The sequence below is a fragment of the Burkholderia plantarii genome, assembly GCF_001411805.1.
GTDB classification, from domain to species: domain Bacteria; phylum Pseudomonadota; class Gammaproteobacteria; order Burkholderiales; family Burkholderiaceae; genus Burkholderia; species Burkholderia plantarii.
Genome location: NZ_CP007212.1, coordinates 1713496 through 1828113, shown reverse-complemented (window position 1 = coordinate 1828113; position 114618 = coordinate 1713496). Strand labels below are relative to the sequence as shown.

Below are 114618 nucleotides of genomic sequence, written 5' to 3'. Positions count from 1 at the left end.
ACCACCAGCAGCGGCCCCGCGAACGCTTCGAGCGAATGCCACAGAATCGCCTCTCCGGCCACGATCTGCTCGGGCGTGGTGGCCGTGAACGGCTCGGCGATGCGCGGGTCGTAGCGCACGCGCCAGCCGCCCGCCGGGTCCTCGCGCAGCAGCGGCCGGTTGATCTCGCGCCAGTCGTCGGCCGTCAGCGGCCCGAACGTGGCGGCCAGCGCCGCGAGATGATCGACGCCCGCCTGCTCCGACGCGTAATGGGTGTCGCGGCCGAGGTAGTCGCCGATCCGCGCGAGCGAGCCGGGCTCGATGCGCGGCCCGACGTCGTTGATCAGCATCTTCGCGATCGGCGTGTCGGGCAGGCCGCCAAGCACCATGCCGATCAGCCCGCCCATCGAGGTGCCGAACCAGTCGACGCGCTCGACGTCGAGCCGCGCGATCAGCGTGACCATATCGGATACATATTGCGGCAAACCGTAGAGGCGCGGATCGGCGAGCCAGCCGGAACGGCCGCGTCCGGCCACGTCGGGACAGATCACGCGGTAGCGGTCGGCGAGCGCTGCCGCGAGACGGTCGAAATCGCGACCCGAGCGCGTCAGGCCGTGGACGCAGACCAGCACGCGCGGATTGGCGGGGTCGCCCCACTCGGTGTAGGCGATCCGGTGGAGACCCGCCGGGCTCGCGCACTGCACTTGGCGTTCGCGCGGCGCGGCGGAAGGGGAAGACTGGAGGGAATCGGGCATCGACGCGTCCTCGCGTTGAGCCGGCCCGGAGCCGGCGGACCGGCGGGCCAGGACAGCCCGCGCACAGACGCGATCGATTGTAATCCGCTTCGCCGGGCGGCGGCGGCGGCGCGACCGCGCGCGCCGGCGCCGCCGCCCCGGCTACATCAGGAGACGGCGCTGACGTCGAGCGGCACGCCCGTCTTCGCCGTGATTTCCTCGACGCTGACGCCGTCGGCCAGCTCGACGAGCTTGAGGCCGGCATCGGTGACCTCGATCACGCCGAGATCGGTGACGATGATGTCGACCACGCCCACGCCGGTGAGCGGCAGCGTGCATTGGTCGAGGATCTTGTGCTGGTCGCCCTTCGCGACGTGCTCCATCAGCACCACCACGCGCTTGACGCCGGCGACCAGGTCCATCGCGCCGCCCATGCCCTTGATCATCTTGCCCGGGATCATCCAGTTCGCGAGGTCGCCGCTCTTGCTGACCTGCATCGCGCCGAGGATCGCGAGGTTGATGTGGCCGCCGCGAATCATCGCGAACGAATCGGCCGACGAGAAGAACGACGAGCCGGGCAGCGTCGTCACGGTCTGCTTGCCGGCGTTGATCAGGTCGGCATCGATCTCGTCCTCGGTCGGCGACGGCCCGATGCCGAGCAGCCCGTTCTCCGATTGCAGCCAGACCTCCATGCCGGCCGGCACGTGGTTCGCGACGAGCGTCGGCAAACCGATGCCGAGATTCACGTAGAAGCCGTCCTGCAGTTCCCGCGCCGCGCGCGCGGCCATCTGGTCACGATTCCAGGCCATCTCAGTCTCCTTTCGCGCGCACGACGCGTTGTTCGATGCGTTTTTCCGGGTTGGCGTTCAGCACCAGGCGCTGAACGAAGATGCCCGGCGTGTGGACGTGGTCCGGATCGAGTTCGCCGTTCTCGACGATCTCCTCGACCTCGGCCACCGTGACGCGACCCGACATCGCGCACATCGGGTTGAAGTTACGCGCGGTGCGGCGGTAGATCAGGTTGCCCGACTTGTCGGCCTTCCAGGCCTTGACGAGCGCGACGTCGGCCACCAGCGACTGCTCCAGCACGTAGTGCTTGTCGCCGAACTGGCGGGTTTCCTTGCCTTCGGCGATCACGGTGCCGTAGCCGGTGTTGGTGAAGAACGCCGGGATGCCGGCACCGCCGGCGCGCAGCTTCTCGGCCAGCGTGCCCTGCGGCGTGAATTCGAGCTCGAGTTCGCCGGCCAGGTACTGGCGCTCGAACTCCTTGTTCTCGCCGACGTAGGACGAGATCATCTTCTTGATCTGCCGCGTTTCCAGCAGCACCCCGAGTCCGAAGCCGTCCACGCCCGCGTTGTTGCTGATGCAGGTGATGCCCTTGACGCCCGAATCGCGCAGGGCCGCGATCAACGCCTCCGGGATCCCGCACAGGCCGAAGCCGCCGACCGCGAACATCTGGCCGTCCGCGACGACGCCCTCGAGCGCGGCGGCCGCGCTTGGGTAGATCTTGTTCATGTTTCTGTCCCTTCCTCTATGGAAACCAGTCGAACCGGTTCGCGACGCGCGGCGAACCGGTTCGCGCCATTCTAGTCACGCGCGGACGACCGCGCGCTGACGCGGCGCCTCACCCGGCGGCGTGATTTTGATTTGCTGGAAAGGGTACGATGCCGGGCCGATGCGGCACAATACGCAAAAATACATAAGCATTGACCGCCATCCGCAACGATGCGCGCCCGGAGCCCGACACCGCCTCATGCCCGAACTCGATTACCAGACTGCCTTCCACCTCGCGCCGATCGGCCTCGTGCTGTCGCGCGACCGCGTGATCGAGGATTGCAACGACGCGCTCGCGGCGATGTTCCGCTGCCGCCGCGAGGATCTGACCGGCCAGTCGTACCGCGTGCTGTACCCGTCGCCGGACGAATTCCAGCGCATCGGCGAGCGGATCACGAAAGTGATGGGGATGACGGGCAGCTACGCGGACGACCGCATCATGAAACGCGCCGACGGCGAGCTGTTCTGGTGCCATGTGACGGGGCGCGCGCTCGACCGCGCCGCGCCGCTCGCCGCCGGCATCTGGACTTTCGAGGATTTGAGCGCGACGCGCCGCGTGGCCGTGGAGCTGACGCCGCGCGAGCGCGAGATCGCCGCGCAGCTCGCCACCGGCAAGACCAGCAAGCAGATCGGCCGCGTGCTCGAGATCAGCTCCCGCACCGTCGACATCTATCGCGCGCGGCTGATGCGCAAGTACGGCACCGGCAACACGGCCGAGCTGATGCAACGGCTGCTCGGCCAGTAGGCCGCGGGCGCGGCGCACCGGCCGGGGCCAGTCAGGCGACGCGGGATGAACGGCGAGGCGCCCCCGCCGCCGCTTACTCGACGCGCTGGCGCAGCGCCGTCTCGATCGTCTCGCGCAGCAGATCGGGCAGCGGCACCGACTTGCCAAGCGCATAGTCGACCCAGACGCAGCGCGCGGCGCCGCGCGCGTAGAGCTGGGTCGGATCGTCGGCGCGGCTCAGCTCGAAACCGGTGTCGAAGCTGCTGCGGCCCGGCCTGGCCGCCGTCATGCGCGCGATCACGTCGCCCGGGTAATGCAGCTGCTTCAGGAATTCCATCGACGCGGTGACGATCACCGGCCCCTGGCTCTCGCCGTTGCCGCCGGCGATGCCCAGCTGCTCGAACCAGGAGATCCGCGCCTGCTCCATGTAGCGGAAATAGACCGTGTTGTTGACATGGCCGAACGCGTCCATGTCGCCCCAGCGGATCGGCATCGACATTTCGAAAACGGGAACGTACTCGCTCATCGCACTCTTCTTCCAACGGACAACCCAACAGACAACCGCTTCATGCGAGCCCGAATCCGTCGTCGGCCGAGATGATCGAACCGTTGACGAACTGGGACTCGTCGGCCGCCAGCAGCAGGAGCAGGCCGTCGAGATCCTGCGGTTTGCCGACCCGGCGCCGCGGCAGCATCGACTGCAGCTTCTGGCCCTGCTCGGTTTCCCACAGGTAATGATTGATCTCGGTGTCGATGTAGCCGGGGCAGATCGCGTTCACGTTGATGCCGTGGCGCCCCCACTCGCTGGCCATCGCACGCGTCATATGCACCACGGCTGCCTTGCTCATCGAATACAGGCCGATCTGCGGCAGCACCCGCAGGCCCGCCACCGAGGCGATGTTGATGATGCGGTACGGCGGCTTGCCGTGCCCGTTGCCGCGCATCATCATCCGCTTCGCCACCTCCTGCGCGACGAAAAACGCGCCGCGCGTGTTGGTGTCGAACACGTAGGAGAAATCCTCGGGCGTCACGTCGACGAGCTTCTGCATCGTCGAGACGCCCGAATTGTTGACGAGGATGTCGATCGTGCCGGCCTCCGTCTCCGCGTGCGCGACCGCCGCGCGGATGCTCTGCGGGTCCGTCACGTCAAGCGCCACCACGTGCGCGGCGCCGCCCGCGGCCTCGATCTGCGCGCGCAGTTCCTTCAGGCGCTCGACGCGGCGGCTCGCCAGCACGATCTTCGCACCCGCCTCCGACAGCACCTGCGCGAAGCGCTGGCCGAGCCCGCTCGAGGCGCCCGTCACCATCGCCACCTTGCCTTCCAGATTGATCGAACGACCCATCACCACTCCTTCACCGGTTGGCCCGGCACGCCGTTTGCTGCCGGACAGGAACCCTATCACATAAATAGAACGATCGTGCTAATGTTGGCGCATTCGGTTGCGGCAACCGTTTCGTTTGGCCGACAATACGCTCCCAATTAAAAAGCATTCTAACGGTTAGAGGAACGCCAATGACCCCCGCAAGCCTCATCGAGCAGTACGGCCCCCGAGAATCGATGGAATATGACGTCGTGATCGTCGGCGGCGGCCCGGCCGGGCTGTCGGCGGCGATCCGCCTGAAGCAGCTGGCTGCCGACAAGGGCGGCGAGATCAACGTCTGCGTGCTCGAGAAAGGCTCCGAGATCGGCGCGCACATCCTGTCGGGCGCCGTGATGGACCCGCGCGCGATCAACGAACTGTTCCCCGACTGGAAGGAAAAAGGCGCGCCGCTCGAGGTGGAGGTCAGCGAGGACCGGTTCCTGTTCCTGAGCGAGACCGGCGCGCGGGCGGTGCCGAACTGGGCGCTCCCGGACAACTTCAAGAATCACGGCAACTACGTGGTGAGCCTCGGCAACGTCACGCGCTGGCTGGGTCAGCAGGCCGAGGCGCTCGGCGTCGAGATCTTCCCCGGCTTCCCGGCCGCCGAGATCCTCTACCACGAGGACGGCTCGGTGAAGGGCGTGGCCACCGGCAACCTCGGGATCGGCAAGAACGGCGAGCCGACCGAGAATTTCCAGCTCGGCATGGAGCTGCACGCGAAATACACGCTGTTCGCCGAAGGCTGCCGCGGCCATCTCGGCCGGCAGCTGATGGACCGGTTCCAGCTGAACGCGAACTGCGATCCGCAGGCCTACGGGATCGGCATCAAGGAACTGTGGGAAATCGATCCGGCGAAGCACAAGCCGGGCCTGGTGATCCACACCGCCGGCTGGCCGCTCGCCTCGGACACCTACGGCGGCTCGTTCCTCTATCACCTCGACAACAACCAGGTGGTGGTCGGCTTCGTGCTCGGGCTCGGCTACACGAATCCGTACCTGTCGCCGTTCGAGGAGTTCCAGCGCTACAAGACGCATCCGGAAATCCGCCGCTTCCTCGAGGGCGGCAAGCGCGTGTCCTACGGCGCGCGCGCGATCACGGCCGGCGGCCTGATGTCCCTGCCGAAGACGGTGTTCCCGGGCGGCGCGCTGGTGGGCGACGACGCCGGCTTCCTCAACGCCTCGCGCATCAAGGGCAGCCACGCCGCGATCAAGACCGGCATGCTGGCCGCCGAGGCCGCGTTCGACGCGGTGCAGGCCGGCCGCGAGCGCGACGAACTCAGCGCCTATCCGGAAGCGTTCAAGCAGTCGTGGCTGCACACCGAACTCTACAAGGCGCGCAACTTCAAGCAGTGGATGGCCAAGGGGCTCTATCTCGGCACGCTGATGGTCGGCGTCGAGCAGAAGCTGTTCGGCGGCAACGTGCCGTGGACGCTGCACCACCAGCACGCCGATCACGAGATGCTGAAGCCGGCCTCGCAATGCACGCCGATCGTCTATCCGAAGCCGGACGGCAAGCTGACCTTCGACCGGCTCTCGTCGGTGTTCATCTCGAACACCAACCACGAGGAGAACCAGCCGGCCCATCTGACGCTGAAGGACCCGAGCGTGCCGGTCAACGTGAACCTGCACACCTACGCGGGGCCGGAGGCGCGCTTCTGCCCGGCCGCCGTCTACGAGTTCGCGAAGAACGAGGACGGCACCGACCGCCTCGTGATCAACGCGCAGAATTGCGTGCACTGCAAGACCTGCGATATCAAGGACCCGACCCAGAACATCGTCTGGGTCACGCCGGAAGGCGGCGGCGGTCCGAACTATCCGAACATGTGAGGCCGGGCCGCCGCGTATCGGCGGCCGCCGCGTGAAAAAAAGGGCATCGCGCCGACGCGATGCCCTTTTTCTCGTGCGCTGCCTGGCGCCACCGCCGGCCTCGCGGCGAGCGCTTTACGTTACGGCGCGCTCGCGGCGACCCGCGGCGTGGCGGTCTCGACGTCGCCGCATTGCGCGCGGTGGCGCAGCGCGTGGTCGATCAGCACCAGCGCCAGCATCGATTCGGCGATCGGCGTGGCGCGGATGCCGACGCACGGATCGTGGCGCCCGAACGTCTCGACGATGGCGGCCTCGCCGCCCTTCGTGATCGAGCGGCGCGGCGTGCGAATGCTCGAGGTCGGCTTGATCGCGATCGACACGGTCAGGTCCTGGCCCGTCGAGATGCCGCCGAGGATGCCGCCCGCGTGATTGCCGACGAAACCCTGCGGGGTCAGCTCGTCGCCGTGCTCGGAGCCGCGCTGCGCGATGCTCGCGAAACCGGCGCCGATCTCGACGCCCTTCACCGCGTTGATCGCCATCATGGCGTGTGCGATGTCGGCGTCGAGCCGGTCGTAGAGCGGCTCGCCCCAGCCCACCGGCACACCGGAGGCCACCACGTCGATGCGCGCGCCGATCGAATCGCCGTCCTTGCGCAGCGCGTCCATGTATTCCTCGAGCTGCGGGACGATCCCGGCGTTCGGCGCGAAGAACGGGTTCTCGCGCACGTGCGCCCAGTCGACGAACGGCACCTCGATCTCGCCGAGCGCGCTCATGCAGCCGCGCACCTCGATGCCGAAGCGCTCGCGCAGCCACTTCTTCGCCACCGCGCCCGCACCGACGATCGGCGCCGTCAGCCGCGCCGACGAACGGCCGCCGCCGCGGTAGTCGCGGATGCCGTACTTCTGCCAGTAGGTGTAGTCGGCGTGGCCGGGGCGGAAGGTCTCGACGATGTTGCCGTAGTCCTTGCTGCGCTGGTCGGTGTTGCGGATCAGCAGCGCGATCGGCGTGCCGGTGGTGCGCCCCTCGAACACGCCGGACAGGATCTCGACCGCGTCGGGCTCCTGGCGCTGCGTGACGTGGCGCGACGTGCCCGGCTTGCGGCGGTCGAGCTCGAGCTGGATGTCGGCTTCCGTCAGCTCCATTCCCGGCGGGCAGCCGTCGATCACGCAGCCGATCCCGGGGCCGTGCGATTCGCCGAAAGTCGTGACAGTGAAAAGCTTTCCGAGGGTATTGCCGGACATGGGGAGCCGTTCCAGAGAGAATGTCAGGGAAAACGCCATTATGCCAGCGGCCCCGCCGGTCGCGGATAACGCTATGCCGCCGCTATCAACATTGCCAGCGCGGGCCGCGCCGCCCGGCCCGCCTACTTGCGCAGGCCGCGCAACTCGGCCACCACCTGCTGCAGCCGCTCCGGCGTGGCCGCCGAGGCCGCGACCGGCTCGCCGACCGCGAGCGTGAGCCGGCTCATCGCGCCCTTGCGCAGCGGCCGCGGCCAGCGCGCGTCGTCGTGGCGCGAGAGCCAGCTGCCCCACAGCCCGCGCAGTGCCAGCGGCACGACCGGCACCTCGACGCGACGCAGGATCTCGCTCATGCCGTGGTGGAACGTACTCACCTCGCCCGTCCTCGTCAGCTTGCCTTCGGGGAAGAGGCAGACCAGGTCGCCCGCCTTCAGCGCGGCCTCGCAGGCGTCGTAGGCGCGCGCGAGCATCTGCGGATCCTCGTGGCGCGGCGCGATCGGGATCGCCTTCGCATGGCGGAATGCCCAGCGCGCGAACGGCGTCGCGAAGATCCGGTGGTCCATCACGAAGCGGATCGGTCGCGGGCTCGCCGCGGCGATCACCAGCGCGTCCACGTAGCTGACGTGGTTGCAGACCAGCAGCGCCGCCGTGCCGTCGGGAATCCGCTCGGCATGCACGAGCCGGATCCGGTAGAAGGTGTGGACCAGCGCCCAGGCGATGAAGCGCAGCAGGAACTCCGGCACCAGCGCATAGATGTAGCTGGCCACCATCACGTTGAGCAGCGCCGTGACGAGGAACAGCCCCGGGATGCCGACGCCGAGCTTCGTCAGCACCATCGCCATCACGGCCGAGACCACCATGAACAGCGAATTGAGGATGTTGTTGGCGGCGATGATGCGCGCGCGGTGGGTGGGCGCGCTGCGGCTCTGGATCAGCGCGTAGAGCGGCACGCTGTAGAGGCCGCCGGACATCGAGAGCAGGAACAGGTCGGCCAGCACGCGCCAGTGCGGGGCGCGCGCGAGAAACTCGCCGACCGAGAGCAGATGCGCCTGCGCGGGCAGCGCGTGGCTCGCGAAGTAGAGATCGATCGCGAACACGCTGATGCCAATCGAACCGAGCGGCACCAGGCCGATCTCGACGCGCCGCCGCGACAGCCGCTCGCAGAACATCGAACCGAGCCCGATGCCGATCGAGAACGTCGCGAGCAGCACCGTGACCACGTCGGGGCTCGCCGACAGCACGTCCTTCGCGAACGAAAAGAACGAGGTGAGGAAGGTCGCGCCGACGAACCACAGCCACGAGATGCCGAGCAGGCTCAGAAACACGGTGCGGTCCTGTCCGGCCAGCTTCAGGTTGCGCCAGGTTTCCGACACCGGGTTCCAGTTGATCACGAGGCCTGGCTGCGGGGCCGGCGTCGCGGGCACCGCCGACGAGACCAGCCGGCCGAGCAGCGCGATGGCCACGCAGGCCCCCGCGAGCAGCAGTTCGCCGCGCCCGTCGATGCCGGCCGCCGCGCCGCCGATGATGGTGCCGATCAGGATCGCCACGAACGTGCCCATCTCGACGAGCCCGTTGCCGCCCACCAGTTCGTGGTCGTTCAGGTGCTGCGGCAGGTACGAATACTTGATCGGGCCGAACAGCGTCGAATGCATCCCCATCATGAACGTGCAGAGATAGAGCAGCGACGCGGCGTGCGTGACGAAGCCGGCCGCGCCCACCAGCATCAGCGCGATCTCGAAGGTCTTCACGAAGCGCGTGAGCCGCGCCTTGTCGTACTTGTCGGCAATCTGGCCGGAGGTGGCCGAGAACAGCACGAACGGCAGGATGAACACCGCCGAGATCAGGAACGCGGCCGTCTTCGCGTCGACGCCGCCGAACTTCGCGGTCTGGAACGTGATCAGCGAGGTGAAGCCGATCTTGAACACGTTGTCGTTGAGCGCGCCGAGGAACTGCGTGGCGAAGAACGGCGCGAAGCGACGCTGGCCGAGCAGGTCGAACTGCGAGGCATGCGCGCGGCGCGCGGCACGGCGGGAAGTCGGAGTGGTCGTGGAATCGCTCATGCGCTCGGCGCGCGCAGCAGCGGCACCGCCCGCGCGATCAGTGTCGGATCGAAAACGGCCGGCGCGCGTTCGCGGTCCGGCCGTGGCAAGGTGGGCGGCCCGTGGCGCGCCCCCGGAAAGCAAACCGCCCGTGGACCGGGCGGTAGCGTCAGTTGGCGACGGGCTTGTGGTGGACTTCGCCGTCCGGCTCGGGCGGCCAGTCGCGAATGTAGGCCTTCAGCATGCGGTTCTCGAAGCTCTGCGCCTCGACCACCGTCTTCGCGACGTCGTAGAACGAAATCACGCCCATCAGCACGCGCTTGTCGAGCACCGGCATGTAGCGCGCGTGGCGCTCGAGCATCATACGGCGCACTTCGTTCACGTCGGTCTCCGGCGTGCAGGTGAGCGGATCGTCCATCACCTTGCGCACCTGCACGTCGCCGATCGCGCCACCGTTCGCCTTCAGGCGCATGATGATCTCGCGGAAGGTCAGGATCCCGACCAGGTCGCCGTACTCCATCACGACGAGCGAGCCGATGTCGTGCTCGGCCATCGCGTCGACTGCCTCGCGCAGCGGCGTATCGGGCGTCACCGTGAACAGCGTGTTGCCCTTGACTTTCAGAATATCGCTGACGCGCATTCTTGCCCCCAAAACTGGATGGTACTCAACCGGCTTCCGATCCTATCGGAAACCCCATCAAAAGGAAAGCGCGCGCCGCCGCCGGGCAAGCCCCGCGCGGCCCCGCCACGGGCGCCTCGCGCGGGGCATCCGCGGCTTGCGGCGCGGCGCGCCCCGCCGCACAATGAACGCTGATCAGGGCGGCCATCCGGCCCCGGGGGAGACGGCGATGACAGACTCCACGCATACCGAGCAGTTTTCGAGCTTCTCGCAGTTCTATCCGTTCTACCTGAGCGAGCACCGCCATCCGGTGTCGCGGCGCCTGCATTTCGTCGGCTCGCTGGGCGTGATCGGCTGCCTCGCGATGGCGATCGCCACCGGCCGCTGGGGCTGGCTGCCGGCCGCCGTCGTGTGCGGCTACGCGTTCGCCTGGGTCGGCCATTTCGGCTTCGAGAAGAACCGCCCCGCCACGTTCCGCCATCCGGTCTACAGCCTGATGGGTGACTGGGTGATGTTCAAGGACATCTGCCTGGGGAAGATCCGGCTGTAAGGCCCGGACGTTCGCGCCGGGCGTGCCGGCTCCGGCTTTCATTGCGTGACGGGTCCACCAACGGAACCACCGGCGTGACGTCCGGGCGTCGCCGCGCCGCTCAGGCCGTCCGCGGCGGCAGCGCGGCCGCCGGGGCGTGCTCGTCGTCGGCCTCCGGCACCAGCCCCGTACGGTTCACGAGCAGCTCGGCGAGCGTCACGCCGAGCCCCTCGCCCGTCAGCGCGGCCACCAGCCGCTCGCCGTCGAGCACGGTGCGCCCGCGCTGAATCTGGTACATCAGCTCGTCGCGATCGACCACGAACGCGTCGAACAGCTGCCCGAGCGTCACGCGCTCCGGGCTCGCCAGCAGGATGTAGCGCGGCGGGCCGCTGCCGCCGCTCTCGAGCCGCGCGATCCATTCGCGGTCCTCCATCGCCGACAGCAGCCGCTGCGCGGTTTCCATGCCGCAGCGCACCATCACCGCTAGCCGCGCCGCCGAGCGGCCGGATCGGCCGGCGTCGCGCGCCTCGGCAAGCCGCGCGAGCAGGGCCAGCGCGTCGAGCAGGTCGCTGCCGGGATAACCGACCCGGTGGAACTGGCCGATCCGGATCGCCGGCAGCGCCGAGGCAACCATCGCGCCCGCCAGCGCGATCAGCCAGCTCAGGTAGACCCACACCAGGAACAGCGGCACCGCCGCGAACGCACCGTACACGGCCGTGTAGGTCGGAATGCGCCGCACGTAGTAGCCGAAGCCGCGCTTGGCCAGCTCGAACGCGAGCGCGGCGCACACGCCGCCCACCACCGCGTCGCGCCAGGCCACCGCGCAGTTCGGCAGGTAGACGTAGAGCAGCGTGAAGGCCACCACCGTCAACGGCAGCGAGGCGGCCGTGAGCAGCCACTCGAACGACGACGACGTGGCCGGCGCGCCGGCGAACGCGAGCGACTTGGTGAACAGATACGACGAGATCGACAGGCTCACGCCGAACAGCAGCGGCCCGAGCGTGATGATCGCCCAGTAGGCCAGCACGCGCTGCGCGAACGGCCGGGGCTTGCGCACGCGCCAGATCACGTTGAACGCCGACTCGATCGTCATCATCGTCATCACCGCGGTCACGACGAGCACGATCAGGCCGGCCGTGGTCAGCCCCTTGGCTTTCGACGAGAACTGGTTGAGGTACTTGAAGATCTGGTTGTTGATCTGTGCCGGCATCAGGTGGTCGGCGAGGAAACTCTGCAGCGACGCCTGGAACGAAGAGAAGATCGGGAACGCGGTGAACAGCGCGAACGCGACGGTGACGAGCGGCACCAGCGCGAGGATCGTCGTGAAGGTCAGGCTGCCCGCCACCTGCGGGATGCGATCCTCCGCACCGCGCCGGGCGGCGAAACGGGCAAGGCGTTTGATGGTGTCGAGGTCGACGCTCAGTTTCGGCAACGGCTTTCTCCTTCCGGCAACACGCGCGCCGCCGCGTGTCGCGACGGTCGCACCCCCTATAATAGCCGCTCACTCTAGAAGCCTATGAAAGACATCCTGGTGCTCTATTACAGCCGCCACGGCGCGACGCGCGAACTCGCGCTCGCGATCGCGGCCGGCATCGACGCCGTGCCCGGCGCGCAGGCGCGCATCCGCACGGTGCCGCCCGTCTCCACCGTCTGCGAGGCCAGCGAGCCCGAGATTCCGTCCGACGGCCCGCCCTACGCCGAGCCGCGCGATCTCGAGGAATGCGCGGGCCTCGCGCTCGGCTCGCCGACGCGCTTCGGCAACATGGCCGCGCCGCTCAAGTACTTCCTCGACGGCACCACCGCGCAGTGGCTCGCCGGCGCGCTCGGCGGCAAGCCCGGCGCCGTGTTCACGTCCACCGGCAGCCTGCACGGCGGCCAGGAATCGACGCTGCTGTCGATGATGCTGCCGCTCATGCACCACGGCATGCTGATCGTCGGCATCCCGTACACCGAAAGCGCGCTGACCACCACCGACGGCGGCGGCACGCCCTACGGCGCCTCGCATCACGCGCGCAGCGGCCACGGCGCCGCGCGCGCGGGCCTGCTGTCCGCCGACGAGCGCGGGCTCGCCGTCGCGCTCGGCACCCGGCTCGCGCAGGCCGCGCTGCGGCTGGCCGCCCCGCTATGAACGCGCCGGCCGCCGCCCGCGCCGGTTACGCTCGGCTCGCGCTCGGCTGCCTCGTCGCGCTGATCGCGCTGTCGCTCGCCTGGGAGCTGTGGCTCGCGCCGCTGCGCCCGGGCGGCTCGGCGCTGATGCTGAAGGCGGTGCCGCTCGCGCTGATGGTGCCGGGCGTCTGGCGGCGCAGCGTCTACACGTTGCAATGGGCGTCGATGCTGATCCTGCTCTACTTCGCCGAGGGCGTCGTGCGCGGCATGACCGACGGCGGGCTGTCGGCGCGGCTCGGCTGGCTCGAATGCCTGCTCGCGCTCGGCTTCTTCGCCGCCGCGCTCGCCTGCGTCGCGCCGTTCAAGCGCGCGGCGCGGCAGGCGAAGGCCGCCGGCCGGATGGCCGAGGCCGCGCCCGCCCCCTCTCCCCGCGCCACGCGCGCCGGCCGCTCCGTCACGGAGCCGGCGGCGCCGCGGCACGGCAAACCGGCCGAGGCGCGGCGTGGCAAGCGCGCGCCGCGCCGCCCTTCCTGACTGACTTCGAGACCTTCGCGATGAGCCCTTCTTCCGCTTTCCTCGATGCCTGCCGCGCCGCGATCGGCGCCGAGCACGTCCTGACCGACCCGCACGACACGGCACCGTTCGTCACCGACTGGCGCAAGCGCTACCACGGCGCGACCGGCGCGGTGCTGCGCCCCGGCTCGACGGACGAGGTCGCGGCGCTGGTCAGGCTGGCGGTCGAGCATCGCGTCGCGCTGGTGCCGCAGGGCGGCAACACCGGCCTGGCCGGCGGCGCGACGCCCGATGCGAGCGGCACCCAGGCCGTGCTGAGCCTCGGGCGCCTGAACCGCGTGCGCGAGCTGGACGCGCACAACAACACGATCACCGTCGAGGCCGGCGTGATCCTGGCCGAGATCCAGGCACGCGCGCAGGACGCCGGCCGGCTGTTCGCGCTGAGCCTCGCGGCCGAAGGCAGCTGCACGATCGGCGGCAACCTCTCCACCAACGCGGGCGGCACCGCGGTGCTGCGCTACGGCAACACGCGCGAGCTCTGCCTCGGCCTCGAAGTGGTGACGCCGCAGGGCGAGATCTGGAACGGCCTGCGCGGGCTGCGCAAGGACAACACCGGCTACGACCTGCGCGATCTCTACATCGGCGCCGAGGGCACGCTCGGCATCATCACGGCGGCCGTGATGAAGCTGCATCCGCGCCCGGCCGCGCAGGTGACCGCGCTGGCCGCGCTCGAGTCGGCTCACGCCGCGCTCGATTTCCTGGCGCTCGCGCAGCGCGCGGCCGGCCCGCTGCTGACCGGTTTCGAGCTGATGTCGGATTTCTGCATGCGGCTCGTCGGCAAGCACTATCCGCAGTTGCGCTACCCGTTCACGGGCACCCATGCGCAGACGGTGCTGCTCGAACTGTCCGACAACGAAAGCGAGGAGCATGCGCGCGCGCTGTTCGAGGCGATGATGGCCGAGGCGTTCGACACCGGGCTCGTGACCGACGCGGTGGTGGCCGGGAATCTCGCGCAGTCGCGCGCGTTCTGGGACCTGCGCGAGCACATCCCGCTCGCGCAGGCCGACGAGGGGCTCAACATCAAGCACGACATCGCGGTACCGATCTCGTCGATCGCGCGCTTCATCGACGAGACCGACACGGCGATCCAGCAGGTCGCGCCCGGCGCGCGGATGGTCACGTTCGGCCACCTCGGCGACGGCAACCTGCACTACAACGTGCAGACCCCCGAGGGCGGCGACCCGAAGGCGTTCCTCGCCGAGTTCCAGGAGCCGATCAACCGCGTGGTGTACGACAACGTGCAGCGCCACCACGGCACGATCAGCGCCGAGCACGGCATCGGCCAGCTCAAGATCGACGACGCGCAGCGCTACAAGTCGCCAGTCGAGGTCGGGCTGATGAAGACGCTCAAGCAGGCGTTCGACCCGCTCGGTCTGATGAATCCCGGCAAGGTGCTGCGCTGAGCCGCCAGCGAGACACCGCCATGCCGATCCGCGTCCGCGTGCTGTCCGACCTGCACCTCGAGGGCAACCGGCCCGAGGCGATTCCCGGCGCGCCGGCCGACCTGGTGGTGCTGGCCGGCGACATCCACAACCACGCCGAGGGCCTGCGCTGGGCCGCCGGGAGCTTCGATGCCGAGGTGCCGGTGGTCTACGTGCCGGGCAATCACGAGTATTACGACGGCGCGTTCGGCGCGCTCGAGGCCGCGATGCGCGACACCGCCGGCGCGCTCGATGGCGTCCATTACCTGAACCGCGACGTCTATGAAGACCCGGCCGGGCGCTTTCGCGTGCTCGGCACCACGCTCTGGACCGATTTCGCGCTGTTCGGCGCCGACCCCGCCGCGCGCGACCGGGCCATGACGGCCTGCGCACGGGCGATGTTCGATTTCAACGGAGCGATCCAGGTGGACTGGGCCGCCGCCGGCGCACCCGGCCCGGACACGCCGGCTGGCGCCTCGCGCGCGCTGACGCCGGCCGACACGCTCGCGCTGCACCGCGCCGCCTGCGCCTGGCTCGAGACGGAGCTGAAGAAGCCATGGGCCGGCGCGACGATCGTCGTCACGCACCACGCGCCGCACCGCGCGAGCCTCGCACCGCGCTATGCCGACGACATTGTTTCGGCCGGCTTCGTCAGCGAGCTGGACGCGCTGGTCGCGCCGCCCGTCGCGCTGTGGGTCCATGGCCACACCCACACCTCGTTCGACTACACGGCGGCGAGCGGCACGCGCGTGGTCTGCAACCCGCGCGGCTACCTGCGCCGCCGCACCGGGGAATGGGAGAACCCCGAGTTCGCCTGGGACAAGGTCGTCACGCTCTGAATCCGCCCGCCGTCGTGCGGCGGCCGGCAACCGGCAGGCGATTGCCCCGAAACCGCGGCGGTAAACGGCAACGGGCGTGCTTCAAGCACGCCCGTCGAAAGGCTCGCGAGGCGGCAGCACCGGCCAACGCCGGCCCTACCCGACGCGCGGCGGCGACCGGATCGCCCGCCGCGCCTCAGTCGCGCGGCGAACGCCGCACCGGCTGCCGGACCCGCACCGGCACCGGCCGCTGCTGCAGGCCGCCGCGCAGCAGATCGCGCGCACCCATCACACCCATCAGGCCGACCACGGCCGCAATACCCAGCATCACCCAGTGCGCGCTCATCGTTTTTCTCCGTCAGTCCGTCAGTGCAATGACTCAACAGTAGCAAATCGCGCGCGTTTCGAGCGTAAAAAAGTGTTGCCGAACTGAAAAGCAACGTCAGACGCGCGGCGCGCAGCCGGTCGCCGGTCCCGCTCAGGTCACGCGCGTGTAGCGCTGCAGCGTCTCGATGTCGGCCTCGATGGTGGCCGGCAGCGACTCGCGCATGAAGTCGACCCAGGTGCGGATCTTCGCGTCGAGATACTGACGCGACGGATACAGCGCGTAGATGTTCATCACATGCGAACGATATTCGGGCATCACACGCACGAAGTGGCCGGCGCGCAGGCCGGCGATCGCCGTGTAGAGCGGCAGCACGCCCACCCCCATGCCCTCGCGGATCGCCGCCGACAGCGCCTCGGCCACGTTGACGCAAAACGACGGCTGGGTGACGGGAAAATGCTCCTCGCCCGCCGGCCCGACGAACTTCCACTCGTCCCAGACGAAGCCGGGCGCCATCATGCCGAGACAGGCGTGCGCGTCAAGGTCCTGCGGCCGCTGCGGCACGCCGTGGCGCTCGAGATAGTCGACCGACGCGCAGGCGACGTTGAAGGTTTCGCCGAGGCGCTGCGAGACCAGCCCGGAATCGGGCAGGTGGCGGTCGACCACCACCGACACGTCGAAGCCCTCGTCGAGCAGGTCGGGCAGCCGCTGCGCGAGCGTCAGGTCCACCTGCACCTCGGGATAACGCTGCCTGTAGCGCGCAATCATTGGTACTGCATAATGTTGACCAAGGCTGGTCATGCTGTGGATCCTCAGCTTGCCCGACGGACGCGCGTGCGCATCGCCCGCCTCCGCTTCGGCCTGATCGACGTAGGCGAGGATCTGCTCGCAGCGCTGCAGGTAGCGCTCGCCGGCCTCGGTCAGCGCGATCCGGCGCGTGGTGCGATTCAGCAGACGAGTGCGCAGGTGCGCCTCCAGATCCGACACCGCGCGCGAGGCGTAGGCGGTGGTCGAATTCAGCTGTTGAGCGGCCGCGGTGAAGCTGCCCGCATCGACCACGCGCACGAATACACGCATGTTCTGAAGCGTATCCATACCGATTCCCCCTTTAATGCGAGCAGATTGTTGCACAAAGCAGAAGCAATATTATCTCAGAAAACGTAAAAATGCCTTGCACCCTTACGGGCTTATTCGGGAATAAACGGAAAAATATAATCATGTCCGGGTCATCTTTATCCGAATGGGAGAAAATCGTGCAGTCTCGGGCAACAAAAGGGACATTCGCACTGGCGGTTCTTGCAATGTTATTAACAATGGCTGGATGCGCGAGCATGGGTCATGTTGAGCCGCAGGCGTCGAAAGTCGAGGCGTCCGCACTCGATGCGGGAGCCGCCATCCGCGCCGCCAACCACGACGCGGGCTGGCCGAATGCCGACTGGTGGCGCGCCTATGGCGACCCGCAACTTGACGCATGGATTGCGAGCGCACAAGCGGGCAATCCGTCGCTGGCCGCCGCGCAGGCGCGCGTGCGCCAGGCGCAGGCGGTGGCGAGCGTCGCGCACGCCGACGAGCTGCCGCAGCTCGACGGCGAACTCGCGCTGCAGCGCAAGCACTGGCCCGACGATTATTTCTACGGGCCGGGCACGCTCGCCAACAGCAACACCTGGAACAACAGCGGCACGCTGAACCTGTCCTATCACCTCGACCTGTGGGGCAAGGACAAGAACAACGCCGAGCGCGCGCTCGACGCGGCGCGGGCCCAGGCGGCCGACGCGCGCGCCGCGCGGCTCGAACTCGAGGTCAACGTCACGCGCACCTACATCGAGCTGGCGAAGAACTTCGCGCTACTCGACATCGCCCACCAGGCCTACGACCGCCAGAACGAACTGCTCGAACTCGCCCGCAAGCGCCTGCGCGCCGGCATCGGTACCCAGCTCGAGGTCAGCCAGGCCGAGGCGCCGCTGCCCGACTACTCGCGGCAGATCGACAGCATCGAGGAAGCCGTGCAGCTCGGCCGCCACCAACTGGCCGCGCTGGCCGGCAAGGGTCCCGGCGCGGGTGATGCGCTGACGCGCCCGACGCTGTCGCTGACGGCGCCGGCGGGCCTGCCCTCGGCGCTGCCGGCCGAGCTGATCGGCCGACGCCCCGACGTGGTGGCCGCGCGCTGGCTGGTCGACGCGCAGGCGCGCGGGATCGACGTGGCGAAGGCGCAGTTCTATCCGAACGTCGACCTGCTCGCCTCGCTGGGCGGCTTCGGCGTCGGCTCCGCGTTCGCCGGCTTCCTGCGTTCGATGAACGGCGGCTGGTCGGCCGGCCCCGCGCTGACGCTGCCGATCTTCGAGGGCGGGCGGCTGCGCGCGCAGCTGGGCGCCGCCTCGGCCGGCTACGACGAGGCCGTCGACCACTACAACCAGACGCTCGTCTCGGCGCTGAAGGACATCGCCGACGACGTCGTGCGGATCCGTTCGCTCGACACGCAGCGCGAGGACGCGGCCCGCTCGGTGTCGCTCACGCGCCGTACCTTCGATCTCTCGCACCAGGGCTTCAAGCGCGGGCTGACCGACTACGTGAACGTGCTGGTCGCGCAATCGCAGCTGCTGCGCGCGCAGGAGAACCGCACGCGCATCGAGGCCGAACGGCTCGCCGCGCATGCATCGCTGATGGCCGCGCTCGGCGGCGGGCTCGAAACGCCCGACGACGCGCCGGCGCAGGCCGCGGCGCCGGCGGTCGCCTCGCCCGCTGTCGCTGCTTCGTCGGCGGCCGGATCCGGCGCGTCGGCCCCCGTCGCGGCGAGCGCGCCGACGGCCCCGCGGCCGGCCGCGCCGAAAGCGGTCGTCCGGCACGCGCGCCCCGCCACCGGCGAAGCGGGCCGCGCCGCCTCGTCAACCGCTTCGCCGGCGGTTTCACCAGCCCCGGCAACCGCCGCCCCCGCCCGCGCCACCGTGCCGGCCGCCCACTGACGGAGACCCGCGATGTCCGCTCCCTCGTCATCCCGCCACGCCCCGCCGCCGCCCGGCCACTCGCGCCTCGCCGTGCTGGGCTCGGCCGTCGCCGACTGGACGCGCACCGACGGCAACGCGTGGCTCTACGTCGCCAAGGCGCTCACGGCGGCCTTCATCGCGCTCGGCGTGTCGATGGTGCTCGACCTGCCCGCGCCGAAGACGGCCATGACCACCGTCTTCATCGTGATGCAGCCGCAAAGCGGCGCGGTGCTCGCCAAGAGCTTCTACCGGCTGCTGGGCACGCTGGTCGGCCTCATCGCGACGCTGACCCTGGTCGGCCTGTTTCCGCAGCAGCCGGTGCTGTTCCTGGTCGCGCTGGCGCTGTGGATCGCGGTCTGCAACGCCGGCGCCACGCGCAACCGCAACTTCCGCAGCTACGGCTTCCTGCTGGCCGGCTACACCGCCGCGCTGATCGGCCTGCCCGCCTCGCAGCAGCCCGACACGGCGTTCATGAGCGCGCTCACGCGGGTGGCCGAGATCGTGGTGGGGATCCTGTCGGCCGGCCTCGTCAGCGCGCTGGTGTTCCCGCGCTACACGGGCGAGCAGATGCGCACCACGCTGCGCCGGCGCTTCGCCTCGTTCGTCGATTACGTCGCCGCGGTGCTGTCCGGCAAGCTTGAGCGCGCGCACATCGAGAGCGTGCATACGAGTTTCGTGGCCGACGTGATCGGCTTCGAGGCCGCCCGCAGCATGGCCGTGTTCGAGAACCACGAACAGCGCTCGCGCAACGGCCGGCTGTCGCGCCTGAACAGTGAATTCATGATGGTGTCGAGCCGCTTTCACGCGCTGCACCAGTTGATGAACCGCCTGCGCGAGTCGCACGATGCGGCCGCCGTGGTCGCGCTGGAGCCGTACTACCGCGAGATCGCGCCGCTGCTCGAACCCGACGGCGAGCCGGTACGCACCGCCGCCGACGCCGCGCGCGCGGCCGGCCCGCTGCGCGCCTATCGCGACGCGCTGCCGGCGCGGATCCGCGCGACGCGCGCGCAGCTCGAGACGCAGCCCGATTTCCCGCTGCTCGATTTCGACACGGCCGCCGAGCTGCTCTACCGCTTCGTCTCGGACCTGCACGACTACGCCGCCACCTACGGCTCGCTCGCGAGCGAAACGCACGAGCGCGAGCACTGGATCGAGCACTTCGAGCCGAAGACCAACCTGACCGCCTCGCTGATCGCCGGCATCCGCACCGCGACCGTGATCCTGATCCTCGGCTGGTTCTGGATCGCCAGCGCCTGGCCGAGCGGCGTGATGCTGGTGCTGAACGCGGCGGCCACCTGCGCGCTGGTGTCGATCTCGCCGCGACCGAGCGCGATGTCGATCCAGATGGGCCTGGGCGCAACGCTCGGCGTGCTGATGGGCATGCTGCTGATGTTCGGCATCTATCCGCGCATCGACGGCTTCCCGATGCTGTGCGTGGCGCTCACGCCGCTGCTGTCGATCGGCCTCTGGCTGACCACGCGGCCGAAGACGGGCGCGCACGGGATGGGCTACCTGATCTTCTTCAGCTTCCTGGCCGGCCCCGACAACATCACGCAGTACGCGCCCACCGAGTTCCTCAACAACGGCCTCGCGATCCTGCTGTCGATGCTGGTGTCGGCGGTGGCGTTCGCGGTGCTGATCCCGCCCACGGCGCCGTGGCTCAAGCGCCGGCTGTTCGCCGACCTGCGCCGGCAGGTGGTGCTGGCCTGCCGCGGGCGGCTGGGCGGCAGCCTGCGCGCTCGCTTCGAAAGCGGCACGCGCGACCTGATGCATCAGGCCCACACGCTGTCGGCCGACCAGCCGGGCGTGCAGCGCGAGGCGCTGCGCTGGATGTTCGCGGTGCTCGAGATCGGCAACGCGATCATCGACCTGCGCCACGAGTTCGCCGGGCTGCCGCCCGATCCGCGCTACGCGGCCACCATGCCATGGCGCATCGCCGTCCACCGCACCCGCGTGACGATCGCCGCGCTGTTCGTCCGGCCCACGCCGGCGCGCTTCGACGCCGCGCTGGCCGCCAACGTCGAAGCGATCGCCGCGACCCGCCAGGCCATCGACACGTTCGCGCCGCCCGCCGAGGACCGGCACCGTATGGAGCGGGTCCTCCGTCACCTGCATTTCGTGCGCACCGCGCTGCTCGACCGCGAATCGCCGCTGGCGGCGCTCGACGGCCACGCGGGCGCGCCGCTCAACCCGGGAGTCCAATCATGATGCCGCGTGAAATCGCCGTCCTCGACGCGTACATGCCGACCATCGTGCTGATGTTCATCGTCGGCGCGATCCTCACCTGGATCGTCGACCGGCTGCTGTCGTTCACCGGCCTGTATCGCGTGGTCTGGCATCCGTCGCTGTTCCGCGCCAGCCTGCTCGTCTGCATCTGCGGCGGCCTGAGCCTCGCCGTCTATCGTTGAAAAGAACCGAACCATGCTACTGAGAAAACTCATCGGCTTCGTCGCGACAGCCGTCATCCTCGTGATCGCGATCCTGATCGGCCAGCGGCTGTGGGTCCATTACATGGACGAGCCGTGGACCCGCGACGGCCGCGTGCGCGCCGACATCGTCAACGTCGCGCCCGACGTGTCGGGCGCCGTGGTCGAGCTGCCCGTGCGCGACAACCAGTTCGTCCACAAGGGCGACCTGATCATGCAGATCGACCCGTCGCACTACGCGATCGCCGTCGAGCAGGCCAGGGCCGCCGTCGCCGCGCGCGCCGCCGAGCTGCAGATGCGCCGCGCCGACGCCGCGCGCCGCGCCGATCTCGATGCCGCCGTGGTGTCGAAGGAAAACCGCGAGAACGCGGCGCAGTCGGCCTCGGGCGCCGCCGCGCAATACCAGCAGGCGCTCGCCGCGCTCGACGCCGCGCAGCTGAACCTCGCCCGCACGCGCGTGGTGGCGCCGGTGGACGGCTACATCACGAACCTGAACGTGTTCCGCGGCGACTACGCGACGGCCGGCAACGCCAAGCTCGCGATCATCGACAGCCACTCGTTCTGGGTGTACGGCTATTTCGAGGAAACCAAGCTGCCGCGCGTGCGGATCGGTGCGCAGGCCGAGATGCGGCTGATGAGCGGTGGCGTGCTGAAAGGCCATGTCGACAGCATCTCGCGCGGCATCTACGATCGCGACAACCCGCAGAGCCGCGACCTGGTGGCCGACGTGAATCCCACCTTCAACTGGGTGCGGCTCGCGCAGCGCGTGCCGGTGCGCATCCATATCGACCAGGTGCCCGACGGCGTGGTGCTGTCGGCCGGCACGACCTGCACGGTGATCGTCGACGAGCACAAGCCGGTGGTGCCGGTCACGCCCGACGCCTCGGCTGCACCGGCCTCCGCCAGCGCGTCGGCTTCGGCCACCGCAGCGGCCTCGTCCACCGCGCCGGCCAAGCGCTGAAACGGCGGCCGGCACCGCCGGCGCCAGTCGTCATGCGGCTCGCGACGCGTTGCGCATCGCGGGCCGTTTCACATTCGCGCCGTGGCAAGCGGGCGAACCGCACGCGCCGGCGCGAATCGGCTCGGGCCGGCGTTCGTCCACGATTTCGTCTGAAGGAAGGCGCAACGAAAAACCGGACGGGCCGGGTGCCCTACCGCCGCGTCCGGCCTCCGTCCGGTCCGTCGCCGCCGGGGCGGCGGCGCAAGGTGGCGCGCGAAGGCGCGCCGGCGGCTCAGGCGGCGAGCCGGAAGTGCCCGACCAGCGCCTTCAGCGCCTGCGCCTGCTCGTCGAGCGAGCGCGCCGCGGCGGCCGCCTGCTCGACCAGCGCCGCGTTCTGCTGGGTGCCCGCGTCCATCTGCTCGACCGCGCGACCGATCTCGTCGATCCCGGCGCTCTGCTCGGTCGAGGCCGCCGAGATCTCGCCGATGATGTCGGTCACGCGCCGTACCGCGCGCACCACTTCCTCCATCGTCTGACCGGCGTCGGTCGCGAGCTGCGCGCCGTTGGCGACGCGCTCGACCGAGGCGCCGATCAGCTGGCGGATCTCCTTGGCGGCCGTTGCCGAGCGCTGCGCGAGCGATCGCACCTCGCTCGCCACCACCGAGAAGCCGCGGCCGTTCTCGCCGGCCCGTGCCGCTTCCACCGCCGCGTTCAGCGCGAGGATGTTGGTCTGGAACGCGATGCCCTCGATCGTGCCGATGATGTCGCGAATGCTCTTCGCGCTCGCGTCGATCTCGTTCATGGTTTCCACCACGCGGCTGACCACCGAGCCGCCCTGCTCGGCCACGTCCGACGCGTTCTGCGCGAGCGCGCTGGCCTGCCGCGCGTTCTCGGCGTTCTGGTGGACCGTGGAGGTCAGCTGCGACATGCTCGACGAGGTCCGTTCGAGCGCGACCGCCTGCTGCTCGGTGCGCTGCGACAGGTCGAGGTTGCCGGTCGAGATCTCGCTCGAGGCCGAGGCGATCGCCTCGGCGCTGGCCGCGATCTCGCGCACCGTGCCGGCCAGCTGGCGCTGCATCTCGTCGAGCGCGTGCAGCACGCTGCCGCGATCGTGCTTGGACAGCGTGACGTGGCGCGACAGGTCGCCGTGCGCGATGCCGGCCGCGATGGTCTTGGCCGTGGCGGGCTCGCCGCCGAGCTGCACGCCGAGCCGGCGCACCACCCAGGTGGCGATCACGATCGCCACCACGATCAGCGCGGCCGTCATCGCCGCGATCATCAGGAACGAGGCATGGAAGCGCGCGGTGGACGCGTCACGCGTGGCCTTGGCGGCCTCGCCGCGCGAGGCGACCAGCGCGTCCACCTGCTTCTCGAGCTTGCCGGTCTCGACCAACAGCGAGACGTCCTGGGTGCCGACCTGCCAGTTCATCTGCGACAGGTCGAGCGGCTGCTGCTTGATGAGCGTCACAAAATCGCGCAGGTGCCCGCTCCAGCCCGCCACCGCCTTGGTGAACGGGTCGAGCGTGGAGTGCTCGGCCGGCGCCGTGTAGCGCTGCAGCACGGTGACCTCGGTCGTGATGCCGGTGAGCGCCTGTTCGATGTCGTTGCCGAGATCGTCACGCTCCTTCGCGGTGGTCGCGGTGAGCAGCATCTTCTGGGCGCGGCTCGCGCGCAGAAGATGCGCCCGCACCGACTCGGCCGCGTTGCTCGCCACGTGGCCCTGCTCGTAGACCGAGCCGATCGAGGCGTCGAGCTTGCTGATCTGCCATAGCGAGAACAGCCCGATCGCCAGCGTGCCGATCAGCACCACCGCGAACGCGGCGTACAGCGTCGTACGCACCGACCACGCGCGCGCGGGCTCTCCGCCCGCGCGCCGCGACGCGCGTTTTCCGTGGGTCCGCGCGGCAGACGCCGCCGCGCCCGCCGTGTCGCGGTCCGTTCCCGGTCGAGCGCGCAGCGAAATTCCCATCATTGATTCTCCCGTCCTGTTCCTGCCGCCGGATCGATCGGCTCCGGCGTCACCGTTCGGCCGACCGCCGCGGATCCGCGGCACGGCCCATTTCGTGCGTGTCGTCACGAATGACGGCTTGTCGGCACGCACCATTTTTTTCTTGAGTCCGGGTCATCACCGGTTGTCAGAAATTCAATGATCTCACCCGATTTTTTTGACCGCCACTCTCGCGACGGCCCGGGCCTGCCGGGCAGGTTGCCGGCCACGTGCCGCGATGGCCGATTCGAGATAAAACTTGGCCTGACAATTCGAGCGAGCCAACTTACACTGCCGTCACTGTCTCGAAAATCGACGAACCCGCCGGCCCCGCCGCGCATCAAGTCCGCCCAACTCATGCAAACCAGTCTCGACAACCGCCCGTCCCTGACCGGCACCGCCCCCGCCGCCACGGCGCCGGCCCCCGCGCGCACCGATTACCCGGTGCTCGGCGCGATCAGCTTCTCGCACCTGCTCAACGACATGATCCAGTCGTTGATCCTCGCGATCTATCCGATGCTGAAGGCCGACTTCACGCTGTCGTTCGCGCAGATCGGCCTGATCACGCTCACTTACCAGATCACCGCCTCGCTGCTGCAGCCGCTCGTCGGGCTCTATACCGACAAGCGGCCGATGCCGTTCTCGCTGCCGGTGGGCATGGGCTTCACGCTCTCGGGGCTGCTGCTGATGTCGGTCGCGCCGAGCTTCGGGCTACTGCTGGTGGCCGCGGCGCTGGTCGGCTGCGGCTCCTCGGTATTCCATCCGGAATCGTCGCGGGTCGCGCGGATGGCCTCGGGCGGCCGCCACGGCCTCGCCCAGTCGCTGTTCCAGGTCGGCGGCAACGCCGGCTCCTCGCTCGGGCCGCTGCTCGCCGCGCTCGTGATCATCCCGCACGGGCGGCACAGCATCGCCTGGGTGTCGGTGGCCGCGCTGGTGGCGATCGTCGTGCTGACCCAGATCGGCCGCTGGTACCAGCGCCAGCCGGCGCGCCAGAAGAAGGCGGCCGGCACGCGCCACGCGTCGCTGTCGTCGCGGCAGGTCGCGTTCGCGCTCGCCGTGCTGATGATGCTGGTGTTCTCGAAGTACTTTTACCTGGCCAGCATCAACAGCTACTTCACCTTCTACCTGATCGACAAGTTCCACCTGAGCGTGCAGACCGCCCAGCTGCACCTGTTCATCTTCCTCGCGGCGGTGGCGGCCGGCACCGTGATCGGCGGCCCGATCGGCGACCGCATCGGCCGCAAGTACGTGATCTGGACCTCGATCCTCGGCGTCGCGCCGTTCACGCTCGCGCTGCCGCACGCGAACCTGTTCTGGACCAGCGTGCTGACCGTGATCATCGGGCTGGTGCTGGCCTCGGCGTTCTCGGCGATCCTCGTCTACGCGCAGGAACTGATTCCCGGCAAGGTCGGGACCGTGGCGGGCCTGTTCTTCGGGCTCTCGTTCGGGATGGGCGGGATCGGCGCGGCCGTGCTCGGCGACCTCGCCGACGTGAAGGGCGTGAGCTACGTCTACCAGCTCTGCGCGTACCTGCCGCTGCTCGGCGTGCTGACGGTGCTGCTGCCCGACGTGGAAGGGAAAAAGGCGGCGAGGCGCGCCGCCTGACGGCGCGGACTGATTGGCTGTCGCCGGAAGTCGTGAAAACGGCGCGGCGCGGGAACGATCCCGCCCGCGCCGTTTTTGCATCGCTCGGCGAACGCCAGGCGGACCGGACACTGGATTGCCCGAGGACTTGCCCGAACCGGCGCGCGAGCGCGGCCGGCGGCATGCGCGCTCAGGCCGGCTGCGCGCCCGCCGTGGCGTGCGGCGCGGCCAGCGCCATCAGAAAGCGCTGCAGGATGCCCGACGAATAGCTCGCGGCGATCTCGGTCAGGAAGTTCGTGAACGACGCGGTGGCGTGGTCGTCGGCGGTGTCGGAGATGGTGCGCACCACCGCGCACGGCACGCCGTACTCGTAGCAGACCTGGGCCAGCGCCGCGCCTTCCATTTCCACGGCCAGCGCGTCCGGCACGCCGTCGCGCAGCGCCGCCACCTCGTGCTCGCTCGAGACGAAGCGGTCGCCGCTGACGATCAGCCCGCCATGCACGCGCGCGCCGCGCAGCCGGAAGCGCTCGTTTAGTTCGGCGCCGCGCTCGGCCACGAAGCCGTCGCAGGCGGCGCGCAGCGCGGCCGACAGCGCCGCGTCGGCGGCGAAGCGCGTCACCCCGAGCAGCGGCACTTCGTGGCGCGGGAAGATCGGCGAGGCGTCGAGGTCGTGCTGCAGCAGCTGGCTCGCCACCACCACGTCGCCCACCGCGATCTCGCGCGCCACGCCGCCCGCCACGCCCGCGAACACCACCGCACGCACGTTGAAGCGATGGATCAGCGCGGTTGTGGTGGTGGCCGCGGCCACCTTGCCGACGCGCGCCAGCGTCACCACGCACGGCACGCCCCAGGCCGTGCCGACGTGGTATTCGCGCTGGCCAAGCGTGGTGGTCTCGACCACGCCTTCGGCCTGCATCCGGGCCACCAGATCGCCGAGTTCCTGCGGCAGCGCGGCGAGAATGCCGAGCGGCCGTTTCCTGTCGTAGTGCATCTGCATCGTCGTCATTCCACTGCCTGGAGTTTCGCCACCGCGAGCGCGAGCCATTTCTCGCCGTGGCGCTTGAAGCGGACCTGCGCCTTCGCGTCCGCGCCTTCACCTTCGAGGGCCGTCACGGTGCCCTCGCCGAATTTCGTATGGAACACCGGCTGGCCGACCTTGAAGCCGTTGCCGGCCGCGCGCTGCGCGTTCGCGAACGCGGGCAGCGGCGCCGTCACGGCGGCGTCCACCACCGCGTCGCGCGAGCCGCCGCCACCGCCGTTGCCGCCGCCCGGCCGCGCGAACCAGTTGCGGCCCCAGCCGGCGTTGTCGGCGCGGCCGCCCCAGCGGCTGCCGGCCTCCACCTGCGGCGTCAGCCACTTCAGCACCTGCTGCGGCAGCTCGTCGAAGAAGCGCGAGCGGATGTTGTAGCGGGTCTGGCCATGCAGCAGCCGGCTCTGCGCGAACGACAGGTAGAGCCGCTCCTTGGCGCGCGTGATCGCCACGTACATCAGCCGGCGCTCCTCCTCGAGTCCGTCGGTTTCGAGCGCGCTGTTCTCGTGCGGGAACAGGCCTTCCTCGAGCCCGGTGATGAACACCGCCGTGAATTCGAGCCCCTTGGCCGCATGCACCGTCATCAGCTGCACGGCGTCCTGGCCGGCCTGGGCCTGGTTGTCGCCGGCCTCCAGCGAGGCGTGCGAGAGGAAGCCCGCGAGCGGCGTCATGGTGTCGGGGTTCTGGGACGGATCGTCGAGGCCGGCCGGCGCCAGCACCGCGTCGGCCTCGTCGCCCGCCGCCAGTTCGGGCGCGGCGCTCGCGCCCGGGCGCAGCGGGATCGAGCGCGCCGGCGTGTCGAGCCCGTAGCCTTCCTCGCTGACGAACGCGGCGGCCGCGTTGACGAGTTCCTGCAGGTTCTCGAGGCGGTCCTGCCCTTCGCGCTCGCCCTGGTAGAAATCGGCCAGGCCGCTCGCGCGCACCACGTACTCGACCGTCTCCGGCAGGCTCATCTGCGCGGTTTCGGCGCGCAGCTTCGCGATCAGGTTCGCGAACGCGCCGAGGCTCGTGCCGGCCTTGCCGGTCACGTAGGGAATCGCGGCCGCCATCGCGCAGTCGTGCAGGCGCGCCGCGTCGGCCAGCTGCTCGATCGAGCGCGCGCCGATCCCGCGCGTCGGGAAATTCACCACGCGCGCGAACGCCGTGTCGTCGCTCGGGTTGTCGATCAGGCGCAGGTAGGCGAGCGCGTGCTTGATTTCCTGGCGCTCGAAGAAGCGCAGGCCGCCGTAGACGCGGTAGGCGATGCCGGCCGTCATCAGCGTGTGCTCGATCGCGCGCGACTGCGCGTTGCTGCGATAGAGCACCGCCACTTCGCTGCGCGCCATGCCGCCGCTGATCAGCGAGCGGATCTCCTCGATGATCCAGCCGGCCTCCTGCGAATCGGTGGCCGCCTCGTAGACGCGCACCGGCTCGCCGTGGCCCGCCTCGGTGCGCAGGTTCTTGCCGAGCCGGCGCGAATTGTGGGCGATCAGGTGGTTCGCGGCGTCGAGGATGTTGCCGTGCGAGCGGTAGTTCTGCTCGAGCTTGATCAGGTTGCGGACCCGGAACTCGTCCTCGAAGTCGCGCATGTTGCCGACGTTCGCGCCGCGGAACGCGTAGATCGACTGGTCGTCGTCGCCGACCGCGAAGATCGCGTTCTGCTCGCCGGCCAGCAGCTTGAGCCACGCGTACTGCAGCTTGTTGGTGTCCTGGAACTCGTCGACCAGGATGTGCCGGAAGCGCGCCTGATAGTGCGCGCGCAGCGCCGGGTTGAAGCTCAGCAACTCGAAGCAGCGCAGCAGCAGCTCGGGGAAATCGACCACGCCCTCGCGCTGGCACTGCTGGTCGTAGGCCTGGTAGAGCTCGACGAACATCCGGTTGAAGCTGTCGTTGGCCTCGACCTTGTCCGGGCGCAGCCCTTGCTCCTTGGCGTTGTTGATGAAGTACTGGACGTTCTTCGGCGGATATTTCTCGTCGTCGATGTTCGCGGCCTTCATCAGCCGCTTGATGGCGGAGAGCTGGTCGGCCGTGTCGAGGATCTGGAACGTCTGCGGCAGCCCGGCATCGCGATAGTGCGCGCGCAGCATGCGGTTGCAGAGGCCGTGGAAGGTGCCGATCCACATGCCGCGCGTGTCGATCGGCATCATCGCCGACAGGCGCGAGAGCATCTCGCGCGCGGCCTTGTTGGTGAAGGTGACGGCCAGCACGGTGGGCGGCGACGCGTAGCCGTGCTGGATCAGCCACGCGATCCGCGTGATCAGCACGCGCGTCTTGCCGCTGCCCGCACCGGCGAGAATCAGCGCCGGCTCGTTCGGCAGCGTGACGGCGGCGTATTGTTCGGGGTTCAGGTTCGCTAACAGATCGGGCATAAAGCGCAAGACGGACGAAGAGGCATGAGGCACGCGGGGCCGGGCACGGCCGCGCGGCGCGATGGGCCCGCCATTATAGAACGGCGGCGCGTCGATGCCGGGCCGCGTGCGGCCGCGAGCGATCGGGCGAGGCCGGCGGGCTCCCCCGCGCCGCGCCCCGGCGCCGGGCGCGGCGCGGCTGCGTGGTGAATCCGCCGGGCGGCGCCGATGCCGCATGTCACTGAGGTACCGCACGCCCGGTGCGATGCGCATCCATTTATAATTGACGGTTTCCGCATCAATTCTGCATTTTCAGAGCCAATCCCGACCATGAGCGACAGCACGCTTGAAAAGAGTTTCGAGCCCCAGACCATCGAATCCCACTGGGGGCCGGAGTGGGAAAAGCGCGGCTACGCCGCGCCGACGTTCGACCCCGACCGTCCCGACTTCGCGATCCAGCTGCCGCCGCCGAACGTCACGGGCACGCTGCACATGGGCCATGCGTTCAACCAGACGATCATGGACGGCCTCGCCCGCTACCACCGCATGCGCGGCGACAACACGCTGTGGGTGCCGGGCACCGACCATGCCGGGATCGCCACGCAGATCGTGGTCGAGCGCCAGCTCGACGCGCAAAAGGTGTCGCGCCACGATCTCGGCCGCGAGAAGTTCGTCGAGCGCGTCTGGGAATGGAAGGAGAAATCAGGCTCCACGATCACGAACCAGGTGCGCCGCATTGGTGCATCCACCGACTGGAGCCGCGAATACTTCACGATGGACGACAAGCTGTCGTCGGTGGTGCGCGAGGTGTTCGTGCAGCTCTACGAGCAGGACCTCATCTATCGCGGCAAGCGCCTCGTCAACTGGGACCCGGTGCTGCTGACCGCGGTGTCGGACCTGGAAGTGGCGAGCGAGGAGGAAGACGGCAGCCTCTGGCACATCAGCTACCCGCTCGCCTCCGGCGCCGGCCACCTGACGGTCGCCACCACGCGCCCCGAGACGATGCTCGGCGACGTGGCCGTGATGGTGCATCCCGAGGACGACCGCTACCGCCACCTGATCGGCCAGTCGGTACGGCTGCCGCTCACCGGCCGCGAGATCCCGATCATCGCCGACGACTACGTCGATCGCGAGTTCGGCACCGGCGTGGTGAAGGTCACGCCCGCGCACGACTTCAACGACTATCAGGTGGGCCTGCGCCACGGCCTGCCGCAGATCGAGATCCTCACGCTCGACGCGAAGATCAACGACAACGCGCCCGAGGCCTATCGCGGCCTCGACCGCTTCGAGGCGCGCAAGCGCGTGGTGGCCGATCTGGAAGCGGCCGGCGCGCTCGATTCCGTCAAGCCGCACAAGCTGATGGTGCCGCGCGGCGACCGCACCGGCGTGGTGATCGAGCCGATGCTGACCGACCAGTGGTTCGTCGCGATGACGAAGCCGGCGCCGGAAGGCTCGTTCCATCCGGGCAAGTCGATCACCGAGGTCTCGCTCGACGTGGTGCGCGACGGCAGCATCCGCTTCGTGCCGGAAAACTGGACCACCACCTACTATCAATGGCTCGAGAACATCCAGGACTGGTGCATCTCGCGCCAGCTCTGGTGGGGCCACCAGATCCCGGCCTGGTACGGCGAGAACGGCGAGGTGTTCGTCGCGCGCAGCGAGGCCGACGCGCGCGCGCAGGCCACGGCCAGGGGCTATGCCGGCGCGCTGCGGCGCGACGAGGACGTGCTCGACACCTGGTTCTCGTCGGCGCTCGTGCCGTTCTCGTCGCTCGGCTGGCCGAACGAGACGCCCGAGTTGCAGCACTTCCTGCCCTCCTCGGTGCTCGTGACCGGCTTCGACATCATTTTCTTCTGGGTTGCCCGGATGGTCATGATGACGACTCACTTCACGGGCAAGGTGCCGTTCCACACCGTTTACGTGCATGGGCTGGTGCGTGACGCGGAAGGCCAGAAGATGTCGAAGAGCAAGGGCAACACGCTCGACCCGATCGACATCGTCGACGGCATCGCGCTCGAGGAACTCGTCGCCAAGCGCACCACCGGGCTGATGAATCCGAAGCAGGCCGCGAGTATCGAAAAGAAGACGCGCAAGGAATTCCCGGACGGCATCGCCGCGTTCGGCACCGACGCGCTGCGCTTCACGATGGCCTCGATGGCCACGCTCGGACGCAACGTGAACTTCGATCTCGCGCGCTGCGAGGGCTATCGCAACTTCTGCAACAAGCTCTGGAACGCCACGCGCTTCGTGCTGATGAACTGCGAAGGCCACGACTGCGGGCGCGACAAGCCGCAGCCGTGCGTGGACGGCGGCTGCGGCCCGGGCGGCTACCTCGATTTCTCGGCCGCCGACCGCTGGATCGTGTCGCTGCTGCAGCGCGTGGAGGCCGAGATCACGAAGGGCTTCGACGACTACCGCTTCGACAACATCGCCAACGCGATCTACAAGTTCGTGTGGGACGAATACTGCGACTGGTACGTCGAACTCGCGAAGGTGCAGATCCAGAACGGCACGCCCGAGCAGCAGCGCGCCACGCGCCGCACGCTGCTGCGCGTGCTCGAAACGGTGCTGCGCCTCGCGCATCCGGTGATCCCGTTCATCACCGAGGCGCTGTGGCAGAAGGTGGCGCCGCTCGCGGGCCGCTACCCGGAAGGGCGGGCCGAGGGCGAGGCCTCGCTGATGGTGCAGACGTACCCCGCCGCCGATCTCGCGAAGCTCGACGACGCGGCCGAGCAGTGGGCGGCCGAGCTGAAGGCCGTGGTGGACGCGTGCCGCAACCTGCGCGGCGAGATGAATCTCTCGCCCGCCACGCGCGTGCCGCTGCTCGCCACCGGCAACCTCGAGCGGCTGACCACGTTCGCCCCGTACCTGAAGGCGCTCGCGCGGCTCTCCGAAGTGACGATCGTGGCCGACGAGGCGACGCTCGACGCGCAGGCGCAGGGCGCGCCGATCGCGATCGTCGGCGCGAACAAGCTGGTGCTGAAGGTCGAGATCGACGTGGCGGCCGAACGCGAGCGGCTGTCGAAGGAAATCACGCGGCTCGAGAACGAGGTCCGCAAGTGCGAGGCCAAGCTCGGCAACGAGGCATTCGTCGCAAAAGCCCCGCCGGCGGTGGTCGAACAGGAACAGAAGCGGGTGGCGGAATTCCGCGATACGCTCGACAAGCTGGCCGCCCAGCGGGCACGCTTGCCGGCGTCGTAACAATCGGTAAGCCCTCTTGCACAGACCGTGCCAGCCCAATCACCATGGGCAGGCAAGGACGAATCAACCCCCAGGATAAAAGGTCGATCATGCTGAAAGTCACTAAGGCGGTATTCCCGGTTGCCGGTCTCGGCACCCGCTTTCTGCCGGCGACGAAGGCGAGCCCGAAAGAGATGCTGCCCGTCGTCGACAAGCCGTTGATCCAGTACGCCGTCGAGGAAGCCATCGCGGCCGGCATCACGGAAATGATTTTCGTCACCGGTCGCAGCAAGCGCGCGATCGAGGATCACTTCGACAAGTCCTACGAGATCGAGGCCGAGCTCGAAGCGCGCGGCAAGGAAAAGCTGCTCGATCTGGTGCGCAGCATCAAGCCCGCCAACGTCGATTTCTTCTACGTGCGCCAGCCCGAGGCGCTCGGCCTCGGCCACGCCGTGCTCTGCGCCGAGAAGCTGGTGGGCGACAACCCGTTCGCCGTGATCCTCGCCGACGACTTGCTCGACGGCCAGCCGCCCGTGATGAAGCAGATGGTGGACGTGTTCGACCACTATCACAGCTCGATCATCGGCGTGGAGGAAATCCCGCCGGCCGATACGAAGTCCTACGGGATCGTCGACGGCAAGGAGTGGGAAGACTCGATCATCAAGCTGTCGGCGATCGTCGAGAAGCCGGCGCCCGAAGTGGCGCCGTCGAACCTCGGCGTGGTGGGCCGCTACATCCTGAAGCCGCGCATCTTCCATCACCTGCGCACGATCCAGCCGGGCGCGGGCGGCGAGATCCAGCTGACCGACGGCATCCAGGCGCTGCTGGCCGACGAGCAGGTGCTGGCGTACAAGTACGAAGGCACGCGCTTCGACTGCGGCAGCAAGCTCGGCTACCTGAAGGCCACCATCGAGTTCGCGCTGCGCCACCCGGAAGTGCGCGACGAGTTCGAGCAGTACCTGCGCGAGCGCGGCACCGGTTCGCCGGTGTGAGCGTGAGCGCGGCGGCGATACCGCCGCCGACATGATCGAGGCGCCCGCGACGCGGGCCGTCTTTCCAGCGCCGCCCATGCGGCGCTTTTTGTTGGCGCTTTGCTACGGCATCCGCCCCGCCCCGGCGCGGCCCGACGCACCTTACAACTGCGGCCGCCAGATGCTCGGGAACAGCCATTCGAGCATTTTCAGCTGCTTCGCCAGCGCGTCGCGGATGCAGAAATCCTTGATGACGGCGGCCGACACCTTGCGCTGCTCCGCCTGATCCACGACCGACACGAGCAGGACCTCGGGCAGCAGCGGATCGGGCAGGAACGGCGCCTCGCCCGGCGTCGCCACCGTCAGCGTGATGACGCTGACCGCGCGGTCGTCGGCGAACACCACCAGCGTCGCCTCGCGACTCATGCCGGCCGAGCGCAGCGTCGTGTGATAGCGCAGCTCGACGCGCAGAATCTTGCCGAAAAACGTCCGCGTGATCCATGTCTCGGTCGGATTCGGCGGCACGTTGGCGGCCTGCGCGGCGAAGTCGCCCAGCCAGCGCGGCAGGTTGCTGCGCAGCAGTTGCGCCGTGTCCTCGAGCTGCGCCGGGTTCTGCACGCGCAGCCACGCCGACATGTCGATCCCGGAAGCCGGGAAGCGCCGGCTGTCGAGATAGCCGTTTCGCACCACCGTCGAATACAGCGCGAGATCGTCGCTCGCGGCGGCCTCGGCGATCGCCGTCGACGGCAGCATGCCGATGATCTGGTTCAGCAGCTGGCGGCCGGCCAGGCACGCTTCGCCCTGATACTGGATTTGCCGGGCCGCGATCACGTACATCATGCTCAGCGCCAGGTATTGCGGCGTGCCGGGCGCCGCGGCCAGCACCGCGCCCGCGCCGTGAGCGCCCAGTATGCCGGTCACCGCAGCCACCGGCGCCGGCAGCACGCCGAGCTGCGCCACCGTCACGCCCGCCATCGCCGCCATCACGCCCTGGTAGTCGAGCTGCTTGGGCGGGGCCGCGCCGTTGTAGATCTGCGCCAGACGGGTGAACCGCGACATCACCTTGTCCACGCTCCGCGACACGCCCGCGGCCACCTCGCTCAGCATCAGCGCCTGCTCGTCGAAGTGATAGTCGAGCGACGGCAGCGGCAGCAGCACCGTGTGGATCGTGCCCAGGTATTGCAGCGAAACGGGCGTGGGGTCGATCTGCACATGTCCCGACTCCAGGTCCTCCCAGACCTCGACGGCTTCGACGGTATTGCGGCGCGGCAGCGTCACGTCGATCAGTTCCATCAGCAGCGGGCGCTCGATCGTCGGCCCGAGCGCCGCGCCCGGGAAGGCCGGCGCGGGCCAGTCGAGCGGCCGCGCGTGCCAGGTGTAGCCGAGCCGGAACAGCAGGAACGGCTCGATGCCTTCGTTGAAGATCAGGCCGGGCAGCGCGGCGCCCGGCATCGTGCGGTCGCTCAGCTTGCGCGAGGTGTTGAGCCACAGGCCGATGCGCTTCGGGTCGAAGACCTGGCGGATCGTCTGCGGATCGTCGAGCTCGACCATGTAGCGGTACACCGGCGCCGCCGCGCTCTCCTGGTACAACAGTTCCTCGGGCGAGACGATTTCCGGATTCCATCTCGCGATCTCGCTCGCGCAGTTGCGCAAGGCGTCGAGGATCAGGTCCTCCACCAGCGCATAGAGATAGTTCTGCAGCGGCAGCGGCGCCCACGGGTCCACCACGATCTGCGTGTCCCAGTCGGAGCTGCCGCCGCCGTTCTGCGTGGCGGCCGGCCCCATCGGATTGATGACGCACTCGAACGCGTTGCCGCCCTTCATGTAGAAACGCAGCAGCGGCTGCGCCGGATCGAGCCGCAGGTCCTCGCGCACCATGTCGACCAGCGACAGGAGTCGCCCCCACAGCTCCGACAGCGCGTTCAGGACGGCGACCCGCACCGCGGGATAGGTCGGCGCATCGTTGATGGTCGCGGTGAGCGTGCGGCTGAATTTGCGGCGAACGGATCGGACCAGGGGATCTTCCTGCATCAAGCACCTCGGGACTGGGACGGCGACGATGGATGGCTGGCGCCCGCGAAGCGGGCGCGGCGGATTGCGCGTCGGGGCCGGTGACGTCAGGCCGGCGGTAGCGTGCCGGATTCGCCGCGCAACAGGTTCAGTATCCGTGGCGGCGGCGCGAGGCGATTGAACGAAACGATGCTCGATACGGCGAAAATGCCGATTCCGCGGGCGACCTGCGGGCGGCCCGCGAAGCACGGCGCGGCAGGGTTTGGCGGCCCGCCCGCTTGTCCGCTTGCCGGCGCCGGCGCGCGCTCAGCGCGAGCGCAGCGGCTCGATCGATTCCACCGTCGGCACGGCACCCGCCGCGCCGCGCTTCATCGTCACCGCCCAGCCGCCGCTGCCGTCGAACGGCAGCTTCGCCAGCGCGCCGCGCACCAGCGTCGGCAGCGCGGCGAGCGGATCGGCGTCGCGGTCGCGCGCGGCCGAGGTGACCTGATACGCGGTCTCGCCGCTCTGCCGGTCGACGAACTGCAGCGTCAGCAGATGCCGATAGACGGGGCCGGCGAACGGCAGCGCAAACGGTGCCGAGCCATCCGCGCGCGGGCCGCCGGGGCCGGCCGCGCACGCCGCCGTGCCGCTCGTTCCACCCGCCCCGCAGTCCGGCGCCGTCACCGCCAGCCCGGCCGGCTGCGTCGCATAGGCGATCGCGAGCCGGTAACGCGCGCCCTCGGGCTGCTCGCGATAGCCCTGCCGCGCCAGCTCGTCGCGCACCAGCGTCTCGACGCGCGCGTAGCCGGCCTGGCCGGCCTGCGCATCGGTGCGCACGAAGCCGTAGGTCCGCTCGCCCGCGAGGCCGCCCTGCCCGGCCTGCACGCTGACGCCGGTGGTCGGCGCCGCGCAGGCGCCCAGCAGGCCCAGCATCACCAGCCCGCCCGCGGCGCGCGCCCGTCTCGTCTTCATTGCTGCTCTCCTGGCTGGCCGCCGGGCGGCCGGTTGATTGCCTGCGTGCGCATCTCGCGTCGCCGCCGTTCGTGATCGCCCGTTGTTGCTGGTGCCCCTTCATGCCGCCTCGTCGGCGAGCCGCGGCAGCGTGATCGAGATCGCGGTGCCGACGCCGGGCGCGCTGTCCACCGCGATACTGCCGCCGTGCCGCGTCACCACCGTTTTCACGAACACCATCCCGAGCCCCGCGCCGGCGATCTCGGGCCGCTCGCTCCCATGAAAGCGGCGGAACCGCTCGAACAGATGCCGCTGATGCTCGGGCGCGATCCCGTAGCCCTGGTCGCGGATCGTGCAGGTCACGCGCGGCGGCGCCTCCGCGAGCGCGAGCGTGCAGCGGATCAGCGTGTCGGCCGGACTGTACTTGATGGCGTTGTTCAGCAGGTTCACGAGCGCGCGTGTCATCAGCGAGCGGTCCGCGCCGATCCAGCACGGCGCCTCGCCGGGCGCGGTGTCGATGCGAATCCGTTTGGCCTGCGCCTGCGGCCAGACCTCGTCGCTCGCGTCGATCAGCAGGTCCGCGACATTCACGGTGTCGATGCGGTAGGTCTGCGACTCGGCGCGCGCGAGCTGCACGAATTCGTCGGCGAGCGTCAGCGCGCGCTGCGCGTGCCGCTCGATGCGGTCCAGCAGCTCGCGCTGCGCCGGCGGCGGCGCGTCATGGCGCTGCCGCTCGGTGCGCACCAGCGCGAGGATCGAGGCCTGCGGCGAGCGCATGTCGTGCGACAGCAGGTGCAGCGCTTCCTCGCGCTGCCGCTCGGCCGCGTGCAGCGCGGTCACGTCCACCAGCCCGGCGATCCAGCCGATCGCGTGGCCCTCGGCGTTGGTACACGGCGCGTAGCGCAGCAGGTGGTCGAGGCCGTCGGTATCGCGCACCTCGAGCCCGCTCGCCAGCAGCGCCGGCGACTCGCCGCGCGTCGGGTCGAGCGCGGCCGGCCACGCGGCGCGCAGATCCGGCTCGCGCTCGGGACAGGCCACCGTCTTCACGAACGCCAGCTCGCCGAGCGCGGCCTGCAGCGGCCGGCCCTCGGGCGAGGCCACCCTGAGGCGCGCGCAGTAGTGCCGGGCCGCGTGGTTGACGATCAGCACGACGCCGGCCACGTCGGTCACGAAGATCGGCTCGGGCATGCTGTCGAGGCTGTCCCAGACGAAGCGCTTCATGTCCTGCACGCGCTGCGCGGCCTGCGCCATCAGGTTCATCTGCCGTTCGAGCACGTCGCCGCCGAACTCGGCGCGCGCGCCGGACGCGCGCGGCGCCTCGGGCAGCAGGTGCGGCTCGGCGGCGAGCCGCTCGAGTTCGGCGCGCAGGTAGGCCAGGGTCATTTCGAGGCGCCGCCAGTTCCAGGTCGGATAGGCGACGATCAGGCCGAGGATCGCCGGCGCCGGCGTGAGCCACAGCCGCGCGCCGGACAGCAGCGCGGCGCTGCCCGCCACCGACAGCACCGCGACCGACAGCGCCAGCAGCAGCGCGCGCCGCGGCGACAGCAGCAGGATCCCGGCCAGCAGCGCCGCGAGCGGCGGCAGCGAGGCGAGGAACAGCCAGCCGCGCGAAACGGGAGAGATCGCGCGGCCCGTCAGCAGCATGTCGAGTACGTTCGCATGCAGGTAGACGCCCGGCAGCGGGCCGAACTCGCCCGAGATCGGCGTGGCGAAGCGGTCGTAGAGGCCGGCCGCCGTCACGCCGACCACGATCACCTTGCCGCGCAGCGCCGCGTCCGGCACCTTGCCGGCCAGCACGTCGGCGAGCGAATACGACGGATAGGCGGGCGTGCCGCGGCTGAACGGGATCAGGTAGCGGCCGCCCGGCAGCGAGGCCGCGAACCGCGACGTGGGCACGGGCGGCGCGGAGGACATGCCCGATGACGGCGCCGGCAGCGCGGCGTGCGCCGGGGCCGCCGCACCGGGCACCGCCGCCGGTGACGCGCCCGATGACGGCGCCGGGCCCGACGCGACGGACGCCGACGCGAGCGGCATGGCGCCCGCCGGCGCCGCGGCCGGCCGGATCGACGACGCCGCCATCGCGGCCGAAGCCGAGGCCCGAGCCGCGCTCCCCGCCGGCCCACTTTCCAGCGATGCCGAAGCCGGCGCCGACACCGCCGCCCCATCACGCGCCATACCGCGCGACGCCGCCAGCATCAGTTGCGGCCAGTCGCGCCGCCCGTCGCTTTCCGTCAGCGCGACGCTGCGCACGATGCCGTCCGGATCGACCTCGAAATTGATGTGCCCCATGCCGGCCGCATGCGCCGCGAGCGCCGGCACCGGCAGCGTGAGTTCGCGCGCGCCGGTCTCGCCCTCGGGGCTCAGCAGCACCGGCAGCCAGGTCGGCACGCGCGCGAGCGCGGCGGCCAGTTGCGCGTCGTCGGGCGAGGCTTCGATGAACAGCACGTCGTAGACGACGGCGGCCGGCCGCGCATGCGCGAGCCGCCCGAGCAGCTGCGCATGCACGCTGCGCGGCCAGGGCCAGCGGCCGAGCCGTTCGAGGCTGGCGTTGTCGATCTCGACCACCACGATGTCGGGGTCGGGCGCGAGGCGGCGTGCGCCGAGCAGATGGTCGTAGATCAGCCGGTCGATGCTCGCGGTGGCCTGCCACGCCACGCCGGCCAGCACGGCCGCCACGCCGAGCACGCCGATCGCGAGCCACTCGACGAGGAAGCGGCGGCCGGGAGGACGCCGCCGCCGGGAGCCGGGTTCGGGCTTCATCGGCCGGCTCAGCGCGCGAGCGTGAAGCTGTTGACGGCGCCTGCCTTGTCGTAGAAGCGGCCGTCGACGAACTGCTCGGCGATCACGGTCCAGTAGTAGTCGCCGGGCGGCAGATGCGCGACCACGATGCGCGCGTCGGTCAGCCCCGGCTGGTCGACGATCGGATCGGCCAGTTCGCGCGAGGCGGACAGGATGAAGCGGTAGTGCGTGACGGCGGCCGTCGCGCCGCCCGGGTTCCAGCGGAACGCGTAGCCGTCGGCGGCCGGGCCGGCCTCGGTGCTGAGCCCGAAGCGGCGCCGCTCGAAGCCGTACACGCGCCCCTGCCCCTCGAGCCCGTTCGCGTCGAGCGCGGCGATCCGCACGAAGTAGCTGCCGTCGGGCAGGTCGGCGAAACGCACGCCCGGCGCATCGGACTGCACCTCGCGCAACAGGTCGAGAAAGCCGGCATCGCTCGCCAGCTCGACGCGATAGGCGCGCGCGCCGTCGAGCGGCACGATCTCGAACCCGACCTGCGCGTCGTCCTGCACGTTGCCCGGCTTCGCGAGCCGCGGCGCGTCGAGCAGCGGCACGGGCGCGCCCACCTGCCCGTCGGCGCCCGTCACGCTACCGAAATTGGCGTGGACCAGCGTGGCGCCGGGCTTCGCGGCGCGGCGCCGGCCGGCGCGTGGCGCGTCGGGCTCGACCCCGACCGTGCCGTCGAGCACCTCGACGCGCGTGAGCGCCTGTCCGTCGGCGTCGTAATCGACACGGAAGTGCGTGCCGCGCACGCCGGCCACCACCGACGGCGAACGGATCTGGAAGCGGTCGTCGGGCTTCTTCAGGTGCGTGACCTCGCTGTCCACCGAGCCGCGCCGCAGTTCGAGCTCGCGCTCGAATACGTCGGTCAGCACGGTCCGGCGCAGCATCGCCACGTCGATCTGGCTGTCGGGCGGCAGGCTCAGGTGGGTGCCGTCGGTCAGCTCCAGCGTGACGAAGCCGTCGTGGCCGGTGCGCAGGCGGTCGCCCTCGCTCAGCGTGGCCTCCGCCCCGAGCGCCGCGAACGCGCCGTCGCGGCCGGCGCGCTCGACCGCGCCGTGCAGCGCGATGACGCGCGCGGTCAGCCGCTCGCGGCGCAGCCGCGCGGCGGGCAGGCGGATCACCACGCCGCGCCGCAGCCGCTTCGGCGCCGGCACGCCGTTCAGGCGCGCCACCAGGCGCCAGTCGTCGGGGCCTTGCAGGTAACGCGTCGAGATCTCGTAGAGCGTGTCGCCCTCGTTCGTCACGTAGGGCACCGTCGCGATCGTGTGGGCCGTGCCGCCGGTCGCGCGGCTCATCAGCGAGCCGCCGCCGGCACCCGGCAAGCGCGAGGCGGCGCGAACGGTATGCGTGGCGGCGCCGACGGCGGCCAGCGCCAGCCAGCCCGCCGCGATCGCGCGACGGGTCGCGAGCCGGGCCGCGCTCACTCGGCGGTTCCCTGCTGCAGCCGCTCGAGCCGGTAGCCGTAGCCGTAGATCGGCGCGAGGCGATAGCCGTTCTCGGGCCGCAGCGCGAGCTTGGTGCGCAGCATCGAGATGTGCGTGTCCATGGTGCGCGACGGCACGTCGGTGGCCTGCTTCCAGACCAGATCGAGGATGTGCGCGCGCGAGAGCGGCTGGTCGACGTGCTGGAACAGCAGCAGCGCGAGGTCGAATTCCTTTTGCGTGAGGTTGACCGGCTGCTCGGCCACGAAGGCCTGCTTCAGGGTGGTGTCGAAGCGGTAGGCGTCGAACTCGCGGATCGCCGCCTCGTTGTGGGCCGGATAGGCGCGGCGCAGCAGCGAGTGGATGCGCGCCCGCAGGATCGGCGCGGACACCGGCTTGACGACGTAGTCGTCGGCGCCGGCGTTGAGGATCTCCGTGATGCCGGCCTCGTCGTCGCGGCTCGTCATGAAGATGATCGGCAGGCGATGTTCGACCTGGTTCTCGCGCACCCACTTCAACAGCTCATCGCCGGAGAGGTCGGGCACGTTCCAGTCGAGCACCAGCAGGTCGAAGGTCTCGCGCTGCAACCGCTTCTTCAGCGCCTTGCCCTCGCTGAATGCATAACAGGTATGGCCGACCTCCGTCAGCGTCTGGCTGACGAAGTCCGTTTGCGACTCGTCGTCGTCCAATACAGCAATTCTCATAACACCCCGCAATGCGGACTCGGCGGGAAACCGTTCCGCGTTCCGCGCCTGATCGCGCGAATCGCCTGCCAGCCGTGGCATCGAACCGGCAGGACCGCCGCAAAGCGGCGTCCGTTCGCTATTGTGTCCGGATCGCCGCTTTTCTCAAAATTTGGCCGTACGTCATCAAGACGCCTTGCAAGCGCCCCTGCTCCGCGCGTTACGCGGCCGTCGTGGCGATGGCCCGGCTCGTCAGCGGACGCATCATCGAAGTCACGATCGAAGCCACCGGGATGTCGCCACCGGGCGAGGCCAGCTCAGCGGCGCCTGACGGACGGTGCCAGCACCGTCGTTCCGGTATCGGTATCGCGCTCGCCGGATTCGTTGCCGCCCGGCGCCGGCCGTGGCGAGCCGTGACCGGGCCAGCCGTCGCCGGCCGGCGCGTCGCGAGCCCCGGCCAGCGCGGCCAGCAACTGGCCGCGCACATGTTCCCAAGCGCCGCGCGCGTAGTCGGGCTGGCCGGCCGCCCATGCCTGCGCGAGATCGAACACGCGCAGCACGGTCGGTGCGCAGCGCGTCAGCGCCGGCGCCGGCGAGCCGAGCACCTCGCGCAGCCATTCGGCGAGCCACGGCATCTCGGCCGCGCAGGCATCGGCATACGCTTCGAGCGCGGCCCGTGCATGCAGGTCGCGCGCCGGATCGAGCCCGATACGCTGCATCACGCGCAATCGCTCGCGCGCCCTGCCGCGGAACGCGAATGGTATCCGGACCGTGCCGGGCCTGAAAAACATGGTTTCTCCCAGATGCGGCGCCGCTGCGCGCGGCACGTCGCGATATGACGATAGCGTCGGCCGAATGCGCATGCCTGCCATTGCAACGCAGTATAAACAGTGGCCTATCAAATGTCGTTCAAGAATTGTCAGATTGCTAATAATCGTCGACAAAACCACGACAATTCAATTGCACGCATAGCGAATAACACATCGACGATTTTCTTGCATCGCCTGTCATGCGACTTTCATGTCCGACTTATTTCAAAAAATGACAATTATCAGGGTGCTACCATTCCCGCCGATCCCGCGCCCGGCAACGCCTTTCGCCGAACGCGGCGGTCCGTGAAAATCGCGCGCCAGTCGATCCGGCCGAACCGCGATCAATTCTGCACTTATTTAAAAACTCCCGCGCGCATTGCTGGCGGCATTGTCGTTTCGGTGGAATGACGAACGATGACCGACCAGTGGCGGCGAATCGCGTTAAGCCGTCGCGCGAATGCCGGGATGCAGGCAGCTGCCTGGCGATTGCCGGCGTTTCGTCGAATCGGAGCGGGCTGGCATGCGCGGCGGCGGCGCAAAAGAAAACCGCCGCCGGGGCGCAAGGCCCGGGCGGCGGCATCGCGGCCGGCGGCGGCGTCAGCGGCGGCGCATCAGGAACACGAACGTCTTGTCCTGCGTCGAGGATTCGACGATCTCGTTGCCGGTCTGCTTCGCAAACGCGGCGAAGTCGCGCTGCGAGCCGGGATCGGTGGCGAGCACCTTCAGTATCTGGCCGCTCTCCATGTCGGCGAGCGCCTTCTTGGCGCGCAGGATCGGCAGCGGACAGTTGAGCCCGCGCGCATCCACTTCCTTGTGAACTTCCATCGGCTATCGACCTTCGTATGACGCGCCCGCGCCCGACGAGGCGCGGAAACAAGCCGCGATTTTACCGCAGCGCGCCGCCGCGTGCCGGCCCGCCGGAGGTTGGCGCGGCGCACGCGCCTACAGCTCGACCGCGCGCCCGGTGGCCAGCGCCTCGCGCATCGCGTGGCCGATGCGCGTCGCCTCGCGCGCGTCGGCCAGCGTCGCGCCGCCCGAGTCGGTGCCGTCGCGCACGGCCGCCACGAACGCCTGCGCCTCGATCAGGAACGCCTCCTCGAAGCGGTCGAAGAAGGTCGGCGTGCAGGTGTTGCGGATGCCGGTGGCGTCGTGGATCTCGACGCGGTTCGCGCGCGGATTGCGGCCGATGGTCAGCGCGCCCGCCGTGCCGATCACCTCCGAGTGCGAGTCGTTGCCGTGCGCCATGGTGCGCGAAGCGTAGAACATCGCGAGCGCGCCGCCCTCGAATTCGCAGATTGCCACGCCGTTGTCGACGTCGCCGCAGGCGCGCAGCCCGTCGTGCAGCGCGATGGTGCCGGCCGCGAACACGCGCGTGGCGCGCGGCCGGCCGAGCAGCCAGCGCGCCACGTCGATGTCGTGGACCGAGCAGTCGAGGAAGATCCCGCCCGAACTCGGCGCGAAGCGCACGAAGAAGCCGTCCGGATCGTTCTGGTCGGTGGTCTGCGAGCGCACCAGGAACGGCCGGCCGATGGTGCCGGCGGCCACGCGCCCGAACGCGTCGCGGTAGCTCGGATCGAAGCGGCGCATGAAGCCGATGGTGGCCTGCAGATGCGGGCGCGCGTCGGCCTCGGCGATCACGCGCTCGCACTCGGCCAGGTCGAGCGAGAGCGGCTTCTCGCAGAACACGTGCTTGCCGGCGCGCAGCGCCATGACGATCTGCTCGGCGTGCAGCGAGGACGGCGTGACGAGCCAGAGCGCGTCGAGCTCGGGATCGGCCGCGAGCGCGGCGAAATCCGCGTGGATGCGCGGCACCTCCAGCGCCTCGCGCGCCCACGCGCATTCCTCGGCCACCGGGCTGCAGGCGGCCGCGAGCACGGCGCCCGGCACGCGCCGCGCGAGGTTCCCGGCATGGCGGCGGCCGAGCCGGCCAAGGCCCGCGATGCCGATCCGCACCGGCCCGGCCGGCGAAGGGGAAGCGTTCATCGTGGCCTCCGTCAGGCGGACGCGGCGGCGGAGTCGGCGAGCCGCACGACGCGCTGCTCGCGCCACGATCGCGTGGCCGCCTCGGCCAGCTCCAGCGCCTTGACGCCGTCGGCGATGGTGGTGCGCACCGGCTCGCCGCGCGTGAGCGCCGCGAAGAAATGCGCGATCTCGCGCGCGTAGGCGGCGCGGTAGCGTTCGAGGAAGAACGCCTCGGGCAGATCGTTCGACACGGCCCGCGCCGTGTAGGCGGTCACCTCGGTGGGCCGCAGGTTGCCGGCCTGCAGCATGCCGCCGCTGCCGAGCAGTTCGAAGCGCTGGTCGTAGCCGTAGGCGGCGCGCCGCGAGGTGTTGATCTGGCAGAGCCGCCCGGCGCGGGTGCGGATCGTCACCGCGGTCGCGTCGATGTCGCCGGCCTCGGCCACCGCGGGGTCGGTCAGGCAGCTGCCGGTGGCGTGCAGCGTCTCGGCCTCGTCGTCGAGGATCCAGCGGAAGATGTCGAAGTCGTGGATCAGCATGTCCTTGAAGATCCCGCCCGAGCGCTCGAGATAGGCCGCCGGCGGCGCGCCCGGATCGCGGCTGGTCACCACCAGCATCTCCGGCGCGCCCACCTCGCCCGCGTCGATGCGCGCCTTCACGGCCTCGAAGGTCGGATCGAAGCGGCGCTGGAAACCGATCATGCAGACCACGCCGGCGCGCGCCACCGCCGCCTCGCAGGCCCGCGCGCGCTCGAGCGCGAGATCGACCGGCTTCTCGCAGAACACGTGCTTGCCCGCCGCGGCCGAGCGCTCGATCAGGTCCGCGTGCGTGTCGGTGCTCGAACAGATCACGCTCGCGCCCACCGCGGCGTCGCCGAACGCGCTGTCCGCGTCGGCCGCCCGCGCGCCGTGCTCGGCCGCCAGAGCGGCGGCCGCGGCCGGGTCCACGTCGATCACGTACTTGAGCCGCACGCCCGGCTGGCGCGCGAGGTTGGCCGCATGAATGCGGCCGATGCGTCCGGCGCCGAACACGGCGACGTCGATCGTCGGCACTGCTTCAGTCATCGTATCCTCCAGTGTCCTTCACTTCTTCCACGTTCAGTTCGAGCCGGTACGCGAGCGCGATGAACAGCGCCTGGCACAGGCAGATGGTGCTCGTGAGCGAGCGGAACGCAAACGCGCTGCCCTCCTTCACGAGCAGATGCGCGCTCGCCTCGCGGACCAGCGGCGAGAGCCGGCTGTCCGTGATCACGAGCGTGTTCGCATGGTTGTGGCGCGCGGCGCGCAGGCAGTACTGGGTCTCCTTGCCGTAGGGCGCGAAGCTGATCGCGACCACCACGTCGCCGCGCCCGACGCTGCGGATCTGCTCGCGGTACATGCCGCCGAGCCCCGACACCAGGTGTACGCGCCGCGCCGTGTGCTGCAGCGCGTAGACGATGTAGCTCGCCACCGGGAACGAGCGGCGCACGCCGATCACGTAGATGTTGTCGGCCTGCTCCAGCATCGACACGGCCGCGTCGAACTGCGCGTCGTCGAGTCCCGCCGCGAGTTCGTCGAGCCCGGCGCGCGAGGCGTCGATGAACTGGTGCGCGACGGCCGGCACCGACAGCGCGCCGCGCCGGTCGTCGATCAGCGAACGGATCCGCTGGCGGTAGCTCTGCCCGGCCGGATTCTGGCCCGTGTAGGCGTCGCGAAACACCGCCTGCAGATCGGAAAACCCCGAGAAACCAAAACGCTGCGCGAAGCGCACCACCGCCGACGGATGCACGCCGCAACGCTCGGCGATGTCGCTGGTGCGATCCATCATCACGTTCGCGCGATGCTCGTCGATGTACGAGGCGATGCGCTTCAGCTGCCGCGGCAGCATGTCGTAGGCCTCGGTGATGCGCTGCAGCAGCGCGTCGACAGGCGTGTCGGATTGCGGTGTCTCGTCCATGATGTGCGGCTCCCTGGCCGCGCCGCGCGAGGCCCGCGCGACACCGGGCCGATGCCGATGTGGTGAGCCGAGTATAGGGAGTTCGCCATCGAAATGGAATAAATTTTCCATTTCCATCTGAAATAAAATTTTCTTTGCAATCACTGTCGAGTTGACCTAACCTTGCTCGTGAACGGCAACGTTCGACCCATAACAGACCGACACAGGTGGAGACATGAGACTTTGCAATGGCAAGGCCGGCTTTCGCGCGAACGGAATCAACGCGGGTCTGAGAACGCTCGTCGCGGCGCTGGCCTTCGCGGCCGGCCTGGCCGCCACGGCGGGCGGCGCGCAGGCCGCCGACGCCCGATTCGTGCTGGTCAGCCACGCCCCCGATTCCGACTCGTGGTGGAACACCATCAAGAACGCGATCAAGCAGGCCGACGAGGATTTCAACGTCACGACCGACTATCGCAATCCGCCCAACGGCGACATCGCCGACATGTCGCGCCTGATCGAGCAGGCCGCCGCGCGCGACTACGACGGCGTGATCACCACCATCGCCGACTACGACGTGCTGAAGAGCTCGCTCGGCAAGGTCACCGCGAAGAAGATCCCGCTCGTCACGATCAACTCGGGCACCGAGGAACAGAGCGCGCAGCTCGGCGCGATCATGCACGTGGGCCAGCCCGAATACGTGGCGGGCCACGCGGCCGGCGAGAAGGCCAGGGCCGCGGGCGTGAAGTCGTTCCTCTGCGTCAACCACCTGGCCACCAATCCGGTGTCGTTCGAGCGCTGCCGCGGCTTCGCCGACGCGATCGGCGCCGACATGAAGCGTTCCACGATCGACGCCGGCACCGATCCGACCGAGATCCAGTCGAAGGTCAGCGCCTACCTGCGCAACCATCCGCAGACCCAGGCGGTGCTGACGCTCGGCCCGGTGCCGGCCGCCGCCACGCTCAAGGCGCTGCAGCAGATGGGCCTGACCGGCAAGCTCTACTTCGCCACCTTCGACTTCTCCGACGACATCGCCCGCGCGATCCGCAGCGGCGCGATCCAGTTCGCGATCGACCAGCAGCCGTACCTACAGGGCTACATCCCGGTGGCCGTGCTCGCGATCGTGAAGCAGGACAAGACCACCGACCCGGTGAAGATCCGCCAGATCCTCGAGGCGAATCCGAAGTTCCAGGCGCGCCTCGCCACCTACGGGCTGCAGCCGTCCTACGGGCCGAAGAACATCCGCTCCGGCCCGGGCTTCATCATGAAGGACAACCTCGACAAGGTCGTGAAATACGCGGGGCAATACCGCTGACGCGGCGCGTGGCGCGGGCGCGGCCGGGCAGCACGCCGGCCGGCCCGGCGCCGGGGTCAACGTTCATCGCGCGGCGGCCTCGCCGCGCTTCTGTACCGACGCGGCGCGGCGTGGCCCCGCTCCGCGCGCGCCGGGCATCAAGGAGACATCATGGGTGTAGCCGGCAAACCTCTGACAGCGCAGACACAGGACACGCCGCCCGCGGGCGGCCGGGCCGACGAACGGCTGCGCGGCGAGGCGTGGTACTCGCGCTTCCTCAACCGCCCCGAATTCGCCGCGATTTCCGGCGCCGTGCTGGTGTTCGCGGTGTTCGCGATCGGCGCGGGCGGCTCGGGGATGTTCAACCTCGACGGCATCATGAACTGGTCGCAGGTGGCCGCCTATCTCGGCATCCTCGCCGTGGGCGCGTGCCTGCTGATGGTGGCGGGCGAGTTCGACCTGTCGATCGGCTCGATGATCGGCTTCTCGGGGATGATGGTGGCGATCCCCACCGCCTATTTCCACTGGCCGATCTGGGCCGCCGTGATCTTCGCGTTCGCCGGCTCGATGGCGCTCGGCGCGCTGAACGGCTACCTCGTGATGCGCACCCGGCTGCCCTCGTTCATCGTCACGCTGGCGTTTCTGTTCATCCTGCGCGGCCTCACGCTCGCGCTGTCGATCATGTTCGCCGATCGCACCATCATCTCGGGGATGGGCGACTACGCGCATGCCGATCCGTTCACGCACCTGCTGTTCCAGGGCGTGGCGTTCCACGGCCTGTTCCGCTGGCTCGCGCAGGTCGGCATCGGCGGCGTGCTCGACAACGGCGAGCCGCTCGTGCCGGGCGTGCCGAAGGTGATCCTCTGGTGGATCGCGGCCACCGCGATCGGCGCGTTCGTGCTGGCCAGGACGCGCTGGGGCAACTGGATCCTCGCCGTGGGCGGCGACGCCAACGCCGCCAAGAACGTCGGTGTGCCGGTGCGCCGCGTGAAGATCCTGCTGTTCGTGCTGACCGCGTTCTGCGCCTGCCTGTTCGCCGTGCTGCAGGTGGCCGACATCGGCTCGGCCGCGGCCGACCGCGGGCTGCAGAAGGAGTTCGAGGCGATCATCGCCGCGGTGATCGGCGGCACGCTGCTCACGGGCGGCTACGGCTCGGTGATCGGCGCCGCGTTCGGCGCGCTGATCTTCGGCGTGGTGCAGATCGGCATCACCTACACCAACGTCAGCTCGGACTGGTTCCGCGTGTTCCTGGGCGTGATGCTGCTGCTCGCCGTGCTGTTCAACCACTATGTGCGCCGCCGCGTCGCGCAATCGTAAGGGAACCGAATCATGTCCACGCCTTCCCGTTCCGCTTCCCCCTCCGCTTCCGCCGCTCCGTCCGACGCCATCCTCGAGCTCGACGGCGTCGGCAAGTTCTTCGGCAAGGTCATCGCGCTGTCGGGCATCAACCTGCGGCTGCGCCGCGGCGAGGTGCATTGCCTGCTCGGCGACAACGGCGCCGGCAAGTCCACCCTGATCAAGACGCTGGCCGGCGTGCATCAGCCCTCCGCGGGCCGCTACCTGGTGGACGGCCGGCCGGTGGCGTTCGCCTCGCCGAAGGACGCGCTCGACCTCGGCATCGCCACCGTCTACCAGGATCTCGCGCTGGTGCCGCTGCTGTCGGTGGCGCGCAATTTCTTCATGGGCCGCGAGCCGAAGAAGAAGCTGTTCGGCCTGCTCAACGTGATGGATCTCGACACCAGCGCCGAGATCGCGCGCGCCAAGCTCGCCGAGATGGGCATCCACGTGCGCGATCCGCACCAGCCGATCGGCACCATGTCAGGCGGCGAGCGGCAATGCCTCGCGATCGCGCGCGCGATCCACTTCGGTGCGCGCGTGCTGATCCTCGACGAGCCCACCGCCGCGCTCGGCGTCAAGCAGAGCTTCAACGTGCTCAAGCTGATCCATGCCGCGCGCGCCAAGGGCATCTCGGTGATCTTCATCACCCACAACGTCCACCACGCCTATCCGATCGGCGACTCGTTCACGCTGCTCAATCGCGGCCGCTCGCTCGGCACCTTCACGAAGGACGCGATCTCGAAGGACGAGGTGCTCGACATGATGGCGGGCGGCGCGGAAATGCAGAAGATGGTCGCCGAGCTCGACGGCGCGGTGATCTAACTCCCGACAGGAACCGACATGTCCCACTCCCCCTCAACATTCGCGCCGGACCGCCCGCTCGACCTGATCTGCATCGGCCGCGTGGCGGTCGACCTGTACGCCGAGCAGATCGGCGCGCGCCTGGAAGACGCGACCAGCTTCGCGAAATACCTGGGCGGCTCGTCCGGCAACATCGCGTTCGGCGCGGCGCGACTCGGGCTCAAGTCCGCGATGCTCGCGCGCGTCGGCAACGACCACATGGGCCGCTTCGTGCGCGAGACGCTCGCGCGCGAAGGCTGCGACACGCGCCACCTGAGCACCGATCCCGAGCGGCTGACCGCGCTGGTGCTGCTCGGCCTCAAGGATCGCGACACGTTTCCGCTGGTGTTCTACCGCGAGAACTGCGCCGACATGGCGCTCGACGAGACCGACATCGACGAGGCGTTCGTCGCCTCGGCGAAGGCGCTGCTGATCACCGGCACCCACTTCTCGACCGAGCGCGTCAACCGCGCGAGCCGCCGCGCGCTCGACGTCGCGCGCCGCCACCAGGTGCGCACCGTGCTCGACATCGATTACCGGCCGGTGCTCTGGGGGCTGACCGGCAAGGCCGACGGCGAGACCCGCTTCATCGCCGACGAGGGCGTGACGGCGCACCTGCAGCGCATCCTGCCGCTGTTCGATCTCGTGATCGGCACCGAGGAGGAATTCCGCATCGCCGGCGGCAAGGACGCGCTGCCCGATGCGCTGGAGATGGTGCGCCGCGTGACGGGCGCGACGCTGGTGGTCAAGCGCGGCCCGCTCGGCTGCTCGATCGTCGAGGGCGCGGTGCCGAAGACGCTCGACGCGCTCGCGCTGGTGGGCGGCGTGGAGGTGGAGGTGCTCAACGTGCTCGGCGCCGGCGACGCGTTCGCCTCGGGCCTGCTCTCGCAGTGGCTGCGCGGCGCCCCGCTGGAGGCCGCCGCGCGCGTCGCGAACGCCTGCGGCGCGCTGGTGGTGTCGCGTCATGGCTGCTCGCCCGCGATGCCGACGCCGGCCGAACTCGAACACTTCCTGCGCGAGGCCGCGCGCGATCCGGCGCGCATGCGCCGCCCCGACCGCGACGCGGCGCTCGCGCGGCTGCACCGCGTGAGCCCGCCGCGGCGCGCGTGGGAGCAGGTGCTCGGCTTCGCGTTCGATCACCGCAACCAGTTCTTCGAACTCGCGCAGCAGACCGGCGCGCCGGTCGAGCGGATCGACCGCCTCAAGCGCCTGTTCGTCGAGGCCGTCGCGCAAACCGAGGCCCAACTCGGGCTGCAAGGCCAGATCGGCGTGCTGATCGACGACCGCTACGGCCAGGACGCGCTCAACGACGCGACCGGCCGCGGCTGGTGGCTCGGCCGGCCGGTCGAGCTGCCCGGCTCGCTGCCGCTCGAATTCGACCACGGCCGCTCGCTCGGCACCACGCTCGAGACCTGGCCCGCCGAGCACGTCGCGAAGTGCCTGGTGCGCTATCACCCCGACGAGGCCTTCGAGACGCGGCTCGAACAGGAAACGCAGCTGCGCACGCTCTACGACGCGGTGCAGGCGAGCGGTCACGAGCTGCTGCTCGAAGTGATTCCGCCGCATCGCCCGGACCTGCCGGACGGCCCCGACATCGTCTACCGCGCGCTCAAGCGGCTCTACAACCTCGGCATCCAGCCGGAATGGTGGAAGCTCGAACCGCTCGACGCGAGCCAGTGGCGCATGGTGGACGAGCTGATCGACGAACGCGACCCGTACTGCCGGGGGGTGGTGCTGCTGGGCCTGTCGGCGCCGGCCGAGCAACTGATCGACGGCTTCACCGCGGCGGCGGCCTCGCGCAGCTGCCGCGGCTTCACGGTGGGCCGCACCATCTTCCACGAACCGAGCCGCGCCTGGCTGGCCGGCGAGATCGACGACGCCGGCGTGATCGCGCGCGTGCGCGCCACCTTCGAGACGCTGATCGACGCGTGGCGCACGGCGCGCGCCGGCCGCGTCGCCGCGCGCCGGGTCGCATGAGGAGCACCGCGATGAACCATCGACAGATCGATGCCGGCGGCGCGCCGGCCGACACCGCCACGACCGGCGGCACCGTGCGCCTGACCGCCGCGCAGGCGCTGGTCCGCTACCTGGCCGCGCAGCGCGCGGCCGTCGAGGAAGGCAGCGGCCGCGCCGGCCGCACCGAGCCGCTGTTCGGCGGCGTGTTCGCGATCTTCGGCCACGGTAACGTGGCCGGGCTCGGCGAGGCGCTCTACCACGCGCGCGACGTGCTGCCGACCTACCGCGCCCACAACGAGCAGGCCATGGCGCACAGCGCGATCGCCTACGCGAAGGCGCATTTCCGGCGTCGCATGATGGCCGTGACGACCTCGATCGGCCCCGGCGCGACCAACCTCGTCACGGCCGCCGCGCTCGCGCACGTGAACCGCCTGCCGGTGCTGCTGCTGCCCGGCGACGGGTTCGTCTCGCGCGCGCCCGACCCGGTGCTGCAGCAGCTGGAGGATGCGCACGACGGCGGCGTGTCCGTCAACGATGCGCTGAAGGCCGTGTCGCGCTACTTCGACCGGATCGTCCACCCGGCGCAGCTGCTCACCGCGCTGCCGCGCGCGCTGCGCGTGCTGACCGACGCGGCGCAATGCGGGCCGGTCACGCTCGCGCTGCCGCAGGACGTGCAGGCGATGGCGCACGACTATCCGGTCGCGTTCTTCGCGCCGCGCGTGGTCGGCTTCCATGGGCCCGCGCCCGTCGAGGCCGAACTCGCGGCCGCGGCCGACGCGCTGCGCGCCGCGCGCCGGCCGCTGCTGATCGCGGGCGGCGGCGCGCTCTACAGCGCGGGCGGCGCGGCGGCGCTGCGCGCGTTCGCCGAGCGCCACGGCATCCCCGTCGGCGAGACCCAGGCCGGCAAGAGCACGCTGGCCTGGGACCATCCGCTCAACGCCGGCGCGCTCGGCGTGACCGGCTCGCCCGCCGCCAACGCGCTGGCCGCCGGGGCCGATTGCGTGATCGCGGTCGGCACGCGGCTGCAGGACTTCACCACCGGCTCGAACACGCTGTTCGCGCAAGCCCGCGTGGTCGGCATCAACGCCAACGCGTTCGACGCGCTCAAGCATCAGGCCACGATCGTCGAGGCCGACGCGCGACTCGCGCTCGACGCGCTCGGCGCGCGGCTCGACGGCTGGCGCGCCGAGCCGGGCTGGACCGAGCGCGCGCAAGCGCTCTCGACCGGCTGGCGCGACACCGTGCAGACGTTGACGAACACGCCGCCGCAAGCCGGCGCGCTGCCCTACGACGCCGACGTGATCGGCGCCGTGCAGCGCACCGTCGCCGCCTCGGCGGCCGGCGACATCGCCGTGTGCGCGGCCGGCACGCTGCCCGCCGAGCTGCACAAGCTGTGGCGCGCGGCGGTGCCGGGCGGCTATCACGTCGAATACGGCTACTCGTGCATGGGCTACGAGATCGCGGGCGGCCTCGGCGTGAAGCTCGCGCGGCCCGGGCGCGAGGTGATCGTGTTCGTCGGCGACGGCAGCTACCTGATGATGAACAGCGAGATCGCCACCTCGGTGATGCTCGGCGCGAAGCTGATCGTGGTGGTGCTCGACAACCGCGGCTACGGCTGCATCAACCGGCTCCAGCAGGCCTGCGGCGGCGCGCCGTTCAACAACCTGCTCGACGACTGCCTGCAAGGCCCCGCGGGCGCGCCCGCGATCGACTTCGCCGCGCATGCGCGCGCGCTCGGCGCGCACGGCGAGCACGTGGCCGACCTGGCCGCGCTCGACGCCGCGCTGGCCCGCGCGCGCGCGGCCGACCGCACCAGCGTGATCTGCATCGACACCGATCCCGCGCGCACCACCGACGACGGCGGCTGGTGGTGGGAGGTGGCCGTGCCCGAAGTCTCGCCGCGCGCCGCCGTGCGCGACGCGCGCGCGAACTACGAGGCTCGGCTCGCCGCCCGCGCCGGCATGCCCGCGGCCGGCATGCCCGCCGCCGACTCCCCCGCAGAACCCCACTCCCCGGAATCATCGACATGAGCTACGACATCCGAATCGGCATCAACCCGCTGTCGTGGATGAACGACGACCTGCCGTCGCTGGGCGGCGAAACCCCGCTCGCGGTGGCGCTGACCGAAGGCAGGCAGATCGGCTACGCGGGCTTCGAACTCGGCAACAAGTTCCCGCGCGAGCCGCAGGCGCTGAAGGCGCTGCTGGCCGAATACGACCTCGCGCTCGTCTCGGGCTGGTATTCGGGGCGGCTCGCCGAACGCGGCGCGCAGGAAGAGATCGACGCGGTCGGCCCGCACCTCGAACTGCTCGCGAAGAACGGCGCGACGGTGATGGTCTACGGCGAGGTGGCCGCCTCGATCCAGGGCGCGGCCGAGGTGCCGCTCTGCCAGCGTCCGCGCTTCGTCGGCGAGGCGCAATGGGAGCGATACGCGCGCCGGCTCGACGAGTTCGCGCGCTTCACGCTGAGCCAGGGCGTGCGCACCGCCTACCACCATCACATGGGCGCCTACGTCGAATCACCGGCCGACATCGACCGGCTGATGGCACTGACCGACGACGCGCTCGGGCTGCTGTTCGACACCGGCCACGTCCGGTTCGGCGGCGGCGATCCGCTGGCCGTGCTGGAGCGGCACATCGGCCGCGTCTGCCACGTCCACTGCAAGGACGTGCGCACCGCGGTGATCCGGCTCGCGCGCAACCGCAACTGGAGCTTCCTGCAAGCGGTGATCAACGGCGCGTTCACGGTGCCCGGCGACGGCGACGTCGATTTCCCGGCCGTCGTCGAGCGCCTGAAACGCCACGGCTACCGCGGCTGGTTCGTGGTCGAGGCCGAACAGGACCCCGTGATCGCGCCGAGCTACGCGTTCGCCGACCAGGGCTATCGCACGCTGCGCGCGCTCGTCGACGCGCCGCTCGCATCCGTTGGCAAGGAGGCCGCGTAATGAATCCCCATCCGAACTCGAATCCGAACCCGGCCGCGAGCCTGCTCGTCAAGGCCGCCGCCAGCGGCCGGTCGATCGCCTGCGTCACGCCCGAATCGGCGCGCTGGCACCATGTGGGCTTCGCCGCGTACCGTCTCGCGGCCGGCGAAAGCGTGACGGTTCACGAGCCCGCCCGCGAGACCTGCCTCGTGGTGATGGCCGGCCAGGTGGACGTGGTGGACGACGACGGCACGCGCTGGGACGCGCTCGGCTCGCGCGCGAGCGTGTTCGACGACGCGCCGCCCGCCGCGCTCTACCTGCCGCCGGGCCGGCGCGTGACCGTCACCGCGCGGCGCGCCACCGAACTCGGCGTGGCCAGCGCGCCCGGCACCGGCCGCTATCCGCCGCGGCGCATCGAGCCCGGCGAGATGAAGCGCTCGGTGCGCGGCACCGGCGCGAACACGCGCTACGTCTGCGACATCCTCCCGCAAACCGAGCCGGCCGAGGCGCTGCTGGTGGTGGAAGTGCGCACGCCGTCGGGGCATTCGTCGAGCTACCCGCCGCACAAGCACGACACCGACGACGTGCCGGCCGAGAGCTTCCTCGAGGAAACCTACTACCACCGCGTGAACCCGCCGCAAGGCTTCGTGTTCCAGCGGGTCTACACCGACGCGCGCGACCTCGACGAATCGATGGCCGTGTCCGATCACGACGTGGTGATGGTGCCGCGCGGCTATCACCCGGTGGTGGTGCCGTATGGCTATGACTCGTACTACCTGAACGTGATGGCCGGGCCGACGCGTGTCTGGCACTTCAGGAACGATCCGGAGCACGACTGGATCGCGAAGCGCGATGCGGCGCAGGCGCAGGCCGCGCAGGCCGAAAAGGCGGGACGGGAATCGGGAGGCTGAGGGTTCGTAATCGGCGAGGCGGTGGCCGGCGGTTTCGACGCGGCGCCGGCCGCTAGCCGCTAGCCGCCCGTTCGCTCGTCCTACTCGTCCTACTCGTCGTTCACCGGCGGCACCGGCGGCACCGGCGGCACCGGCGGCACCGGCGGCACCAGCGGCGCGAGCGCGGCGCGCAGCGCGTCCGGCAGCGGCACCGGGCGGCGGCTCGCCCGCCCCACGTAGACGTGAACGAAATGGCCCTGCGCGGCCGGCGCCGCCTCGCCCTCGGCGAACAGGCCGATCTCGTAGCGCACGCTCGACGCACCGAGCTTCGCCACGCGCAGCCCCGCCTCCACCTTCTGCGGAAACACCAGCGGCGCGAAGTAGTTGCACTGCGTCTCGACCACCAGCCCGATGGTCTCGCCATGCTCGACGTCGAGCACGCCCGCGCGGATCAGGTACTCGTTGACGACGGTGTCGAAGTAGCTGTAGTAGACGACGTTGTTGACGTGGCCGTAGACGTCGTTGTCCATCCAGCGCGTCGAGATCGGCAGGAAGTGGCGGTAGGCGCGGCGCGGCGAGGGTTCGGGTCGGGTGGACATGGGCGGCGATGGAATCGGGGACGTCGGAGCGCAGGAACGTCGAAAACGGTGGACGGCCGCGCGGGCGGCGGGCGGCACGGATTCGCTTTGCATCGCGAGGCGTTTCGCGCGACCATGCGGCTCAAGGCCCGCGCCGCGCACGCCGCCTAGCAGACCACAGGACGCGGGAAATGCCAAGAGGCCCCGGCCCCGCGCCGCCGCGCCTCCCGTCCCGCGCCGTTCCCCGCTCGCCCACAGGATCGCCATGCCCGCCCATCACCTGATCACCACCGCCTTCGAGCTGCCCGGCCACCGCATCGAGCAGTCGCTCGGCATCGCGCGCGGCATCGTGGTGCGTTCGCGCTCGATCGTCGGCACGTTCGGCGCCGCGCTGCAGACCCTGTTCGGCGGCAACATCTCGCTCTACACGTCGCTCTGCGAGCGCGCGCGGCAGGACGCCTACGACAAGATGCTCGCGCAGGCAGCGGGGCTCGGCGCCAACGCGATCGTCGGCATGCGCTACGACGCCACCGAAGTCGGCGCGGGCATCACCGAGGTGCTCTGCTACGGCACGGCGGTGCGCGTCGTGCCGGCGGCGGCCGGCTGATCTGGCGCGCCGGGCCGCTGCTTACTGCCCCGGACGGTCCACGTACTCGAATTCGAGGCCGCGCGCGCGCATCCAGTCGGCCACCGCGTGGCCCGTGCCGGCGCGCCACGGCCGCAGCTTCGGCGGATCGACGAGCCGGTATTCGAGCAGTTCCGGCGACAGCGCGATCTCGCCATAGGCCCGCACGTGATAGGCGATGATCAGTTCGTTCTTGCGGATGAATTCGTAGACGCCGACCAGCTCGACCGTCTCGGCCTGCAACGAGGTTTCCTCGCGCACCTCGCGCGCGATGCCTTCCTCGGGCGTCTCGCCGTTCTCGAGGAAGCCCGTGATCAGCGCGAACATCCCCTCGGGCCAGGCCGCGTTGCGCGCGAGCAGGATCTTGCCCTCGTATTCGACGATCGCGGCCACCACCGGCAGCGGGTTGTTCCAGTGGACGTAGCCGCAGGCCTCGTCGGGGCAGGCCTGGCGCACGCGCCCGCCCTCGTGCAGCGCATCGGCGCGCGTGGTGAGCGGGGTCGCGCAGCGTGGACAGAAACGGTACTCGGCAATCGTCATGGGCGGGTGAGCGCGCGGCGCCAAGGGCGCCGTCGTTTCGCGGGAATCGGCGGAGCGCTCATTCTAGCGAGTTTGCGGGCGAGGCATCGGGCGCGGCGATGCTGCCGCGCAGCCGGCCTGGAGGCGCCGCGTCCGGCCCTGCCTCGTGCCCGTCCCGGTGGCGGCCACGCGCGTCACGCCGTCGTGCGCCGCCCCCGCACCACCTGTTCACCACCTGTTCACCACCTGTTCACCGCCTCTCGCGCCAGGCCAGCCCGCACGCCACGAACCCCACCGCCCCCACCAGCAGCGCGCCGACCGCGACCCACAGCGCCGGCGTGAACGAGCCCGCGTGCGCGGCCACCGGCGCGGCCACGAGCGGCCCGGCGATCTGCCCGAGCCCGTAGGACGCGGTCGCGTAACCCATCAGCCCGGCCGCCTGCTCGCCGCGCAACCGGCGCGCCTCGCGCATCGCGAACAACGTGATGGCCGTGAACGGCAGGCCGAGCAGCAGGCTGCCGAGCGCGAAGCCGGCCGCGCTCGGCCAGGCGATGCCGAGCGCGATCGCCCCGGCCTGCACGGCGCACGCGAGGCCGAGCAGCAGCCGGTTGTCCCAGTGCGCCGGCAGCCGCGAACCCAGCAGCGCGCCGACGATCAGCGCCGCGCCGAACATCGGCCAGAACAGGTCGGGCCACGGCGAGCCCGGCGTCAGCGCGGCGCGTGCGATCACGGGCAGGAACGTGGCCGTGATGATGTAGCCGAAGCCCGGCGCGCCGTACAGCACGACGAGCCAGCGCGCGTCGCGGCGCCCGGCCGCCGGCTCGCCACGCGCGGCCGGCTGGTGGGTCAGTGCCCGCGCCGGCGCCCGCCGCGCGGCGGGCGCGTCCGCAGCCGGCACGTCCGCGGCCGGCGCGATCACGCGCCAGACCAGCGCCGCGAGCAGCACCGACAGCAGCGCGAAGCCGAGCCAGCCCACCTCGGCGCGGTGCCCCGCCAGCGCGCCGCCGATCAGCCCCGTCACCACGATGCCCCAGCCCGGCCCGGTGAAGATCGCCCCGCTCCATCGCGACGCACCGAGTTCGGCCAGCCGCCGCATGCCCCACTGCGACGCGAACACGAAGGTCCACGCGCTGACCGCGCCCGCCACGAAGCGCACCGCGAGCCAGAACGCGAAGCCGTGCATCGCGCCCATCGCGGCCGTCAGCACGATCGTCGCAACGAGGCCGCCGCGCACCATCCGGGCCGGGTCGAGGCGGATCGCGGCGCAGCTCACGGCGCCGGCGAAATAGCCGGCGTAGTTGGCCGAGGCGAGCCAGCCGCCATGGCCGATGTCGAGCGCGCCGCCGGCCAGCATCAGCGGCAGCAGCGGCGTAAACGCGAAACGGCCGACGCCGAGCGCCACGGCCAGCGCCGCCGCGCAGGCGAACGCGACGAGGCGCGGATCGCCATGGCAGCCGGTTTCGGTCGATCTGCTCGCGGCGGCGGCCGGGCGCGGCGCCGATGATGCCGACGAAGCGGACGAAGCGGACGCAGCGGATGACACGGACGAAGCGGACGAAGAAGTCGAAGACGACGAACAGGCAGCGGAGCGATTCATGCGGGTCGGAAGCGATGAGACGGCCACGCGGGCGGCGCGGCACGGACCCATCCATCCTAGCTTGACCATTCGATCTCGAAAAATGAATAATCGAGAACCTTTCGTTCTCTTGGAGAGAATCATGGATCTGGCGGCGCTGGCGATCTTCCGCGCGGTGGTGCGTGAAAACGGCGTCACGCGCGCGGCGGCGAAGCTGAACCGCGTGCAGTCGAACGTGACCACGCGGATCCGGCAGCTGGAGGAACAGCTCGGCGCGGCGCTGTTCGTGCGCGACGGCCGGCGGCTGGTGCTGACGCCGGCGGGCCAGACGCTGCTGCCCTACGCCGAGCGGCTGCTCGCGCTGGCCGACGAGGCGCGCCACGCGGTGCGCGAGGATCGTCCGCACGGGCGGCTGCGGCTCGGCACCATGGAGAGCACGGCCGCGAGCCGGCTGCCCGACGTGCTCGCGCGCTATCACCAGCGCTGGCCCGAGGTCGGGCTCGAACTCGTGACGGGCGTCACGAACTGGCTGATCGAGCGGGTCCGCGATTTCGAACTCGACGCGGTGCTGGTCGCCACGCCGCCGCAGCCGGACACGCTCGACGCCGCGCTGTTCGAGACGGTGCCCGTCTATCGCGAGTCGCTGGTGCTGATCGCGCCGCGCCACCATCCGCCCGTGACGACGGCACGGGACCTGCGCGTGCCGACATTGGTGTCGTTCGAGCGCGGTTGCGCCTATCGCGGCTATATCGAGCGCTGGTACGCCGCGCATGCGCGCCAGCCCGCGCGCGTGCTCGAACTGGGTTCGTACCACGCGATCCTCGCCTGCGTCGCGGCCGGCGCCGGCGTCGCGCTGGCGCCGCGCAACGTGCTCGACATGTCGCCCGTCGCCGGTACGCTGTCGGTGCATCCGGTGCCCGATCTGCAACCGGTCGATACGCTGCTGGTCTGGCGGCGCGGGCACGCCTCGGCGGCGCTGGCCGCGCTGCGCGAGGCGCTCGCCGCGCATGGCGCGGAAGTCGCGCCGGCGCGGGACGTCGGGACGGAACCGGGGGTGGCGCGCGGCGAGGAATCCGTCGCGCGCATGCAGGAAACGGCGGGCACCGTCGCGCCGCGGCGGGCGAAAGCCAACGCTCGGGCCGCCTGAACGGCGCTTGCTCGACCGCCTCGATCGCTTGACTCGCAAGGCGCCCTGAAAACACGGGCGAACGCGAACCGGCGTCAGGCAGCCCGGCCAGCCACGAGCGCGTTACGCGACACGACGCGCCATCGCGCCGCCCGCGATCGCCAACCCGGTCGATCGGCCGTCGTCGCGCGACGTCGAAGGCACGGCGGCACACGCGCCGAGCCGCGACGCGTTCATCGCAGTCATGCCGCTCCCGGAACGCGCCGCTTCCCGGCCTCGTCGCTCACGCTTGCCCGAACCGCACCGTGCATACCGCCGGCGCCAGCCCCGCCACCGGCGAGCGAAACGCAAACAGCCCACCCGCCAGCGGCTGCGCCTGCCGTTCGGCCTCGCTCAAGCCCTTGGTCGCGGTAGTCGCGTAGACGGTACGCAAATCATCCCCGCCGAACGCGAGCTTGGTGACGTTCGCGCACGGAAACGCGACCTGCCCGAGCAACCGGCCATCGGGCGCATAACGCTCGATGCGCGCGCCGCCGAACAGCGCGATCCACACGCCACCCTCGGCATCGACGGCCATCCCGTCCGGATGACCACGCTCGCGGATCGAAACAAACACGCGCCGCTGCCGCGGCACGCCGTCGTCGCCGAGATCGAACGCGTACACCACGCGCCGCAGCGTGTCGGTGTGATAGAGCGTGCGCCCGTCCGGGCTCGCGGCGGGGCCATTGGTGATCACGTAGCCGGCGTCATGCGCGACCAGGCGGCCGTCCTGCCCGACGCGATAGAGCTGCCCGGTCGGCGCGGCCTCGGCGTTGTCCATCGAGCCGAACCAGAGGTGGCCGCCCGCGTCGACATAACCGTCGTTGAGCCGGTTGCCGGGCAGGTCGGTCTCCAGCGGCAGCACGGACGCAAACCGCCCGCTGTCCGGCTCGAAGCGGAACAGCCCGCCCTGCACGCCGCAGATCAGCGTGCCGTCGGCGCACGGCAGCGCGAAGCCGATCTGCCCCGGCGCCTCCCAGCTCTCGCGCCCGCCGCTCGACGGGTCGTAGCGATAGAGCCGCCGCCCCTTGATGTCGACGAACAGCACGCGGCGCGCGGCGGCGTCCCAGCAGGCCCCCTCGCCGAGCGTGGCCGCCACCGGCCACACGCAGTCGGGCACGATGGCCGGCGTCATCCGCCGAACCAGCCGGCATCGACGAAGTACTCGCGCGCGGTGCAGCGCGCGGCGTCGTCGGAGGCGAGGAACAGCGCCATGCGCGCGACGTGCTCGGGCTCCACGCGCTCGTGCAGGCACTGCGCGGCCACCAGCTTCGCCTCGCTCTCGGGCGACTGCCACAGCTTCATCTGGCGCGGCGTGCGCACGGCGCCCGGCACGATGCAGTTCACGCGGATGCCGAACTCGCCGAGGTCGCGCGCGAGCCCGCGCGTCAGCCCCTCGATGCCGGCCTTCGCGGTCATGTAGATGCTCAGCCCGGTCTCGGCGATGTGCCACGAGATCGAGCCGAGGTTCAGGATCACGCCGCGCCCGAGCGAGCGCATGCCCGGCAGCACCGCCTGCGCGCAAAAGAACTGGTGGCGCAGGTTCACCTCGATGCGGCTGTCCCAGTAGGCCGCGCTCAGTTCGCCGGGCTGATGGCGGTCGTCGTTGGCCGCGTTGTTGACGAGCACTTCCACCGGCCCCGCCGCGGCCGTGATCGCGGCGAACGTCGCGTTCAGCGCGTCGATGTCGCGCAGATCGCAGTAGTGGAACGCCGGCGGCAGCGGGACGTCGCCGAGCGAGGCGGCCAGCGCCGCCGATTCGTCGCGCGCGATGTCGATGAAGCTCACGCGCGCGCCCTGCGCGGCGAACGCCGCGACGATCGCCGCGCCGATCCCGGTGCCGCCGCCCGTTACCACGACGTGACGGCCGGCCAGGCTCGGATAGATGGCATAAGTCATGAAAGATCCCGAAAAACCGGTCAGCAGACCATTTAAGAAAGCATTCTCGTCCGGCCGCGCGGCTCGGCGCGGCGGCCGGCACTGCCCGCGGCGGTGCCTAGCGGCGCCCGGCGCGCGACATCACGTCGATCCAGACGGCCAGCACCAGGATCCCGCCCTTGACGATCATCTGCCAGTAGGCGTCCACGTCGAGCATCGACATGCCGTTGTCGAGGCTGGCCATTACCAGCGCGCCGATCAGCGCGCCGTGGACGGTGCCCGCCCCGCCGCGCATCGAGGTGCCGCCGATGAAGCAGGCCGCGATCGCGTCGAGCTCGCCCATGTTGCCCGCCGACGGCGAGCCGGCCGCGAGCCGCGCGGTGTTGACGATGCCGCCGAACGCGCACATCAGGCCCATCAGCCCGAAGATCGCGAGCTTCACGCGATCGGTGTTGATGCCCGACAGGCGCGTGGCCTCCAGGTTCGAACCGACCGAATAGATGCGCCGGCCGAACACGGTCTGGGTGGCCACCCACGAGAAGATGCCGAGCAGCGCGAGCACCAGCAGCACCGGCACCGGAATCCCGCCGTAGCTGTCGAGCGTGGCCACGAACGCGGCCACGATCAGCCCGGCCGCGACCAGCTTGGCGACGTCCTGCCAGGGCGGCACGACCTCGAGTTCGTAGCGGCGCCGCGCGCGCCGCTGGCGCACCGTCACCGCCACCAGCAGCACCACGATCAGCAGCGCGATGGCGTCGCCGATGCGCGGCGGCACGTAGCCCTGGCCGATCAGCACGAAGCCGTCCGAGACCGGCGCGACGGTCGCGCCGTGCGTGATGCCGAGCAGGATGCCGCGATAGGCGAGCATCCCGCCCAGGCCGACGATGAACGACGGCACGCCGCGATAGGTGGACCACCAGCCGTTGAAGAGGCCCACCGCCACGCCGAGCACCATCACCACCGGCACGGTGGCCACGATCGGCCAGCCAAGCACCTGGTCGAGGATCGCCGCCACGCCGCCGAGCAGGCCGAGCAGCGAGCCCACCGACAGGTCGATCTCGCCGGCGATGATCACGAACACCATCCCGCAGGCCAGCATGCCGGTGATCGACATCTGCCGCAGCAGGTTGGACAGATTGCGCGGCGTGATGAAGGCGCCGTCGGTCAGCACCGAAAACAGCAGCCAGATCGCGGCCACCGCGATCAGCAGCGCGAGGATCTTGTAGCGCGCGAACAGCCGGCGCAGCTGCTGCGCGGTGCCGGTGGCGCCCGCCGGGCGGGCCGCGCGGTCGGCGGCCTGGGTGGTCGTCTCGGGTGTCATGCGATGCCTGCCTCGGTTTGAGTCGTGTCGCGCCGCGCGGGCCGGATCGCCGCGCTCAGCACCTGTTCCTGGGTGAGTCCGTCGTTGGGGAAATCGCCGCGCAACTCGCCGTCGCCGATCACGATCACGCGATCGGCGATGCCGAGCACCTCGGGCAACTCCGAGGACACCATCACGATCGCCATCCCGCGCTTCGCGAGGTCGCCGATCAGCTTGTAGATTTCGTACTTCGCGCCCACGTCCACGCCGCGCGTGGGCTCGTCGAGGATCAGCACGCGCGGCTCGGTCAGCAGCATGCGCGTGAGCACCGCCTTTTGCTGGTTGCCGCCCGACAGGCTCGCGATCGACAGCATCGGATGCGCCGCGCGCACCGACAGCCGGCGCATCTCGACGCGGATCGTGTCGTGCTCGGCGGCCGCGTCGATCCGGCCGAAGCGCGCGAAGCGCTGCAGCACGGCGAGCGTGATGTTGTGGCCGACGCTCAACTGCGGGACGATGCCGTGGCGCTTGCGGTCCTCGGGCACCATCGCGATGCCGGCGCGGATCGCGTCGAGCGGCGCGCGGATCCTGAGCGGCGCGCCGTCGAGCAGCACCTGCGCCTCGCTCGCGCCCGGGTAGGAGCCGAAGATCGCCTGCATCAGCTCGGTGCGCCCCGCCCCCACCAGCCCGGCCACGCCGAGGATCTCGCCGCGCCGCACCGCGAACGAGACGTCGTCCACGCGCTTGCGGCGCGGGTTGTTGACGTCGAGGCAGGTCACGTTGCGCGCCTCGAGCACGATCTCGCCGATCGCGTGCGGCTCGCGCGGAAACAGGTTGGTGATCTCGCGCCCCACCATCTGCGCGATGATGCGCTCGGTCGACATGCCCTGCATCGGCTGGGTCGAGACATGCTTGCCGTCGCGGATCACGGTGACCGTATCGCAGACGGCCGCGACCTCGTCGAGCTTGTGCGAGATGTAGACGCAGGCGATGCCGCGCGCCTTCAGGTCGCGAATGATGTCGAGCAGGATGCGCGTCTCGGCGGCCGTCAGCGACGACGACGGCTCGTCGAGGATCAGCAGCTTCGCCTGCTTGTTGAGCGCCTTGGCGATCTCGATCAGCTGCTGGTGGCCGCCGCCGTAGTGCATCACCGGCAGCGCCACGTTGATGCCGGTGATGCCGAGCCCGGTCAGCAGCTCGTCGGCGCGGCGCACCATCGCCGCGTAATGCATGCGCCCGCCCGGCAGCGTCAGTTCGTTGCCGAGAAACAGGTTCTCGGCCACCGACAGCTCCGGCACCAGCATCAGCTCCTGGTGGATGATGACGATGCCGGCGCGTTCGCTGTCGCGAATCCCGGCGGCCTCCAGCGGGCGGCCTTCCCAGCGTATCTCGCCGTCCCAGGTGCCGCTCGGGTAGACGCCCGAGAGCACCTTCATCAGCGTGGACTTGCCGGCGCCGTTCTCGCCGCACAGGCCCACGCACTCGCCGGGCCGCACCACGAGATCGATGCCGTCGAGCGCCTTCACGCCGCCGAAGGTCTTCACGATGCCGCGCATCTCCAGCAGGGGTTCCGACATGCGGGTGTCCGACATGCGCCGTCCTTGTTCGTATCCGGGGGTTCGGGTGGCCCGGCCTCACGCTGCCGCGCGCGGCCGGGGCGCCGCCTCAGTGCGCGCCGATCTGCGCCTGCGTGTAGAAGCCGTCCTTCACCACCACGTCGACGTTGTCCTTGGTCAGCAGCGTCGGTTGCAGCAGTTGCGTGTCGACCTTCTTTTTGCCGTTGTCGTACTGCGCGTTGAAGGCCGGCTTGCCGCCCTTGGCGAGCGTCACGGCGAGCTTGGCCGCCTCGCCCGCGATCAGCTTGAGCGGCTTGTAGACGGTCATCGTCTGGGTGCCGGCCACCAGGCGCTTGACGGCGGCCAGATCGGCGTCCTGCCCCGATACCGGCACCTTGCCGGCCAGGTGCTGCGCGGCGAGCGCCTGGATCGCGCCACCCGCGGTGCCGTCGTTCGAGGCCACCACCGCGTCGATCCGGTTGCCGTTCGCGGTCAGCGCGTTCTCCATGATGCCGAGCGCGGTGGACGCGCTCCATTCCGGCACCCACTGCGAGCCGACCACCTTGATGTCGCCGCGATCGATCGCGGGCTGCAGCACCTTCATCTGGCCTTCGCGCAGGATCTTCGCGTTGTTGTCGGTGGGCGCGCCGCCGAGCAGGAAGTAGCGGCCCTTCGGACGCGCGTTGAGCACGCCTTGCGCCTGCAGCTCGCCGACCTTCTCGTTGTCGAACGAGATGTAGGCGTCCACGTCGGCGTCGAGGATCAGGCGGTCATACGAGACCACCTTGATGCCGGCCTTCCTGGCCTCGGCCACCACGTTGGTGAGCGCCTTCGAGTTGAACGGCACGATCACGATCACGTCCACGCCGCGCGAGATCAGGTTCTCGATCTGCGAGATCTGGCGCTCCTCGCTGGCGTCGGCCGACTGCACCGACACCTTCGCGCCGAGCTTCTCGGCGGCGGCCACGAAGTAGTCGCGATCGCGCGACCAGCGCTCGACGCGCAGGTCGTCGATGCAGAAGCCGATCTCGGGATGATCCTTGCTGGCGTGGGCGAGCGGTGCCGCGAGCGACAGGCCCGCGAGCGCCGCGGTGACGACGAACGATTTCAGGACGGAACGACGGCGATTCGATGGCATGTCTCTGTCTCCATTTCGTACTGGTTCTTGTGTGTGGGTCGCCGGTGTCCGGTGCCCGGCGCGCCGGCCGGCGGCACGCGATCCGGGCGGTGGCCGGGCGCGGCCGGCCCGACGACAAGCGGCATGGTGCATGCGCCGGCCGCCGGGCGGCAATTACGAAATTGCCCAACCGCCTTAACATTTCTTGCCGACCCGATGTGATCGCAGCACCGGCGCGGCCGCCAGCCACTAGAATGGTCGGACCGCGACACCCGGGCCGCCCTGGCGCCCGTGATTTCGATATGCGAGCCGCCGCCGTTGCCTCGCGAGGAGACCGATCCATGCAACGTCCGTCCGCCGATCCGCCGCCGCCCGCGCGCGCGCACCGGATCGCGCTGCTGTTCAATGCGAACAAGGTGTACGACCGCGAGGTGATCGTCGGCATCGGCGACTACATGCGCTCGACGCGCGTGACCTGGGACCTGTTCCTCGAGGATGACTTCCGCTGCCGGCTGGCCGGCATCGAGCGCTTCGACGGCGACGGCATCATCGCCGACTTCGACGATCCGGCCGTGGACGCGGCGCTGCGCGGCTGCCCGCTGCCGGTGGTGGCGGTCGGCTCGTCCTACGAGGACACGGCGCACTATCCGGCCGGCCTGCCCTACGTGGCGACCGACAACGGCAAGCTGATCACGCTCGCCTACACGCACCTGATCGAGGCCGGGCTCGAGCACTTCGCGTTCTACAGCCTGCCGCCCGCCGACGAGAACCGCTGGGCGCAGCAGCGCGAACTCGTCTACACGCGCCTGCGCCGCCACGATGCGCCGGCGCTGCCGATCGAGCGGGAGATCTACCGCGGCCTGTCCACCAGCGCACCCACCTGGCACCAGTCCACGCAGCAGCTGATCGACTGGCTGCGCGCGCTGCCCAAGCCGGTCGGCGTGATCGCCGTGACCGACGCGCGCGCGCGGCACCTGCTGCAGGCCTGCGTGTCGGCCGGGCTCGCGGTGCCCGAGGAGATCGCCATCATCGGCATCGACAACGATCCGCTCACGCGCACGCTGTCACGCATCCCGCTCTCGTCGGTGATCCAGGGCACCGAGGAAATGGGCCGCACCGCCGCCCACCTGCTGCACCAGATGCTCGGCGGCGCGCGCTTCGCGGGACGCCAGATCCTGGTGCCGCCGGTGGGCATCAACGTGCTGGCCTCCACGCGCCACCAGCCGCTCGCGAGCCCCTACGTGATGCGTGCGCGGCACTTCATACGCCAGTACGCGTGCCAGGGCATCCGCACCGAGCAGGTGGCCGACTACGTGGGCGTGTCGCGCTCGTCGCTGGAGGAACATTTCCGCCGCGAGCTGCGCTGCACCGTGCATCAGGAGATCCTGCGCCACAAGCTCGACGCGGCCAAGCAGCTGCTCGCGCAGCGCGAGCTGGCCACCGCCGAGGTGGCGGTGCGCTGCGGCTTCACCTCGACGCAATACATGTACGCGGTGTTCCGGCGCGAGCTCGACTGCACGCCGCGCGAATACCAGGAACGCACGCTGTCCGGAGATCACGCTTGAGCGCAATCCAATCGACACCCGCCTTCGGGCCGGCCGGCCACAGCGTCTCGTCGCGGCCGTGGGGCCGCCTGCCCGGCGGCGACCTGGTGCGCCTCTTCACGCTGCGCAACGCGCACGGCATGCGCGTGGCGATCAGCGACCTCGGCGCGACGCTGGTGTCGTGGCAGACGCCCGATCGCGGCGGCCGGCTCGGCGAGATCCTGCTCGGCTTCGACGCGCCGGCCGCCTACCTCGATTCGCAGGCCTATCTGGGCGCGCTGGTCGGGCGCTGCTCGAACCGCATCGCCGGCGCGCGCTTCACGCTCGACGGCATCGACTATCCGCTCGACCGCAACGACGGCGAGCAGTGCCTGCACGGCGGCCTGAGCGGCTTTCACCGCGCGCTGTGGGACACCGACATGCTCGACGACGCGCTGGTGATGCGGCTCGTCTCGCCCGAGGGCGACGGCGGCTTCCCCGGCAACGTCGAGGTGCAGGTGCGCTATGCGCTCGACGACGACGGCACGCTGTCGATCGGCTACGAGGCGCGCGCCGACGCGCCCACGCCGCTGCAGCTGACGAGCCATCCGTATTTCAACCTGAGCGGGCGCCCGCGCGCCGACATCGACGGGCACATCCTGACGATCGACGCGGACCGTTATCTGGAAGTGGACGCGCGGATGATCCCGACGCGGCTCGCGAGCGTGGCCGGCACCGCGTTCGATTTCCGCCAGAGCGCGCCGCTCGGCGCGCGGCTCGGCTGGCCGCATGCGCAGCTCGCGCTGGCGGGCGGCTTCGATCACTGTTTCGTGCTGCGCGAGGACGGAGGCGACGGCGGCGTGCGCGCCGTGGCGCGCGTCTACGATCCCGGCAGCGGCCGCGAGCTGACGGTGCTGACCGACCAGCCGGGCCTGCAGCTTTATACCGGCAACGCGCTGGCGGGCGCGCATGCGCCGCGCAGCGCGCTGTGCCTGGAAGCGGGCGCGTTTCCGAACCAGATCAATTCGGAGCGGGCCGAGGCGGTGGTGCTGCGCCCGGGCCAGGTGTATCGGCAGGACACGCGGTATCGGGTGGCGGTGGCCGGTTGACGGGCGGACGACGCCGGCCGGCCGCCGGCTCGTGGCGCGTCGGGAGCGGGCCGGGGCGGGGCGATGAACGCCGGTCCGCATCATGCCGCGCCACCTCGCAAGGGTGGCCGGAACGGCGCGGGCCGCTGATCGTGGCGCCTGGGCCTTCGTGAGCTCGCGAAGCGGGCGTTGCGCCGGTATCGCCGCGGATGCTACAGCGCAAAGGCGGCGACGGCATCCGCGAGGCGCGGAAACACGGGCCTGAAGCCGAGATCATCCCGGATGCGCCGGCCGTCGAGCGGCGTGTCGAAAGCGGCTCCGCGTTCGGCCTCCGAGCCGTCCGGCGGCGGCGCGCCGACCGCCGCGAACAGATCGGCGATCCGGGGCGCCTCGTCGTCGACCACGTTGTAGACGCGGTACGTCGGGGCGGCCGCATCGAGCAGCCTCGCCACGGCCTGAGCCACGTCCGCGTGATGCGCGATCGACATGCGCTGATCCGGGGAAAATCCGCGCATCAGCGCAACCGCTTCCTCGAGGTGCGGATCGCCGTCGCCATAGACGAAAGGCAAACGCAGCACCCGCACGTCGAGATCCGCCTGGCCGAGCAGGAACCGTTCGGCGGCAAGCTTGCTCGCCGGATAGGCGGCGACCGGGGCGCAATGATCGTCCTCGTTCGCCGGGCCCGGGTGGGCCGGCCCGTAGACGAGGCCCGTGCTCGGAAAGATGAACCGCGTGACGCCGGCGGCCCGCGCGGCGTCCGCCAGACGCTGCGTGCCGATATGGTTGACGTGGTGCGCCTGGTCCGAGGTGGCGCCACGGAAAAATGCCGCGCAGTGAACCACCGTGTCGATCCCCGCCACGGCGGCCGCGAGCGAGTCCGCGTCGAACAGGTCGCCCTCGACGAGTTCGGCGCCGTCCGCCTGGCAGTGCGTGGCACGCAGCGGATCGCGGATCAGCGCACGCACCCGATCGCCGCGCCGGACCAGGTGCTTGACGAGTCGACTTCCGATCTTTCCGGTGGCTCCGGTCACAAGTATTGTCATGAAGGGTTCGTGTCGGAGTGATGGGACCCGCCAACTGTATCCGCCGGCTGCCGGCCTGCATTGGAAAAAACGGACAGGTCGCGCGGCTCGTGCGCGACGACCGAACGCTGTTTACACTCTGCCCATGCCCATCGACACCCTTCACCGCAAGCCGGCCACGCACCGTCCCGTGGTCCCGCCGGTCATCGATGCCCTGTTCGGCGATGAATGCCTCGCCGACACGCCGAAAGTGGCGATCCCGCGCCCCGAGCTGCACCTCGTCGTCCGGTTCGGACCCTCGGCCAACCGGGGGCTGGACATTCACGTACTCGGGGCGCGTCAACGCGTGATACGCAAGGTGATTCGCAAAGGACAGCGGACCATCGTGGCCCGCCTCCAGCTGGGCATGGCGGCGGCGGTGCTCGGCGCACCGCCCTGCGCGTTCAACGATCGCGTGGTGCCGCTGGAAGCGGTGTGGCACGCCGCCGAGACGCAGCACCTGTACGACGAGCTGGCGGCGGCGACCGACGACGCCGAAGCCGCGACGAGTCTGGCGCGAGCCATTGCCGCTCGCCTGTCGCCGGGCGACCCGAGGCCCAGGCACGCATCGCTGGTCGGCGAAGCCGCGAGGAAACTGCTCGGGGCAAAGGTCGGCGACGTGGCCGCCGACCTACGGATCAGCGAACGGCAGCTGCGCCGTGTTTTTCTCGACGCGGTCGGGATGGGTCCGAAGCGGTATGCGCGACTCATGCGATTCGCGCGCGCGACGGAACTGGCGCGCGAGGGCACGCGCGCGGATTGGGCGGGCATCGCCGTCGCAGCCGGCTATTACGACCAGGCGCATCTCATCGAGGATTTTCAGGTCTTCGCCGGTACCACGCCCGAAGCATTCCGGCGCGAACTCGACGGCACCGGCATGCCCGTGAGACAGGCGGGAGCGGCGTAGCGGCAATCGATGCCCGCCCGCTGCCTCGCTCCCGTACCGCCAGCCACGCCCCAAAAAGCAAAAAGCCGCGAACCTCCCGGCTCGCGGCTTTTTTGCACGGCCTTGCGGCCGGCTCAGCGCGTCACAGCTTCGACGCGACCCAGGCCGCCACGCCGGCCAGCGCTTCCGGCAGCTTGCCCGGCTCGGTGCCGCCCGCCTGCGCCATGTCCGGACGGCCGCCGCCCTTGCCGCCCACCTGCTGCGCGACGAAGTTCACGAGTTCGCCCGCCTTCACCTGCCTGCTCGCCTCGGCCGTCACGCCGGCGATCAGGCTGACCTTGCCGCCCTCGACGGCGGCCAGCACCACGGCCGCATGCTTGAGCTTGTCCTTGAGCTTGTCCACCGTCTCGCGCAGCGACTTCGAATCGGCACCCTCGAGCACGGCGGCCAGCACCCTCACGCCGTTGACGTCCACGGCCTGTTGCGCGAGCTCGTCACCCTGGCTCGACGCGAGCTTCGACTTCAGCGCGGCCAGTTCCTTCTCCAGCGACCTGACCTGATCCTGCACCTGGCCGATGCGCTGCGTGAGTTCGGCCGGCTGCGCCTTCAGCATCGCGGCGGCCGTGGAAAGGCGCGCGTCGAGTTCCTGCACGTAGCGCACCGCGTTGTCGCCGGTGATCGCCTCGACGCGGCGGATGCCGGCCGCGACGCCGCCTTCGGCCACGATCTTGAAGAAGCCGATGTCGCCGGTGCGGCTCACGTGGGTGCCGCCGCACAGCTCGCGCGAGAAGCCGAGATCGAGCACGCGCACCTCGTCGCCGTACTTCTCGCCGAACAGCGCCATCGCGCCGCCCTTCACCGCATCGTCATAGGACATGTTGCGGATCACGCCGGGCGCGTTGGCGAGGATCTCCGCGTTGACGATCGCCTCGACCTTGCGGATCTCATCGTCGGTCAGCGGCGCATTGTGCGCGAAGTCGAAACGCGTCTTCTCGGCGTCCACCAGCGAACCCTTCTGCTGCACGTGGCCGCCCAGCACCTCGCGCAGCGCCTTGTGCATCAGGTGGGTGGCCGAGTGGTTGCGCTGGGTGCGGGCGCGGCGGCCGGCGTCCACCTCGGCGCGCAGCACGTCGCCCACCTTCAGCACGCCCTGCTCGACCGTGCCATGGTGGCCGATCACGTCGGCCTGCACCTTCAGCGTGTCCTCCACCGCGAAACGCGTGGCCGTGTTCGCGAGCGTGCCCTGGTCGCCGACCTGGCCGCCCGATTCTGCGTAGAACGGCGTGTGGTCGAGCACCACCACGGCCTGCTCGCCGGCCTTCGCCTCATTCACGGCGGTGCCGCCGACATAGAGCGCGACGATCTTCGCGTCGTCGAACGCGAGCTTCTCGTAGCCGTGGAAGGTGGTCTTCGCGCCGGAATAGTCGAGGCCCTGCGTCGCCTTGAACTTGCCGGCCGCGCGGGCCTGCTCGCGCTGGCGCGCCATCGCGTCGTCGAACGCGGGCTCGTCCACCGTCATCTCGCGCTCGCGGCAGACGTCGGCCGTCAGGTCGAGCGGGAAGCCATAGGTGTCGTGCAGCTTGAACGCGAGTTCGCCGTCGAGCACCTTGCTGCCCTTCGCGTCGAGCTCGGCCAGCGCCGCGTCGAGGATCGTCATGCCGTGCTCGATGGTTTCGAGGAAGCGCTCCTCTTCCTGACGCAGCACGTCGGTCACGCGGCCCTCGGCCTCCTTCAGCTCCGGATAGGCGGCGCCCATCTCGGCCACCAGGTCGGCCACCAGCTTGTGGAAGAACGCGCCCTTGCGGCCCAGCTTGTAGCCGTGGCGGATCGCGCGGCGCACGATGCGGCGCAGCACGTAGCCACGGCCTTCGTTGCCGGGAATCACGCCGTCGACGATCAGGAACGAACAGGCGCGGATGTGATCGGCGATCACCTTCAGCGAGTTGTTCGTCAGGTCCGCCACGCCGGTTTCGCGCGCGGCGGCCTTGATCAGGTTCTGGAACAGGTCGATCTCGTAGTTGCTGTGGACGTGCTGCAGCACCGCCGCGATCCGCTCCAGGCCCATGCCGGTGTCGATCGACGGCTTTGGCAGACGCGTCATGTTGCCTTGCGCGTCGCGGTTGAACTGCATGAACACGAGGTTCCAGATCTCGATGTAGCGGTCGCCGTCTTCCTCGGGCGACCCCGGCGGGCCGCCCCACACGTCCGGGCCGTGGTCGTAGAAGATTTCCGAGCACGGGCCGCACGGGCCGGTGTCGCCCATTTGCCAGAAGTTGTCCGACGCGTAGCGCGCGCCCTTGTTGTCGCCGATGCGGATGATGCGCTCGGCCGGCACGCCCACGTCCTTCGCCCAGATGTCGTAGGCCTCGTCATCGTCGTGATAGACGGTGACCCACAGCTTTTCCTTCGGCAGGCCGTACACGCTGGTCAGCAGTTCCCAGCTGTAGTGGATCGCGTCGTGCTTGAAGTAGTCGCCGAACGAGAAGTTGCCGAGCATCTCGAAGAACGTGTGGTGGCGCGCGGTGTAGCCGACGTTCTCGAGGTCGTTGTGCTTGCCGCCCGCGCGCACGCTGCGCTGCGAGGTGGTCGCGCGCGAGTACGGGCGCGATTCGGTGCCGAGGAACACGTCCTTGAACTGCACCATGCCCGAGTTCGTGAACAGCAGCGTCGGGTCGTTGCCCGGGACGAGGCTCGACGAACGGACGATCGTGTGGCCCTTCGATTCGAAGAACTTGAGGAATTTCTCGCGGATTTCGGCGGCTTTCATAGCGTGCGGGAACGGTCCTGCCAGACTGGCTCTATGGCTATCGGCGCCTCGCGCCGGGAATCGGGCGACAGGCGGCTGGTTTTCTGAAACGGTCGATTATACGGGATCACGCCTCGCGGGCGGCAGGCCCGCGCCAGCCAAGGCGCGCGCGGCACCGGCGCGGCCCTTGGAGCGGCTGCGCGGCGCCCTGAAAACAGCCCTGACACGACGCGGGCGCCGCCCGAACGGCGCGGCGGCAGCCTCGTTCGGCCCGCGCGCCCGCGCCCCTCGCCCGCCCCTGCCCCGCCCCCCCGGCCGGCACGCCCGCTCGGCGCCGGACTCGCGCCGCCTCCGGCCGATTCGCTTTAAGATGCACGACGACCGCCGCCCGGGGGACCGCCCGCGCGAGCCGCCCGACACCGAGGGAGACGACGACAGATGGGTGCTTTGAGTCATATCCGCGTCCTGGACCTGAGCCGCGTGCTGGCCGGCCCGTGGTGCGCGCAGACGCTCGCCGATTTCGGCGCCGACGTGATCAAGATCGAGCGCCCCGGCGCCGGCGACGACACCCGCCACTGGGGCCCGCCCTACCATCGCGCGGCCGACGGCAGCGACACGCGCGAGGCCGCCTATTACCTGGCCGCGAACCGCAACAAGCGCTCGGTGACGGTCGACATCGCCACCCCGGACGGCCAGCGCCTGATCCGCGAGCTGGCCGCGCAAAGCGACGTGGTGATCGAGAACTACAAGGCCGGACAGCTGAAAAAATACGGCCTCGACTACGAATCGCTGCGCGCGATCAAGCCGGACCTCGTCTACTGCTCGGTGACGGGCTTCGGCCAGACCGGCCCCTATGCGTACCGCGCCGGCTACGACTTCATCATCCAGGGCCTGGGCGGCTTCATGAGCATCACCGGCGAGCGCGACACCGAGCCCGGCGGCGGCCCGCAGAAGGCCGGCGTCGCGATCGCCGACCTCGCCACCGGCCTCTATGCCTGCACCGCGATCCTGGCCGCGCTGGCGCACCGCGACCGCAGCGGCGAAGGCCAGTACATCGACATGGCGCTGCTCGACGTGCAGGTGGCGCTGCTCGCCAACATGACCACCAACTACCTCGCGAGCGGCCAGCCGCCGGCGCGCTGGGGCAACGCGCATCCGAACATCGTGCCGTACCAGACGTTCCAGGCCAGCGACGGCTGGATCATCGTGGCGGTCGGCAACGACGGCCAGTTCCGCAAGTTCGTCGAGGCCGGCGGCCGGCCCGAACTGGCCGACGACGCACGCTTCGCGACCAACCCGGAGCGCGTGCGCCACCGGCCCGTGCTGGTGCCGATGCTGGCCGAAATGACGCGCCAGTCCACCCGACAGGAATGGATCGCCGCGCTGGAGGCGGCCGGCGTGCCGTGCGGGCCGATCAACGACCTGGCCGAGGTGTTCGAGAACGAGCAGGTGATCGCGCGTGGCCTGCAGGTGGCGCTGCCGCATCCGAGCGGCGCGCCCGTGAAGCTGGTGCGCAATCCCGTGAAGATGAGCGCGACGCCGCCCGAGGCGCGCAGCGCGCCGCCGCTGCTCGGCGAACATACCGACTCGGTGCTCGCCGAGGTGCTCGGCTACGACGCGAACGCGATCGCCGCGCTGCGTGAGAAAGGAGTCGTGTAGGAAGGCGATGCAGGCGCCGGCCCGGCAGCCATGGCTTGTCGCCGTCATGCATGGAAAACGCCGGAGCGCGCGCTTGCCCGCTCCGGCGCCGTGCCGGCGGCCAGCGGCCGGGCCGGTGAAGGCCGGCCGCTCCCGCGGCGGTGCGTGGTGGCCGGCGGGCACCGCCCGGGCCTGCGTGGCCGCGGCGGTGCCCGCTGGCTCTCCCTGATGCCCGTGTTGTTGGCTTGGCTTGTGTTGGCTTGGCTTGGTCGACGTTGCCTTCGGCGCCGGCCAGCCGGGTTCGCGGCGGCCAGCGAGGCCGGGCACCGCGGCGCCTTGCGGCGTCCGGCCCGGGCCGCCTATCGGGCCGCTACCGGCCGGTGAGCCCGCTCGCGCCCGCTTCAGCGATGCACGTTCGCGCCGACGATGCCGCCGGCGGCGGCGCCGGCCACGGTGCCGATCGGCCCGCCCGTGACGAGGTAGCCGAGCGCGCCGCCCGCGGCCGCGCCGATGCCGGCGTTGCGCTGGGTGCGCGTCATCGTGCAGGCGCCGAGGCTCGCGACGACGACGGCGAGAACGGTGGCACGAACCAGAAAATGCGTGGTTTTCATTTGAGTGGACATATCGAGACTCCCTGCGCGGCACTTCCCTATCGAAGCGGTAGGCGAATCTTAAAAAATGCCCGGCACCCGCGCCAGCGCGTTTTACCTCCCGTTACGACTGATACAGCCGCGCCGGCCGCCTGACGCAGGCTCCTCACCGGGCGCCCGGCTCAGGTAGAATCGACGGTTTCAGGCGGCGCAACCGGCGCGCGCCCACTTCTTCCAGTTCCCGCATGAGCACCGAACGCAACGACGCCCCCGCGGCATCCAACTTCATTCGCAACATCATCGACGACGACAACGGCTCGGGCAAATGGGGCGGGCGCGTCGAGACGCGCTTCCCGCCGGAGCCGAACGGCTACCTGCACATCGGCCACGCCAAGAGCATCGTCCTGAACTTCGGCGTGGCGCGCGACTACGGCGGCGTCTGCCACCTGCGCTTCGACGACACGAACCCCGAGAAGGAAAGCGTCGAGTACGTGGACTCGATCATCGACGCCGTGAAGTGGCTTGGCTTCGACTGGCAGAAGGACGGCGCCGATCACCAGTATTTCGCGAGCGACTACTACGACAAGCTCTACCAGTTCGCCGAGCTGCTGATCGAGCGCGGCCGCGCCTACGTGGACAGCCAGAGCGCCGACGAGATGCGCGCCAACCGCGGCTCGCTGACCGAGCCGGGCAAGCCCTCGCCGTTCCGCGAGCGCTCCGTGGAGGAAAACCTCGACCTGTTCCGCCGCATGAAGGCCGGTGAATTCGCCGAGGGCGAGCACGTGCTGCGCGCGAAGATCGACATGGCCTCGCCGAACTTCAACATGCGCGACCCGGTGCTGTACCGGATCCGCTTCGCGCATCACTACCGCACGGGCGACGCGTGGTGCATCTACCCGATGTACGACTACACGCACTGCATCTCGGACGCGCTCGAGAACATCACGCACTCGCTCTGCACGCTCGAATTCGAGGATCACCGCCCGCTCTACGACTGGGTGCTCAACGAGCTGGCCGACGCCGGCGTGTTCACGCGGCCGCTGCCGCAACAGATCGAGTTCTCGCGCCTGAACCTGACCTACGCGATCACCAGCAAGCGCAAGCTGCTGCAGCTCGTGACCGAGAACCACGTGGACGGCTGGGACGATCCGCGGATGCCGACCATCGTCGGCATCCGCCGTCGCGGCTTCACGCCCGAGAGCCTGCAGCTGTTCTGCGAGCGCATCGGCGTGACCAAGGTGGACTCGTGGATCGACATGGGCGTGCTCGAAGGCGCGCTGCGCGACGACCTCGACGAGAAGGCGCCACGCACGGCCGCCGTGCTCGACCCGCTCAAGCTCGTGATCGACAACTACCCGGAAGGCCAGAGCGAGGCCTGCACGGCGCCCGTCCACCCGCACCATCCGGAACGCGGCCTGCGCACGTTCCCGATCTCGCGCGAGCTGTGGATCGAGCGCGACGACTTCCAGGAAGTGCCGGCGAAGGGCTACTTCCGCCTGTACCCCGGCAACAAGGTGCGGCTGCGCTACGGCTACGTGATCGAATGCACGGGCTTCGACAAGGACGAGCAAGGCAACGTCACCGCCGTGCACTGCAACTACTTCCCGGACAGCAAGTCCGGCACCGACGGCGCGAACACCTACAAGGTCAAGGGCAACATCCACTGGGTCAGCGCCGCGCACGCGGTGGCGGCCGAGGTGCGGATCTACGACCGCCTGTTCCGCGAGGCGCATCCCGACGCCGGCGGGCGCAACTATCTGGAAGCACTGAACCCCGACTCGAAGAAGATCGTCAACGCCTACCTCGAACCGGGCGCGGAACGGGCCGAGGCCGAGGCGCGCTACCAGTTCGAGCGCCACGGCTACTTCGTGGCCGACCGCCTGGACTCGCAGCCGGGCAAGCCGGTGTTCAACCGGATCGTGCCGCTGCGCGACAGCTGGGGCAGCAGCAAGTAACCGGCCCCGCGCCATGAAGAATCCCCGGTCAGGCCGGGGATTTTTTTATATCCGCCGATCCGGCGTCGATTTCTCTAGATGCCGGCGCGGCCAAGTCAGCCCGGCAGCTCGCGATGCAGGTCGGCCAGCGACAGCGCGCGCGAGAACAGCCGCGTGAGGCTGCGGCTCGCATAGCGCGCAACCTCCTCGATCGCGACCCAGCGGAACGCGTCCATCTCCGGGATCGAGGCGCCGGTGGCGCGGCTCGGGAACATCGAGGTGCAGAGGCAGGCGGACAGGTCGGTTTCGTCCTCGCGCAGGCGCGCGGCGAACAGGTAGAGATCCTTGTCGGGACGATAGGCGAAGCGGCCGAGATCGACGAGGCGCGCCGGCGCGAGCGCGATGCCGGTTTCCTCGAACAGCTCGCGCAGCGCGGCGTCGCGCTCCGATTCGCCGGGATCGAGATGCCCCTTCGGGATGTCCCAATGCGACGTTTCGGTTGCATGCGCAAGCAACAGCCGCCCGGCCGGATCGAGCAGCACGGTGCCGCACGACAGTGCGCGGGCGGCCCGCTCCGGCCGTCTTCCCACCATGGCCGTCAACGCTTCTGCAACTGCCACTTGCCCGCGGGCGTCTTGCAATAGCGCGGGCGCAGCGTCATCGACTGGCCTTTCGCGTTGATCTCGGTGGCGATCTCGCGGCAGGCATGGCCGTCCTGTTCGAGCGTCGAGGGCGTGAGCTTCGCCTCGATCCGGACGCCGCGATTGCCGTTGTTCCACTCGGTCGTCTCGCCGTCCTTGCCTTGGTCGCGGGCCTGATGCACGGCCTTGGTCAGCGAGGCGACGTCCGCCTTGCTGAAATACGTGATCGGCGTGTCGTTCAGGAAGTTCAGGTTGCTCTGCGCCTGCGCGCCGAGCGCGGCGGCCATCGGCGCGGCGCCGGCCAGGAGTTGCGATAGGTTCGACAGGGTTACCTGCATCGGCTTGTTCTCCTTGTTGGGTTGCCGGGACGCGCACGCTGCGCACCCCCGCCGGCGAGGATATCACGGCGTCGCGCCCCCGAAGCGCGGCCCCGGCGCCGCGCCGCGCCCTCAGTGCGCCGCCGCGTCCGGGGCGGCGCCGAGGTTGGCGCTGCTGGTGATGCGGGTGGGCTGGTAGCCGTCCGTCAGCGTGTGCAGGAACGCGATCACGTCCTGGATCTCGGCCTCGTCGAGCGCCGGCTTGTCACCCTTCTTGCGGTCGAACGGCGGGTCCGTGTTGATGTTTGCCCAGTAGCGTCCGGGCAGATCGTCGAACTTCTGCACCACGCCGTGACGCACCGGATAGAACTTCTCCGGATTCGTGTCGCGCTGCACGTAGAAGCGCAGCACGTCCTCGAGCGAGTGGTAGATGCCGTTGTGGAAGAACGACTGCTTCAGCGCGACGTTGCGCAGCGTCGGCGTGCGAAAGATCCCGCAGTATTCGTCGCGGCCCTTCAGGTCCTGGCGTTCCGGCCCGCAGGCGCCGAGATCGAAGAACTTCGGATCCTTGTTGACGGCGAGCTCGCGGTTACGCGGCACGCCGATCGCGATCAGGCCGAAGTCGCTGAACTGCGGCGCCGAGCCATCGAGCGCGCGCTGGCTGATGTGGCAGCTCGCGCAGTTGCCCTTGCGCTCGTCGTTGAACAGCAGCAGGCCGCGCATCTCGGCATCGCTGAGCGTGGCCTTGTGGTCGAGGAACGCGTCGTACTTGCTCGAGTACGGCGTGAAGATTTCCGGCGACTGCTCGAACGCGCCGAGCGCCTGCAGCACCGCCTTGAAGATCGCCGCGTCGCTGCCGAACACCTGCTCGCCGAAGGCCGCGCGGAACTCGGCCGAGTACGGCGCCGCGCGCACCGCGCTGGCCACCTTCGCCGGCGTGCTGTTCATCTCGAACGGCGTGACGAGCGGAATCCGCGCCTGCTCCTCGCCGTGATCGACGCGCCCGTCCCAGGTCAGGCCGCCCGTCGGGCCGGCGTCCACGCTCTCGTCGCCCTCCTCGTCCGAGTCGTGGAAATGCTCGGTGAACGGCGGCACCTTCTGCAGATACATCAGCGTCGGCACCGCGCGGAAACCCTGCTGATGCATGTCGTCGCCGCCCAGCTGCACCGACAGCGCGTTGGCCGGCGTGAAAGCATGTTGCGGGCTATGGCACGAGGCGCATGCAAGCTTGCCGCTACCCGACAGCGACGGATCGAAAAACATCTGCTTACCCAGCGCTGTCATTTTTCTGACGGCCTCGTAGACCTGCGCACGCGTTTGCGGCTGGTTCGCGACCACGATCGGCCCGCTCGCGCCCGCCCTCGCGCCTGGCCGTGCGGCGGCCGCCGGCTGTCCGGCCGACGCTGCCGAGGTGGCGGCGACCGACGCCGGCTGCGAGCCCGAAGCGCCCGGCGCACGCGAGTCGCAGCCCGTCAGGATGCCCGTCAGCGCGCCGGCGAACACGACCGCCATGAGCGCGGCCGCGCGCCCGGCGCGGGAATGGCGAACCGGCCGGGGCCGGGCGAAGTCTTCGTGCTGGCTGCGCATGTCGATCCGAAAGACAAGAAAGGAAGGCGCGAGCGTATGTCGGAAAAGTGTCAATTCCGTGAACATGAACAGACAGCAAAACGAAAGACTCACTACATTTAGCTGTCAAAAATTACTTACATAATCCGGTCGGCCTGCTGTCATTCCCCATGAGAACGATGGCCGGTTCCTACGGTACATGTGCGACAAGAGAGACAACGAATGAAGAAGACTTTTCACCGCGTGACGCCCATCGCGCTTGCGGCAGCGGCCTTCCTTGGCGCCTGCGGCGGCAACGATGACGCCCCGTCGACTCCGCCGGCCACCACCACCCCGGCGCAGCCGGCCGCACAGACCCTGTCGGCCGTCAAGAACATCGTCGTGATCTATGCGGAAAACCGCAGCTTCGACAATCTCTACGGAGCGTTTCCCGGCGCCAACGGCATCCAGAACGTGACCGCCGCCAGCGCGCAGCAGCTCGATCGTGACGGCACGCCGCTCGCGACGCTGCCGAAGATCTGGGGCGGCCTGACCGCCTCCGGCGTGACGCCGGCCGTGACCGAAGCCGCCACGGCGAACCTGCCGAACGCCCCGTTCGCGATCGACGATCCGGCCGGCTTCAACACCGGCATCGACGTGACGACGCGCGACCTGTATCACCGGTTCTATGAGAACCAGATGCAGATCAACGGCGGCAAGAACAACATGTTCGCGGCCTGGGCGGATTCGGGCGGCCTCGTGATGGGCCACTACAACACCAACCAGAACAGCCTGCCGCTCTGGAAGATCGCGCAGCAGTACACGCTGGCCGACAACTTCTTCATGGGCGCGTTCGGCGGCTCGTTCCTGAACCACCAGTACCTGGTCTGCGCCTGCGCGCCGTTCTACCCGAACGCCGGCACCAGCGTGGCGGCCGGCTCGATCTCGGCCGTGAACGCCGACGGCGTGTCGCTGCAGGTGTCGAGCACGTCGAAGGCCTCGGCGCTCGACGGCGCACCGGTGTTCGTGAACTCGGGCAACCTCACGCCCGACTTCTACGCGGTCAACACGATGCAGCCGCCGTATCAGCCGAGCGGCAACAAGGCGCCGGCCGGCGACGCGACGCTGGCCGACCCGACCCTCTCCAACACGCTGCCGCCGCAGACGGCGACCAACATCGGCGACCTGCTCAACAACGCCGGCGTATCGTGGGCATGGTACGGCGGCGCGTTCGGCGCGGCGCTGCAGAAGTCGCAAGGCACCACGCCGGCCGCGGCTGCCGACGGCACGACGCTGACCACGGCGAACTTCCAGTACCACCACCAGCCGTTCAACTACTTCAAGAACCTGGCTCCGGGCACCACGGCACGCGCGCAGCACGTGCTCGACGGCGGGATGAACGGCAGCGAGTTCATCAAGGCGATCGACGCGGGCACGCTGCCGGCGGTGTCGTTCTACAAGCCGCAGGGCAACCTGAACGAGCACGCGGGTTACGCCAACGTCGCGGCGGGCGACCGGCACATCGCGGACGTGATCACCCACCTGCAGAACAGCCCGCAGTGGAGCAACATGATCGTCGTCGTGACCTATGACGAAAACGGCGGCTTCTGGGATCACGTCGCGCCGCCGAAGGGCGACCGCTGGGGCCCGGGCACGCGGGTTCCGGCGCTGATCGTCTCGCCGTACGCGAAGAAGGGGTTCGTCGATCACACGCAATACGACACCGCGTCGATCCTGCGCCTCATCACGCGCCGCTATTCGCTGCCGAAGCTCGACGGCTTGAAGCAACGTGACGACGCACTGGTGAAGAACGGCGGCACCGCGATGGGCGACCTGACCAACGCGCTGACGCTGTCGCAGAACTAAGTCAGGCTGACAACAGCAGCAATCGACCCGTTGGTGGCGGGCTCGAGTGATTGGGCGGCTCCGGCCGCCCTTTTTTGCTTTGGGGCGTCGGAGATTAACGCATGGGTCGGTGCTGCGCGTAATGCTGGCCGAGCGCTTCCGGCGAAGGGCGATGCGCCGCTGACTGCGGCAGGCGCAGCGGCGCGTCGTGCCAAGCGCCGTAGTCGGACGACCGCAGCGCCTCGGCAATCACGACGCGCAGCGTGACCGGATCGATCGTCAGGGCGCCGAGATCGAACAACGTATGCAGATCGCCGCGCAGCAGACTCTTTGGCGACCTGCCACTTGTAGCTGCCTGAGACACCGTGACAACGCTAAAGGGACATAAAAATGTAGACGAAGGGAGGCCTAACGGTCAAAATGTCCGCTTGAATTCCCAGCGAGCATCACATATGACCCTAGTTCCATCACTTGAGCTGTTGAAACAGGCTCGCAGCCGCTTCACACAGCGCGAAATCGCCGAACACGTCGGCAAAGACACGAAAACGGTTCGGCGCTGGGAAAAGGGCGAAACGCCCTGTCCCGCCATGCTGGAACCAGCATTGCGAGACATGCTGGAGACCACACCGTCAAAAGGCACGCCCGGGGCCAAAGGCCGATTTCGCTTCATCGATCTGTTCGCCGGAATTGGTGGCATTCGCCTAGGTTTTGAAAGTCACGGAGGTGAATGCGTATTTACCAGCGAATGGAACGACTTTTCGAAAAAAACATATACCGACAACTTCGGAGAGCACCATCCATTCGTAGGCGACATTGTACCGTTTTCAGCAGAAAGTGTACCAACCCATGACGTTTTACTTGCCGGATTCCCTTGCCAGCCGTTCAGCATCGCGGGAGTAAGCAAGAAAAACTCGCTGGGACGCCCGCACGGCTTCGAATGCACCACGCAAGGCACCCTCTTTTTCGACGTCGCCCGCATCATTGCAGCCAAGCGTCCTGCGGCCTTCGTACTGGAAAACGTGAAAAATTTGTTGTCGCACGATAAAGGCAACACTTTTGCTGTTATCTTGCAAACGCTGCGGGATGAGCTTAAGTACGACGTGCATTACAAAGTCATCGACGGGCAGCACTTCACTCCGCAGCATCGCGAGCGAATCGTCATCGTTGGATTCAGGAAGAAAACGGGCTTCTCATGGAATGATCTGCGCTTGCCGGCAGAAGGGCCCCGGCTCTCATCGATTCTGCACAAAACAGATGGAAGCGAGCCGGTTCTTCCATGGGACGGAGAGAGATTCTTCGACCATGAAAGCTGCAAGGTGCAATCCAAGTACACCCTGACGCCGAACCTCTGGACTTATCTGCAAGCGTATGCTGAGAAGCATCGCGCAGCAGGTAACGGCTTTGGCTTCGGAATGGCCTATCCAAACAGCGTAACCCGCACGCTGTCAGCTCGGTACCACAAGGACGGCTCGGAAATTCTCGTTTATCAAGGGGAAGACAAGCGCCCGCGTCGCCTGACGCCCCGCGAATGCGCGAGGCTGATGGGTTTCCCCGATACGTACCGAATCCCGGTGAGCGATACACAAGCGTATCGGCAATTTGGCAACAGCGTCGTAATGCCGGTGATGCAAGAGGTTGCCAGAATTATGGCTCCTCACGTCCAGACTCTCGTTGCACAAGAGCGCGACGGCACTTCGTTAACACTTCCACTTTTCGATTAATGGTTGATGTGGTCGATAAAGCCACCCGTAGCCGGATGATGTCCGGAATACGGGGGCTCAACACAAAACCCGAAATCACCATTCGCAGCCTGTTACATCGCCAGGGATTTCGATTTCGCCTTCATGTTCGGGACTTGCCTGGAAAACCTGATATAGTACTACCACGTTATAGCGCGGTCATTTTTGTACATGGTTGCTTTTGGCACGGGCACGACTGCAAGTTTTTCAAGTTGCCCGGAACACGTACAGACTTCTGGCGCGAAAAAATCAACCGCAATCGTGCCAATGATCACAAAGCATTGACTACCTTGCTTGCCGGAGGTTGGCGAGTCGGTATTGTCTGGGAATGCGCTTTACGTGGTGCAGACAAGGACGTCGACGGCATTGCGAAAGACCTTGCTCACTGGCTTCACAGTGACATATCGGAAATGGAGCTGCGTGGATGAAATCAGGTTATTTATCGGAGTACTTTGAAGGGGTTGCTGCGAAGCGTTTGAGCGCAGTGGAAGCAGATGAAACCCGCTCAAACCAGCATGAGTATCAAGCTATCGTCAAGATGCTTGAATTCATGGGACGTCCTGATGAAAACACACGCCTGCCCGCAAGGTATGTTTACCTCGATGACGAAGATCCGGATCCTGTTGTCGAAGATGCATTTCTTACGTTGTACAACTGTCGAAAGGGGCAATTTCGGAAAGGGAAACCTCGGAGTCCGGAGTTCCGGTTTTACTTTCCGACCACAACTGTCTCGCTAAATGCAAGTGAGGGTGACTTACTGGTCATTGCCAAAAAGCGTGACGGCGGCTTGCTTGTCATGATTGCCGAAAATGGATCAAGTATCGGCCGCCAGATTGAATGGCTGTTTGGATTTACCGAACTGGCTCATCCGGGGTTTTCCGTAAAATCCGAGCTTGAGACTGAACAGGATCGCATCGAATTTGCCTCACGTTTCATTCTCGAAAACATCGGCGTTACTATCGAAATATCACAAGATAATTATCTTGAAGAAATGTTGAAGCGGTTCTTGGGCAGTTTCCCTACCACTCGGGAATTTTCGGCCTACGCTCGCTCGACGCTGAAAGATCTTGAACCAAAGGAATCACCAGATGCGGTGCTCATGGCATGGATGGAACGTGAGGAAATTCTGTTCCGGACACTTGAACGTTACCTGATAGCCGACCGTCTTTCACAAGGTTTCGCCGACAATGCAAATACGGAATCCCGTGTTGATGTCGACGGTTTTTTATCGTTCTCGCTCTCGGTTCAGAATCGCCGAAAGAGTCGCGTCGGCCTTGCCTTGGAAAATCATCTTGAATTTCTGTTTAAAGAATGTGACATCCGGCATACACGAACAGCCGTTACTGAAAACAAGGCAAAGCCCGACTTCATCTTTCCCGGAGATGGGGAGTATCACAATCTCGCTTTCGATCCATTAAACCTGACCATGCTGGGTGTGAAGTCGACCTGCAAAGACCGGTGGCGTCAGGTACTTGCCGAAGCAGATCGCATCGCCGACAAACACTTGTTGACACTCGAAACAGCAATTTCCACGCATCAGACCGATGAAATGAAGGCAAAGCGTTTGCAACTCGTCTTGCCGCGCAAGCTGCACGAAACTTACACTGTGGCGCAGCAGACTTGGTTGCTGGATATCGCCGGCTTTACGGAATTGGTTAAGGCCCGACAGATCCGATCGCCCGCGCGCTGAGGTCCTGATTTAGCTTGGAATTTATCGGATCCGTGGCACCAAACACTATCGCGCTGGTCCCTGTCTCTGATCGACGAAACAGTTCACCTTGGCCGCCCCGCCAGCCCGCGCGAACGCCAGCGTCACCGCGAACCCGCCCGCCTCGGGGAACGCGAATTTCACCTGGCCGCCATGCGCGTCCATCACCTCCTTGACGATCGCGAGGCCGAGCCCCGAGCCGTCGCGGCGCTGGGCGCCGTCGCCGTCGAGCCGCACGAACGGGCGCAACACCGCGTCCCAGTGTTCACGCGCGATGCCGCGGCCGTTGTCCGCCACCGTCAGCGTGACCTGTCCGGCGCTGCCGTCGAGGGTGACCGTGATCCGCGTCGCGACGCCGTGATGCAAGGCGTTGTGCAGCAGGTTCTGCAGCGCTTCCTGCAGGCTGATCGCGTCGCCGTCGATGATCGCGTCGGCACGCCGGATCTCGAGCGAGACCTGCACGTCGCGCTCGTGCGCGAGCGGAATCGCGCGGCCCAGCCCCTCCTTCGCGAGCGCGACCAGATCGATGGGCTGCAGCGGTACCACCTCGGTGCGATGGATCACCATCGCATGATTGAGCAACTGCCCCGTCAGCCGGCCCACGTCCGAGCAGGTCGCGCGCAGCGTGGCGAGCCGCGCGCGCTGGCGCGCCTCGTCCGGCTCATGGCTCAGCATCTCGATCTGCGCGTCCAGCCGCGCGAGCGGCGTGCGCATCTGGTGCGCCGCGTCGGCGATGAAGCGCTGCATGGTCGCCACCCGCTCCGCGAGCCGGTGCATCAGCCCGTTGATCGCGCCGATGATGGCCGCGATCTCGCTCGGCGTATCGATCGCCACGGGCCGCAGGTCCGAGGGCTCGCGCGCCGCGATGATCGCCTCGATCTGCGCGAGCGGCAGCAGCCCGCGCCGGATCGCCAGCGCGCTCGCGCCGATCGCGAGCGCCGCCATCAGCACGATCAGCGTCCAGACCTTGAGGCTCATGTCGTTGGTCAGCTGCTCGCGCGCGTGGGTGGTCTGCGCCACCGTGACGAGCGCCCAGCCCGGCACGCGCTCCTCCGGCATGTAGCGCGCGATCGTCGCGATGCGCACCGGCTGCTGCTGATAGGTGCCGGTGGCGAAGCGCGTGCCCCGCTGCGCCGCGCCGACCTGAGCCGCATCGGGCAGGTCGTGATAACCGGCCACCGCCACGCCGCGCGAATCGACCACCTTGTAGTAGACGAGGTCGTAGCGCGACAGCGACGACAGTGCCGCCACCGGCGGATTCAGCGCGAGCACGCCGCCCTGCACGTAGAGGTTCTCGGCCACCTGGATCACCGCGCCCGACAGCAGCTGGTCGTAGGCGCGTTCGGCCGCCACGCCCGCGTAGAAACGCGTGATCACCGCGAGCGCGAGCGCGCCCGACACGACCACGCACGCGATGAACAGCAGCGTGCGGCCGAACAGGGTCTTCGGGAACCAGTCAGCGCGTCGCAATCTGGTACCCCATGCCGCGCGCGGTGCGGATTTCCACGTCGCTGCCCTGCAGCTTCCGGCGCACGCGCGTGACGTACTGCTCGACCGCGTTCGCCGACGGCTCGCGGCCGAAGCTGAACAACTGGTTCAGCAGTTCGTCCTTCGAGAACACGCGCTGCGGGCGGCTCGCGAGGATTTCCAGCAGCGCGAACTCCTGGCGCGAGAGCGGCAGCGGCTGGCCGTCGAGCTCGGCAAGCCGGCTGCTGCGATCGATCGACAGGCCGCCGAAACGCAGCACGTCGCTCGCATGGCCGCTGTTGCGGCGCAGCAGCGCCTGCACGCGCGCGTCGAGCTCGCGATAGTCGAACGGCTTCACGAGGTAATCGTCGGCGCCGAGCCCCAGGCCGCTCACGCGGTCGTCGATGGCCGAGCGCGCCGTCACCAGCAGCACCGGCGTGGTACTGCCCGAGGCGCGCAGGCGGCGCAGCACCGAGAAGCCGTCCAGCGACGGCAGCATCACGTCGAGCACCACCAGATCGAACGACTCGACGCCGAGCAGGCTCGCCGCCGCCGCGCCGTCGCGCTCGAGGTCGACCGCGTGGCCCAGGCGCGTCAGGCGGCTGCCGATCGCCTCGCCGATTTCCGCGTCGTCCTCGACGACCAGAATGCGCATGTTGGAGTCCTGCCAGTCAAAGTGATTAGGGGTATTCCCGAGGGAGAGTTCTCAGCATTTTCTCAGACTCGCCCGGTAACCTCCATCCGTCATGACATGGGACAAACAGGCTTTCCAGGGAGACCGCGCGATGCCGTGCGTATTCGAATCGACCGGCTCGCAAGCGCCGCTGTTGGCGTGTGCGTTCGTTCCTGCGCCGGCACCGCGCTCGGGAGACGCCTGGCGATGAGTGCGTCGCCGCGGCGCCGTGCGCTGCTCGCCGCCGGGATCGGCGCCACCACGCTCGCCCCTCTCGCCACGCCGGCCGCGCGGGCGTTCGGGCTGCCGGCCTGGCTGTCGTCGCCGCGCACCGTCCGGATCTCGAAAGGCTACGGCGTGCTGTACTTGCCGCTGCTGGTGATGGAGCGCCAGCGGCTGTTCGAGGCCCATGCCGCACGACGCGGGCTGGGCAAGGTGAAACCTGAGTGGGTGTTGCTCGACGGCGGCAATTCCGTCAACGACGCGATGATGGCCGGCACGCTCGACTTCGCCGGCGCCGGCGCCCCCGGCTTCATCGAACTCTGGGCGCGTTCGCGCGGCATTCCGAACGTCGAGGTGATCGGCATCAGCGGGCTGTCGGCCACGGCACTGTCGCTGAACACGAACCAGCCGCGGATTCGCACGCTGGCCGACTTCACGCCCGAGGACCGGATCGCCGTGCCCGGCATCCACACCTCGCTCGCCGCCGTGGTGCTGCAGATGATCGCCGCGCAGCGCTTCGGGCTGCCCCGCTTCACGAAGCTCGATCCGATCACCGTGAACCTGCCGCATCCGCAGGCCATGGACGCGCTGATCCGGCGCGACGGCGGCGTCACCGCGCATTTCGCGTCGCCGCCGTTCTCGACGCTCGAGTTGCGCCAGCCCGGCATTCATCGCGTGGTCGACGCCGTGGAGGTGCTCGGGCCGCTGACGCTCGACGTCGTGTTCGCGCCGCGCCGCGTGGTGGACACCGAGCCCGGACTCGCCGCCGCGTTCATCGGCGCGCTCGACGAAGCGAACCGCTTCATCGCCGCGCAGCCGCGCGAGGCCGCCGCGATCTACGTGGCCACCTCGGGCGTGCGCGTGAGCCCCGACGACGTCGCCACCATGCTCGCCACGCCGGAAACGCGCTTCTCGGTGGTGCCCGACCGGCTGATGGCGTTCGTCGATTTCCTGCACGGCGTGGGCACGATCAAGACGCGACCGCGCCGATGGGAAGACATGTTCACCGCGCAGCTGGCCGCGTATCAGGCGCGTTGAACGGCGGCATCGTCCTATGACCATCGCCGTGTTTTTGCACTATCCGTCTGTATTCGTTCGTATCAACCAGGAGCACCGAGTGACCGTTACCTCCCCCACCCTTGCCGCTGTCGGCGACGAGCCGCGCGTGATGTCGAAGATCGCCTGGCGCCTGATGCCGATTCTCGTCGTAATGTTTCTGATCTCGTTCATCGACCGTCAGAACGTCGGCTTCGCCAAGCTGCAGATGGTGCATAGCCTGAACATGACGGAGGCCGCGTTCGGGCTCGCCTCGTCGCTGTTCTTCATCGGCTACCTGCTGTTCGAAGTGCCGAGCACGCTCGCGCTGCATCGCTTCGGCGCGCGCGTCTGGCTCGCGCGGATCATGCTGACGTGGGGCTTGATCACCGTCGCGATGGGCTTCACGACGTCGATGCCGGTGTTCTGCGGGCTGCGCTTCGTGCTCGGCATCGCCGAGGCCGGCTTCTATCCGGGCGTGATCTATTACCTGACGCTGTGGTTTCCGCAGAGCTACCGCGCACGCGTGCTCGGCATCTTCACGCTAGGCAGCGCGCTCGCGAACATGCTCGGCTCGCTCGTCGGCGGCTGGCTGCTGAGCCTGAGCGGGATCGGCGGGCTGGCAGGCTGGCAGTGGGTGTTCATCGCGACGGGACTGCCCGCCGTGGTCGTCGGGATCCTCGTGTTCCGGCTGCTGCCGACGTCGTTCCGCGAAGCGCGCTTCCTGTCAGATCACGAGAAGGCGATCGTCGGCGCCGCGCTCGAACGCGAAGCGCCGGTGCAGGCCGAGCATTCGCATCCGTGGAAGGCGCTGCTCGATCCGCGCGTGATCCTGTTCGCGGCCACCTACATGATGATGTCGACCTCGCTGTACGGCGTGACGTACTGGCTGCCGACCATCGTGAAGTCGTTCGGCGTATCGAGCAGCACCAACGGCCTGCTCAGCATGCTGCCGTGGGCGCTGGCCGTGGTGCTGCTGATCTGGCTGCCGCCGAAGCTGCGCCGCGCGAGGAGCCTGCTGCGCACGATCGGGATCGTGGCGGTGCTGGGGGCGACCGGGTTCGTGCTGAGCCTCGTGCTGCCCACCACGCCGCTGAGGTTCGTCGCGCTGGTGCTTGGTGGGGCGTGTATTCCGCTGATCTATCCGTGTTTCTGGTCGATGCCGCCGCGGTATTTCACCGGCGCGCGCGCGGCGGCGAGCGTGGCCGCGATCAATTCGATCGGGAATCTCGGCGGGTTCTTCAGCCAGAACCTGATGCCGTTGGCGGGCAAGCTCACGGGCAGCGCGTTCGGGCCGATGATCGTGCCGATCGTTTGCTTGAGCGTGCTGGGAGTGGGTGCGTTTGTCGGCTGGGCAAGGTCGGAGCGGTCGCTGGCGGCGGTGGGGGTTTGAGGGCGGGCAGTTGAGGTTGAAGCGGGCGCGCGCCTTGATAGGTGCGCGCCCGTTTTGCTATGTCTTAGGTCATTTTGTCGGCAGGCCTGGTCAGGCGGTTTGACGGCGTGCCGGGTCGGCGACGGAAAGCAGCGAGCGCAGGCCGTGCCAGCCCCAGTAGACGCGATGTGCAACGATCAGGCCAGCCTCGATGTCCATCACTTCAACGAGATCGGTTTGATCACCCGATGGCGTGGCTCGCGGATATTCCCATGTGAGTTGGCGGCCGTTCGAAAAGCAATCGCCGGTGCGGTACCAATCGGTGAAGGTGCCGGAAAGTTTGCTGAAACCGGCAGTAAAGAAATCGCGGATCGCCGCACGGCCTTCGAGGATGCCGGTGCCGAGTTCAGGCAGCACGACGAGGATCGACGGGGATTCGAAACGGGCGTGGGGCGCGTAGAGAGACATCAGGGTGCCGATGTCGCCAGTGGTGATCGCAGCGTGCCAGTGGGTGTAGATGTGGCGGGTTTGGGCTTCGGTGGTGTCGGCGGCTGTCATTTCGGACCTTGCTCCGTAGAGGCAGGATGGAAGTCCAAGCTTATGCTCGATACGACGCGGAAGTTTCAGGCTGCGATGAAGTCAGCGGCCGTCCATCCAGACATCCTTTGCTACACGCCCCTCGACAAGCCAGCCAAAATTACAAACACGACACTCGAATCAACAGATCCCGAAACCCCTTTCCTTAACATTAATATCTTCAATATCAACACTGAAATTTAATGCAGCAAATTCAAAAACTCGGAAAACGAGCCGGCAATCTTGACAATCTCTGATTCATCGTCCCCCTCCAGCACATCCCGATTCCAAAAATATATTCCCCCATTTCCACTTTCGGAAAGATCCATCAAAAAATAATTTCCAGCAGGATCACCCCCAATAGGAATGTAGTTTTTCTTGAGTTCCTTGGAAAATTTCTTCCACACGCCTCTCAAGGTGTAGTCCGAATATCCATGATTGAAACCATGCAAATAGGAAAGCGCCGTGCCTTTTAACGACGCGATCTCAGGCAAACTCACGCCATTGGGGCTCGGCTTGCCGCCATTATGATCAATCAAGAATTTCCTGTAATCATCGGGAAACGAGTAGCCAATGCTCGATTCGAATTTTGAAATTTGCCCGGCATCCGGCTTGGGATTGTCCGCGCCGCTCGTCAGACTCCGCTGAGTGCGCTTGTCCAGCTTCAACCCATTCTGCTTCATTAAGGCAAGTTGTTCGTCGCTTATGCCCAATGGCTTGAATGTCACGCTGGTCAATGATCACGCTCCGAAACTGTGAGTTCGACAACTCGGCTCGCCCAATAAATTATCTAACCGCGAACATAAAGTGCAGCATTCTAAGCTCATTTCTCACACACCACCCACCAATTCAAAAGTGTTTCATCGCTCGGATCTTCGAAATTTTTATATATGTTCGAATAATACCACTCAACTCCAGATCGCCGCTTAAATTCATTGAACAGTTCATTGATTTTTCCGATACCATTAACCGCCGGCACTGAACAGGCTAAACTCCCCTCATTCATGCTGTCCAGCGCACCATTCATCCTGCCTTTTAACTCCGCTTCCAGCCATGCAGCGTCATCTTTCGATATTTCATTAGAATAAATTTGAATACAAAAATTCCCACCCCGCATCACAACAGTTGCAGGAAGATCGACCCCATCCAGGCGGATTAGGTCTCCTTTCGCGAGATTGAGAGTCAGCCCTGGCGACGCCAACAACTTATAGACATTGGCGTCTATTTGTTTAGCAGGCAATCTTTCATATACTGGACCAGACTCATTATTTCCCGCATACACATCAATTAGGCACCAATTTTCAACAATCATACAGAGTCTCGCAGATTTTATTCAAACACTTCCACTTTTTTACCAACTCGGCACAAAATAAAATTTAACAGCATCCAATAAAAATTTAGGCAGCGAATTTAAGATAAAATACGTTGCAATACATACATTCCCTCTCCAACGAATTACTTCCACTGCCTCATTTCTGCCGAACACCCGAACAACATCTCCTTTTGCGACATTCGATGCCACACAAGGTGACGCAATAGTATCGGTTGTTGCAGCTATAGTGCAGCCCTATCTCGTAATTGATCTTTTGCCCTTGGGGCCGACGTGGACTCCAGACCGCCGCTGCTCGCTCGATCATTTTCTGCGTTTCATTCCAGGCCTTGTAGTTCGCCTCTCAGACGAACTCGCCAGCATCTTTCCGCCATCGTCATCAGCGACGTGCAGATCTAGTCATAGTGCTAGAACACTATCCGCGCCCCGCACACCTACATTCGAGCCACGCGCAGGCTTACACCACCATCAACATCTACACTCTCAGTCTACCGATAACGCGCTAAAACTCCACAAGCCACTCCAAGACATCGATGAGATGAGAGAATTTCTCAAATTCCAGTAGTTACGCCACCATGCATCACCGTTCAATCACGACAAGTCCAAGAAATCATCATACTCAGCATAGTGATTCAAGCACTCAACCACCTCATCGATCGAAGCAGTTGGTTTTTGCCTGTAAGCCAAATCAATCACATCCTGAAACTGATCTCGCCTATACCCAACCTCCAGCCCATTGTTACCCACAAAATCAGGAAATACCTCATTGTCGTCCTCATCAAAATCCGGCACATCGCCAACATAAACCTGCATCCCAACACTCAAATCGTCAGTACCATCCGGCACATAGACCATATAGATGGAATCTCGATCTTCTTTATTTTTAACAATCTCAATAAGATCATCGATCTTATAGTACGAGTTTACAGTCAATGAGTTCATAAAGGGCATCCTGTTGCAGGGTTTAATTTACCTTTCCGACCAAGCTTTCCACCACCCCATTTATCTCGACCGCCAGTTCCATCTGAATGATAAATTCCATGGTTATCGGCATGATCGCTTCTATCAACCAAATTCAAAACTCCAACGCCGTCATTGTGATGCCAAGTCATCCCGGGTGGACTATTTCCCAAATCCTTCGGATCTTTCGACCACTCAAGAAGACCTGGATTACGAGACAAGATATCTTTTCGGAATGCGGCATCTGTGTTCATCCTATCGATCAAGGCTTTATTTGCCAATCTAAATTGAACACCATCACTAGCAAACAATTTATTTTGAGGCAAATCAAAATCATGGAATGAATTAAATTTCCCCGGACAACCTACCCGTTTCCGCAATCCCAATGGGTCAATCCACGCCACCGGGTTGGAAGCGTAAAAATATGTGTTCGTCCCGCCAACCAACCCCGCTAGATCCCGTCCGACAAACCGCCCCACCGCCGGGTCATAATACCGATACCGGTTATAGTGCAGCCCCGTCTCATCATCAACCTGCTGCCCCTGGAACCGCAGCGGATTCCTGACCGCCGCCACCCCGGCCGCCGCCGACGCCCGCTCGATCACCTCGCGCGTCTCGCCCCACGCCTTGTAGCTCGCCTCCCAGACAACCTCGCCCGCCTCGTCCGTCATCATCAGCGGCGTACCGATCTGGTCGCAGTGATAGAACATCACCCGCGCTTCACCCTGCGCCTCCGGCACGCGCTGCAGCGGATCATCCTCTGGCGTATACCGATCGTCCGCCCGCGCCACCGGCGTCTCGATCCCCGCCACCGGCGCCGTCACATACTGCGCCATCGGCACGAAAGAACGCGCCTCGTACACGTAATGCCTGCTGCCCGCCTCGCTCGACTCATACGCGAGCGTATCGCCGTCCCACCCGAACACGGTCCGCGCGCCGTTCACGTCCTTCGCGATCCGCCGCCCCAGCGCGTCGTAGTAATACCGCGAGGCGCTATGCCGTGACGGCTCCTCGACGCTCGCCGCGCTCATCCGGTCGAACCCGTCCCACTCGAACCGCTGCGTCCCGCCCGGCGAGCGCTTCTGGATCAGATTCCCCTGCTCGTCGTAATCGAAGTGCGTGCCCGCATATTCCTTCAGCAAATTGCCGAGCACCTTCGGCACCGAAGCCGGCAGCGTGCTCTCGCTGCGCGCCGTCGGCGAAGACATGGACGAGGTCCGCGCATTCTCCGGCTTGCCCGGATCGACGATATTGCTCGCCGGATCGAACGCGAACCGCTCGCGCGTGCCCGGCCCGATCGCCTCGATCAGCCGCCCGACCGGGTCGTACCGGTAATCGGTCGCGCCCTTGCGGCTGTCCTCGATCTGCGTGAGCTGCCCGGCCGCATCGTATCGATAGCGCCGCGTACTCAACGCGGCCGGCGCCCTGTCGCGCTGCACGGTCTGCCGCTCGACGCGCCCGGCCGGATCGTAGACGGTGCTCTGCCCGATCCGGCTCGACAGCGTGCGCGCCACCTCGCGATGCAGGTCGTCGCGTTCGAGCTGCAAGCGATCCTCGCCGTCCACCAGCAGCCCATGCACGTGCCCGGACCCGTACATCAGCCAGTCGATCGTATGTCCGTCGGGCCGCACGGTGCGCACGCGATTGCCGAGTTCGTCGTAGCCGTGATGCCACACATAGCTGCGCTTCACGCCGAATACGTCATAGGCATGGTGTTCGCGCACGAGATTGCCGGCCGGATCGAAGAAGCGCTGCACGCGGCTGTAGCGATTGCTCGCGTCGATCAGCCGTCCGCTCGCGTCATAGGCGAACTGCTCGATGTCCTCGCCCACCTCGCGCCGCGCGAAGCGGCCGGCACCATCCTGCGCGACCCGCGTCACGCGCCCGGCTTCATCGATCGAAACGAGCCGCCCGCTCGCTTCGTCATAGGCATAACGCGTCGTCTTGCCGTCGAACTCGACTTCCTCGAGCAATCTGCCGACCGGGTCGTAACGGAACGTATAAGACGCATCGTTCGCATCAGTCAGCCGCACGAGGCGCCCAAGCCGGTCGTAGCCATAGCTGAGCCGCTGCCCGAGCGCGTCGACGCGCAGCGAGACACGTCCCGCGCCGTCATAGGAATAACGCGTCGTGCGCTGCATCGGGTCGACGGTCGAGATCAGCCGCCCCTCGGCGTCGTACTGGATCCTCTCGACGCCGGCGGGCGACACGATTTCCGCCAGCTGCCCGTTCGCGCCATAGGTGAACGCGGTAGTCGTCCCGGCCGCATCCTTGGTGCTGCTCAACCGCCCGGCAGCGTCATAGCTCCATTGCGTGGTCTTGCCAGAGCAATCGCGATACGACAGCAGCCGGCCGCCGGCGTCGTAGCTCAGCGATTTCGTGCCGCCCTTTGCATCGACCACCTTGATCGGCAGCCCCTGTCCGTTGTACTGGTACTGCGTCTCGTGCCCAAGCGGGTCCCTGGCAAGTACCACGTTGCCGGCGTCGTCATACTCCTGCACCCACGCATGCCCCTGCGGGTCGATGGTGCGCACGAGCTGATCCTTCCCGTCGTACTGCATCTCGATCACGCTGCCGTCCACGCGCAGATGCCGGATGAAGTTGCCGCGCGCGTCGTAGTCGAGGAATTCCACGCCGCCGTCGCGGTGGATGTATTCCACGAGCTTCTCGTGCGCGTTGCGGTACAGCCACTCCTCGCTGCCGTCCGGATGAATCACGCGGAACGTGTAGCCCTTGATGTCGTAGTAGTGCTGCGTGACGTTGCCGAGCGCATCGGTCACGCTGACCATCCGGAAGTCAGGATGCCAGGCGAGCGTGACCTCGTCGCTGCCGTCGTCGCGATACTCGCGGAAGCACCGCGCCTTCGCATGCGTGCCGTGCCATTCGAGGTTCATGCCGCGCCCGGTGCGATCGGTGTAGCGCGTGAGCAGATGGTGCCGGTAGCGATACTCGCGATGATTGCCGAAGCGGTCCCAGGCGCCGGCCAGATCACCCTCGGCATCGTATTCGTAGGCGGCCAGACGCCCGACGCGCATGCCATCGGCATCATGCTCGACGATCTCGACGATGCGCCCGTGTACGTCGTGCCTGAACGCCACCTGCACGTGCGGCGCGATCAGCCGGTACAGGCGTCCCTGCGCATCGTAATCGCAGGTCAGCTGGTTGCCGGCGCGGTCCTTGAGAAACGCGAGCCGGTAGCGGTCGCCGTCGCGCTCGTAGGCTTCGAGGAAATCGTGGCCGCGCGTCACGCTGAGCCAGCGATCGTCGAGGCGCAGCAGCGTCATGTTCTCGGCCCGGTCGTCGTGCGCGGCACCCACGTCGAGCAGCGGGTAATCGAGGCTGCGCCCCTCGGCATCGTGATAGACGAGCTTGCCGTCATGCACGTCGAAGCGCACGGTGTAGGGCGTGATCCAGCGCGGCCCGAGTTCGCCGCCAGTGTCGTTGGCGTCGAAGAACGAGCGGTAGGTGCGCACCCAGATGATCGGCAGCGGGCCGTCGATCGTGAAGTCGTCGTGATCGATGCGCTCGTCGCCGAGCGCGAAGCCGATCGAGCCGCCCGATCTCGCGGCCGGCGTGGGCACCGCCGAATTGAGGTTGCAGCACCCGCCGCCGGGATGCTGCGCGTCGGCCGTCTTCCGCAGCGTCTCGTGCGGCCCCTGCCCGCGCCGCGCCTCCGCCTTGGCCTTGCCGCTCGACGGAATGCCCACGGCTTGCCCCTTCGGATGCGACTTGCGCCACAGCAATACAGCGTCCTCGACGATCTGGAGCAGCCAGCCGATCTTGCCGACGTCGTTGCCGTCGAGTCCCCGCACGGCCTTCTGCACGGCCGGAATCTTCTGGCGCAGGGCGTTCGCGAACTTCGTGAGATGCGCACTGACATCGGCGTCGACGTATTTCACCGTCGCGGTCGTGGCATTCACGCCCGTCTTCACCAGGACCGAGCTGCCGTCGTGATACATCGATGCGACGCCACCGATCAGCGATCCAATGCTGGCGGTGGTCACGCTGCGGTAGATCTGCTTCGCGTCCGATACGAAGTTGTTGCGGTCCTTGCTGGTGTCGACGTGCTTGCCGCCGGCATGCTCGAACAGATCCGCGATCCCGTTCATCAGCTTGCCGATGTAATCCGCGGCCCCGTCGAGCATCTCGGCCAGCGTGCTGCGCAGGATGGCAATAAACTTTTCGATCTCGCCGGCGTAGCGCGCCTGAAGGTGCGACAGCATCGCGCTGATCACCCCGTCGCGGATCACGTTGAAGACGGCCTCGCCGGCCGCGCGACCGTTTTTGGCCACCTCCTCGCGCACCAGCTTCAGCAACGGCCGCGCGCCCATGCGCACCTGGGCGGTACTGGTAGGAATCGGAATCACGCCGATCAGATCGAGGCCGAGGTTCAGCCAGTCGAACAGATCGAGCGGCCGGTCGCCATGATTGATCATCGCGCGGATGTCACTGATCACGTCGGCCGCCGCGAAGATGTTCGCGAGTACCGGCGTATTTTCCGCGACGTTCTTGAGCAGCTCGACCGTGACGACGCCGTGGCTGATGCTTCTGAGCCACTGGTCCAGGTCGCGCAGGTTCGCCTGGATGTCGACTTTGTAAAAACCGTCGAGCGGTCCGATGTAGACGGCGGTCGGCTTCGGTTGAAGGGGGGCGGGCGAGTTCATGTCGATATCGTGCGGATCGATTTTTTATCGGAATTGGCTGAGCGGACGAACACCGCGCATCAAACGATTTTCAGGGCGGCGGCCGCGCCGCGCGCGCCTTGCGCGAGGCCACCGAGCTGCTGCGCGGCGGACTTCAGCGCATTGGCCTGGGACAACGCCCCCTGCGCGCCGGCCGGCAGCGCGCCGCCCAGCGCCTGCTGCGCCGCGCCGAGCCCCTTCGACGCGAGCGCGCCAGTCAATCCGGCGGGACCGCCCGAGGCCACCGAGCCGGCCATCCCGGCGACACTGCCGAGGCTGCCGAGGCCGCCCGCGCCGGCGGCCCCACCGAGGCCGCTCGCCTTGGCGAGCGAGCCGACCGAACCGAGCGCGCCGCCGAGCCCGCCCAGGCCCGCACCACCAGCCGCGCCCGCAACCGAGCCGGCCGCCTTGGCCACGGCCCCGGCCGACGACGCCAGCGCCCCCGCCGACGGCAGCAGCGAGCCGAGCTGCGATTGCGCGGCGGCGCCGGCCTCGGCACCGTCATTCGCGGTGTCCTCGGGCGACGGCCAGTCCGGCAGCTTGAACGCGCTGGCCTTGTCGGCCTGCGAGCGCGGATCCTTGCCGAACACCACCTGCACCACGCCGGGCGGCAGCCCGCTCACCACGGTCTTGCCGCTCGCGTCGAGCGCGCCCTGGCGCAGCACCCCGCCGTTCGCGTCGAGCACCGAGAACTGCCCGCCCTTCACGGCCTCGCCGTTCGCATACTGGTGCAGCAGCTCGAGCTGGCCCGGCTGGTCGGGCCGCGGCGACGGCAGCGGATAGCCCATGCTGGCCGGCCCCGCGAACACGTGCGAGGCGCCCTTCACGTCGACGGTGCCGGGCGTGTGGATCTCGATGTTGCCACCGCTCAGGCGGATGTAGCCGCCGCCGCTCGTCAGTAGAATGCCCTGGTCGGCGGCCAGCTGCACCTGGTCGGTGGCGGACAGCACCTTCACGGTCTTCTGCGCGCTCAACTCGACGTTGTCGTCCTGCGCCTGAATCTCGATCTTGCCCTTCGCCGCGAACAGCTTCATGCCGGCGTTCTGCACGAACAGGCTCAGTTTCTGGCCGATGCTCGCGACCAGCGACTTGCCGGCGGCCACGTGCGTGCTCTGCGCGCTGACGAGATTCAGGTGCCGGGTGGCGGCCAGATGGATCGACTGCTTCGACGACACGCCGATGCCGGCCGGGCTGCCGAACACCATCACCGGCTGCTGGAACGCGTTGGCGCTGCCGGTGCCGCCGCCCGCGGTGTTGCCGCCCGAGGCGCTCGCGCCACTGACGCTGCTCTGCGTCGCGTCGGTCAGCGCGCGCAGCGCGTCGTGCGCGTCCTGCAGGCTCTCGGCCTGATGCTGGACGCTCGCGTCGGACATCGCCTCGACGAGGCTCTCGGCGCTGACGAGCTGCTGCTGCGTCTCGCCGACGTCGAGCGGCTGGCTCGCGGCGGCCTTCGGATGCGTGGTCAGGTACAGGCCCTGGCTCGCGCGCAGCGCGCCGTAGTCGTCGGTGCGCAGGTCGAAGCCGCTGCCGAGGTAGGCGCCGCGCGCATTGCCGCTCTGGTCGATCAGGTAGCCCAGGTGCAGCAGGCTGTTGGCGCTGCTGCTCATCAACTGGACGCGGTTCTGGCCGGTGGCGTCGTCCATCACCATCTGGTTGTAGCCGCCGCCGCCGTATTCCTTCGAGCGATGGCCGGACAGGATGCCGTTGCTGTGCCATTGCGGCTTGACGGCGCCGTTGTAGACGCGCGCGATCGCGAGCGGCCGGTCGCAGTCGCCGCCCACGTGGTCGATCAGCACCTCCTCGCCGACGCGCGGCACATGCACGCCGCCATAGCCGCCGCCGGTGTCGGCCTGCACCACGCGCACCCAGGTCGAGGCGCCCTGGTCGCCGGGATTCACGCGATCCCAGACGAAGCGCACGCGAATCCGGTTCAACTCGTCGGTATAGACCTCCTCGCCGTCCGGCCCGACCACGATCGCCGTCTCCAGATGCATCTCGGGCTTGTGGTGTTCGAGCGGGCTGCGGTACGGCACGCTGGTGCGCTGCGCCTCCACCTCGACGCGGTAGAAGCCGACCGAGCCGTCGGCATGCGCGACGCCGGCCGCCGCGCCGGCGGCGGCACGCGCGTCGGCCAGCTCGGTTTCGAGGCTGTGCGGGAAATGCGGCGCGCCGGTCACGGGCAGGTTGTTCTCGATCCACCACGCCACCTCGATCGTGGCGAACTCGCGCTGCGCGGCCGGATCGGCGTCGTGGACGGGATGGTCGGCCAGCGTGAAGCGCCGGCCCGCATCGAGCGCGCGCGCGCCGCCCGCGCCATGGAAGCGCTTGGCGCGCGACTCCCATTCCTCCATGCGGATCTGCGCGAGCCGGTCACCGCGCGACTGGTCGCCGAACGTGTAGGCGCCGGTGTAGTCGTACACCTCCAGCTGGTCGGGCAACTCGCCCTGCCGGCCCATGGTCGGCGTCAGCGTGCCCTTCGGATTGGCAGGCACGGCGGGGTTCTTGTAGTCGAACGTGCGGGTGGTCAGCGTGACGCTCTGCAGCGTGCGCGTGCCGGACCACTGCGTGAGCGCGTCGGTCTCGGCGCCGGTGGCCATCCGCGCGAACGACACGCCGGCCGGCGCGAGTTCGGGCAGCGAGGTGATGGTGTCGGTCACCACCAGCGTGTGCGATTTGCCGTCGCTGCCCTGCTCCCAATAGCCGTAGAGCCCCTCGCTCTCGAGCAGGCGGTGGACGAAGTTCCAGTCGGTCTCGTGCTGGCGCGTGTAGGAACGACTGGCGAGCGGCTGCGAGAGCGAGAAACGGAACCGGCCGTTCGCCTGCGGATGCAGGTTGAACACGTCGGTGATGATCGCGTCGGCGCTCCTGTCGATCCAGATCTTCTGGTCGCGCCGGAAGTGCAGCAGGTGCAGCCACGCGTTGAAGGTCAGCTGGTAGGTGGTCAGCCCGCCGTCGGCGCCGAGCCGGCGCGCGGTGAATACGTGGCCCTGAATCGGCCGGTAGCTCTGGTCGGCTTGCTGGAACCACAGCGTGACGGGCTGCGCGATCAGCGATTTCAGCGGCACGTCGTCGTTGGAGGAGACCACGTCGAGCGTAAACGCATAATCGCGCCCCAGCCTCGAACGACCGACGGCGCGTTGCACGACCAATTGGTCCGATCCCAAGGGGGTGTCGAGTTTCACGAGCCGGTCCTGCTGAATCACACCGGCCTGGATCGCCCCCGCGATATCCTGCACGTTCATGGTGGTTCGCCCTTCTTCTTATTCAGCGCTCTCGGCAAGCGTCTGATTGAATCGACGGGCGATTGTAACCGGCCAGACAGCGATTCGCGAACCATGCGGGTATGACAATGGCTAATTAATCCGGCCACTCGCTCACACCCGAGAAAATCGGCCGGTTAATCAGAAATTAATACCTTGATTAATCGACGAATCCGTAACTTCTGCCGACTTTTCGTGATTGGCGCACCGGCCCCGATTCAGCTTTTCGCGTGATCGGGTGCCGGATCGTAGGCCAGTTCGAGCCGGTAAGCGAGCGCGATGAACAGGCTCTGCGCGAGCCCCATGGTGCTGGTCAGCGAACGGAAGCCGAAGGTGTCGGACTCCTGCAGCAGCAACGCCGCGTCGGCGCGGCTCGCCAGCGCGTTGAGCCGGCTGTCGGTGATCGCGATCAGCGTCGCGCCGCGCTGCAGGCCGTCCTCGACGATCTGCTGCGTCTCCCGCGCATACGGCGCAAACGACACGGCCAGCACCACGTCGCCGGCGCGCAGCGAACGCAGCTGCCCGGCCTGCATGCCGCCGGTGCCGGCCACCAGCTGGATGCGTTTGCCGGTGTGCTGCAGCGCGTAGTCGAGATAGGCGACCACCGGATACGAGCGGCGCATGCCGACCAGCCAGATCGCGTCGGTGGCGGCGAGCAGGTCCACGGCGCGCTCGAACGCGGGCGCGTCGAGCGACGCGCTGAGCTGCTGCATGCCGGCGATGCTGTCGCCGAGGAATTCGGTGGCGAGTTCGCTGGTGCGGCGCGGCTCGCCCTGCTCGATGATGCCGCGAATCCGCGACTGGTAGCTGAGCTCGGGCGCGACCTGGCGCACCATCGCGTCGCGAAACACGCGCTGCATGCCGGAGAAGCCGGAGAACCCGAAATGCTTCGCGAAGCGCACCACCGCCGAAGGCTGCACGCCGCAATCGTTGGCCACTTCCTGCACGCCTTGCAGGCCCACGCGCCCGGGGTGCGCCTCGACGTGACGCGCGATCAGCTTCAACTGCTTGCTGAGCGAGGCGAACTGCGCCGAGATGTCAGCCAGCAACGCCTCGGGCGTCTGGCGCCCGGAATCCGGCGGGCTGCCGGCGGCGTCGGGTCGGGAAGATGGCATACGGGGGGCCGGGCGGTTTGTCATGTGGCGCCATTCTAGCAACAGGGCCGGCGCGCCCCGGCCTTCACACGGCGGCCGCCTCGCGCAGCGCGATGCCGGTCCACGCGCCGCTCGCGCAAAGCTCGACCACCAGCTCGCGGATCACGTGGCGCACGGCGAGCGAGGCGGAACTGACCGGCAGCGCGTTCGGCCAGCAGAGGCTGCCGGGCCGCCGGATCACGGGATCGACGATGCGGCGCATCCGCGGCCGGTCGGCCGGCGCGCGCAGCGCCACCGACACGGACGGCAGGATCGTGCAGGCCGCGCCCGACTGCGCGATCGACAGCAGCGTGGGCAGCGAATCGACGTCGGCAATGATGTTGAGCGGCACCTGCTCGCGCGCGAAGCTGCGTTCGAGCAGCACGCGCAATCCGTTCGAGGCGCCGGGCGCGACCAGCGGCACGCCGCCGAGCGCCGCGAGCGAACAGCTGCGCGCGCGGGGCGAGAGGCCGCCCGGCTCGCCCATCAGGCACAGCGCCTCGTCGAACAGCGGCAGCGTGGAAATGCCGGGCGTGTTGGTGTCGCGGAACAGGATCGCGAGATCGAGCCGGCCGTTGGCGAGCAGCTCGTTCAGGTAGCCGCTCATGCTCTCGAAGAACTGCAGGCGGATGCCGGGATAGCGCTCGCGCACGCGCTCGAACACCGGCATCGCGAGGATCGCCGACATGGTGGTGGGAAAGCCGAGCGCCACCGTGCCCGATTCGGCGCCCACGCCCTCGCGCACCTCCTGGCGCAACTGCTCCATCTGGTGCAGCACGAGCCGCGCGTGGCGATACATCGCCTGCCCGGCGGCGGTCGGCTTCACGCCTTGCGGACTCCTGACGAGCAGCGGCACGCCGAGATCGCGCTCGAGCTTCGCGACCTGCTGGCTCAGCGACGGCTGCGCGACGTAGAGCATTTCGGCGGCCTTGCCGAGGCTGCCGTAGTCGACGATGTTGACGAAATAGCGGAGCTGGCGAATATCCATGACGGGGCGGCGAAAGAACGGAGCAAGAAGCCGGAGCGGTCATAGGATACCCCTATGACCGGTACATCCAATCGGTATTTCCGGCGTCCCGCGCATTCCCCTACAGTCGTCTCATACGAATCCGGGCGCGCGAATTCCCTCTCCCGCGCCCTTGCCGGAGACACCGCATGCCCCTCGATCCGTCCGGTTCACCCGCGTCCGGCGCCGATCCCCTCGATCCCGCCAATCCCGCCAATCCCGTCACCGCACCGGCCGTGCAGCACGTGAGCGACCTGATCGGCACCGCGCCGGCCGCCGCGCTGGCCGCCACGCTCGATCTCGACGCACCGCCCGCGATCGGCGACGCGCTGCCGCCGCTCTGGCACTGGCTCTACTTCTGGTCCATCACCGCGCAGGCCGCCCTCGGCGCGGACGGCCACGCGGCCACCGGCGGCTTCCTGCCCGACCTCGGCCTGCCGCGCCGGATGGCGGCGGGCGGCCGGCTCCGGTTCGCCGCGCCGCTGCCGGTGGGCGCGGCGGCCACGCGCGAATCGCGCGTGCTGTCGGTCGAGCGCAAGACGGGCCGCAGCGGCCCGCTCGCGTTCGTCACGGTGCTGCACGAGATCCGCGCCGGCGCCGTCACGGCGATCCGCGAGGAACAGGACATCGTCTATCGCGAGGCGGCCGTGCCCGGCCGGCCGCAAACGCCGCCGACGCCGGTCGCCGCGCCCGGCGGCGCCGAATGGGAGCGCCGCGTGACGCCCACCGAGGCGATGCTGTTCCGCTATTCGGCGCTGACCTTCAATGGCCACCGCATCCATTACGACCGCGACTACGCGCGCGACATCGAGGGCTACCCCGACCTCGTGGTACACGGCCCGCTCGTCGCCACGCTGCTGCTCGACGCGGCCGCGCGCTTCGCCCCCGGCACGCGCGTGGCCGGGTATGCCTACCAGGCCGTCCACCCGACCTTCGCCGGCCAACCGCTCACGCTCTGCGGGCGCCGCGCGGACGACGGCCGCGCGCTCGAGCTATGGGCACACGACCACGCGGGACGGCTGACGATGTCGGCCCGCGCGCACCTCGCCTGATTCCCCACCTTGCGGCCCCACCCTTGCCCACGATGAACGCCACCCCCGACGCCTTCCAGGACATCCGCGACGCGATTCGCGATCTGTGCAGCCAGTTTCCCGCCGAGTACTTCCGCCGGATCGACGAGGCGCGCGGCTATCCCGCCGAGTTCGTCGACGCGCTCACGCGGGCCGGCTGGCTCGCCGCGCTGATCCCGCAGGAGTACGGCGGCTCGGGCCTCGGGCTCACCGAGGCCTCGGTCATCATGGAGGAGATCAACCGCAACGGCGGCAACTCGGGCGCCTGCCACGGCCAGATGTACAACATGGGCACGCTGCTGCGCCACGGTTCCGGGGCGCAGAAGGCGCGCTACCTGCCGAAGATCGCCTCGGGCGAACTGCGCCTGCAGTCGATGGGCGTGACCGAGCCCACCACCGGCACCGACACCACCCGCATCAAGACCACCGCGGTGCGCCGCGGCGACCGCTACCTGGTGAACGGCCAGAAGGTGTGGATCTCGCGCGTGCAGCACTCGGACCTGATGATCCTGCTCGCGCGCACCACGCCGCTCGCGGAAGTGAAGAGGAAGAGCGAGGGCATGTCGATCTTCCTCGTCGACCTGCGCGACGCGATCGGCCACGGCATGACGGTGCAGCCGATCCCGAACATGGTCAACCACGAGACCAACGAGCTGTTCTTCGACAACCTCGAGATCCCGGCCGGGAACCTGATCGGCGAGGAAGGCCAGGGCTTCCGCTACCTCCTCGACGGGCTCAACGCCGAGCGCACGCTGATCGCGGCCGAGTGCATCGGCGACGGCCACTGGTTCGTCGACAAGGTCACGCAGTACGCGAAGGACCGCGTGGTGTTCGGTCGCCCGATCGGCCAGAACCAGGGCGTGCAGTTCCCGATCGCGCGCGCCCACGTCAACGTCGAGGCGGCCAGCCTGATGCGCTTCGAGGCCGCGCGCCGCTTCGATGCGCACGAGCCGTGCGGCGCGCAGGCGAACATGGCGAAGCTGCTGGCCGCCGACGCCTCGTGGGAGGCGGCCAACGCCTGCCTGCAGTTCCATGGCGGCTTCGGCTTCGCCTGCGAATACGACGTCGAGCGCAAGTTCCGCGAGACGCGGCTCTACCAGGTCGCGCCGATCTCGACCAACCTGATCCTGTCCTACGTGGCCGAGCACGTGCTCGGCCTGCCGCGCTCGTTCTGACGGAGGCATGCCATGCGCCCGCTTGAAGGCATCCGCGTCGTCACGTTCGAGCATGCGATCGCCGCGCCGTTCTGCACGCGCCAGCTCGCCGACCTCGGCGCGCGCGTGATCAAGATCGAACGGCCCGGCAGCGGCGACTTCGCGCGCGGCTACGACGAGCGCGTGCGGGGCCTGGCCTCGCACTTCGTCTGGACCAACCGCTCGAAGGAAAGCCTCACGCTCGACGTCAAGCAGCCCGCGGCGCTCGAGGTCGTGCAGGCGCTGCTGGCCGAGGCCGACGTGTTCGTGCAGAACCTCGCGCCCGGCGCCACGCGGCGGCTCGGGCTCGATCACGCGAGCCTGGCCGCGCGCCATCCGCGCCTGATCGTCTGCGATATCTCGGGCTATGGCCTCGACGGTCCCTATCGCGACCGCAAGGCCTACGACCTGCTGATCCAGGCCGAGGCGGGCTTCCTGTCGGTGACGGGCTCGCCCGACGCGCCGGCCAAGGCCGGCTGCTCGATGTCCGACATCGCGGCCGGCATGTACGCCTATTCGAACATCCTCGCCGCCCTGTTCGCGCGCGTGAAGACGGGGCGCGGCCGCCACATCGACGTGTCGATGCTCGAAAGCACGGTGGAGTGGATGAGCTACCCGCTCTACTACGCGTTCGACGGCCAGCCCCCGCCGCCGCGCGCGGGCGCCTCGCACGCGACCATCTATCCCTACGGGCCGTTTCGGGCCGGAGACGGCGACACGGTGATCCTCGGCCTGCAGAACGAGCGCGAGTGGAAGCGCTTCTGCGAGACGGTGCTGCGCCGCCCCGAGCTGGCCGACGACGCGCGCTTCGCCTCGAACAGCGGCCGCGTCGCGCATCGCGACGCGCTGGGCGCGCTGATCGACCAGGTGTTCGCGGGGCTCGACGCGCCCGAGGTGCTGGCACGCCTCGACGCGGCGCAGATCGCCAGCGCGCGCATGAACGACATGCGGGCCGTGCGCGAGCATGCGCAGCTCGCCGCGCGCGGGCGCTGGACCACGGTGGCCACGCCGGCCGGCGAGATCCCGGCACTGCTGCCGCCGGGCCTCGCCGCTGACGACGACGCGCGAATGGACCCGGTGCCGGCGCTCGGCGAACACACCGACGCGATCCTCGCCGAACTCGGCTACGGGCGCGACGCGATCGCCGCGCTGCATCGGTCCGGCGCGGTCTAGCGGCGCTGGCCGCGCGGTACCCGCAACCGGTCACAAGACGACGCCCCGCGCCCGCTCCGGACGCGCGGGGCGCGATAACGGAGACACCCCTGATGACCCGCACCGTCAATGCCGCGGGCCGGCTCGATCGCCTGCCCGTTTCGCGTTTCCACTGGAAGATCCTCGGCCTGATCGCGGGCGGCGCGTTTCTCGACGCGTTCGACCTCTATCTCGCCAACGGCGCGCTCGCCTCGATGGTCAAGGACGGTTTCACCGATCTGGCCCACGGCGCGATGTTCGTGTCGTCCACCTTCATCGGCATGATGATCGGCGCGTTCGCGGCCGGCCATGTCGGCGACCGGCTCGGCCGTCGCTACTCGTACCAGCTCAACCTCGCGATCTTCGGCGTGGCGTCGCTGGCGGCCTGTTTCGCGCCCGGCATCGACTGGCTGATCGCGCTGCGCCTCGTGATGGGCATCGGGCTCGGCGCCGAGCTGGTGGTGGCGGCCGGCACGCTCGCCGAATTCGTGCCGCCCGCCACGCGCGGCAAGTGGGTGTCGCTGCTCGCGGTGATCACCAACAGCGGGCTGTTCGCGGCGCTCGCGGCCGGCTACTGGATCATCCCGCATCTGGGCTGGCGCTACATGTTCGCGCTGGCCGGCATCGGCGCGCTGGTGGTCTGGTTCCTGCGCAAGCGCATGCCCGAATCGCCGCGCTGGCTCGAATCGGCGGGCCGGCTCGACGAGGCCGAGGCCACGCTCGCGGCGATCGAGGCCGAGGTCCGCGCGCGCCACGGCGCGCTGCCGCCCGTCACGCGCACCGTCAGCCTGCAGACGGGCCGCGTGCCGCTCGCGCGGCTGTTCGCACCGGCCATGCGCGGCCGCACGCTGGTGGCCGCGCTGACCGCGATCGGCGTGAACGTCGGGCTGTACGGCTTCGTCGCCTGGCTGCCGACGTTTTTCGTCGCCGAGGGGCTGTCGGTGGTCAGGTCGCTCGGCTTCGTGTTCCTGATGTCGATCGGCTCGCCGGTGGGCGGCCTGATCGGCTACGCGGTGGCCGACCGCTGGGGCCGCGCGCGCGGCATCGTGATCGCCTCGCTGGTGACGATCGCGCTGGGCTGGCTCTACGTGACGCTGCGCGACGCCACGGCGATCGTGATCGTCGGCTTCGGGCTCGTCAGCGCGCTCTACACGATCACCACGCTCGGGCTGTTCGGCTACATCCCCGAACTGTTCCCGACCGAGGTGCGGCTGCGCGGCACCGGCGTGGCGGGCACCTGCGGGCGCGCCTCGTCGATCGCCACGCCGTATCTGGCGCTGCTGCTGTACCAGCGCTTTGGCGTGTCGGGCGTGATCTCGATGGTGAGCGTCGTGCTGGCGGTGCTGTGCGTGGCGATCTTGGTGCTGCGCGTGGAGACGAGCCGGCACGCGCTGGAGGACATCGCGCCGGGCGACGGCGGCGGCCCGGTCGTGCGGCCGGGCGAGACCAATGCCGCCGGGACGGTGGCCGGGCATTGAGCCGGTTGTCCCATGACGGGCGGCCCGCGCGGGCCGTCATGCTTCGTACTTCATCCGCGAGATCGGCCGCCTCGGTGCCCGCATGGCGCCGACGATCGAACGACCCATGACATAAGCGACCGCGCCCGCGCTTGCCCGATCCTCTTTGCGCCGCGCTCCGGCCCGCGTATCATCGCCGGCATGACGCCCGAAACCTCCCGCCAGCGCATCGACCGCCTGCGCCGCGAAATCGAGGCCGGCATCCTGGCCCATCCGCGCCCCGATCCGCGCGGCCTGACCGAGGTGGACGGCCTCGCGATCGGCTGCCTCACCGAGCCGATCCCGCCGCGCGCCTACCTGTACGAACCGGGCATGTGCGTCTCGGTCTCGGGCGTCAAGCACCTGCTGGTGGACGGCAAGCCCTTCTCCTACGATCCCGACCACTTCCTGCTCACCTCGTTCGGCCTGCCGGCGATCGTCGAGGTGCCGGGAGCGAGCCGCCGGCGGCCGTACACCGGGCTGCAGATCCGGCTCGACCTCGACGCCGCGCGCGAGGTGCTGGCCGAGACCGGCGCCACGCTCGCCGGCGTCGCGCCGGCCGCGCCCGGCTTCGCGGTGGCGCCGCTGTCGGCCGAACTGCTCGACGCGCTCGCGCGCATGGTCGCGCTGCTGCGCCGCCCGCACGACGCCGCCGTGCTCGGCCGCCTGCTGCACCGCGAGATCCTCTACCTGCTGCTGACCGGGCCGGCCGGCCCGAGCCTACGCCAGATCATCCAGACCGACTCGCCGGCGCCGCGCGTCACGCGCGCGCTGGCGTGGCTGCGCACCCACTACCGCGAGCCGTGCAACGTCGCGCATCTGGCCGCGCTGTGCGGGATGGGCGTCTCGACGCTGCACCGCCACTTCCAGCGGCTCACCACCATGAGCCCGATCCAGTACCAGAAGCAGCTGCGGCTGCACGAGGCGCGCCGGCTCATGATCAACGACGGCGTGGACGCGGCCAGCGCCGCGTTCCAGGTCGGCTACGAGAGCGCGACGCAGTTCAGCCGCGAATACCGGCGGCTGTTCGGCGACGCGCCCAAGCGCGACGTCAGCACGATCCGCGAGCACGGCGTGGCGGCCGAACCGGTCGTCTGAACCGGGCCCGCTTCCGGCCCACACCCGAACCCGCTTGCCGAATCGTCTCGCTGTCGCACCGCCAGGCGGCGGATTCGCCTTCATGGCGCCGGCCGCCCCCTCGCCCTCGATTCCTGCCCGCCAGCAAACCCGGTTCCCACCACCCGCGCTCCGACCGATGATCGCAATCGATCGGAAAATCGTACCGTCGCGCGAGCCGCCCGGCGCCGTTTCTGTCGCGAAACTGGCGCGTTCGCCAGTCTTACCGCGACTGGCACAAAAAAATTGCAACGATCTATGACCGCGATTTCAACCGGAGCCGAAACGATGCAACACTAGACGGCGTTGCCCCGCGCAAACCCGTTCGACGCGCGGCTCGTGCCGCGCGAACCCGGTCCCCCCTGTCAAGGTACCCGACTCATGCGAATCCGAAGCGCATCGTCCGATCTGCTGTTCTTCCTGCGGTCCTGGTTCGAGAATCCGCTCAGCGTCGCCGCGATCGCCCCGTCGGGCGAGCCGCTCGGCCGCCTGATGACGCGCGACATCTCCCGCCTCGACGGCCCCGTGCTCGAACTCGGCGCCGGCACCGGCGTGTTCACCAAGGCGCTGCTGCGCCGCGGGCTCGCGCAGCGCGACCTGATCCTGGTGGACAGCAGCGAGCGCTTCGCCGCCCTGCTCGCGGGGCGCTTCCCCGACGCGAAGATCGTGGTGGGCGACGCAGCCAGCCTGCTGCCGCTCGGCGTGGCGCTGCCGCGCTCGATCGGCTCGGTGGTGAGCGGCCTGCCGCTGCTGTCGATGCCGAAGGACAAGGTGGCCGCGATCGTCGGCGGCGCATTCCATTACCTGAAGGACGACGGCGCGCTCTACCAGTTCACCTACGGCTTGCGCTGCCCGGTCCCGCGCGCGACGCTGCATGCGCTGGGGCTCAAGGCCGTCTGCGTGGGCCGCGTGTTCCGCAATCTGCCGCCCGCGGCGGTCTACCGGATCTCGCGCAGGTAGGCGCGGCGGCGCTTCGTCCGCAAAAAAACCGCCGGGCCGGATACGCGCGCCGCGGCGGTTGGATAACGGCGGCCGTGAGCCGCCGTGGACCGTGATCACGGTCCGGGCATTGATGCCTCATGACGGGCCACGGGCGTCATGCCCGCCGCCCGCCACGCAGGCGTTACCGCGCGCCGATGCCCGACGACACGCGCCAGAGATCGACGTTGCCGTCCTGCGCATGGCGGTCGATCTCCGCCAGTTCCTCGGCGCTGAACGCGAGCTGCCTGACCGCGTCGAGCGCATCGTCGAGCTGCGCCACGGTGCGCGCGCCGATCAGCGTAGACGACACGCGCGCGTCGCGCAGCGTCCAGGCGATCGCCATCTGCGCGAGCGTCTGGCCGCGCCGCCCGGCGATCGCGTTCAGCGCGCGGATCCGCTCGAGGTTGTCGGCGTTCAGCATCCCCGCGTTCATCGAACCGCTGCGGCTCACGCGTGCGTCGGCCGGCACGTCGTTCAGGTACTTCGAGGTCAGCAGGCCCTGCGCGAGCGGCGAGAAGCCGATGCAACCCACTCCGAGTTCGTCGAGCGTCTGCAGCAGCCCGTGCTCGATGCTGCGGTTCAGCATCGAGTAGTTCGGCTGATGGATGAAGAGCGGCACACCCTCGGCCTCGAGGATCGCGGCCGCCTGGCGCGTAAGTTCCGGCGAGTACGACGAGATGCCGACATACAGCGCCTTGCCCTGCCGGTGAAGCTGCGCGAGCGCGCCCATGGTCTCGTCGAGCGGCGTGTCCGGATCGACGCGATGCGAATAGAACACGTCGACGTAGTCGAGCCCCATGCGGCGCAGGCTCTGCTCGCAGCTCGCGATCAGGTGCTTGCGGGTACCGGTCGGGCCGCCGTAGGGGCCGGGCCACATCGCCCAGCCGGCCTTGGTCGAGATCACCAGTTCGTCGCGGTAGGGCTTGAAGTCGGCCGCGAGCCAGCGCGCGAAGTTTTCCTCGGCCGAGCCGGCGGGCGGCCCGTAGTTGTTGGCGAGATCAAAATGCGTGACGCCGCGGTCGAACGCGCGGCGCAGGATCGCGCGGCCGGTCTCGAACACGTCGACGCCGCCGAAGTTCTGCCAGAGGCCGAGCGAGATGGCCGGCAGCACCATGCCGCTGCGGCCGACGCGGCGATAAGGCATGGCGTCGTGATAACGATTCGGGTCCGCCTGATACTGCATCATGTTTTCTCCTCCTGGACCGATGCACGACGCCGGGCGAATCCGCGGCGTCGCATCGCGTGCGAGGCGACGAGTGTAGAGGCGCGGCATGGCGCTCCGGAAATTGATTCTGCAGATCGAATCCATCTATTTTCGGAATAGATGCGGCGTGCCGGACTTGCTAAGCTGCTGGCCGTCGCGCCGGCGCGGCGCGCTTTGCAGCGAAGCCCGTCAGGCGATGTCGGGCGGCCTGATCGTCGAACCCCGGCATGCCCGACGCCATCGGCATGGCCGTGGCGGCGGCACGGAACACCTCGCGCGCCCCGCACGGCGGCGCGCATCCTGCTTACCTCATCGCTCACCATTCCCCGGGAGAACACACATGGAAAAGGCTGCAATCGGATTCGTCGGCGTCGGGCTGATGGGCCACGGCATCGCGAAACAGCTGCTCGGCGCCGGCCATCCGCTCACCATCGTCGGCCGCCGCAATCGCGCGCCCGTCGACGACCTGGTCGGCCGCGGCGCGCGGGAAGCCGCCTCGCTCGCCGCGCTCGCCGCGGACTCGTCGATCGTGTTCCTGTGCCTGACCGACGCGCCTGCCGTCGAGTCCGTGATCGGCGAGATGAAGGACCACCTGCGCGAAGGCACGATCGTGGTCGACTGCTCGACCTCGGAACCGGCCGCCACCGAACGCGTGGCCGCGATGCTGGCCGAACGCGGCGTCGACTATTGCGACGCGCCGCTCGGCGGCACCCCGGAGCAGGCCGAGGCCGGCCAGCTGCAGGCCATCGTCGGCGCCACGCCGGCCGTGTTCGCGCGGCTCGAAGCGGTGTTCGCGCCGTGGACGGCCAAGGTCGTCCACGTGGGCGGCGTCGGCGACGGGCACCGGATGAAGCTGATCAACAACTTCGTCGCGCTCGGCTACGGCGCGCTCTATGCCGAAGCGCTCGCCATCGCGCGCAAGTCGGGACTCACGGCCGAGCAGGTGGACGGCGTGCTGCGCGGCAGCCGCATGGATTGCGGCTTCTACCAGACCTTCATGGGCTACACGCTCGAGGGCAGGCGCGACGCGCACAAGTTCACGCTGGCGAACGCGCACAAGGACCTACGCTACGTGGAGGCGATGGGCAACCAGGCCGGCTGCGCGACCTACGTGGCCAGCACCGTCAAGAACGCCTACGCCACCGCGCTCGCGGCCGGCGCCACCGGCGCCGAGGACTACGTGCCCCACCTGCCCGACTACATCGCGCGCGCCAACGGCCATTCGGTCTGAAGCGGGCCGCCCGTCATCCGGGGTACGCGTCGCCGAGCGCGCGCACCACGCCGGGCGGGTGCCCGATGGTGCGCTTGAACGCGCGGCTGAACGCGGCCAGAGAACCGTAGCCGAGCCGGTACGACACCGCCTCGATCGGCTCGCGGTCGCGCGCGATCCATTGCGCCGCGAGCCGCATGCGCAGCTCGGTCAGGTAGCGCACCGGCGTCATGCCGGTGGCCGCGAGGAAGCGCTCGGCGAACACCGAGCGCGAATTGCCGGCCTCGGCGGCCAGCTCGGCGACGGTCCAGTTGCGGCCCGGGTCGCGGTGCAGCGCCACGAGCGCGCGGCCCAGGCGCGGATCGCGCAGCGCCTGCACCCAGCCGGCGGCGTCGCCGCAGCCGCACTCCACCCAGCCGCGCACGATGAACGCGGCCACCACGTCGGCCAGCCGCGCGAGCACCGCCGCGAAGCCGGCCCGCTCCAGGCACGACTCGCGCTCCATCGCGTCGAGCATCGCGCGCAGCTCCGGGTAGCGCGCGAGCAGCGTGCCCACGTGCATCATCCCCGGCATCGAGGCGACCAGCGGCTGCATCCCGCCCAGGTCGAGCTCCATGCAGCCGCTGAAGATCAGCACGTCGTCGTCGGCCTCGCCGTGCGCGGGCCGCCCGCCCTGCATCGTGTCGATCGCGGCGATCGATTCGCAAAGCTTCGCGGTGTCGAAATCGGCCACCGACACGCAGCTCACGTCCGGCGCCGAGAGCAGCGCATGCATGCCGCCGCGCGGCATCAGCACGGCGTCGCCGGCGTGCAGCGCGACGCTGGTGCCGTCCGCGTCGCGCAGCAGCACCGAGCCCTTGCCGATGAAGTGGAACTGCGCGCAGACGGGCGGGTTGTGAAAGCGCACGCCGAACGGCGGCGCGAGATGGAGCCGGCGGTACTGCACGCCCTTCAGGCGCATCCCGAGCAGCAGTTCGCTGACGAGGTCGTGGGAATCGGGGAGGGATTGGGGCGAGTCGGGCATGGTGATCCGGACGATCGATCAAGTTTCGCGGATTGTATGTCATAGACCGTCAGCCCGCTGGCCCGTACTCTGTGCGCTCGTCGTAAACCCTAGTCTCGAGCGAAACACACCATGGATATCAGCCCCCAGACCTCCGCCACCGTGATCCCGGCCGAGCGGCCCGCGTGGAGCGCCGTCTACGCGATGGCGCTCGGCGTGTTCGGGCTCGTCACCGCGGAATTCCTGCCCGCGAGCCTGCTCACGCCGCTCGCCGCCAGCCTCGGCATCACCGAGGGCACGGCGGGCCAGGCCGTCACGATCACCGCCGCGGTCGCGCTCGTCACCAGCCTGCTGATCGCCGTGCTCACGCGCGGCATCGACCGGCGCCGCGTGCTGCTGGCGTTCTCGGTGCTGCTGGTGGCCTCCAACGTGCTGGTGGCGAGCGCCACCAGCTTCGGCGCGATCCTGCTCGGCCGCGTGCTGCTGGGCGTTGCGCTCGGCGGGTTCTGGACCATGTCGGCCGCCACGGCGATGCGGCTGGTGCCGCCCGCGATGGTGCCGCGCGCGCTGTCGATCATCTTCAGCGGCGTGGCGGTGGCCACCATCGCGGCCGCCCCGCTCGGCAGCTACTTCGGCCATCTGATCGGCTGGCGCAACGTGTTCTTCGCGGCCGCCGCGGTGGGCGCGCTGTCGTTCGCGGCGCAGCTGGCCACGCTGCCGTCGATGGCGCCCTCCGGCACCACGCGGCTGCGCACGCTGGTGGACGTGCTGCGCCGGCCCACCGTGGGGGTGGGCATGTTCGCCACGATCCTCGTGTTCACCGGCCACTTCGCGTTCTTCACCTACCTGCGCCCGTTCCTCGAACAGGTGGCCGGCGTCGGCGTGAACGCCCTGTCGGCGATCCTGCTCGGCTACGGCGTGGCGAACTTCCTCGGCACGCCGCTCGCGGGCCGCGTGCTCGAACACCGCCTGCGTCCGATGCTGATCGCGATGCCGGCGCTGATGGTGGCGCTCGGCATCGCGCTGTCGATCTTCGGCCGCCTGCCGGCGATCGACGCAGTGCTGGTCGCGCTGTGGGGCATGGCGTTCGGCGGCGTGCCGGTGGCCTGGTCCACCTGGGTCACGCGCACCGTGCCGGACGAGGCCGAGAGCGCGGGCGGCCTGATCGTGGCCGCGATCCAGCTCGCGATCTCGCTCGGCGCGGCGGCCGGCGGCGTGGTGTTCGATTCGCGCGGCGCGACCGGCGTGTTCGTCGCGGCGGCCGTGGTGCTGGCGGTGGGCGTCGCGATCATCGTGGCCGGCGTGCCGGTGCGCGCCGAGGCCAAGGCCGGTTGAGGCGGGCCGGGCGCATCGTCCGCCTGAAACGAAGCGGCGCTACGCCCGCCGCGGCGGCGCGTGATCAGGCGCGCAGGCGCTGGCCGCCCAGCGGCGGCTGTTCGAGCGCGCCGCCGTTGACGTTCACGGCGCGCCGCAGCGTCACGCGTTCGCCGTCGAACCGGCATTCGACGGTGTCGCGAAACGCCGTCTCGGGATAGAGCCAGACCATCCGCAGCGTCGCCGCGTCGAGCCAGCCGGCGCGCGCCACCACCGGGCTGTCGATGAAGCGGTAGCCGTGATGCAGCTCGGTGCCGGGCATGCTGGTGGTCGATTCGATCCAGCCGCCGAGCCCCGCCTTCACGACGTGTTCGCCATCCGCGTCGACGAGCCGGCATTCGCACTGCCCGGCCGCGAACACGAACCGCAATTCGGTCGCGCCGGCCTCGTTCGGATCGAGCCGGAAACGCCAGTCGTCGCGCGCCCGATCCTCCCCCGCCTCGCCCGGACGCACGGCATGCGTGCCGTCGAACGCGCGCTGCCACGGCAG

General features: G+C 68.8%; 94 protein-coding genes and 1 pseudogene (2 of these 95 cut by a window edge). 43 read left to right on the top strand and 52 right to left on the bottom strand.

Going from position 1 to position 114618, the window contains the following annotated elements; translation table 11 throughout:
* The 3 genes and pseudogenes from bpln_RS07795 to bpln_RS07785 form a co-directional block, all read right to left on the bottom strand.
* Positions 1 to 752, bottom strand: a pseudogene (locus bpln_RS07795) (alpha/beta fold hydrolase); its annotated part reaches 169 nt to the left of the window's first position; the annotation flags it as partial.
* A 128-nt stretch (positions 753 to 880) separates the two neighbouring features.
* Positions 881 to 1522 carry a 3-oxoacid CoA-transferase subunit B gene (locus tag bpln_RS07790; RefSeq protein WP_042624684.1) on the bottom strand — a complete coding sequence of 214 codons (642 nt, stop codon included), beginning with the start codon at positions 1520 to 1522 and terminating at the stop codon, positions 881 to 883.
* 1 nt (position 1523) lies between these two features.
* Positions 1524 to 2228 carry a CoA transferase subunit A gene (locus bpln_RS07785; RefSeq protein WP_042624683.1) on the bottom strand — a complete coding sequence of 235 codons (705 nt, stop codon included), beginning with the start codon at positions 2226 to 2228 and terminating at the stop codon, positions 1524 to 1526.
* A 238-nt stretch (positions 2229 to 2466) separates the two neighbouring features.
* On the opposite strand from bpln_RS07785, the gene bpln_RS07780 reads away from it, so the two are divergent.
* Entirely contained in the window at positions 2467 to 3012 is a 546-nt protein-coding gene (locus tag bpln_RS07780; RefSeq protein WP_042624682.1) for a PAS and helix-turn-helix domain-containing protein, read from the top strand.
* Positions 3013 to 3085: 73 nt separating this feature from the next.
* Here bpln_RS07780 and bpln_RS07775 read toward each other — a convergent pair whose 3' ends face one another.
* The gene (locus bpln_RS07775) at positions 3086 to 3517 is read right to left on the bottom strand and encodes an acyl-CoA thioesterase (protein ID WP_042624681.1); all 432 of its coding nucleotides are present in this window, start codon (positions 3515 to 3517) and stop codon (positions 3086 to 3088) included.
* 40 nt (positions 3518 to 3557) lie between these two features.
* Positions 3558 to 4334: an SDR family oxidoreductase gene (locus bpln_RS07770; protein WP_042624680.1), complete on the bottom strand. Its 777-nt coding sequence runs from the start codon at positions 4332 to 4334 to the stop codon at positions 3558 to 3560.
* Between the two features lie 170 nt (positions 4335 to 4504).
* On the opposite strand from bpln_RS07770, the gene bpln_RS07765 reads away from it, so the two are divergent.
* Positions 4505 to 6178 (top strand): electron transfer flavoprotein-ubiquinone oxidoreductase, encoded by a 1674-nt coding sequence (locus bpln_RS07765; RefSeq protein ID WP_042624679.1) that lies wholly within the window; start codon positions 4505 to 4507, stop codon positions 6176 to 6178.
* Positions 6179 to 6297: 119 nt separating this feature from the next.
* On the opposite strand, the gene aroC is transcribed toward bpln_RS07765, so the two are convergent.
* From aroC to bpln_RS07750, 3 genes are all read right to left on the bottom strand, one after another.
* On the bottom strand, positions 6298 to 7398 hold the full coding sequence (gene aroC, locus bpln_RS07760) for a chorismate synthase (protein WP_055138513.1): 1101 nt from the start codon (positions 7396 to 7398) through the stop codon (positions 6298 to 6300).
* A 122-nt stretch (positions 7399 to 7520) separates the two neighbouring features.
* Entirely contained in the window at positions 7521 to 9455 is a 1935-nt protein-coding gene (locus bpln_RS07755; protein WP_055138512.1) for an MFS transporter, read from the bottom strand.
* Between the two features lie 148 nt (positions 9456 to 9603).
* On the bottom strand, positions 9604 to 10074 hold the full coding sequence (locus tag bpln_RS07750; protein ID WP_042624676.1) for a CBS domain-containing protein: 471 nt from the start codon (positions 10072 to 10074) through the stop codon (positions 9604 to 9606).
* 208 nt (positions 10075 to 10282) lie between these two features.
* Between bpln_RS07750 and bpln_RS07745 the strand changes: the two genes are divergently transcribed.
* Complete coding sequence (locus bpln_RS07745; RefSeq protein WP_055138511.1) at positions 10283 to 10603, top strand: Mpo1-like protein; 321 nt, start codon at positions 10283 to 10285, stop codon at positions 10601 to 10603.
* Between the two features lie 100 nt (positions 10604 to 10703).
* Here the strand turns inward: bpln_RS07745 and bpln_RS07740 are convergent, their stop codons facing one another.
* Positions 10704 to 12014 carry a YihY family inner membrane protein gene (locus tag bpln_RS07740; protein WP_042624674.1) on the bottom strand — a complete coding sequence of 437 codons (1311 nt, stop codon included), beginning with the start codon at positions 12012 to 12014 and terminating at the stop codon, positions 10704 to 10706.
* Positions 12015 to 12098: 84 nt separating this feature from the next.
* On the opposite strand from bpln_RS07740, the gene wrbA reads away from it, so the two are divergent.
* Genes wrbA through bpln_RS07720 form a run of 4 tightly spaced genes read left to right on the top strand, consistent with a single transcriptional unit; the run spans position 12099 to position 15521 of the window.
* Positions 12099 to 12710 (top strand): NAD(P)H:quinone oxidoreductase, encoded by a 612-nt coding sequence (gene wrbA, locus bpln_RS07735; protein WP_042624673.1) that lies wholly within the window; start codon positions 12099 to 12101, stop codon positions 12708 to 12710.
* Complete coding sequence (locus tag bpln_RS07730) at positions 12707 to 13222, top strand: DUF2069 domain-containing protein (protein WP_080937137.1); 516 nt, start codon at positions 12707 to 12709, stop codon at positions 13220 to 13222. The genes wrbA and bpln_RS07730 overlap by 4 nt, the downstream gene beginning before the upstream one ends.
* Positions 13223 to 13242: 20 nt before the next feature.
* Positions 13243 to 14664: an FAD-binding oxidoreductase gene (locus bpln_RS07725; protein WP_055138510.1), complete on the top strand. Its 1422-nt coding sequence runs from the start codon at positions 13243 to 13245 to the stop codon at positions 14662 to 14664.
* 26 nt (positions 14665 to 14690) lie between these two features.
* Positions 14691 to 15521, top strand: coding sequence for a metallophosphoesterase (locus bpln_RS07720; RefSeq protein WP_042626529.1), 831 nt, complete (start codon positions 14691 to 14693; stop codon positions 15519 to 15521).
* A 175-nt stretch (positions 15522 to 15696) separates the two neighbouring features.
* Here the strand turns inward: bpln_RS07720 and bpln_RS37120 are convergent, their stop codons facing one another.
* Positions 15697 to 15846, bottom strand: a complete 150-nt coding sequence (locus bpln_RS37120; protein WP_162487018.1) for a hypothetical protein — start codon at positions 15844 to 15846, stop codon at positions 15697 to 15699.
* A 132-nt stretch (positions 15847 to 15978) separates the two neighbouring features.
* Entirely contained in the window at positions 15979 to 16920 is a 942-nt protein-coding gene (locus bpln_RS07715; RefSeq protein WP_042624671.1) for a LysR family transcriptional regulator, read from the bottom strand.
* A gap of 122 nt (positions 16921 to 17042) precedes the next feature.
* On the opposite strand from bpln_RS07715, the gene bpln_RS07710 reads away from it, so the two are divergent.
* Genes bpln_RS07710 through bpln_RS07695 form a run of 4 tightly spaced genes read left to right on the top strand, consistent with a single transcriptional unit; the run spans position 17043 to position 22193 of the window.
* A complete protein-coding gene (locus bpln_RS07710; RefSeq protein ID WP_162492376.1) occupies positions 17043 to 18785 on the top strand; it encodes an efflux transporter outer membrane subunit in 1743 nt (580 codons plus the stop codon).
* Positions 18786 to 18797: 12 nt separating this feature from the next.
* Positions 18798 to 21014, top strand: a complete 2217-nt coding sequence (locus bpln_RS07705; RefSeq protein ID WP_055138508.1) for an FUSC family protein — start codon at positions 18798 to 18800, stop codon at positions 21012 to 21014.
* Complete coding sequence (locus bpln_RS07700; RefSeq protein WP_042624668.1) at positions 21011 to 21214, top strand: DUF1656 domain-containing protein; 204 nt, start codon at positions 21011 to 21013, stop codon at positions 21212 to 21214. The genes bpln_RS07705 and bpln_RS07700 overlap by 4 nt, the downstream gene beginning before the upstream one ends.
* Before the next feature lie 13 nt (positions 21215 to 21227).
* Complete coding sequence (locus bpln_RS07695; protein WP_042624667.1) at positions 21228 to 22193, top strand: efflux RND transporter periplasmic adaptor subunit; 966 nt, start codon at positions 21228 to 21230, stop codon at positions 22191 to 22193.
* 271 nt (positions 22194 to 22464) lie between these two features.
* Here the strand turns inward: bpln_RS07695 and bpln_RS07690 are convergent, their stop codons facing one another.
* On the bottom strand, positions 22465 to 24144 hold the full coding sequence (locus bpln_RS07690; RefSeq protein ID WP_042624666.1) for a methyl-accepting chemotaxis protein: 1680 nt from the start codon (positions 24142 to 24144) through the stop codon (positions 22465 to 22467).
* Positions 24145 to 24516: 372 nt separating this feature from the next.
* Between bpln_RS07690 and bpln_RS07685 the strand changes: the two genes are divergently transcribed.
* Positions 24517 to 25764: an MFS transporter gene (locus bpln_RS07685; RefSeq protein ID WP_042624665.1), complete on the top strand. Its 1248-nt coding sequence runs from the start codon at positions 24517 to 24519 to the stop codon at positions 25762 to 25764.
* 169 nt (positions 25765 to 25933) lie between these two features.
* Here the strand turns inward: bpln_RS07685 and bpln_RS07680 are convergent, their stop codons facing one another.
* Entirely contained in the window at positions 25934 to 26740 is an 807-nt protein-coding gene (locus bpln_RS07680) for a 5'-methylthioadenosine/adenosylhomocysteine nucleosidase (protein ID WP_080937274.1), read from the bottom strand.
* Between the two features lie 5 nt (positions 26741 to 26745).
* The gene (locus tag bpln_RS07675; protein ID WP_042624663.1) at positions 26746 to 29121 is read right to left on the bottom strand and encodes a UvrD-helicase domain-containing protein; all 2376 of its coding nucleotides are present in this window, start codon (positions 29119 to 29121) and stop codon (positions 26746 to 26748) included.
* A gap of 309 nt (positions 29122 to 29430) precedes the next feature.
* On the opposite strand from bpln_RS07675, the gene bpln_RS07670 reads away from it, so the two are divergent.
* Together bpln_RS07670 and galU are read left to right on the top strand one after the other, a co-directional pair.
* The gene (locus bpln_RS07670; RefSeq protein ID WP_055138507.1) at positions 29431 to 32301 is read left to right on the top strand and encodes a valine--tRNA ligase; all 2871 of its coding nucleotides are present in this window, start codon (positions 29431 to 29433) and stop codon (positions 32299 to 32301) included.
* A gap of 89 nt (positions 32302 to 32390) precedes the next feature.
* Positions 32391 to 33272 carry a UTP--glucose-1-phosphate uridylyltransferase GalU gene (gene galU, locus bpln_RS07665; protein WP_042624661.1) on the top strand — a complete coding sequence of 294 codons (882 nt, stop codon included), beginning with the start codon at positions 32391 to 32393 and terminating at the stop codon, positions 33270 to 33272.
* 141 nt (positions 33273 to 33413) lie between these two features.
* Here galU and bpln_RS07660 read toward each other — a convergent pair whose 3' ends face one another.
* The 6 genes from bpln_RS07660 to bpln_RS07635 form a co-directional block, all read right to left on the bottom strand.
* Entirely contained in the window at positions 33414 to 35282 is a 1869-nt protein-coding gene (locus tag bpln_RS07660; RefSeq protein ID WP_055138506.1) for a hypothetical protein, read from the bottom strand.
* Between the two features lie 285 nt (positions 35283 to 35567).
* Positions 35568 to 36215, bottom strand: coding sequence for a DUF4136 domain-containing protein (locus bpln_RS07655; protein ID WP_042624659.1), 648 nt, complete (start codon positions 36213 to 36215; stop codon positions 35568 to 35570).
* Between the two features lie 99 nt (positions 36216 to 36314).
* The gene (locus bpln_RS07650) at positions 36315 to 38954 is read right to left on the bottom strand and encodes a CHASE2 domain-containing protein (RefSeq protein WP_055138505.1); all 2640 of its coding nucleotides are present in this window, start codon (positions 38952 to 38954) and stop codon (positions 36315 to 36317) included.
* Between the two features lie 8 nt (positions 38955 to 38962).
* Positions 38963 to 40342, bottom strand: coding sequence for a FecR domain-containing protein (locus bpln_RS07645; protein WP_420807360.1), 1380 nt, complete (start codon positions 40340 to 40342; stop codon positions 38963 to 38965).
* 50 nt (positions 40343 to 40392) lie between these two features.
* The gene (locus bpln_RS07640) at positions 40393 to 41097 is read right to left on the bottom strand and encodes a response regulator transcription factor (RefSeq protein WP_042624657.1); all 705 of its coding nucleotides are present in this window, start codon (positions 41095 to 41097) and stop codon (positions 40393 to 40395) included.
* A gap of 296 nt (positions 41098 to 41393) precedes the next feature.
* Complete coding sequence (locus bpln_RS07635) at positions 41394 to 41867, bottom strand: hypothetical protein (RefSeq protein ID WP_080937272.1); 474 nt, start codon at positions 41865 to 41867, stop codon at positions 41394 to 41396.
* A gap of 111 nt (positions 41868 to 41978) precedes the next feature.
* Between bpln_RS07635 and bpln_RS35185 the strand changes: the two genes are divergently transcribed.
* Positions 41979 to 42296 (top strand): hypothetical protein, encoded by a 318-nt coding sequence (locus bpln_RS35185; protein WP_123863466.1) that lies wholly within the window; start codon positions 41979 to 41981, stop codon positions 42294 to 42296.
* Between the two features lie 189 nt (positions 42297 to 42485).
* On the opposite strand, the gene bpln_RS07630 is transcribed toward bpln_RS35185, so the two are convergent.
* The 4 genes from bpln_RS07630 to bpln_RS07615 all read right to left on the bottom strand — a co-directional run bounded on the left by bpln_RS07630 (position 42486) and on the right by bpln_RS07615 (position 45782).
* Complete coding sequence (locus tag bpln_RS07630) at positions 42486 to 42713, bottom strand: sulfurtransferase TusA family protein (RefSeq protein ID WP_042624656.1); 228 nt, start codon at positions 42711 to 42713, stop codon at positions 42486 to 42488.
* A 117-nt stretch (positions 42714 to 42830) separates the two neighbouring features.
* On the bottom strand, positions 42831 to 43871 hold the full coding sequence (locus bpln_RS07625; protein ID WP_042624655.1) for a Gfo/Idh/MocA family oxidoreductase: 1041 nt from the start codon (positions 43869 to 43871) through the stop codon (positions 42831 to 42833).
* An 11-nt stretch (positions 43872 to 43882) separates the two neighbouring features.
* On the bottom strand, positions 43883 to 44911 hold the full coding sequence (iolG, locus tag bpln_RS07620; RefSeq protein ID WP_055138503.1) for an inositol 2-dehydrogenase: 1029 nt from the start codon (positions 44909 to 44911) through the stop codon (positions 43883 to 43885).
* On the bottom strand, positions 44904 to 45782 hold the full coding sequence (locus bpln_RS07615) for a MurR/RpiR family transcriptional regulator (protein WP_042624653.1): 879 nt from the start codon (positions 45780 to 45782) through the stop codon (positions 44904 to 44906). Before bpln_RS07615 ends, iolG begins: the two co-directional genes overlap by 8 nt.
* Positions 45783 to 45996: 214 nt before the next feature.
* Between bpln_RS07615 and bpln_RS07610 the strand changes: the two genes are divergently transcribed.
* From bpln_RS07610 to iolB, 7 genes are all read left to right on the top strand, one after another.
* Positions 45997 to 47073, top strand: coding sequence for a sugar ABC transporter substrate-binding protein (locus bpln_RS07610; RefSeq protein ID WP_055138502.1), 1077 nt, complete (start codon positions 45997 to 45999; stop codon positions 47071 to 47073).
* A 150-nt stretch (positions 47074 to 47223) separates the two neighbouring features.
* Positions 47224 to 48369 (top strand): ABC transporter permease, encoded by a 1146-nt coding sequence (locus bpln_RS07605; protein ID WP_042624651.1) that lies wholly within the window; start codon positions 47224 to 47226, stop codon positions 48367 to 48369.
* Between the two features lie 12 nt (positions 48370 to 48381).
* Positions 48382 to 49212 carry an ATP-binding cassette domain-containing protein gene (locus bpln_RS07600; RefSeq protein ID WP_055138501.1) on the top strand — a complete coding sequence of 277 codons (831 nt, stop codon included), beginning with the start codon at positions 48382 to 48384 and terminating at the stop codon, positions 49210 to 49212.
* 18 nt (positions 49213 to 49230) lie between these two features.
* On the top strand, positions 49231 to 51207 hold the full coding sequence (locus bpln_RS07595; RefSeq protein ID WP_055138500.1) for a bifunctional 5-dehydro-2-deoxygluconokinase/5-dehydro-2-deoxyphosphogluconate aldolase: 1977 nt from the start codon (positions 49231 to 49233) through the stop codon (positions 51205 to 51207).
* Between the two features lie 11 nt (positions 51208 to 51218).
* On the top strand, positions 51219 to 53216 hold the full coding sequence (iolD, locus tag bpln_RS07590) for a 3D-(3,5/4)-trihydroxycyclohexane-1,2-dione acylhydrolase (decyclizing) (RefSeq protein ID WP_055139476.1): 1998 nt from the start codon (positions 51219 to 51221) through the stop codon (positions 53214 to 53216).
* Positions 53213 to 54130 (top strand): myo-inosose-2 dehydratase, encoded by a 918-nt coding sequence (gene iolE, locus bpln_RS07585; protein ID WP_042624648.1) that lies wholly within the window; start codon positions 53213 to 53215, stop codon positions 54128 to 54130. Before iolD ends, iolE begins: the two co-directional genes overlap by 4 nt.
* A complete protein-coding gene (iolB, locus tag bpln_RS07580; RefSeq protein WP_055138499.1) occupies positions 54130 to 55020 on the top strand; it encodes a 5-deoxy-glucuronate isomerase in 891 nt (296 codons plus the stop codon). Before iolE ends, iolB begins: the two co-directional genes overlap by 1 nt.
* 89 nt (positions 55021 to 55109) lie before the next feature.
* Here iolB and bpln_RS07575 read toward each other — a convergent pair whose 3' ends face one another.
* A complete protein-coding gene (locus bpln_RS07575) occupies positions 55110 to 55598 on the bottom strand; it encodes an acyl-CoA thioesterase (RefSeq protein ID WP_055138498.1) in 489 nt (162 codons plus the stop codon).
* Positions 55599 to 55842: 244 nt separating this feature from the next.
* On the opposite strand from bpln_RS07575, the gene bpln_RS07570 reads away from it, so the two are divergent.
* Entirely contained in the window at positions 55843 to 56184 is a 342-nt protein-coding gene (locus tag bpln_RS07570; protein WP_055138497.1) for a YbjQ family protein, read from the top strand.
* 21 nt (positions 56185 to 56205) lie between these two features.
* Here the strand turns inward: bpln_RS07570 and bpln_RS07565 are convergent, their stop codons facing one another.
* Both bpln_RS07565 and bpln_RS07560 read right to left on the bottom strand, forming a co-directional pair.
* On the bottom strand, positions 56206 to 56742 hold the full coding sequence (locus bpln_RS07565; protein ID WP_055138496.1) for an NUDIX domain-containing protein: 537 nt from the start codon (positions 56740 to 56742) through the stop codon (positions 56206 to 56208).
* A 229-nt stretch (positions 56743 to 56971) separates the two neighbouring features.
* Positions 56972 to 58318: a YbfB/YjiJ family MFS transporter gene (locus tag bpln_RS07560; RefSeq protein WP_055138495.1), complete on the bottom strand. Its 1347-nt coding sequence runs from the start codon at positions 58316 to 58318 to the stop codon at positions 56972 to 56974.
* A 121-nt stretch (positions 58319 to 58439) separates the two neighbouring features.
* Here bpln_RS07560 and bpln_RS07555 point away from each other — a divergent pair, with 121 nt between their 5' ends.
* Entirely contained in the window at positions 58440 to 59444 is a 1005-nt protein-coding gene (locus tag bpln_RS07555) for a LysR substrate-binding domain-containing protein (RefSeq protein ID WP_082465229.1), read from the top strand.
* Positions 59445 to 59706: 262 nt separating this feature from the next.
* On the opposite strand, the gene bpln_RS07550 is transcribed toward bpln_RS07555, so the two are convergent.
* The 5 genes from bpln_RS07550 to xylF form a co-directional block, all read right to left on the bottom strand.
* The gene (locus bpln_RS07550; protein WP_055138494.1) at positions 59707 to 60597 is read right to left on the bottom strand and encodes an SMP-30/gluconolactonase/LRE family protein; all 891 of its coding nucleotides are present in this window, start codon (positions 60595 to 60597) and stop codon (positions 59707 to 59709) included.
* Positions 60594 to 61361, bottom strand: a complete 768-nt coding sequence (gene xylB / locus bpln_RS07545; RefSeq protein ID WP_042624641.1) for a D-xylose 1-dehydrogenase — start codon at positions 61359 to 61361, stop codon at positions 60594 to 60596. Before xylB ends, bpln_RS07550 begins: the two co-directional genes overlap by 4 nt.
* 97 nt (positions 61362 to 61458) lie before the next feature.
* Positions 61459 to 62661 carry a sugar ABC transporter permease gene (locus bpln_RS07540; RefSeq protein WP_055138493.1) on the bottom strand — a complete coding sequence of 401 codons (1203 nt, stop codon included), beginning with the start codon at positions 62659 to 62661 and terminating at the stop codon, positions 61459 to 61461.
* The gene (gene xylG, locus bpln_RS07535) at positions 62658 to 64217 is read right to left on the bottom strand and encodes a D-xylose ABC transporter ATP-binding protein (RefSeq protein ID WP_042626524.1); all 1560 of its coding nucleotides are present in this window, start codon (positions 64215 to 64217) and stop codon (positions 62658 to 62660) included. Before xylG ends, bpln_RS07540 begins: the two co-directional genes overlap by 4 nt.
* Before the next feature lie 88 nt (positions 64218 to 64305).
* Positions 64306 to 65334 carry a D-xylose ABC transporter substrate-binding protein gene (gene xylF / locus bpln_RS07530; protein ID WP_055138492.1) on the bottom strand — a complete coding sequence of 343 codons (1029 nt, stop codon included), beginning with the start codon at positions 65332 to 65334 and terminating at the stop codon, positions 64306 to 64308.
* 320 nt (positions 65335 to 65654) lie between these two features.
* On the opposite strand from xylF, the gene bpln_RS07525 reads away from it, so the two are divergent.
* Together bpln_RS07525 and bpln_RS07520 are read left to right on the top strand one after the other, a co-directional pair.
* Complete coding sequence (locus tag bpln_RS07525) at positions 65655 to 66878, top strand: XylR family transcriptional regulator (RefSeq protein ID WP_042624638.1); 1224 nt, start codon at positions 65655 to 65657, stop codon at positions 66876 to 66878.
* Complete coding sequence (locus bpln_RS07520; protein WP_042624637.1) at positions 66875 to 67945, top strand: aldose epimerase family protein; 1071 nt, start codon at positions 66875 to 66877, stop codon at positions 67943 to 67945. The genes bpln_RS07525 and bpln_RS07520 overlap by 4 nt, the downstream gene beginning before the upstream one ends.
* Positions 67946 to 68136: 191 nt before the next feature.
* On the opposite strand, the gene bpln_RS07515 is transcribed toward bpln_RS07520, so the two are convergent.
* Complete coding sequence (locus bpln_RS07515; protein WP_055138491.1) at positions 68137 to 68967, bottom strand: NAD-dependent epimerase/dehydratase family protein; 831 nt, start codon at positions 68965 to 68967, stop codon at positions 68137 to 68139.
* A gap of 124 nt (positions 68968 to 69091) precedes the next feature.
* Here bpln_RS07515 and bpln_RS07510 point away from each other — a divergent pair, with 124 nt between their 5' ends.
* A complete protein-coding gene (locus bpln_RS07510) occupies positions 69092 to 69892 on the top strand; it encodes an AraC family transcriptional regulator (protein WP_055138490.1) in 801 nt (266 codons plus the stop codon).
* Positions 69893 to 70013: 121 nt separating this feature from the next.
* Here bpln_RS07510 and alaS read toward each other — a convergent pair whose 3' ends face one another.
* Entirely contained in the window at positions 70014 to 72638 is a 2625-nt protein-coding gene (alaS, locus tag bpln_RS07505; RefSeq protein WP_055138489.1) for an alanine--tRNA ligase, read from the bottom strand.
* Between the two features lie 417 nt (positions 72639 to 73055).
* On the opposite strand from alaS, the gene bpln_RS07500 reads away from it, so the two are divergent.
* The gene (locus bpln_RS07500) at positions 73056 to 74276 is read left to right on the top strand and encodes a CaiB/BaiF CoA transferase family protein (RefSeq protein WP_055138488.1); all 1221 of its coding nucleotides are present in this window, start codon (positions 73056 to 73058) and stop codon (positions 74274 to 74276) included.
* A gap of 380 nt (positions 74277 to 74656) precedes the next feature.
* Here bpln_RS07500 and bpln_RS07495 read toward each other — a convergent pair whose 3' ends face one another.
* Positions 74657 to 74878: an ornithine acetyltransferase gene (locus bpln_RS07495; protein WP_420807355.1), complete on the bottom strand. Its 222-nt coding sequence runs from the start codon at positions 74876 to 74878 to the stop codon at positions 74657 to 74659.
* 212 nt (positions 74879 to 75090) lie between these two features.
* On the opposite strand from bpln_RS07495, the gene bpln_RS07490 reads away from it, so the two are divergent.
* Positions 75091 to 76800 carry a glutamine--tRNA ligase/YqeY domain fusion protein gene (locus bpln_RS07490; protein ID WP_042624631.1) on the top strand — a complete coding sequence of 570 codons (1710 nt, stop codon included), beginning with the start codon at positions 75091 to 75093 and terminating at the stop codon, positions 76798 to 76800.
* 95 nt (positions 76801 to 76895) lie between these two features.
* On the opposite strand, the gene bpln_RS07485 is transcribed toward bpln_RS07490, so the two are convergent.
* From bpln_RS07485 to bpln_RS07475, 3 genes are all read right to left on the bottom strand, one after another.
* A complete protein-coding gene (locus tag bpln_RS07485) occupies positions 76896 to 77372 on the bottom strand; it encodes an NUDIX hydrolase (protein WP_055138487.1) in 477 nt (158 codons plus the stop codon).
* 5 nt (positions 77373 to 77377) lie between these two features.
* On the bottom strand, positions 77378 to 77758 hold the full coding sequence (locus bpln_RS07480) for a hypothetical protein (RefSeq protein WP_055138486.1): 381 nt from the start codon (positions 77756 to 77758) through the stop codon (positions 77378 to 77380).
* Between the two features lie 111 nt (positions 77759 to 77869).
* Positions 77870 to 79324, bottom strand: coding sequence for a cytochrome-c peroxidase (locus tag bpln_RS07475; RefSeq protein WP_055138485.1), 1455 nt, complete (start codon positions 79322 to 79324; stop codon positions 77870 to 77872).
* A 201-nt stretch (positions 79325 to 79525) separates the two neighbouring features.
* Here bpln_RS07475 and bpln_RS07470 point away from each other — a divergent pair, with 201 nt between their 5' ends.
* A complete protein-coding gene (locus bpln_RS07470; protein WP_055138484.1) occupies positions 79526 to 81148 on the top strand; it encodes an acid phosphatase in 1623 nt (540 codons plus the stop codon).
* A 94-nt stretch (positions 81149 to 81242) separates the two neighbouring features.
* Here bpln_RS07470 and bpln_RS07465 read toward each other — a convergent pair whose 3' ends face one another.
* A complete protein-coding gene (locus tag bpln_RS07465; protein ID WP_055138483.1) occupies positions 81243 to 81428 on the bottom strand; it encodes a hypothetical protein in 186 nt (61 codons plus the stop codon).
* A gap of 151 nt (positions 81429 to 81579) precedes the next feature.
* On the opposite strand from bpln_RS07465, the gene dcm reads away from it, so the two are divergent.
* From dcm to bpln_RS07460, 3 genes are read left to right on the top strand one after another with little or no spacing between them, the layout of a single operon-like run.
* Positions 81580 to 82848 carry a DNA (cytosine-5-)-methyltransferase gene (gene dcm, locus bpln_RS33755; RefSeq protein ID WP_082465228.1) on the top strand — a complete coding sequence of 423 codons (1269 nt, stop codon included), beginning with the start codon at positions 81580 to 81582 and terminating at the stop codon, positions 82846 to 82848.
* Complete coding sequence (locus tag bpln_RS33750; protein ID WP_082465227.1) at positions 82848 to 83294, top strand: very short patch repair endonuclease; 447 nt, start codon at positions 82848 to 82850, stop codon at positions 83292 to 83294. Before dcm ends, bpln_RS33750 begins: the two co-directional genes overlap by 1 nt.
* Entirely contained in the window at positions 83291 to 84556 is a 1266-nt protein-coding gene (locus tag bpln_RS07460) for a type II restriction endonuclease (RefSeq protein WP_055138482.1), read from the top strand. The genes bpln_RS33750 and bpln_RS07460 overlap by 4 nt, the downstream gene beginning before the upstream one ends.
* Positions 84557 to 84601: 45 nt before the next feature.
* Here bpln_RS07460 and bpln_RS07455 read toward each other — a convergent pair whose 3' ends face one another.
* Together bpln_RS07455 and bpln_RS07450 are read right to left on the bottom strand one after the other, a co-directional pair.
* Positions 84602 to 86044 carry a sensor histidine kinase gene (locus bpln_RS07455; protein ID WP_055138481.1) on the bottom strand — a complete coding sequence of 481 codons (1443 nt, stop codon included), beginning with the start codon at positions 86042 to 86044 and terminating at the stop codon, positions 84602 to 84604.
* Entirely contained in the window at positions 86031 to 86696 is a 666-nt protein-coding gene (locus bpln_RS07450; protein WP_042624625.1) for a response regulator transcription factor, read from the bottom strand. Before bpln_RS07450 ends, bpln_RS07455 begins: the two co-directional genes overlap by 14 nt.
* Before the next feature lie 225 nt (positions 86697 to 86921).
* Here bpln_RS07450 and bpln_RS07445 point away from each other — a divergent pair, with 225 nt between their 5' ends.
* Positions 86922 to 87974 carry an ABC transporter substrate-binding protein gene (locus bpln_RS07445; RefSeq protein ID WP_055138480.1) on the top strand — a complete coding sequence of 351 codons (1053 nt, stop codon included), beginning with the start codon at positions 86922 to 86924 and terminating at the stop codon, positions 87972 to 87974.
* Between the two features lie 130 nt (positions 87975 to 88104).
* Complete coding sequence (locus bpln_RS07440; RefSeq protein ID WP_055138479.1) at positions 88105 to 89364, top strand: MFS transporter; 1260 nt, start codon at positions 88105 to 88107, stop codon at positions 89362 to 89364.
* 90 nt (positions 89365 to 89454) lie between these two features.
* Here the strand turns inward: bpln_RS07440 and bpln_RS07435 are convergent, their stop codons facing one another.
* The 8 genes from bpln_RS07435 to bpln_RS07415 form a co-directional block, all read right to left on the bottom strand.
* Positions 89455 to 89901: a nuclear transport factor 2 family protein gene (locus tag bpln_RS07435; protein WP_042624622.1), complete on the bottom strand. Its 447-nt coding sequence runs from the start codon at positions 89899 to 89901 to the stop codon at positions 89455 to 89457.
* 218 nt (positions 89902 to 90119) lie between these two features.
* The gene (locus tag bpln_RS33745) at positions 90120 to 90647 is read right to left on the bottom strand and encodes an SMI1/KNR4 family protein (protein WP_244131918.1); all 528 of its coding nucleotides are present in this window, start codon (positions 90645 to 90647) and stop codon (positions 90120 to 90122) included.
* A 95-nt stretch (positions 90648 to 90742) separates the two neighbouring features.
* Positions 90743 to 91231: a DUF4265 domain-containing protein gene (locus bpln_RS33740; protein ID WP_082465225.1), complete on the bottom strand. Its 489-nt coding sequence runs from the start codon at positions 91229 to 91231 to the stop codon at positions 90743 to 90745.
* A 609-nt stretch (positions 91232 to 91840) separates the two neighbouring features.
* Positions 91841 to 92191, bottom strand: a complete 351-nt coding sequence (locus bpln_RS33735) for a DUF7716 domain-containing protein (protein WP_082465224.1) — start codon at positions 92189 to 92191, stop codon at positions 91841 to 91843.
* Positions 92188 to 96873 carry an RHS repeat-associated core domain-containing protein gene (locus bpln_RS07430; RefSeq protein WP_082465223.1) on the bottom strand — a complete coding sequence of 1562 codons (4686 nt, stop codon included), beginning with the start codon at positions 96871 to 96873 and terminating at the stop codon, positions 92188 to 92190. Before bpln_RS07430 ends, bpln_RS33735 begins: the two co-directional genes overlap by 4 nt.
* Before the next feature lie 59 nt (positions 96874 to 96932).
* Positions 96933 to 100133, bottom strand: a complete 3201-nt coding sequence (locus bpln_RS07425) for a type VI secretion system Vgr family protein (RefSeq protein ID WP_055138478.1) — start codon at positions 100131 to 100133, stop codon at positions 96933 to 96935.
* Between the two features lie 236 nt (positions 100134 to 100369).
* Entirely contained in the window at positions 100370 to 101266 is an 897-nt protein-coding gene (locus bpln_RS07420; RefSeq protein ID WP_042624620.1) for a MurR/RpiR family transcriptional regulator, read from the bottom strand.
* Between the two features lie 64 nt (positions 101267 to 101330).
* Entirely contained in the window at positions 101331 to 102272 is a 942-nt protein-coding gene (locus tag bpln_RS07415) for a LysR substrate-binding domain-containing protein (protein WP_055138477.1), read from the bottom strand.
* A gap of 167 nt (positions 102273 to 102439) precedes the next feature.
* Here bpln_RS07415 and bpln_RS07410 point away from each other — a divergent pair, with 167 nt between their 5' ends.
* The 6 genes from bpln_RS07410 (at position 102440) to bpln_RS07385 (ending at position 109316) form a co-directional block, all read left to right on the top strand.
* On the top strand, positions 102440 to 103342 hold the full coding sequence (locus bpln_RS07410) for an HTD2 family dehydratase (RefSeq protein WP_148653960.1): 903 nt from the start codon (positions 102440 to 102442) through the stop codon (positions 103340 to 103342).
* Positions 103343 to 103374: 32 nt separating this feature from the next.
* A complete protein-coding gene (locus bpln_RS07405; RefSeq protein ID WP_055138476.1) occupies positions 103375 to 104535 on the top strand; it encodes an acyl-CoA dehydrogenase family protein in 1161 nt (386 codons plus the stop codon).
* 12 nt (positions 104536 to 104547) lie between these two features.
* Entirely contained in the window at positions 104548 to 105726 is a 1179-nt protein-coding gene (locus bpln_RS07400) for a CaiB/BaiF CoA transferase family protein (protein WP_055138475.1), read from the top strand.
* A 92-nt stretch (positions 105727 to 105818) separates the two neighbouring features.
* Positions 105819 to 107222, top strand: coding sequence for an MFS transporter (locus bpln_RS07395; protein WP_055138474.1), 1404 nt, complete (start codon positions 105819 to 105821; stop codon positions 107220 to 107222).
* Positions 107223 to 107402: 180 nt separating this feature from the next.
* On the top strand, positions 107403 to 108338 hold the full coding sequence (locus bpln_RS07390) for an AraC family transcriptional regulator (RefSeq protein ID WP_052498284.1): 936 nt from the start codon (positions 107403 to 107405) through the stop codon (positions 108336 to 108338).
* Positions 108339 to 108737: 399 nt separating this feature from the next.
* Positions 108738 to 109316 carry a class I SAM-dependent methyltransferase gene (locus bpln_RS07385; protein ID WP_055138473.1) on the top strand — a complete coding sequence of 193 codons (579 nt, stop codon included), beginning with the start codon at positions 108738 to 108740 and terminating at the stop codon, positions 109314 to 109316.
* Positions 109317 to 109479: 163 nt separating this feature from the next.
* Here the strand turns inward: bpln_RS07385 and mgrA are convergent, their stop codons facing one another.
* Positions 109480 to 110520, bottom strand: a complete 1041-nt coding sequence (mgrA, locus tag bpln_RS07380) for an L-glyceraldehyde 3-phosphate reductase (RefSeq protein ID WP_167352311.1) — start codon at positions 110518 to 110520, stop codon at positions 109480 to 109482.
* Positions 110521 to 110881: 361 nt separating this feature from the next.
* Here mgrA and bpln_RS07375 point away from each other — a divergent pair, with 361 nt between their 5' ends.
* Positions 110882 to 111772 (top strand): NAD(P)-dependent oxidoreductase, encoded by an 891-nt coding sequence (locus tag bpln_RS07375; RefSeq protein WP_055138472.1) that lies wholly within the window; start codon positions 110882 to 110884, stop codon positions 111770 to 111772.
* 13 nt (positions 111773 to 111785) lie between these two features.
* Here bpln_RS07375 and bpln_RS07370 read toward each other — a convergent pair whose 3' ends face one another.
* On the bottom strand, positions 111786 to 112775 hold the full coding sequence (locus bpln_RS07370; RefSeq protein ID WP_055138471.1) for an AraC family transcriptional regulator: 990 nt from the start codon (positions 112773 to 112775) through the stop codon (positions 111786 to 111788).
* A 111-nt stretch (positions 112776 to 112886) separates the two neighbouring features.
* Here bpln_RS07370 and bpln_RS07365 point away from each other — a divergent pair, with 111 nt between their 5' ends.
* The gene (locus tag bpln_RS07365; protein ID WP_042624611.1) at positions 112887 to 114089 is read left to right on the top strand and encodes an MFS transporter; all 1203 of its coding nucleotides are present in this window, start codon (positions 112887 to 112889) and stop codon (positions 114087 to 114089) included.
* 64 nt (positions 114090 to 114153) lie between these two features.
* Here bpln_RS07365 and bpln_RS07360 read toward each other — a convergent pair whose 3' ends face one another.
* Positions 114154 to 114618 carry the 3' portion of a serine hydrolase domain-containing protein gene (locus bpln_RS07360; RefSeq protein ID WP_052498283.1) on the bottom strand. The gene runs 1035 nt beyond the window's last position, so 465 of the gene's 1500 nt are visible here — the last part of the coding sequence; its start codon lies beyond the right edge, outside the window; it ends in the stop codon at positions 114154 to 114156.

What these genes read in the sequence shown, in the direction of transcription:
- bpln_RS07750 (WP_042624676.1), bottom strand. Translation starts at nt 10,074, where the DNA reads ATGCGCGTCAGCGATATTCTGAAAGTCAAGGGCAACACGCTGTTCACG.
- bpln_RS07695 (WP_042624667.1), top strand. Translation starts at nt 21,228, where the DNA reads ATGCTACTGAGAAAACTCATCGGCTTCGTCGCGACAGCCGTCATCCTC.
- bpln_RS07480 (WP_055138486.1), bottom strand. Translation starts at nt 77,758, where the DNA reads ATGCAGGTAACCCTGTCGAACCTATCGCAACTCCTGGCCGGCGCCGCG.
- bpln_RS07605 (WP_042624651.1), top strand. Translation starts at nt 47,224, where the DNA reads ATGGGTGTAGCCGGCAAACCTCTGACAGCGCAGACACAGGACACGCCG.
- bpln_RS07785 (WP_042624683.1), bottom strand. Translation starts at nt 2,228, where the DNA reads ATGAACAAGATCTACCCAAGCGCGGCCGCCGCGCTCGAGGGCGTCGTC.
- bpln_RS07435 (WP_042624622.1), bottom strand. Translation starts at nt 89,901, where the DNA reads ATGACAGCCGCCGACACCACCGAAGCCCAAACCCGCCACATCTACACC.
- iolD (WP_055139476.1), top strand. Translation starts at nt 51,219, where the DNA reads ATGAACCATCGACAGATCGATGCCGGCGGCGCGCCGGCCGACACCGCC.
- bpln_RS07640 (WP_042624657.1), bottom strand. Translation starts at nt 41,097, where the DNA reads ATGAGAATTGCTGTATTGGACGACGACGAGTCGCAAACGGACTTCGTC.
- aroC (WP_055138513.1), bottom strand. Translation starts at nt 7,398, where the DNA reads ATGTCCGGCAATACCCTCGGAAAGCTTTTCACTGTCACGACTTTCGGC.
- bpln_RS07670 (WP_055138507.1), top strand. Translation starts at nt 29,431, where the DNA reads ATGAGCGACAGCACGCTTGAAAAGAGTTTCGAGCCCCAGACCATCGAA.
- bpln_RS07550 (WP_055138494.1), bottom strand. Translation starts at nt 60,597, where the DNA reads ATGACGCCGGCCATCGTGCCCGACTGCGTGTGGCCGGTGGCGGCCACG.
- xylB (WP_042624641.1), bottom strand. Translation starts at nt 61,361, where the DNA reads ATGACTTATGCCATCTATCCGAGCCTGGCCGGCCGTCACGTCGTGGTA.
- bpln_RS07470 (WP_055138484.1), top strand. Translation starts at nt 79,526, where the DNA reads ATGAAGAAGACTTTTCACCGCGTGACGCCCATCGCGCTTGCGGCAGCG.
- bpln_RS07730 (WP_080937137.1), top strand. Translation starts at nt 12,707, where the DNA reads ATGAACGCGCCGGCCGCCGCCCGCGCCGGTTACGCTCGGCTCGCGCTC.
- bpln_RS07440 (WP_055138479.1), top strand. Translation starts at nt 88,105, where the DNA reads ATGTCGAAGATCGCCTGGCGCCTGATGCCGATTCTCGTCGTAATGTTT.
- mgrA (WP_167352311.1), bottom strand. Translation starts at nt 110,520, where the DNA reads ATGCAGTATCAGGCGGACCCGAATCGTTATCACGACGCCATGCCTTAT.
- bpln_RS07765 (WP_042624679.1), top strand. Translation starts at nt 4,505, where the DNA reads ATGACCCCCGCAAGCCTCATCGAGCAGTACGGCCCCCGAGAATCGATG.
- bpln_RS07625 (WP_042624655.1), bottom strand. Translation starts at nt 43,871, where the DNA reads ATGAACGCTTCCCCTTCGCCGGCCGGGCCGGTGCGGATCGGCATCGCG.
- alaS (WP_055138489.1), bottom strand. Translation starts at nt 72,638, where the DNA reads ATGAAAGCCGCCGAAATCCGCGAGAAATTCCTCAAGTTCTTCGAATCG.
- bpln_RS07475 (WP_055138485.1), bottom strand. Translation starts at nt 79,324, where the DNA reads ATGCGCAGCCAGCACGAAGACTTCGCCCGGCCCCGGCCGGTTCGCCAT.
- bpln_RS07420 (WP_042624620.1), bottom strand. Translation starts at nt 101,266, where the DNA reads ATGCCATCTTCCCGACCCGACGCCGCCGGCAGCCCGCCGGATTCCGGG.
- xylF (WP_055138492.1), bottom strand. Translation starts at nt 65,334, where the DNA reads ATGCCATCGAATCGCCGTCGTTCCGTCCTGAAATCGTTCGTCGTCACC.
- bpln_RS07405 (WP_055138476.1), top strand. Translation starts at nt 103,375, where the DNA reads ATGAACGCCACCCCCGACGCCTTCCAGGACATCCGCGACGCGATTCGC.
- bpln_RS33740 (WP_082465225.1), bottom strand. Translation starts at nt 91,231, where the DNA reads ATGATTGTTGAAAATTGGTGCCTAATTGATGTGTATGCGGGAAATAAT.
- bpln_RS07370 (WP_055138471.1), bottom strand. Translation starts at nt 112,775, where the DNA reads ATGCCCGACTCGCCCCAATCCCTCCCCGATTCCCACGACCTCGTCAGC.
- bpln_RS07630 (WP_042624656.1), bottom strand. Translation starts at nt 42,713, where the DNA reads ATGGAAGTTCACAAGGAAGTGGATGCGCGCGGGCTCAACTGTCCGCTG.
- bpln_RS07575 (WP_055138498.1), bottom strand. Translation starts at nt 55,598, where the DNA reads ATGTCCACCCGACCCGAACCCTCGCCGCGCCGCGCCTACCGCCACTTC.
- bpln_RS07460 (WP_055138482.1), top strand. Translation starts at nt 83,291, where the DNA reads ATGAAATCAGGTTATTTATCGGAGTACTTTGAAGGGGTTGCTGCGAAG.
- bpln_RS07555 (WP_082465229.1), top strand. Translation starts at nt 58,440, where the DNA reads ATGGATCTGGCGGCGCTGGCGATCTTCCGCGCGGTGGTGCGTGAAAAC.
- bpln_RS07725 (WP_055138510.1), top strand. Translation starts at nt 13,243, where the DNA reads ATGAGCCCTTCTTCCGCTTTCCTCGATGCCTGCCGCGCCGCGATCGGC.
- bpln_RS07690 (WP_042624666.1), bottom strand. Translation starts at nt 24,144, where the DNA reads ATGATGGGAATTTCGCTGCGCGCTCGACCGGGAACGGACCGCGACACG.
- bpln_RS07450 (WP_042624625.1), bottom strand. Translation starts at nt 86,696, where the DNA reads ATGCGCATTCTGGTCGTCGAGGACGACGCGGAAATCGGCGAGGCGATC.
- bpln_RS07790 (WP_042624684.1), bottom strand. Translation starts at nt 1,522, where the DNA reads ATGGCCTGGAATCGTGACCAGATGGCCGCGCGCGCGGCGCGGGAACTG.
- bpln_RS07650 (WP_055138505.1), bottom strand. Translation starts at nt 38,954, where the DNA reads ATGAAGCCCGAACCCGGCTCCCGGCGGCGGCGTCCTCCCGGCCGCCGC.
- bpln_RS07680 (WP_080937274.1), bottom strand. Translation starts at nt 26,740, where the DNA reads ATGCAGATGCACTACGACAGGAAACGGCCGCTCGGCATTCTCGCCGCG.
- bpln_RS07615 (WP_042624653.1), bottom strand. Translation starts at nt 45,782, where the DNA reads ATGGACGAGACACCGCAATCCGACACGCCTGTCGACGCGCTGCTGCAG.
- bpln_RS07430 (WP_082465223.1), bottom strand. Translation starts at nt 96,873, where the DNA reads ATGAACTCGCCCGCCCCCCTTCAACCGAAGCCGACCGCCGTCTACATC.
- bpln_RS07600 (WP_055138501.1), top strand. Translation starts at nt 48,382, where the DNA reads ATGTCCACGCCTTCCCGTTCCGCTTCCCCCTCCGCTTCCGCCGCTCCG.
- bpln_RS07500 (WP_055138488.1), top strand. Translation starts at nt 73,056, where the DNA reads ATGGGTGCTTTGAGTCATATCCGCGTCCTGGACCTGAGCCGCGTGCTG.
- bpln_RS07610 (WP_055138502.1), top strand. Translation starts at nt 45,997, where the DNA reads ATGAGACTTTGCAATGGCAAGGCCGGCTTTCGCGCGAACGGAATCAAC.
- bpln_RS07525 (WP_042624638.1), top strand. Translation starts at nt 65,655, where the DNA reads ATGCAACGTCCGTCCGCCGATCCGCCGCCGCCCGCGCGCGCGCACCGG.
- bpln_RS07375 (WP_055138472.1), top strand. Translation starts at nt 110,882, where the DNA reads ATGGAAAAGGCTGCAATCGGATTCGTCGGCGTCGGGCTGATGGGCCAC.
- bpln_RS33735 (WP_082465224.1), bottom strand. Translation starts at nt 92,191, where the DNA reads ATGAACTCATTGACTGTAAACTCGTACTATAAGATCGATGATCTTATT.
- bpln_RS07685 (WP_042624665.1), top strand. Translation starts at nt 24,517, where the DNA reads ATGCAAACCAGTCTCGACAACCGCCCGTCCCTGACCGGCACCGCCCCC.
- bpln_RS07365 (WP_042624611.1), top strand. Translation starts at nt 112,887, where the DNA reads ATGGATATCAGCCCCCAGACCTCCGCCACCGTGATCCCGGCCGAGCGG.
- bpln_RS07425 (WP_055138478.1), bottom strand. Translation starts at nt 100,133, where the DNA reads ATGAACGTGCAGGATATCGCGGGGGCGATCCAGGCCGGTGTGATTCAG.
- bpln_RS07770 (WP_042624680.1), bottom strand. Translation starts at nt 4,334, where the DNA reads ATGGGTCGTTCGATCAATCTGGAAGGCAAGGTGGCGATGGTGACGGGC.
- bpln_RS07705 (WP_055138508.1), top strand. Translation starts at nt 18,798, where the DNA reads ATGTCCGCTCCCTCGTCATCCCGCCACGCCCCGCCGCCGCCCGGCCAC.
- bpln_RS07385 (WP_055138473.1), top strand. Translation starts at nt 108,738, where the DNA reads ATGCGAATCCGAAGCGCATCGTCCGATCTGCTGTTCTTCCTGCGGTCC.
- bpln_RS07415 (WP_055138477.1), bottom strand. Translation starts at nt 102,272, where the DNA reads ATGGATATTCGCCAGCTCCGCTATTTCGTCAACATCGTCGACTACGGC.
- wrbA (WP_042624673.1), top strand. Translation starts at nt 12,099, where the DNA reads ATGAAAGACATCCTGGTGCTCTATTACAGCCGCCACGGCGCGACGCGC.
- bpln_RS35185 (WP_123863466.1), top strand. Translation starts at nt 41,979, where the DNA reads ATGTCGTTCAAGAATTGTCAGATTGCTAATAATCGTCGACAAAACCAC.
- bpln_RS07780 (WP_042624682.1), top strand. Translation starts at nt 2,467, where the DNA reads ATGCCCGAACTCGATTACCAGACTGCCTTCCACCTCGCGCCGATCGGC.
- iolE (WP_042624648.1), top strand. Translation starts at nt 53,213, where the DNA reads ATGAGCTACGACATCCGAATCGGCATCAACCCGCTGTCGTGGATGAAC.
- bpln_RS07570 (WP_055138497.1), top strand. Translation starts at nt 55,843, where the DNA reads ATGCCCGCCCATCACCTGATCACCACCGCCTTCGAGCTGCCCGGCCAC.
- bpln_RS07540 (WP_055138493.1), bottom strand. Translation starts at nt 62,661, where the DNA reads ATGACACCCGAGACGACCACCCAGGCCGCCGACCGCGCGGCCCGCCCG.
- iolG (WP_055138503.1), bottom strand. Translation starts at nt 44,911, where the DNA reads ATGACTGAAGCAGTGCCGACGATCGACGTCGCCGTGTTCGGCGCCGGA.
- bpln_RS07595 (WP_055138500.1), top strand. Translation starts at nt 49,231, where the DNA reads ATGTCCCACTCCCCCTCAACATTCGCGCCGGACCGCCCGCTCGACCTG.
- bpln_RS07755 (WP_055138512.1), bottom strand. Translation starts at nt 9,455, where the DNA reads ATGAGCGATTCCACGACCACTCCGACTTCCCGCCGTGCCGCGCGCCGC.
- bpln_RS07655 (WP_042624659.1), bottom strand. Translation starts at nt 36,215, where the DNA reads ATGAAGACGAGACGGGCGCGCGCCGCGGGCGGGCTGGTGATGCTGGGC.
- iolB (WP_055138499.1), top strand. Translation starts at nt 54,130, where the DNA reads ATGAATCCCCATCCGAACTCGAATCCGAACCCGGCCGCGAGCCTGCTC.
- bpln_RS07400 (WP_055138475.1), top strand. Translation starts at nt 104,548, where the DNA reads ATGCGCCCGCTTGAAGGCATCCGCGTCGTCACGTTCGAGCATGCGATC.
- dcm (WP_082465228.1), top strand. Translation starts at nt 81,580, where the DNA reads ATGACCCTAGTTCCATCACTTGAGCTGTTGAAACAGGCTCGCAGCCGC.
- bpln_RS07495 (WP_420807355.1), bottom strand. Translation starts at nt 74,878, where the DNA reads ATGTCCACTCAAATGAAAACCACGCATTTTCTGGTTCGTGCCACCGTT.
- bpln_RS33750 (WP_082465227.1), top strand. Translation starts at nt 82,848, where the DNA reads ATGGTTGATGTGGTCGATAAAGCCACCCGTAGCCGGATGATGTCCGGA.
- bpln_RS07485 (WP_055138487.1), bottom strand. Translation starts at nt 77,372, where the DNA reads ATGGTGGGAAGACGGCCGGAGCGGGCCGCCCGCGCACTGTCGTGCGGC.
- bpln_RS07390 (WP_052498284.1), top strand. Translation starts at nt 107,403, where the DNA reads ATGACGCCCGAAACCTCCCGCCAGCGCATCGACCGCCTGCGCCGCGAA.
- bpln_RS07560 (WP_055138495.1), bottom strand. Translation starts at nt 58,318, where the DNA reads ATGAATCGCTCCGCTGCCTGTTCGTCGTCTTCGACTTCTTCGTCCGCT.
- bpln_RS07675 (WP_042624663.1), bottom strand. Translation starts at nt 29,121, where the DNA reads ATGCCCGATCTGTTAGCGAACCTGAACCCCGAACAATACGCCGCCGTC.
- bpln_RS37120 (WP_162487018.1), bottom strand. Translation starts at nt 15,846, where the DNA reads ATGAGCGCGCACTGGGTGATGCTGGGTATTGCGGCCGTGGTCGGCCTG.
- galU (WP_042624661.1), top strand. Translation starts at nt 32,391, where the DNA reads ATGCTGAAAGTCACTAAGGCGGTATTCCCGGTTGCCGGTCTCGGCACC.
- bpln_RS07715 (WP_042624671.1), bottom strand. Translation starts at nt 16,920, where the DNA reads ATGGATACGCTTCAGAACATGCGTGTATTCGTGCGCGTGGTCGATGCG.
- bpln_RS07660 (WP_055138506.1), bottom strand. Translation starts at nt 35,282, where the DNA reads ATGCAGGAAGATCCCCTGGTCCGATCCGTTCGCCGCAAATTCAGCCGC.
- bpln_RS07745 (WP_055138511.1), top strand. Translation starts at nt 10,283, where the DNA reads ATGACAGACTCCACGCATACCGAGCAGTTTTCGAGCTTCTCGCAGTTC.
- bpln_RS07775 (WP_042624681.1), bottom strand. Translation starts at nt 3,517, where the DNA reads ATGAGCGAGTACGTTCCCGTTTTCGAAATGTCGATGCCGATCCGCTGG.
- bpln_RS07445 (WP_055138480.1), top strand. Translation starts at nt 86,922, where the DNA reads ATGAGTGCGTCGCCGCGGCGCCGTGCGCTGCTCGCCGCCGGGATCGGC.
- bpln_RS07515 (WP_055138491.1), bottom strand. Translation starts at nt 68,967, where the DNA reads ATGACAATACTTGTGACCGGAGCCACCGGAAAGATCGGAAGTCGACTC.
- bpln_RS07635 (WP_080937272.1), bottom strand. Translation starts at nt 41,867, where the DNA reads ATGTTTTTCAGGCCCGGCACGGTCCGGATACCATTCGCGTTCCGCGGC.
- bpln_RS07395 (WP_055138474.1), top strand. Translation starts at nt 105,819, where the DNA reads ATGACCCGCACCGTCAATGCCGCGGGCCGGCTCGATCGCCTGCCCGTT.
- bpln_RS07410 (WP_148653960.1), top strand. Translation starts at nt 102,440, where the DNA reads ATGCCCCTCGATCCGTCCGGTTCACCCGCGTCCGGCGCCGATCCCCTC.
- bpln_RS07490 (WP_042624631.1), top strand. Translation starts at nt 75,091, where the DNA reads ATGAGCACCGAACGCAACGACGCCCCCGCGGCATCCAACTTCATTCGC.
- bpln_RS07710 (WP_162492376.1), top strand. Translation starts at nt 17,043, where the DNA reads ATGTCCGGGTCATCTTTATCCGAATGGGAGAAAATCGTGCAGTCTCGG.
- xylG (WP_042626524.1), bottom strand. Translation starts at nt 64,217, where the DNA reads ATGTCGGAACCCCTGCTGGAGATGCGCGGCATCGTGAAGACCTTCGGC.
- bpln_RS07700 (WP_042624668.1), top strand. Translation starts at nt 21,011, where the DNA reads ATGATGCCGCGTGAAATCGCCGTCCTCGACGCGTACATGCCGACCATC.
- bpln_RS07565 (WP_055138496.1), bottom strand. Translation starts at nt 56,742, where the DNA reads ATGACGATTGCCGAGTACCGTTTCTGTCCACGCTGCGCGACCCCGCTC.
- bpln_RS07510 (WP_055138490.1), top strand. Translation starts at nt 69,092, where the DNA reads ATGCCCATCGACACCCTTCACCGCAAGCCGGCCACGCACCGTCCCGTG.